The 115,343-nt window shown below is 57.9% G+C and carries 71 protein-coding genes and 1 tRNA gene (2 of these 72 only partly in view); 37 read left to right on the forward strand and 35 right to left on the reverse strand.

Annotated features, from left to right (window positions below; translation table 11 throughout):
* The 12 genes from K227x_RS13430 to K227x_RS13485 all read left to right on the forward strand — a co-directional run.
* On the forward strand, positions 1–268 hold the end of the coding sequence (locus tag K227x_RS13430; protein ID WP_246146777.1) for a DUF58 domain-containing protein. 725 nt of this gene lie to the left of the window's left edge; 268 of the gene's 993 nt are visible here — the last part of the coding sequence; its start codon lies beyond the left edge, outside the window; its stop codon occupies positions 266–268.
* Positions 265–2,835: a BatA domain-containing protein gene (locus K227x_RS13435; RefSeq protein ID WP_145170154.1), complete on the forward strand. Its 2,571-nt coding sequence runs from the start codon at positions 265–267 to the stop codon at positions 2,833–2,835. The genes K227x_RS13430 and K227x_RS13435 overlap by 4 nt, the downstream gene beginning before the upstream one ends.
* A gap of 36 nt (positions 2,836–2,871) precedes the next feature.
* Complete coding sequence (locus tag K227x_RS13440; protein WP_145170156.1) at positions 2,872–6,657, forward strand: hypothetical protein; 3,786 nt, start codon at positions 2,872–2,874, stop codon at positions 6,655–6,657.
* Positions 6,654–9,224 carry a hypothetical protein gene (locus tag K227x_RS13445; protein ID WP_145170158.1) on the forward strand — a complete coding sequence of 857 codons (2,571 nt, stop codon included), beginning with the start codon at positions 6,654–6,656 and terminating at the stop codon, positions 9,222–9,224. The genes K227x_RS13440 and K227x_RS13445 overlap by 4 nt, the downstream gene beginning before the upstream one ends.
* Positions 9,221–10,543 (forward strand): prolipoprotein diacylglyceryl transferase, encoded by a 1,323-nt coding sequence (locus K227x_RS30555; RefSeq protein ID WP_218933994.1) that lies wholly within the window; start codon positions 9,221–9,223, stop codon positions 10,541–10,543. Before K227x_RS13445 ends, K227x_RS30555 begins: the two co-directional genes overlap by 4 nt.
* A gap of 512 nt (positions 10,544–11,055) precedes the next feature.
* Complete coding sequence (locus tag K227x_RS13455; RefSeq protein ID WP_145170162.1) at positions 11,056–11,394, forward strand: hypothetical protein; 339 nt, start codon at positions 11,056–11,058, stop codon at positions 11,392–11,394.
* 385 nt (positions 11,395–11,779) lie between these two features.
* A complete protein-coding gene (locus K227x_RS13460; protein WP_218933995.1) occupies positions 11,780–12,769 on the forward strand; it encodes a DUF6655 family protein in 990 nt (329 codons plus the stop codon).
* A gap of 140 nt (positions 12,770–12,909) precedes the next feature.
* Positions 12,910–13,785, forward strand: coding sequence for an SAM-dependent methyltransferase (locus K227x_RS13465; RefSeq protein ID WP_145170166.1), 876 nt, complete (start codon positions 12,910–12,912; stop codon positions 13,783–13,785).
* 75 nt (positions 13,786–13,860) lie between these two features.
* Positions 13,861–14,754 carry an ATP-dependent sacrificial sulfur transferase LarE gene (larE, locus tag K227x_RS13470; RefSeq protein ID WP_145170167.1) on the forward strand — a complete coding sequence of 298 codons (894 nt, stop codon included), beginning with the start codon at positions 13,861–13,863 and terminating at the stop codon, positions 14,752–14,754.
* Between the two features lie 14 nt (positions 14,755–14,768).
* Positions 14,769–16,370, forward strand: a complete 1,602-nt coding sequence (locus K227x_RS13475; protein WP_145170169.1) for a serine/threonine-protein kinase — start codon at positions 14,769–14,771, stop codon at positions 16,368–16,370.
* Between the two features lie 174 nt (positions 16,371–16,544).
* Positions 16,545–16,820 carry a hypothetical protein gene (locus K227x_RS13480; protein WP_145170171.1) on the forward strand — a complete coding sequence of 92 codons (276 nt, stop codon included), beginning with the start codon at positions 16,545–16,547 and terminating at the stop codon, positions 16,818–16,820.
* 317 nt (positions 16,821–17,137) lie between these two features.
* Entirely contained in the window at positions 17,138–19,249 is a 2,112-nt protein-coding gene (locus tag K227x_RS13485) for a hypothetical protein (protein WP_145170173.1), read from the forward strand.
* Positions 19,250–19,282: 33 nt separating this feature from the next.
* Here K227x_RS13485 and K227x_RS13490 read toward each other — a convergent pair whose 3' ends face one another.
* Together K227x_RS13490 and K227x_RS13495 are read right to left on the reverse strand one after the other, a co-directional pair.
* Positions 19,283–20,887 (reverse strand): hypothetical protein, encoded by a 1,605-nt coding sequence (locus K227x_RS13490; protein WP_145170175.1) that lies wholly within the window; start codon positions 20,885–20,887, stop codon positions 19,283–19,285.
* A gap of 451 nt (positions 20,888–21,338) precedes the next feature.
* Complete coding sequence (locus K227x_RS13495) at positions 21,339–23,072, reverse strand: ABC1 kinase family protein (protein WP_145170177.1); 1,734 nt, start codon at positions 23,070–23,072, stop codon at positions 21,339–21,341.
* Between the two features lie 104 nt (positions 23,073–23,176).
* On the opposite strand from K227x_RS13495, the gene K227x_RS13500 reads away from it, so the two are divergent.
* Complete coding sequence (locus K227x_RS13500) at positions 23,177–24,706, forward strand: ABC transporter permease (protein ID WP_145170179.1); 1,530 nt, start codon at positions 23,177–23,179, stop codon at positions 24,704–24,706.
* A 65-nt stretch (positions 24,707–24,771) separates the two neighbouring features.
* The gene (locus K227x_RS13505) at positions 24,772–25,848 is read left to right on the forward strand and encodes a DUF1570 domain-containing protein (protein WP_145170181.1); all 1,077 of its coding nucleotides are present in this window, start codon (positions 24,772–24,774) and stop codon (positions 25,846–25,848) included.
* Positions 25,849–28,239: 2,391 nt separating this feature from the next.
* Here the strand turns inward: K227x_RS13505 and K227x_RS13510 are convergent.
* The 6 genes from K227x_RS13510 to aroH form a co-directional block, all read right to left on the reverse strand.
* Positions 28,240–29,475, reverse strand: a complete 1,236-nt coding sequence (locus K227x_RS13510) for a hypothetical protein (protein ID WP_145170183.1) — start codon at positions 29,473–29,475, stop codon at positions 28,240–28,242.
* Positions 29,476–29,680: 205 nt separating this feature from the next.
* A complete protein-coding gene (deoC, locus tag K227x_RS13515) occupies positions 29,681–30,409 on the reverse strand; it encodes a deoxyribose-phosphate aldolase (protein ID WP_145177841.1) in 729 nt (242 codons plus the stop codon).
* Between the two features lie 2 nt (positions 30,410–30,411).
* Positions 30,412–31,494, reverse strand: coding sequence for a phosphoribosylformylglycinamidine cyclo-ligase (gene purM, locus K227x_RS13520; protein WP_145170185.1), 1,083 nt, complete (start codon positions 31,492–31,494; stop codon positions 30,412–30,414).
* A gap of 39 nt (positions 31,495–31,533) precedes the next feature.
* A complete protein-coding gene (aspS, locus tag K227x_RS13525) occupies positions 31,534–33,312 on the reverse strand; it encodes an aspartate--tRNA ligase (protein WP_145170187.1) in 1,779 nt (592 codons plus the stop codon).
* Between the two features lie 331 nt (positions 33,313–33,643).
* The gene (locus tag K227x_RS13530; RefSeq protein WP_145170189.1) at positions 33,644–34,561 is read right to left on the reverse strand and encodes a hypothetical protein; all 918 of its coding nucleotides are present in this window, start codon (positions 34,559–34,561) and stop codon (positions 33,644–33,646) included.
* A gap of 4 nt (positions 34,562–34,565) precedes the next feature.
* Positions 34,566–34,991 (reverse strand): chorismate mutase, encoded by a 426-nt coding sequence (aroH, locus tag K227x_RS13535; protein ID WP_145170191.1) that lies wholly within the window; start codon positions 34,989–34,991, stop codon positions 34,566–34,568.
* A gap of 183 nt (positions 34,992–35,174) precedes the next feature.
* Here aroH and K227x_RS13540 point away from each other — a divergent pair, with 183 nt between their 5' ends.
* The 7 genes from K227x_RS13540 to K227x_RS13570 all read left to right on the forward strand — a co-directional run bounded on the left by K227x_RS13540 (position 35,175) and on the right by K227x_RS13570 (position 43,174).
* Positions 35,175–35,429 (forward strand): hypothetical protein, encoded by a 255-nt coding sequence (locus K227x_RS13540; RefSeq protein WP_145170193.1) that lies wholly within the window; start codon positions 35,175–35,177, stop codon positions 35,427–35,429.
* A 616-nt stretch (positions 35,430–36,045) separates the two neighbouring features.
* Positions 36,046–36,990, forward strand: a complete 945-nt coding sequence (gene floA, locus K227x_RS13545) for a flotillin-like protein FloA (protein WP_145177843.1) — start codon at positions 36,046–36,048, stop codon at positions 36,988–36,990.
* A 10-nt stretch (positions 36,991–37,000) separates the two neighbouring features.
* Positions 37,001–37,936 carry an alpha/beta hydrolase family protein gene (locus K227x_RS13550; protein WP_246146778.1) on the forward strand — a complete coding sequence of 312 codons (936 nt, stop codon included), beginning with the start codon at positions 37,001–37,003 and terminating at the stop codon, positions 37,934–37,936.
* A 138-nt stretch (positions 37,937–38,074) separates the two neighbouring features.
* Positions 38,075–38,527, forward strand: a complete 453-nt coding sequence (locus K227x_RS13555; RefSeq protein ID WP_145170195.1) for a TadE family protein — start codon at positions 38,075–38,077, stop codon at positions 38,525–38,527.
* Between the two features lie 54 nt (positions 38,528–38,581).
* Complete coding sequence (locus K227x_RS13560) at positions 38,582–39,769, forward strand: vWA domain-containing protein (protein WP_246146779.1); 1,188 nt, start codon at positions 38,582–38,584, stop codon at positions 39,767–39,769.
* A gap of 108 nt (positions 39,770–39,877) precedes the next feature.
* Positions 39,878–40,480, forward strand: coding sequence for a TadE/TadG family type IV pilus assembly protein (locus K227x_RS13565; protein ID WP_145170197.1), 603 nt, complete (start codon positions 39,878–39,880; stop codon positions 40,478–40,480).
* Between the two features lie 657 nt (positions 40,481–41,137).
* A complete protein-coding gene (locus K227x_RS13570; RefSeq protein ID WP_246146845.1) occupies positions 41,138–43,174 on the forward strand; it encodes an esterase/lipase family protein in 2,037 nt (678 codons plus the stop codon).
* A 185-nt stretch (positions 43,175–43,359) separates the two neighbouring features.
* Here K227x_RS13570 and K227x_RS31515 read toward each other — a convergent pair whose 3' ends face one another.
* Entirely contained in the window at positions 43,360–43,770 is a 411-nt protein-coding gene (locus K227x_RS31515) for a carbon storage regulator (protein ID WP_145170199.1), read from the reverse strand.
* A gap of 630 nt (positions 43,771–44,400) precedes the next feature.
* Here K227x_RS31515 and dnaG point away from each other — a divergent pair.
* Together dnaG and K227x_RS13585 are read left to right on the forward strand one after the other, a co-directional pair.
* Complete coding sequence (dnaG, locus tag K227x_RS13580; RefSeq protein WP_246146780.1) at positions 44,401–46,473, forward strand: DNA primase; 2,073 nt, start codon at positions 44,401–44,403, stop codon at positions 46,471–46,473.
* A gap of 224 nt (positions 46,474–46,697) precedes the next feature.
* On the forward strand, positions 46,698–48,452 hold the full coding sequence (locus K227x_RS13585) for a sigma-70 family RNA polymerase sigma factor (RefSeq protein WP_145170201.1): 1,755 nt from the start codon (positions 46,698–46,700) through the stop codon (positions 48,450–48,452).
* 338 nt (positions 48,453–48,790) lie between these two features.
* Here the strand turns inward: K227x_RS13585 and K227x_RS13590 are convergent, their stop codons facing one another.
* From K227x_RS13590 to K227x_RS13640, 11 genes are all read right to left on the reverse strand, one after another.
* Positions 48,791–51,295: a DUF1592 domain-containing protein gene (locus tag K227x_RS13590; protein ID WP_145170203.1), complete on the reverse strand. Its 2,505-nt coding sequence runs from the start codon at positions 51,293–51,295 to the stop codon at positions 48,791–48,793.
* Complete coding sequence (locus K227x_RS13595; RefSeq protein ID WP_145170205.1) at positions 51,292–52,587, reverse strand: DUF1552 domain-containing protein; 1,296 nt, start codon at positions 52,585–52,587, stop codon at positions 51,292–51,294. Before K227x_RS13595 ends, K227x_RS13590 begins: the two co-directional genes overlap by 4 nt.
* 720 nt (positions 52,588–53,307) lie before the next feature.
* Positions 53,308–54,273: a TraB/GumN family protein gene (locus tag K227x_RS13600; protein ID WP_145170207.1), complete on the reverse strand. Its 966-nt coding sequence runs from the start codon at positions 54,271–54,273 to the stop codon at positions 53,308–53,310.
* A gap of 127 nt (positions 54,274–54,400) precedes the next feature.
* On the reverse strand, positions 54,401–54,898 hold the full coding sequence (locus tag K227x_RS13605) for a flagellar export chaperone FliS (RefSeq protein WP_218933996.1): 498 nt from the start codon (positions 54,896–54,898) through the stop codon (positions 54,401–54,403).
* Between the two features lie 84 nt (positions 54,899–54,982).
* Positions 54,983–57,748 carry a flagellar filament capping protein FliD gene (gene fliD / locus K227x_RS13610; protein WP_145170211.1) on the reverse strand — a complete coding sequence of 922 codons (2,766 nt, stop codon included), beginning with the start codon at positions 57,746–57,748 and terminating at the stop codon, positions 54,983–54,985.
* A gap of 392 nt (positions 57,749–58,140) precedes the next feature.
* Complete coding sequence (locus K227x_RS13615; protein WP_145170213.1) at positions 58,141–60,201, reverse strand: flagellin N-terminal helical domain-containing protein; 2,061 nt, start codon at positions 60,199–60,201, stop codon at positions 58,141–58,143.
* A gap of 406 nt (positions 60,202–60,607) precedes the next feature.
* Positions 60,608–62,662, reverse strand: coding sequence for a flagellin N-terminal helical domain-containing protein (locus tag K227x_RS13620; RefSeq protein ID WP_145170215.1), 2,055 nt, complete (start codon positions 62,660–62,662; stop codon positions 60,608–60,610).
* Positions 62,663–63,179: 517 nt separating this feature from the next.
* On the reverse strand, positions 63,180–64,265 hold the full coding sequence (gene queA / locus K227x_RS13625) for a tRNA preQ1(34) S-adenosylmethionine ribosyltransferase-isomerase QueA (protein WP_145170217.1): 1,086 nt from the start codon (positions 64,263–64,265) through the stop codon (positions 63,180–63,182).
* Positions 64,266–64,624: 359 nt separating this feature from the next.
* Entirely contained in the window at positions 64,625–66,583 is a 1,959-nt protein-coding gene (gene acs / locus K227x_RS13630; RefSeq protein ID WP_145170219.1) for an acetate--CoA ligase, read from the reverse strand.
* A 1,049-nt stretch (positions 66,584–67,632) separates the two neighbouring features.
* On the reverse strand, positions 67,633–68,994 hold the full coding sequence (locus K227x_RS13635; RefSeq protein ID WP_145170221.1) for a sigma-54-dependent transcriptional regulator: 1,362 nt from the start codon (positions 68,992–68,994) through the stop codon (positions 67,633–67,635).
* Positions 68,991–70,370 (reverse strand): two-component system sensor histidine kinase NtrB, encoded by a 1,380-nt coding sequence (locus tag K227x_RS13640; RefSeq protein ID WP_246146781.1) that lies wholly within the window; start codon positions 70,368–70,370, stop codon positions 68,991–68,993. The genes K227x_RS13635 and K227x_RS13640 overlap by 4 nt, the downstream gene beginning before the upstream one ends.
* A 427-nt stretch (positions 70,371–70,797) precedes the next feature.
* Between K227x_RS13640 and K227x_RS13645 the strand changes: the two genes are divergently transcribed.
* The 4 genes from K227x_RS13645 (at position 70,798) to K227x_RS13660 (ending at position 78,634) form a co-directional block, all read left to right on the forward strand.
* A complete protein-coding gene (locus K227x_RS13645) occupies positions 70,798–72,243 on the forward strand; it encodes an OprO/OprP family phosphate-selective porin (RefSeq protein ID WP_246146782.1) in 1,446 nt (481 codons plus the stop codon).
* Positions 72,244–72,638: 395 nt separating this feature from the next.
* A complete protein-coding gene (locus K227x_RS13650; protein WP_145170225.1) occupies positions 72,639–74,195 on the forward strand; it encodes a circularly permuted type 2 ATP-grasp protein in 1,557 nt (518 codons plus the stop codon).
* Between the two features lie 132 nt (positions 74,196–74,327).
* Positions 74,328–75,278 carry an alpha-E domain-containing protein gene (locus K227x_RS13655; protein WP_145170227.1) on the forward strand — a complete coding sequence of 317 codons (951 nt, stop codon included), beginning with the start codon at positions 74,328–74,330 and terminating at the stop codon, positions 75,276–75,278.
* A complete protein-coding gene (locus K227x_RS13660) occupies positions 75,275–78,634 on the forward strand; it encodes a transglutaminase family protein (RefSeq protein ID WP_145170229.1) in 3,360 nt (1,119 codons plus the stop codon). Before K227x_RS13655 ends, K227x_RS13660 begins: the two co-directional genes overlap by 4 nt.
* 453 nt (positions 78,635–79,087) lie before the next feature.
* On the opposite strand, the gene K227x_RS13665 is transcribed toward K227x_RS13660, so the two are convergent.
* Positions 79,088–79,498, reverse strand: a complete 411-nt coding sequence (locus K227x_RS13665) for an RNA recognition motif domain-containing protein (protein ID WP_145170231.1) — start codon at positions 79,496–79,498, stop codon at positions 79,088–79,090.
* A gap of 466 nt (positions 79,499–79,964) precedes the next feature.
* On the opposite strand from K227x_RS13665, the gene uvrA reads away from it, so the two are divergent.
* Complete coding sequence (uvrA, locus tag K227x_RS13670) at positions 79,965–82,805, forward strand: excinuclease ABC subunit UvrA (protein ID WP_246146784.1); 2,841 nt, start codon at positions 79,965–79,967, stop codon at positions 82,803–82,805.
* A gap of 12 nt (positions 82,806–82,817) precedes the next feature.
* Here the strand turns inward: uvrA and K227x_RS13675 are convergent, their stop codons facing one another.
* A complete protein-coding gene (locus tag K227x_RS13675; protein WP_145170235.1) occupies positions 82,818–85,532 on the reverse strand; it encodes an MGH1-like glycoside hydrolase domain-containing protein in 2,715 nt (904 codons plus the stop codon).
* Positions 85,533–85,932: 400 nt separating this feature from the next.
* Positions 85,933–87,126 carry a phosphoglycerate kinase gene (locus K227x_RS13680; protein ID WP_145170237.1) on the reverse strand — a complete coding sequence of 398 codons (1,194 nt, stop codon included), beginning with the start codon at positions 87,124–87,126 and terminating at the stop codon, positions 85,933–85,935.
* Between the two features lie 591 nt (positions 87,127–87,717).
* Here K227x_RS13680 and K227x_RS13685 point away from each other — a divergent pair.
* Positions 87,718–88,608, forward strand: coding sequence for a hypothetical protein (locus K227x_RS13685; RefSeq protein ID WP_145170239.1), 891 nt, complete (start codon positions 87,718–87,720; stop codon positions 88,606–88,608).
* A 2-nt stretch (positions 88,609–88,610) separates the two neighbouring features.
* Here K227x_RS13685 and K227x_RS13690 read toward each other — a convergent pair whose 3' ends face one another.
* Positions 88,611–89,546, reverse strand: a complete 936-nt coding sequence (locus K227x_RS13690; RefSeq protein ID WP_145170241.1) for an RluA family pseudouridine synthase — start codon at positions 89,544–89,546, stop codon at positions 88,611–88,613.
* Positions 89,547–90,272: 726 nt separating this feature from the next.
* On the opposite strand from K227x_RS13690, the gene glgX reads away from it, so the two are divergent.
* Both glgX and K227x_RS13700 read left to right on the forward strand, forming a co-directional pair.
* Entirely contained in the window at positions 90,273–92,354 is a 2,082-nt protein-coding gene (gene glgX, locus K227x_RS13695) for a glycogen debranching protein GlgX (RefSeq protein ID WP_145170243.1), read from the forward strand.
* 158 nt (positions 92,355–92,512) lie between these two features.
* Positions 92,513–92,695 carry a hypothetical protein gene (locus tag K227x_RS13700; RefSeq protein ID WP_145170245.1) on the forward strand — a complete coding sequence of 61 codons (183 nt, stop codon included), beginning with the start codon at positions 92,513–92,515 and terminating at the stop codon, positions 92,693–92,695.
* A 329-nt stretch (positions 92,696–93,024) separates the two neighbouring features.
* Here K227x_RS13700 and K227x_RS13705 read toward each other — a convergent pair whose 3' ends face one another.
* Entirely contained in the window at positions 93,025–94,251 is a 1,227-nt protein-coding gene (locus K227x_RS13705; RefSeq protein ID WP_145170247.1) for a DUF1559 family PulG-like putative transporter, read from the reverse strand.
* Positions 94,252–95,456: 1,205 nt separating this feature from the next.
* Between K227x_RS13705 and K227x_RS13710 the strand changes: the two genes are divergently transcribed.
* The 3 genes from K227x_RS13710 (at position 95,457) to K227x_RS13720 (ending at position 96,947) form a co-directional block, all read left to right on the forward strand.
* Complete coding sequence (locus K227x_RS13710) at positions 95,457–96,095, forward strand: ClpP family protease (RefSeq protein ID WP_145170249.1); 639 nt, start codon at positions 95,457–95,459, stop codon at positions 96,093–96,095.
* An 80-nt stretch (positions 96,096–96,175) separates the two neighbouring features.
* On the forward strand, positions 96,176–96,766 hold the full coding sequence (gene clpP, locus K227x_RS13715; protein ID WP_145170251.1) for an ATP-dependent Clp endopeptidase proteolytic subunit ClpP: 591 nt from the start codon (positions 96,176–96,178) through the stop codon (positions 96,764–96,766).
* A gap of 107 nt (positions 96,767–96,873) precedes the next feature.
* Positions 96,874–96,947: transfer RNA gene (locus K227x_RS13720), tRNA-OTHER, on the forward strand.
* Between the two features lie 85 nt (positions 96,948–97,032).
* Here K227x_RS13720 and K227x_RS13725 read toward each other — a convergent pair.
* A complete protein-coding gene (locus tag K227x_RS13725) occupies positions 97,033–97,731 on the reverse strand; it encodes an RsmE family RNA methyltransferase (protein ID WP_145170253.1) in 699 nt (232 codons plus the stop codon).
* Positions 97,732–97,833: 102 nt separating this feature from the next.
* Between K227x_RS13725 and K227x_RS13730 the strand changes: the two genes are divergently transcribed.
* Positions 97,834–98,646, forward strand: coding sequence for a hypothetical protein (locus tag K227x_RS13730; protein ID WP_145170255.1), 813 nt, complete (start codon positions 97,834–97,836; stop codon positions 98,644–98,646).
* Positions 98,647–98,793: 147 nt separating this feature from the next.
* Here K227x_RS13730 and K227x_RS13735 read toward each other — a convergent pair whose 3' ends face one another.
* The 7 genes from K227x_RS13735 to K227x_RS13765 all read right to left on the reverse strand — a co-directional run bounded on the left by K227x_RS13735 (position 98,794) and on the right by K227x_RS13765 (position 108,091).
* On the reverse strand, positions 98,794–99,585 hold the full coding sequence (locus tag K227x_RS13735; RefSeq protein ID WP_145170257.1) for a PP2C family protein-serine/threonine phosphatase: 792 nt from the start codon (positions 99,583–99,585) through the stop codon (positions 98,794–98,796).
* A 276-nt stretch (positions 99,586–99,861) separates the two neighbouring features.
* Complete coding sequence (locus K227x_RS13740) at positions 99,862–100,404, reverse strand: hypothetical protein (protein WP_145170259.1); 543 nt, start codon at positions 100,402–100,404, stop codon at positions 99,862–99,864.
* A 101-nt stretch (positions 100,405–100,505) separates the two neighbouring features.
* A complete protein-coding gene (locus tag K227x_RS13745; protein ID WP_145170261.1) occupies positions 100,506–100,844 on the reverse strand; it encodes a hypothetical protein in 339 nt (112 codons plus the stop codon).
* A gap of 146 nt (positions 100,845–100,990) precedes the next feature.
* Entirely contained in the window at positions 100,991–104,380 is a 3,390-nt protein-coding gene (locus K227x_RS13750; protein ID WP_145170263.1) for an efflux RND transporter permease subunit, read from the reverse strand.
* Between the two features lie 85 nt (positions 104,381–104,465).
* The gene (locus K227x_RS13755; protein ID WP_145170265.1) at positions 104,466–105,977 is read right to left on the reverse strand and encodes an efflux RND transporter periplasmic adaptor subunit; all 1,512 of its coding nucleotides are present in this window, start codon (positions 105,975–105,977) and stop codon (positions 104,466–104,468) included.
* Positions 105,978–106,350: 373 nt separating this feature from the next.
* A complete protein-coding gene (locus tag K227x_RS13760) occupies positions 106,351–106,857 on the reverse strand; it encodes a hypothetical protein (protein ID WP_145170267.1) in 507 nt (168 codons plus the stop codon).
* A gap of 103 nt (positions 106,858–106,960) precedes the next feature.
* A complete protein-coding gene (locus tag K227x_RS13765) occupies positions 106,961–108,091 on the reverse strand; it encodes an alpha/beta fold hydrolase (RefSeq protein WP_145170269.1) in 1,131 nt (376 codons plus the stop codon).
* Positions 108,092–108,626: 535 nt separating this feature from the next.
* Between K227x_RS13765 and K227x_RS13770 the strand changes: the two genes are divergently transcribed.
* Positions 108,627–109,640 (forward strand): lipid-binding SYLF domain-containing protein, encoded by a 1,014-nt coding sequence (locus K227x_RS13770; RefSeq protein ID WP_246146785.1) that lies wholly within the window; start codon positions 108,627–108,629, stop codon positions 109,638–109,640.
* A 147-nt stretch (positions 109,641–109,787) separates the two neighbouring features.
* Here K227x_RS13770 and K227x_RS13775 read toward each other — a convergent pair whose 3' ends face one another.
* Both K227x_RS13775 and K227x_RS13780 read right to left on the reverse strand, forming a co-directional pair.
* Positions 109,788–110,723, reverse strand: coding sequence for a DUF1853 family protein (locus K227x_RS13775; protein WP_145170273.1), 936 nt, complete (start codon positions 110,721–110,723; stop codon positions 109,788–109,790).
* A 6-nt stretch (positions 110,724–110,729) separates the two neighbouring features.
* Entirely contained in the window at positions 110,730–111,653 is a 924-nt protein-coding gene (locus K227x_RS13780) for a response regulator (protein WP_145170275.1), read from the reverse strand.
* Between the two features lie 564 nt (positions 111,654–112,217).
* Between K227x_RS13780 and K227x_RS13785 the strand changes: the two genes are divergently transcribed.
* Positions 112,218–115,343: the 5' portion of a PSD1 and planctomycete cytochrome C domain-containing protein gene (locus tag K227x_RS13785; protein WP_246146786.1), read on the forward strand. It continues 45 nt past the right edge of the window; the window shows 3,126 of its 3,171 coding nt (coding positions 1–3,126); its start codon is at positions 112,218–112,220; its stop codon lies beyond the right edge, outside the window.

Below are 115,343 nucleotides of genomic sequence, written 5' to 3' on the forward strand. Positions count from 1 at the left end.
GATGATCGTCGACATGGAAACCGGCGAAGAGATCTATTTGGACCCCGAGGAAGCCAGGGCCGGGTATCGCCAGAAGTTCCAACAGCATCGTGATCAGTTGAAAACAATTTGCGATTCGCTAGGCGTTGATCTGTTCGAAATGCCCACTGACCAGCCACTGGAACAGGCGTTGTTTCATATCCTGAGTGTCCAGAAACGCCGTTCGGCTGGTCCTGCACGAGCCGGAATGGTGGCGGCCGGTGCCGCTTCGGGAGCACGTTCATCATGAGTTTGCTAGCGCCCATCTTTTTCGCCGGTGCATTGGCAATCGGGCTGCCGATCCTGTTCCACCTGATCCGCCGGCAACCGAAGAGCCACGCGGTGTTCAGTTCGCTGATGTTCCTGGAAGCGACCCCGCCACGTTTGACACGGCGAAGTCGGTTGGACCATTGGCCGTTGTTATTGATCCGGGCACTGGCGTTGTTGCTGTTGGCATTGGCTTTCGCAAAGCCGTTTTTGCGCAGTGCGCTGCAGACCGATGCTGAGCTTCCCGCTAGACGGTTCGTATTGCTGGTCGACACCAGCGCTAGCATGCAGCGATCGGGGCTTTGGCAACAAGCGTTGGCGCATGCGGACACCGTCTTGAACGATCTGCTGCCTAACGACCAAGTGGCATTGATCACATTCGATCGGACACCGCAAACACGTCTACGTTGGGAACAGTCCGGTGAGATGCCGCTTGAGGGGCGGCGAGACGCCATCCGTTCGGCGCTGGCGGAACTTCGTCCGACTTGGATGGCGACCGACACTGCCGCCGCGCTGACGTATGCGGCGGAGTTTGCTGTTTCCAGTGGTGAATCCGACGACGATGTCGATTCGCAATCCGGTGGTGCCAGCACCGTTGGCCCGAATGCATCGGACGACGATTCACAAGCTGTGGGTTCGGCCGATGATGATGTGGTTGACTTGGACGTTGCGGGGGCGGATGGATCCGGACGTGATTCCGCGTTGTTAGATCAGGCCACGATCATTTTGATCAGCGATCTGCAATCGGGAAGCCAGCTGGAAGGTCTGCAATCGTTTGCTTGGCCGGAACAAGTGCAAGTGGATGTTCGGCAGGTGGGGTCAGGACAGCGGACCAACGCATCGGCAGTCGTGCTGTCGGATGCTGTCAACGAATTGTCCGACCGGGATGGTGAGTCTGGCACCGGTAGAGGCACCGATCAGGTTCGTGTTCGCGTCGCCAATGCATCGGACAGTGCCGTCGCCGACTTTGCGATCGGCTGGGAATCGGCAATGGACGCAGCGGCGGTCGCCCAGCCATCAGGATCATCCACGGACGCCAAATCGAACTCGACCGGTACGGGCGAATTGGTTCGCAGCGAGTCCGCTGGCAACGTTCCGGGGGCCGAAATTGCCAGTGATGGGGGATTGGCCAATGGTCGGATGCCGATCCAGGTGCCGCCGGGACAGTCACGGATCGTTCGAATGGATCGGCCACGGGACGGTGCGACGGCGTTGGTGATTTCCGGCGACGATGTGGATTTCGACAATGTGCGTTGGATGGTGATGGAAGAATCGCGTCAGCAGCGAATCGCATTTCTGGGGGCTCCAGCGGCCGTCGACAGCGACGCCGTCCGGGACAACCTTCTGTACTATCTGCAGCGAGTTCCGTTGGACGACGCTGGACGCCAGGTCACGGTTGAGTTCGTGGATCCTGGATCGATCCTTTCCGAGTCATCGGGGAACGATTCGGAAGTCACACCGTCGGCGGCCGAGGATTCAGTGGGGACGGACCCGGCATCATCCGGCTCGGCCGTATCCCCCGATGCATCATCCGAATCGGCGGCGACGGCGGCAGACAAGAACGATGCTGCCGTACCCGTTTTCTCGAGCGACGATTGGGATCCGAAAACGACACCGTTGGTGGTGGTGGCGATGCCGCTGGAATCGATCATGACCGATCGTTTGGCATCCTACATGGAACTTGGCGGACGCGTGTGGGTGGTGCTGGATCGACCGGATCCCGCCTCGGGCATGGCGGTCACGCTGGGGAACTTGGCGGGCCAGTCGATCCGGCTGACCGAGGCGAAGGTCGACGACTACCACATGATGTCGAAGATCGATTTTGGCCATCCGGTTTTTCAAGCGATGTCGGACCCGCAGTTCAATGACTTCACGAAGGTTCGGTTCTGGTCTCACCGTTCCTTGACGGGACTGGACCAAGACTGGAACGTGTTGGCCCGGTTTGATGATGGCGAGGTGGCGTTGGCGGAAAGGGTCATGGGCCGGGGACGGTTGATGGTGGCTAGTTTTGGTTGGCAGCCAAACGCCAGCCAGTTGGCCTTGTCGACCAAGTTCATCCCGCTGGTCGCGGGGATACTTGGCAGCGATTCCCAGGGCATGGCCGGCACCGAAGGAATCGTCGGCCAGAATGTTCCGTACAACCAAGGTGCCGGTTTGCAGATCGTTGGGCCAGACGACAAGCCGATGCCGTACCAGACAGCATCCGATCGGTTGCTGATCGACAAGCCCGGGGTGTACCGCGTCGTTGACGGTGATCAGCAGCATCGGTTTGCGATGAATCTGGCTGTGTCCGAGAGTCAGACCGATGCGTTGGGGGCTGACAGCCTGGAACAATGGGGAGTGAAGCTTGGCGAAATGGTGGATGCCAAGACGGCGGAGGCAACCGATCGCCAACTTCGCGACCAAGAACTAGAGAGCCGCCAGAAACTTTGGCGCTGGGCGTTGCTGATTGCATTGGGATTGCTGGGGATCGAAACGCTGTGGGGCAGGTGGTTGAGTCGTCGGCGGCCTGGGGATGCGGGTTCGTTTCGGCCATCGGTGGACGGTTGATCGAGACATGCAAAGGAATCAAGGGAACATCAAACGATGAACGAGTCACTGCTGTACCGAATTCGACCGGTCACGCGTCGGATGCGAGGACTTCGGTTCTGGCAGATCTGGGCGGTTGCGGCCCTGCTAGTCGGCGGCGTTGGCTGGGCGTTGCATTGGCAAGCGCAGGCGGGAACCTTGGACGGTCGCGCGGCGGCCTATTGGGTTGGGTCGATTGCGATTGGGATCGCAGTGACGGTGGCGGTAGCGTGCGCCTTCCTGTTTCGTGATCCTCGTTTCGTGGCCAGAAAGATTGAACAGCATTTCCCCAGTTTGGATCAACGTTTGTTGACGGCGCTGAGCCAATCAGACAATCAACTGGGCTATCTGCAGCAGCGAATCGTCAAGGAAGCACGCGACCATTCACGCGAATTTGCATGGGTCGAAGCGGTGCCCGCCAGCCGGATGTGGATCGGCCGGTTGGGTGGATTGGGGGCGACCGCGATCTTGGCAGGCGTGCTGGGGAGTCTTGCAGCGACGCGTCCCAATCAAACCAGTATCGCTGCGGCGAATGTCGTCACCGCATCCGAACCGGTGGTTGAACCGGGGGACGTTTCGATCGAACGAGGAACCAGTCTTGTTGTGACAGCCAGATTTGGTGATTCAAGCGACAGCGCTGAATCGGTGCAGGCCAGCGATCAGGGGGAACTGTTGATCTTGGACAAAGACGGACAACAGCGTGTTTTGCCGATGACGCAAAGTTTGGACGATCCCATCTTGGGTGGCTATATCGGGTCGGTCGATCAGCCGGTCAGCTATCAGGTGCGAACGCCATACTGGACCAGCCCCGAATACAAGATCGATGTCTTTGACTTTCCAGCGATGAAGCGATCCGATGCCGACTTGGTCTATCCCGACTATACCGGGATGGAACCAAAGCACATCGAAGACGCAGTGCGTGTCTCGGCGGTGGTCGGAACGGACCTGACCTGGCACCTTCGATTGAACAAGCCGGTGTCGAAGGCCGAACTTGTCGACGAAGATGGGAATCGGACGCCGCTAGAATTTGATGCTGACCAACCCGACGTCGGCCATGCTTCGTTCGCGATCGCTGACACACGTCGGTACGAGTTGCAATTGGTCGATGATGATGGACGCAGCAACAAGTTTCCGCCCAAGCTAGTCGTGCGTGCGCTGCCCAACCTGCCGCCCAAGTTGAAAGTAACGCCCGCCAGTGATACGGAAGTTTCGGCGCTGGAAGAATTTCCGCTGCAAGTCGAGCTTGTCGACGATTTTGGCGTGGGCCAGGTTGGTTTGGTCTATTCGCTAAGCGGTGGCGAGCCTTCGGAGATCATTTTGGGACATGATCTGCCACGAGGTGCCAAGACGAACATCGAACAGTTGGTTGCGATGGAAGATTTGCAGGCCGAACCGGACCAGTTGCTGGCGTATCACTTCTTTGCCACCGACGTGGATCCCGAAGGCAAGCAGCGGCGGACCGAAAGCGATATGTACTTTGCCGAAGTGCGTCCGTTTGATCAGATCTTTCGTCAAGGAGATCCACCGCCGGGGGGCGAGCCGTCACCGCCGAGTCCACAGGCGGCTGAGGCCGAAGAACTGGCTGAACTGCAGAAGCAGATCATTGCCGCGACTTGGCGAGTGGTTCGCGGAATCACGTCCAACAAGGGCGACGACGCATTGGCCGAGCCGATTGACTTGTTGATCGAATCGCAGGGCGAGGCGATGGAAAAGTTAGACGAACTTGCTGAAGAAATCCGCGACCCCGCATCGCAGGCGTTCATCACCGAAGTTCGTGAGTCGATGTCGGCGGCGCTTGCTGAATTGACAAGTGCCAAGGCATCGTCGAATCGACGCGGGCTCGCAACTGCGGTGCCGCATCAGCAGGCGGCCTATGGCGGTTTGCTGAAACTGCGGGCGCGAGAATTCGAAGTGTCGCGATCCAAGCAACAGCCCAGTCAGGGCCAGTCCAGTGCATCCCAAAAGAAACGCCAACAGCAATTGGATGATCTGGAATTGGAAGAAGACGAAAATCGATACGAGACTCAGAGCCAAGCTCAGCCGGCATCCGCGGAGGAGCAGGCTGCACGAGAGGTGCGTCAGACGCTGAGCCGGTTACGCGAACTTGCGCGGCGGCAGGAAGACATCAACAAAGAACTGGCACAGCTACAGACGGCGTTGGAAGATGCGAAGACCGAGCAGGAGCGGGAAGCGGTCGAGCGTCAGCTGGAAAGGCTCCGCGACCAACAGGTCGACTTGTTGCGAGAAACCGATGAACTGGACCAATCGATGGGACAGCCCGAAAGCGAGATGGCCGGTTCCGAAGCCCAAGCCGATCTGCAGTCGACCCGTGATGATGTACAACAAGCCGCCAAGGCGTTGGAAGAACAAGACGTGGCGCAGGCGTTGGCATCTGGTAAACGAGCCGAACGTCAGTTTGAAGAACTGCGAGATGAGTTCCGTCAATCGGCCGCAGGCCAGTTCAGCGACGCGATGCGTGAAATGCGCAATGCCGCTCAAGAGCTCGATCAACGTCAACAAGAACTGCAGGAACAACTCAGTGATCGACAGGCGGCGGAGCAACGCAGCGGATCGCTCGGTGACACCGGGCTGCGTGGCGAATCAGCCGATGGCGGTGTCGAAGCCCAGCTTGCCGAACAACGCGAATCCCTGGGCGAACTGTTGGATCAGATGCAGGAAACGGTGACCGAGGCAGAAGAAGCCGAACCGCTGCTGGCACAAGGTCTGTACGATTCGTATCGCAAAGCCAGCCAGCGTGGGATCGATCGAAAGCTTGCCGAAGCGTCCGCGCTATCCGGTCAAGGAATGAAGCCGGAAGCCGCTCAGGCGGCGCGTCAGGCAGGCGAAGGTGTCAAGCAGTTGCGAGAAGAACTCGAGCGGGCGGCCGATGATGTTCTGGGAGACGAAACCCAAGCACTGCAGCGGGCGCTGAGCGAACTGGAGAAGATCGATCAGCAGTTGCAAAATGAACTGAACGACAATCGTCCCGCTGGATCCCCGCCGGGCGATGCTTCGCAAGGGGCACCGTCGTCGCAACCCGATCCGAATTCGCCCGCCGGCGCATCGCCCGGCGAATCGCCAGCAGCGTCACCGGGACAACCCCAGGGAACGCCGGCGGAAGGTGGCCAGGGACAATCACCGTCACAAAGCCGTGACCCAGCCCAGAACCCGTCGCAGGGTGAAGGTGAAGGTGAGCGGCAAGGGCAGGGGCAACCACAGGGCGAGGGGCAAGGTCAGTCTCCCGCTTCACAGTCGGGCGAAGGTGGCGGGCCATCGCCGGGACAGCCGAGCGATGGTGATTCGCAAAATCAACCCTCTGGTTCGCCGCCACCCGGTGGGGCCGGTTCGACGGCTGGTCAGCCGCAACCTGGTTCTGCACAGCCTGGTTCTGCACAGCCTGGTTCTGCACAGCCTGGGGCCTCTGCTAGTCCGATCGGTGGCTTCGGTGGACGCGCCGCCAACGCGCCGTTGACCGGGGATGGATACCGAGAGTGGTCGGATTCACTGCGCGAGATCGAAGAGATGGTCGATGACCCAGACGTACGCTCACAAGCGGCCAGGATCCGGGACCGAGCCCGTGAGATACGGATCGATTTTCGTCGCAACTCCAAGGAACCCGAATGGGATTTGGTGGATGAAATGGTGGCCACGCCACTGCGCGAGTTGAAACGAAATGTGTCAGAGGAATTGATTCGCCGGTCTGCCGACAAGAATGCCATCGTGCCGATCGATCGCGACCCTGTACCGCGAGAATTTTCCGATGCGGTTCGACTGTATTACGAACGAATCGGGAGCGGCCAATGATCGCCCAGGAAATCATTTGGGGGGCTCCCCAGTGGGCTGCACCAGCGTCGATTGTCGCGATCGTTTTGGCGGCGTTCGTGGTATACGGCTACGTCACTTCCGCTGGAAACCGCGGAGTGCGTTTGGCGGCGGCAACGCTAAAGGTGTTGGCGATCGCGTTGGTAGCGATCTGTTTGGTTGAACCGATGAAACGCGGCACACGCCCTCGCCCGCGCGCGAACGTGCTTCCGATCATGGTCGACACCAGCCAAAGCATGCAGGTTTCATCCGGTGGGTCCGATCAAAGCCGATTCCAGGATGTGGTCGCGAAACTCGGTGACGATGCTCCTTGGCTAGGGCGTCTGGGGCAGTCGTTTGATGTGCGCCGTTATCGATTCGACCGGCGATTGGAAAACGTTGCTTCGTTCGAAGAAATGGCTGCGGATGGCACTTCATCATCGTTGGCCACTTCACTTGGTTCGTTGGCGCAGCGATTTCGAGATCGTCCGGTGGGCGGCGCGATCGTGTTTACCGATGGGAATTTAACGGACGCTGATTCCGAATCCGCCCCGAACTGGGCCGAATTAGGGTTTCCGGTGTATCCCGTTGTTCCGCGATTGGCCACCGAGTTGACCGACATTCGGATTGTTGATGTCAGCGTTCGCACGACCGATTTCGAATCCGCCCCTACCACGGTTGTGATTCACGTCGAATCGACCGGGTTGCCAAAGCAGCAGGCTGTGGTGCAATTGGCAACGATCGAAGGAAAAGTGATCGAAGAACAGACCGTTGACCTGGGCGTCGAACAAGACGCTGCGGAGGTGAAGTTTCGATTTCGCCCCGAGCAAAGCGGGCTGGGTTTCTATCGGGCAGCGGTGTTTTCAGAAATCGATCGCAACAACGTGCTTGGTAACGAGTCACGTGCCAAGGGAAATCGCAACGACAGTCGTGCATCCGACGTCGCATCCCGTGACGTCAAATCCGACGAAGCCTCATCCGACGATAGGATATCGGCAATTGGCGAAGCCACGTTGGTCAACAACCGCCGGCTAGTGACGGTCGATCGCGGGGCAGGTCCGTATCGTGTTTTGTACGTCGCCGGTCGGCCGAACTGGGAATTCAAGTTTTTGCGACGGGCGATGGATGCCGACGCCGAGATTCAGTTGGTCGGTTTGATTCGTATTGCCAACAAAGAAACGAAGTTCAGTTTCAGGGATCGCGGGGTCAGCGAGACCAATCCGTTGTTCGCTGGACTGGGGGCCGATGAGGAAGACTTGGCGACTCAGTACGACGAACCGGTGATCTTGCGGTTTGGTGTGAAGGAGTCCGAGGAACTGAGCGAAGGGTTCCCCGATTCGGATGAAGAGTTGTTCTCGTATCACGGTGTCGTGCTGGACGATGTCGAGACCTCGTTTTTTTCGCAGGACCAACTGCTGCGGCTACGCCGTTTTGTCAGTGCACGCGGTGGCGGTCTGTTGATGCTGGGGGGGGCTGAATCGTTTGCCGGAAAATCATTCGCAGACAGCCCACTGGGTGAACTGTCACCGGTGTACGCGCCGCGAGCCAGTGATCTGGTCGCATCGGCGAAATCCGATTCAGGCGGGGATGCTATTTTCAACGCAAACGACCAGGGACGCGTTTCGTTGACTCGCGAGGGGCTGTTGCAGCCGTGGATGCGATTACGCGATACCGAACATGCTGAACAAGAACGGCTTGCGGCGATGCCGGAGTTTCGGACGGTCAATCCGGTGGGAGACGTCAAACCCGGCGCTTCGCGTCTGGCGACGGTCGGATCGAATGCGAGCACCACAGACGATCGCGGCGCGGCGCGGTCGGGGGCCACGGCGATGGCGGTCCAGCGATTCGGCAAAGGACGAACGGCGGCGATTCCCGTTGGTGATCTTTGGCGTTGGTCGATGCATTCCGGCGTGAACGCTGGATCCCGACGCAACGTGTCTAGCGTGCCGGACGGACATCCGACGCAATCCGAGGACTTGGGCCAGGCGTGGCGACAAACGATGCGATGGTTGGTGGGGGAAGTCCCCGGCCGCGTCGAATTGAACGTGGACGTGGCCGGTGACCCCAGCGGGCCTGCCGATTTGGTGGTTCAGGTTCGTGATCCTGCCTATTTGGCTATGGACAATGCATCCGTCGAATTGGTGGTGACGCCGGTGGGTGGTGAATCGGTCACATTGGCGGCGACCGCCGATGACACGCAAGCCGGCGTCTATCGATCTGAATATTGGCCTCGCGTTGCCGGTGGGCATCGGGTGGTGGCGACCGTCACGGCCCCCGATGGGACCGAGGTCGGCGTGGACGTTTCGGGTTGGACATCCAAACTTGGCGTAGCGGAATTCGAAACGCTGGGGGCGAACGATGCGTTCCTATCCCAGTTGGCTCGTGAAACCGGTGGGGAAGTGATACCGCTGGACCAGCTGGAATCCTTTGCCGACAGTTTGCCCAACCGCAAGGTGCCTGTGACCGAAACTTGGGTTTACCCCATCTGGCATCGGACTTGGGTGATGTTGTTAGTGATTGGTTGTTTGTGCGGCGAATGGGGTCTGCGACGATGGAAAGGTTTGGCATGATCGGAAGTTCTTCCTGGCGATGGATCGCGCTGGTCGCGTGCGTGTTCGGATTGGCTGCCGTGGTGGATCGTGCCAGTGCGGCGTCGGTGCCTATCCAAAACGTTTCCTCGGACGATTCCGATTCGGATACGACGCCGACGGAGTCTGCGCCGGTGGAGGCAAAGGGCGATCAACCAGCACCAGATCAATCAGCACCAGACGGACCGCAGCCAGACGGACCGGAGACGGACGGACCAGCACCAGACGGACCAGAGCCAGACGGACCGGAGACGGACGGACCAGCACCAGACGGACCAGAGCCAGACGGACCAGGGACGGACAAAGACGAACCAGCAACGAGCGCGGCCGAGGGTGAACTTCCCGCCGCCGCGAACCGTCCAGCACAGATTTTGTTGGTGGTGGGCGCCTCCGGTACGGAAGAATACGAAAAGCTTTTTTCTGTTTGGTCCCAGAACTGGGAACGGGTGGCGAAAGTTTCTCAGGCAGACCTGACCGTGATTGGCGGGGCGACCGGCGTTGTTTCATCGCTTTTGCAATCGGCGTCCGAGCTGAACGATCGGGATCGTGTCCAGCAGTTCTTAGCAAAGCAGGTGGATGCAACGACCGAACCGTTGTGGATTGTGATCATCGGGCACGGGACGTTCGCACGCGACGTCGCAAAGTTCAATCTGGTGGGCCCCGATTTTTCAGCGCGAGAACTTGCGTCGTGGTTGGATCCGATCGAACGTCCGTTGGTGATCGTCAACACATCTTCGTCCAGTGCGCCGTTCATCAATCGATTGTCCAAACCGGGGCGTGTGATTGTGACGGCCACCAAAAGCGGCAGCGAAATGAACTTTGCTCGTTTTGGCGAGTTTTTCTCCAGTGCTTTCCTGTCATTGGATTCTGACTTGGATCATGACGACGAGGTTTCCGTTCATGAAGCGTTTCTGAATGCCAGCGGAATGGTTCGGAAGTTTTACGAGTCCGAGTCTCGGATCGCGACCGAACATGCGTTGATCGATGACAACGGAGACGGCAAGGGAACTCTTGCGACGATGTTCCGTGGCGTTCGTCCGGACAAAGACCAGGTCGATGTGCGTCAGATCGACGGTCAACGGGGGATGCGGATCACCCTGTCCCCCAATCCGAACGGATTGAAGTGGTTGCCGGATGAACTGAAACAGCGGGATCAGATCGAATTGGAATTAGATAAGCTTCGCGAGCAAAAAAATCAGCTCAGCGAAGACGAATACTTTTCCGCAATCGAGCCGCTGATGGTCCGGTTAGCACGCTTGTATCACGACGTCGAATCTCGCGCGACCGACAACAGCCCGTGAAGCTGGGCTCGCGGTGGGTGACGGACTGTTCCCGCGCTGTCGATGCGTTGGATGTCAACTGGTTTCTGGCAAACCGAACCGAATAGGTTCTGACCGTGCTGGGGTTGGACCGGTTTTGCGTCGTGGTCTCTGCATGCCGTTTGCGTCTAGCTGCGACTGCAGGTGCGGCGTGTGACCATTGATCGTGTCGATCGCAGTGTGACGCGTCACAACAGTTTGTTCGTATTTGGCTATCGAGCCGGACGATGAGTGTTGTGTTCGACCACGATCGGATTGTCCTCCAGCAATCAGAACCATCCTCCCCCCCCTTTGTTGGTACTGAAGGCGAAAGTCCGAGCGTCGCTGCAAATTGGTCCTGATCCAATGAACCCAACAGGCTCCTCACCTGTTGGTTGTTTCGCATTTGCAGCGACGCTTGGCTTTCGCTCCCTCAGCCAGCATCCCCTTGGTTCACGAGCGTATCGGACACCCTCTCCCCCCCGATCCTCCCAAGCTTTCCACCGAGGGCATCCATGGCCAAAAAAGATACATTCCGAATTGTCACACGCGGTAGTGATGGTTCGTTGTTGATTCGCGATTATCCCAGCTGTGATCCGATCCTGCACACCCACATTCAAATCGGCAGCGATGACTGTAGTACCGATTTGGAACTACGCGGCATGCCAGTGTTTCGTGGCCTGATCGGTCCGATGCCCGAAGGCAAGAACATCGTTCGATACGAGTCGCCGGAAGTATTCGAAACATTGACAAAAGAGTGGGGCGCGGCCAAACCACGACGGCGGACTCGGCGATCGGCCAAAGCCGAAGCGAATGCCGAAGCCAACGCAAACGCAGAAGTCGCGGTTTCCTAACACGCTACTGAGCGTCGTGGCTTTCCGCGATCAAAAGTAGGACGGCCTTTCCAGGCCGTCAGCAATCTGCGCCATCGACTGATCTTGTTTCCAGCGATCGGCGGCCCAGCTGACGATCGCGGCTTTCCCGCGCCCGCGATCAACGTGGAAAGCGTTGTTTGATGGTTGGGATGTTTCACGAACATTGCGATCTTTCGTGACACGGGGGGGAAGACGCCTCCTATCCGAGTTAATTCAGCCGTTCATGTGACGCCCATGCCGTGAAACATCGGGTGATTGCTATTGCTGTGATGCGGCGTCGTGGACTATTCCAGGTTCGATACAGGAAGTTGCCCCACCTTATTCAGTTCCTGACGTGCGTCCGCCATTACCCCACCCCAATCTGTTGCACCCAAATCGTTCGCTATCCGAAATGCGTTGTTGGTTGGTGCGTGCTGCGCTATACGCATCGGGAATGATCGCAATCAGCGGCGGAATGATCGGCTGCGGAACGACAAAAGAATACAACGCCACCCAGCAATTGGTGATGAGCGATGCGGTGGACCGGAGCATTTCATCGTTGGATTTTCGTCCGCTGACCGGACGAAAGGTCTATTTGGACACCAGCTATCTTCGCCAGGTGAAGGGCGAAGGGTTCGTCAATGCCGAGTACGTGACCAGCGCTATGCGGCAACAGATCGTTGGCGCGGGATGTCTGATCCAAGATGCCAGCACCGATGCCGAAATCATCATCGAAGCTCGGATTGGGACACTGGGTTTGGACGACCACGCGGTCACCTTTGGGATCCCCGAAAATAACGTTTTATCCACGGCAGCCGGGTTGGTGCCCGGCGCACCGCAGGTGGCATCGTTGCCTGAGATTGCCCTGGGCCGACGTGAAGCCCGCGAAGCGGCGGTGAAAGTGGCAGCGTTTGCCTACGATCGCGAGACTCGTGCGGCGGTTTGGCAATCCGGCGTGCGTCCGGCCAATGCAACGGCACGCGATACCTGGGTGATGGGGATTGGTCCGTTTCAGGGCGGGTCGATTCGGCGACAAACAAAATTGGCCGGCAGCGGATTGCGTTTTGGCGAGCAAAGTTCGACGGGATCCCCCGGCCGCTTCTACGATCGGCCCCCGGTCGACTACACTGCAGAGACTCGCTTCCAGGAGGGTTGGCCCGTGTTCAACGATGGTGGTTTGAGTGCCGACATGATTGGGGTTTCCCCGGAAGCGGCTGGCGACGACTCGGATGTTCCCCAAATTGCGACGGTTTCCGGCGAGGAAGCGGTTGATGGGGAAGCTAAGCCGGCTGCTGCAGATGGCGGGGCGGATGCAAGCGAAACCAAGCCTGCGAAACCGGCCGGGAAAAACGGTGGCAAGCGGATGGTGCGTTAGCGGACAGTTCCGGTGACACCGCTAGCGGATCGGAAGCCAATCCAAGCGGTGGTTCGGATGGGCGTATTCGATGCACCCTCTGCCCCCCCCTCCTGGGCCGAAAATCCTGCTTTTCTGTGCTCCTTGAAGGCCCCCTTAGCGTGACCGATAACCGTTACCGCCTGATCGATTTTGGCGAAGGGCGAAAACTGGAATCCGTTGGCGGCTATTTGATCGATCGGCCAAGCCCAGCAGCATCGTGGTCCAAGCGGCAGTCGCCTGAAAATTGGCAGCGCGCCGACGCACACTTTGACGCCGATCGCAGGAAATGGACCTATCACAACCCATGGCCGACCGACCAGTTGGTCGATTGCGATGGGTTCCAAATGCCGTTTGTTTCCACGCCATTTGGCCACATTGGGGTGTTCCCCGAACAGTTCGACAATTGGCGTTGGCTCTGCAAACCCGTCATCACTGAACCATCCGAAGACCCCAGTTCGGTACCGACGAAGCCGGCCGCCTTGAATTTGTTCGGGTATACCGGGGCCAGCACGATGGTCTTGATCAAAGCTGGTTATCAAGTCGCCCACGTCGATGCTGCCAAGCCCAACGTCCAGGCGGTGCGCGGCGTCGCCACCAGCAACGGTTGGCCCGATCCGCCGATTCGGTATTTGATTGATGATGCGGCGAAGTTCGCTGCGCGTGAAGTTCGTCGTCGTCGGATGTATCATACGATCGTGATGGACCCGCCCGCCTATGGTCATGGGCCAAATGGACGGGCGTGGCGATTGGATCGCGATATCTGGCCGTTGCTAGATGACTGTCTTCGATTGGTCGATCCCAAGCGTTTTCGCATGCTGATATCGGGACATTCACCCGAAGTGGATCATTCCGATATCGTGACCTACTTGGCCCAAAGCGACTTGATCGACACGACCGGTTTGCGGATCGATACCGGACGATCACAATTGATCGACGAGGGTGGCCGCAGCTTGGATGCCGGATTTTACGTCCGAATCGAAACGATCGACGCGTAGATCGTGACAGTGCGGGGCACCGTCGACGCCTGCAATCGGTCACCGTTTGAGTCAACATTTTCTAGGCCAACCATCATGTCAAACCGCGAACGATGCGTCGAAACAGACGCCAATCGATTGATCGATTGGTTTGCAAAGTTGGGCGACGTCGCCGTCGCTTTTTCGGGTGGGGTGGACAGCAGTGTGGTGGCCGCCGCAGCCCAGCGATGCCCATCAATTCACGCGATCGCAGTGACCGCTCGATCCCCCAGTTTGTCCCAGCGTCAGTTGGACGTGGCGGTCCGTGTCGCCCATCAGATTGGTATCGAACACCGGGTGATCGATACCGGCGAGATCGACAACGCGGACTATCGTCGCAACGATGGACGTCGCTGTTTTCATTGCAAAGCAACTCTGTATCAATCGATGGCCACGATCCTCAACCAGTTTCCTGGGATGACGACCGTGTCCGGTACAAATCATGACGACTTGGGTGACTACCGTCCCGGTCTAGAAGCCGCCGGTGCAGCCGGGGTGCAAACCCCGTTGTCGGACCTGGGGATGACGAAGGTAGATGTTCGCGGCTTGGCAAAGCACTTTGGTTTAACCAACTATGATCTGCCCGCCGCCCCCTGTTTGGCTAGCCGCGTTGCTTACGGTACTGAGGTCACGACAGAGCGTCTGGGACGAATCGAAGCGGCCGAAGCCTGGCTGCAACAACATGGGTTCGACGAGCTTCGGGTTCGCCTTCACGACGGTGAACTCGCTCGCGTCGAGGTGCCCAAACATCGCATCGCTGACTTGATCCAGCTCGATCGCGACGAAGAGATGACCAAAGCCTTTCTGGGATTTGGGTTTCGTTTTGTAACCGTCGACACGCGTGGGCTGCGATCCGGTAACCTGAATCAGATGTTGGTTTCGATCCAGTCGAATTTCAAGCCCGCCGTTACAGGTGATCCCTTGGATGTCACCGGGGAGTCCCCGAATTGAACCACGACGACGCTATGAATGACGACGCAAATAGTGATGACAGCGGCCGGCCGGAGGGATCGGCCGATCCGAATCCACCGGTTCGCAAAGACGCGGTTAGCCCTAGCAAATCGTCGGCCAGTTTGGTCGGGTCACGGTTGGGGGACTACCAGGTTTTGCGGAAACTTGGCCGCGGCGGAATGGCGGACGTTTACGCCGCTCGTCACTTGTCACTCGGACGCGACGTGGCGTTGAAGGTGTTACGCAGCGACTATGCCCGGGACAAGGACTACGTCGAACGGTTTCGACGCGAGGCACGTGCGGCGGCCAAGCTGAACCATCCCAACATCGTTCAGGTCTTCGACGTCGGCAGTTCCAACAACTACCACTTCATCGCTCAAGAGTTGATTGACGGCGAGAATCTGCGCGAAGCCTTGGATCGACAAGGCGCCATGTCGCCGGACGAAGCGACGCGAGTGTTGGTGGATGTTGCGTCGGCACTTGAAGTTGCTGCGGAGGCCGGGATCACTCACCGTGATATCAAGCCGGAAAACATCATGCGATCTTCGCGTGGTGCGTTGAAGGTCGCCGATTTTGGATTGGCAAGGTTGGGTGGTGGCGCCGAAGGCAGCCACGCCAATCTGACCCAAGCGGGGCTGACCTTGGGGACGCCGCGTTACATGAGCCCCGAACAGATCCAGGGATTGGTCGCCGATGCACGCAGCGATCTGTATTCGTTGGGCGTGACGATGTATCACCTGTTGGCCGGGCGTCCGCCGTTCGAAGCCGATGATCCGTTGGCGCTAGCGGTGATGCACCTGCACGAAACACCCAAACCGTTGGACCGCGCCCGCAACCGACGGGACCAGGATGGAAATCCGGATGTGCCGGAATGGTTGATCGCGGTGATCAGTCGGATGCTTAGCAAATCGCCTGGGGATCGCTTTCAATCGCCCAGCGAGTTGCTGGATGCCGTCCGCAACGAGGCATCGTCGTCGACATTGCCGGGGTTCGGGATCGGCACTGCGGCTGCGACGATCCGGTTGCAGCGGGCCGCGGATCAGGCGCGCAGTGTTCGCACTCGCAAACGCTTGAAATTGGCGATCGCGATCTTGGCGCCCCTGATCTGTTGGGGCGCGGCGTGGGCGGTCCTGAAACAACAGCCTGCAAAGGATCTGGTTTCGCTGCTTCGTCCGGGGGTGGTGCCCAAGGGCGATTCTGTCCAGGAACAGTATTTCATCGCCGTCAACCGCAACGACGAGGCAGGGTGGGAATCCATCGGGGAACTCTTTCCGCCGCAAGACAGTTCGACTCATGCCGACTATTTCGCCAAGTCCCAGATCCAATTGGCTCGATTGTTGGTGTCGCAGGAAATGCCATTGAAGGCCGAAAACGTGCTGAAGGCACTGCTGAAGGACCCCCAAGTGAATCCCGCCTATCGGGTTTTGGCGTTGGTCGAGCGATGTCGATTGCTGGAACAGCAAGGGGCGGACACGGATCTGGATGCGGCGAAACAGCAGCTGCAGGCGATGGTCGCCGACGTGAAGACCAGCAGCCCAACCTCGTTGAGGTTGATCCAGCGTGTGTTGCCCGAGGCAGAGCAGGCCCATTGGGAAATCAGTTCGCTGGGCAGCTGAATAGGCCGTCCAGGCCGGAAAACTCGCATCGATCCCCTGATTTGACCAGGAAACCGTCGGCATGTTCCTTTGCGTCCGGCCAGAGTGGCAACTATCGTCAACGGTACGGCGGAGTCCGTATTTACGGGGTCGTCACCGGACTTCCCTTCATGTTTGCACCGAAAAGCTTACAAGATGCTCTATTTCATTCCCTGGGTCGTGTTTCTGTTGGCCGTCGTCCTTTCCGTGCCGGTGGTTTCGTGGCTGGAAAAACGAAAGCATGGACCGCCCAAATCGTCCTCCAAAGTGGCTGATGATGCCGCAGACGATGAATCGGCGGGCGATGATCCGTTGAGCGAAGATGCAGTCGAGGTAGCAGAGGATGCCGCTGAAGTCGAGATGGCCGATGACGTCCAATTCGATGCTCCCGGCGGCGAAGATTTCTCGGCCTTTGAAGAAGATTTCAAATAGGTCGTTGAACCTGGCTTGATCGCTGCGCTGGATGGATTCGTGCGCCGCTTGCCATCAAAGGTATTGGCCGCCATCGGCCTGGCTGCCTGCGGTCGATCTGCGACGTTGTTAGACTTGCAACGTTGGGATCGTACGAGAAAAAGGTGTCCGCCTCCTGTTGCTGGGAACCGGCCCTGCGAGGGCTTCGCATAAATAGTGGCCGGGCACTTCTTTTCCGCCCAATCCTTGGTGGTTTCGGCGCTTTGCAGACACTCGATTCTGGGCAACCACACCACCGTCGACCTCACCCCCTTGCGCAAAACACACAGGACGGCCCCATGCGACCAAACCGATGGATTCAGTTTTCGGTGATGATGTTGGTGGTTTGGGGGGGCGTCCTGCGGACCAATCATGCGATCGCTGGAGTCGGTCCCGAGAACGTGGTGGTCGTGGTCAACGCGGGATCCAAGGTGTCGCGGACAGTTGCGAATCATTACGTGCGGTTGCGTGACATCCCCCCATCCAACGTGGTCTTGCTTCCCGATGTTCCCGCCGGGTTGCAGGTCAGTTTGGCGGACTTCAAATCCAAAATTTTGCTTCCGCTGTTTGCCGAACTCGAATCCCGCAAGGTCGCTGGGCATGTTCGGGTGATCGCGTATTCGGCCGATTTCCCCACGGCTGTCAGTGTTGGTGAACACACCGACCGGATGGAAAACCTAGAGCTGAAAAAGTATCAGCGTCCGGTCGCATCGATCAATGGTTTGACATCACTGTACCAGTTCGTACTTAGCGACAGTCCTGCCTATCTGGACTTGGGCTGCAATCTTTACGCTCGTGGTGCCTTCGATCGCAGTTTCCAGAATCCGTTCTTGGACGCTGAACGCACGGCTGAGTTCGACGCGGCGGCGAAGCTATTGGCGGACGAATCGTTTCAAGAGGCCGGCGATGCCTTTGGTGAACTGTTCAGCGCGACGCCTAGCCAGGCACCGCTGGCAATTCGTGCGGCCGAGGCCTATGCCGGTGCGGGCGATACCAAGGCGGCGACCGAGATGATTGTGCGCGCGATCCGATCGGGTTGGCAATCGTCCGCCTATTTGACTCGCAGCGAATCACTTGGACCGTTGGTGGCCGATGCCAAGTTCGCACCCATCATGGCAAACCTTTCCGACGCGCCGTTGGTCGCCCAACAGCCGATCGGGTTTGGTTCGCATTTGGCTTGGATGCGAAACGGTTATCCATCGGCCGAACCCGCCGACGGGATCCGATACATGCTGTCCTGCGTGCTGGGCGTCGTCCACCAACGTGGCAGTACGGTCGACCAAGCGGTCGCGGTTCTGCAGCGTTCGGCAACGGGCGACCGGACTTATCCCGACGCAAACTTTTGGTTCACAAAGACAGGCGACGTGCGATCCAAGACTCGCCTGCCCGCGGTCACCGACGCATTGCTGTGGCTTGGGCATCTGGGGTTGCCCGCCGGCATCGTGCGTTCGGCGATGCCATCGCAACCGGGAAAGTGTGCCGGTTTGATGTTGGGCACGGCAACGATGCCGCTGGCAAACAAGTCGTTCGAGTTCGTGCCGGGGGCGATCGCCGACAACCTGACCAGTCTTAGCGGAGCTTTCAACACGGCGTCGCAAACCAAGATTACTGAATTGTTGCATGCCGGTGCGGCGCTGACCAACGGCGCGGTCGCAGAACCGTTCTCGCTGCAGCCGAAATTCACGACGGCGATGTCGTTCGGCTACTACGCGTCGGGCATGACAGCGATCGAGTCCTTTTACATGACGATCGCATCGCCCTATCAATTGCTAATCGTGGGCGACCCGTTGGCCCAGGCGTATGCACGTCCGCCACTGGATCGTGTGAATGCGTCGATCGTGGACCGGTTGACGGGTAGCAAAGTATTGAAGATCAGCGGACAACCGCCGGCAGTGGTCGATCCCGCGACCGCAACGCCGCTGGGGTTGGTCGAACTGTTTGTCGATGGCAAGTTGTTGCGACAGTTGCCGCCGAGCCCCAGTATCGAGATGAACTTGAACAACGGACCACCCGGATTTGTAGAGGTTCGTGTGGCAATGGTCGGCGGCAACATGATGCAGCCGCGTATCAGCAAATCGCAGTGGTTCCGTTTAGATGATGGCCCGGAACCGCCGGTCGCTGAATATGTTCCAGGTCAAGTGTCCTGTACCGCGTCAGCCCCCCAAGCGAATTCGATCGATTGGATATTGTACGGCGAAGTGGTGGGGACGACCGCAGGCAAAAACAGTTCGTTCACACCGGACCGAAATCAGTTGGGCGACGGACCATTGTCGTTACAGCCGGTGGCAGTGATCGGCGATGCACGCATCCCAGGACGACCGATCTGGTTCGAAGATCCTGTGGACTCACCAACGGTATCCACAAACACGAAAATGCCTCGCGCGGACTATCCGCGCGAGGCAATCGATTGATCCGTCATCAGGCCGATGGCCCGTGATGGTTCACTACCAGTTGAATTCCATCCCGAAGTATCCGCCGTGCAGCACATAGCTGTCGTCGGCATGCACTTGGCCGCTGGCGGCCACGGACGAGTAGTAGCTGGGGTAGTTGTCTTCGGCAGTTGCGACGCCGCCAATTCCCATCACACGGTACCCGCCACGGACGGTCCAGGCATTGCTGATGCGATAGCCAAGTCCCATGTCCAGTTCACCCAAGGTCGCCAACACGGTGTCGTTGGACTGAGTGTGAATGGCTTGGGTGTTGTCGCCGTTGAGGTATGCCAGGGTCGTTTCGGTACCCAAGCGGTGGTTCAGTTCCGCACGGTTTCCGTAGACGCCGAACTTGCCACCTAGGCTGAAGTCCAGTCGGTTGCCCAAGCAATAGGTCAGGCGGCTGCCGAATTGATAGCCGAACATGTTGTTCTTGACGTCGACGTTGTCGTAGATGTCCTGGTCTTGGTAGCCCGGTGCACCATCGACGTTGTAAGCGGTTTCGATCGAATCTTCGACTTGGAACCAACGGAAGCCGTGGCTGGTGGTGACCCGAACGCGGCCGCTGCAGGATCGTGCCAAAGGTCCAGTTGCACCACCGAAGCCTAGGCCGCTGCCCAGTCCGGTGCCGTTTCCGAAGACCGATCCATTTCCGCAACCAGCATAAGCGGCTCGTTGAGCACCCATCAAACCGAAGCTGAACAGGTTCGCTTCGATGCCTTGAAACTGCAAGTCACGAGTCATGCGAACGTTGGTGGCACCCAATGAATCGGGAGACATCCCGTCGATCTGGTCGTAGACGGTTTCTGGTCCGCTGCCGAAGTCCAGGCTGACGTCGCGGTACTGCGGCATTGAAGCGCGGATAGCACCCGCAGCACCCGATCCGATGACTTGTTCTTGGCCAGGGTTCCACAGGAAGTAGCTGACGCCTAGGCCGTACTTGCCGCAGCCCAGGTATCGGCCCGCGGAGATGTCAAATCCGGTGGTGTAACCTGGGTCGACCAAGGTCGTGTTGAACCCATTGCCGTAGTTCGTTCCGGTCGCAATTTGACGTCCCGCACCCTGGTCGAGGGTGAAGAACAACAGGTTGGCGCTACCGAAGTACGGGAACATCGTTGGCCGTGTTTCGGCAACACCGCAAGCGGAAGTTCCACAGTTGCCCGGGCTATAGGTCGTTCCGTCCCAGGGGGCCGAAGCGGCTTGGCTATAAGGGCTGTTGTATGCGCTGTAAGACTGCGACTCGTAAGGAGCACCGTTTTGGCTGTACGACTGCTGCGGTGCAACCGAGTAGGTTGACGATGCATTCGGGTACGGCGACGGGGCTGGCATCGGTGCGTGAGACGGAGCCGCCTGAGGTGCATGGTGTTGCATCGGCGCTGGTGACGCCGATTGCGGTGCCTTCGGTGCAGGCAGGTTTTCTACGGGAGCACGAAGCGAATCCAACGCGTGTTGAGCTTGGCCAGCGGCCTCTAGCGTTGGTTCGGTTTTCTCGGACACCGGTTGGAAGTTACTCCATCGCGATGGTGCCGAGTAGGGTGTTTGTGCATGGGCAAGGCTGCTGACACCTAGAATGCCAAGGCCGACAGCAACAGCCGATTTTTTTAGTAGTTTGGTTCTCATTAGTCGAATCCTTTGCAATGTCTCGTCGCTGCGTTAGCTCGGGTTTGTTTCTGACGCCGAACACGCTTCCAATGAACAGCAAACGCTGCTCACGTTCAAAGCGTGGTGATTTCGGCTTTCCGTCGAACCGAGGCATCGACGAGCGAACCGGATGGTGGCGGAAGTCCTTTCCGTTGAAATCGATTCCATTCACTAAGAGACCACTAAAAAGCGAAAGCGATTCCAGTCGCTTCGCTTTCGTAGGGAACTGTTGCTCCGTGAAAAGTCTCTCCGACAGATTCATCGGCAGCAGATGGCAGAGGGGCGTTGCGGAAACACCCAAGCAACCGCCAAGTTGACATCGGGGGAGTCTACAACTGGGGCAGCAATGGCTGCTTGACTGTTCGGAAAACTAGCTGCGATTTGGCAGCGACCGCCCAGTCGTTACAGATTTCCAGCGGCGCCGGATGCATCAATCGTCGTCGCCGCGCGTCAAATGGCCGCTGCGCGTGATCGCCAACAGCAACCACATCATCACACTGATACTGCCGACGACGCCAATCAGACCCATCAGACTTAGGTCCTGGACTCCCATCACCGTGACGTCGTGAAACAGAATCGGGGGGACTTTCATCGCAAGCAGCAACGATGAACCTAGAAAGACTGCGCTTGCCATCAAACCCAGCACCATGCGGTTGACGGTCGGGCCAAGTCGTTGGTGTTCCAGCGTGATCCGAAAACTTCCTTGCCTTGCCATCTTCAGGAGCGTGATGACTTCGTTGGGAGCCGATTCCAAGAAGTTTTCGGCTTCCAAATAGACTCGTCGGGCTTGTCGGAGTCGACGTCGTGGGCTGAGTCGTTTGACGATCGTTGCGCGAGTGAATTGCCGGACGACGTCCAGCGAATCGAAACTGGCGCCCAATTCGCGTAGCGTGCCTTCCAGCGAAATCAGCATCTTCAACAACAATGCCGATTGGTTGGGCAGCTTGATCGCGTGGCGGTGCAACATGTCGCTGAGTTCATTCAGCGCGCCGGTCAGATCGAATTCGCCGAAGCTCTGTTTTCCGTACGTTCCGATAAACTCCGCCACGTCGATGGCCAAGCGAGATTCGTTCAGCATCGGTGGTGCGTTGCCGATCTGACAAATCAAACGTGTCAGTCGGTTCTGGTCACCCGATGAAATCGCGACCAACATGTCCTCGATCGTCTCGCGCAGATTCTCGTCGATTCGGCCGATCATCCCGAAGTCCAAGATCCCCAGCTGACCGTTTTCCATCACAATCAGGTTGCCCATGTGTGGATCGGCGTGGAAGATCGCTTCCTCGAAGATCATGGTCAGGTAAACACTGGCGATCGTTTCGCACAGGCGATGTTTCAGTTCGTTGCGGCTTGCGATGATGGCGTCATTGTCGGTGTCACAACGCTCGGCTTCATCGGAGAGAAACTGGGACAGCGGTTGGCCGACCAATTCGTCCATCACCAAAACTCGCCGCGTGCACAGGGGTTTGTGGGGACGCGGGATGACGACGTCGTTTCGGTTCCGGTCGAACATCTCGCCGAACTGTTCCAGGTTCTGCCGTTCGCGAGTGAAGTCGAGTTCGCGACTGATCATCGGGCCCATTTGGCGGACCATGTCGGTCGGTCCCCAGGCGGCGAACCCGTCGACCCGTTCGGCCAATTGGGCCAGACCGGCTAGGACTTCGATGTCCTGCAGCATCGTGCGTTCGATGTTGGCTCGCTGGACCTTGATCACAACGTTGGTTCCGTCGTGCAGGACCGCGCGATGGACTTGGCCGATCGAAGCGGTGGCCAAGGGGGTGGCGTCGATGGACTGAAAACGGCTTTCGAAGTTTTCGCCCAATTCTTGGGCCAACGTGTTCCGGACCTGTTCGATCGAATCGGGGTGCACGTCGGCGCGAAGCCGTTTGAGTTCTTCGGCCAGCTTGGGGCCGACCAGGTCGGGGCGGGCCGCCAAAATCTGTCCGACCTTGATAAAGGTGGGGCCCAGATCGACCAGGGCCATTCGCACTCGCTGTTCACGCGAGTATTGTGACAGGGGAACACCGCCCCGATCTTTCAGCACGTCACGAAACGGCAGCCGAAATTGGGTCAACCAGTCCGCCAATCCGTACCGGCGAAGCACTCGCAGGATTTCCTTCCACCGTTTCAGGTTTCGGTACAGTTGTGGGATCGCGGTAATTTTCATGAGCAACGTGAATCGAGAACGTCAGGGTTGCCGCGATACGTTGGGCAACGCTTCCCATTGTGATCGCTGGTGGCAAGAATCGGCATTTTGAAAGGATCTTTTCTTTGGTCTGGGTCACTCCCCTGCTGATGACGATGCAGTTGATGGCTGTGTCGGTACTGATCGCAGCGGTTATCGGAATTCTAGGAGCCTGGGCTGGATTCCGACTGCAATCGGGCGGTCGCGTCGCAAATTTGTTCTCGCGGATTTTTTTCACCTCGATGGTCGCGGCCGCTGCCACGCCGATGATTCTGCACGCGACCGCCTGGGAAGCAACGGCGGGCAAGTTCGGCTGGATGATGCTGACACAGACCGGGGCACGGACCGATTCCACCGGCAGCTACGGATTCTTTGTCGGGTTGGCCGCGTCGGCATGGATTCATGGCGTGGTGGGATCCGCCTTTGTCACGATCGCGACCTGGTGGGGTGTCGGTCGGGTATCCCCTGTCTTGGTGGCCCAAAGTCGTCTGGAAATGGGACCCAACGCGGCCTTTTGGCGGGTGTTGATCCCGTTGGCCTCGCCCTGGTGGATCGCCTCGCTGGTGGGCACCGCCCTGCTGGCCGCCACCGAAATGACGGTCGTCGACCTGTATGGGTACCGGACCGTCGCTGACCAGTTCTATCTGTTCTATGCCATGGACCCGTCACCGATGGCGGTGGCAACCACTTGCGTGTTCCCGTTGGCGATCTGTGCCGCGGGCATCGGTTGGTTGTTGGTGTCCAGACCGGTCCGCCGCGTCGGGCGATCCAGGACCATCGAACGCTTCGGCGATGGTGACGCGGGCGACCGTCACGGAATCTGGCTGGCCTGGGGACTCGCGATGTCCGTGGCGGTGCTGGTGATCGGTGTCCCGATGTTCGGTTTACTGACGAAAGCGGGCCAGGACGTGGCCGTCGAGAATGGTGCGGTTGTGTTGACTTGGTCCCCGTGGCAGATGGCCAGTCGTTTGGCGAAAACCCCGCTGAACTTCGGCAGCGAATATCAGTGGACGTCGATTCTAGCGGCGATGGTGGCGACCGCGTCCCTTGTCGTCGCTTGGCCGATCGCTGCGTTAGGACGCCAACGACCGAGGTTTCAATCGTTGGCCGATGCGTTTTCGATCTTTCTGGTCTGCATCCCAGGGCCGATCGTGGGGCTGGTGGTCGTGCACGTGTTTCAAACCGACGTGGTTGGATTCAAGACCCTGTATCAGCAAACGTTGGTTCCAACAACGATCGCGTTGATGGTTCGCGGGGTCCCCGTGGCCTACTGGATCGTTCGCAGCGGGTATCGCGGGATCGACGATACGGTGCTGCAATCGGCGGCCATGGACCTATCACCATGGCGACGCGGGTGGCTGATTGATCGGCCATTATTGATGCGATCGGCGATCGCCGCTTGGTTGGCGGTGGTGGTGACGTCTTCGGGCGATGTACCGGCATCGTTGCCCGTGATTCCGGCGGGTGTATCCACCGTTGGAATCCGATTATTCGGACTGTTGCATAGCGGAGCCCGGTACCAAGAGGCTTGTTTGGCACTGGGGTACATCGCTGCGGTGGTCGGCCTGACCGTCGTTTGTCTGGGGCGCAGAAGCGATCGGCGTGTTAGAGTGTAGTGGTGGCGATCGTCTACATTCGCCCGACACTTCCATCCCCTGCCCTCTTTCCGTCTGATGCAACCATGATGCCAAGGTTGGTACTGCTCGCATTCACGATCTTGCTGGTCATGCCGGTGAATTTGGTTGACGCGGTGGAGACGGTGCAGTTCACCGATGGCAAGGTACAACGCTCGGTTTCGGGCGAAGTGATGATCGAGGCTCAGAACGGCGACGTCATGATCCAGGCGGATGATGGTCGGATCTGGACCATCGAAGTCGACCAGGTGATCCAACGAAAGTCGGATCAGAAGAAGTTTCAGCCCATCGGTCCTGACGAAGCGGCCAAACGATTGATAGCCGAACTGGGCGACGATTTTTCGGTCTATCGGACCGCCAACTATGCGATCGTCTACAACTGTGACGACGGGTACGCCAGAGCCGTCGGCGGTCTATTCGAAAAACTCTACCGCGGGTTCTTTACCTATTGGAAAAATCAACGGTGGCGGTTGCCGGAACCGCGGTTTCCGCTGGTGGCAGTCGTGCTGAAAGACCACTCGGCATTCCTGAATCATGCTGGCAATGAGATCGGCGACCGGGCCAAATCGGTGATCGGCTACTACAACCTGTCGACCAACCAGATGACGACGTTCAATATGCCCAACTGGGAACGCAACGTCGCCACCATCATCCACGAAGCCACTCATCAATTGGCCTACAACTGTGGCCTGCAAACGCGATTCGCCGATAACCCGATGTGGGTCAGCGAAGGTCTGGCAACGTTCTTTGAAACACCCGACATGCGGAATCCAGGCCAATGGCGTTCAATTGGCGGGGTCAATCGAGTCAACCTGGGACGGTGGCACCGCTACGTCCCCAACCGACCGGCCGAGTCGTTGGCCACGTTGTTGGCGGACGACACGCGATTTTTGAACCAAGCGACTGCCGACGCCGCCTACGCCGAGGGATGGGCACTGACGTATTTCTTGATCCAAACCAAACGCGAAGAGTACGTTGATTACCTGCGGAAGCTAAGCGAGGGGAAGCCGGCCGTCGTACCGGCCCCACGCGAACGGATTCAGCTATTCGAGGAAAGCTTCGGAATGACCCTGGTCGAACTCGACCGTGCGTTGGTGAAGTACATGAGGCGAGTACGGCCTTAGTTGGTTTTGGGGGCGGGGGGGAGATTTTGTGAGTGATGGTTGGGGATGCTGGGGCAGGGTGACGATTGCGTTTGCGCTCGAGTTCAAGTTCGGTGCAGGGATAAACCGGTAGCCAGGATTCGCCCGCTCCATGAGCCGTTGGGCGATAGCCCCGGTTCTTGCGGGACCAAACCGGTCCTAGCATCCAAACGCTGAATGGCTCATTCCTGCGGACCGAAAACCGAGTTCAAAAACTTAAACTTAAACTCGAACTCGAACTTAAACTCGAACTGCTTTCCCTGCAGTACATCGCCCCACGCAAGCCGGCCGTTCAATTGCCTTCAAGCATGCTGACGCCAGCGGAGGGATGCCCCGCGTGTTTTAGGTGTGGAGAAGAAGTTCGAGTTCGAGTTCAAGTTCGAGTTCAAGTTCGGTGCAGGGATAAGCTGGTAGCCAGGGTTCGCCCGCTCCATGAGCCGTTGGGCGATAGCCCCGGTTCTTCGGTGACCAAACCGGTCCTAGCATCCAAACGCTGAATGGCTCATTCCTGCGGACCTGATACCGAGTTCAAAAACTTAAACTCGAACTCGAACTTAAACTCGAACTGCTTTCCCTGCAGTACATGGCCCCACGCAAGCCAGCCGTTCAATTGCCATCAAGCATGCTGACGCCAGCGGAGGTGTCTCCCCGCGTGTTTTAGGTGTGGAGAAGAAGTTCAAGTTCGAGTTCGAGTTCAAGTTCGAGTTCGAGTTCAAGTTCGGTGCAGGGATAAACCGGTAGCCAGGATTCGCCCGCTTCATGAGCCGTTGGGCGATAGCCCCGGTTCTTCGGTGACCAAACCGGTCCTAGCATCCAAACGCCGAATGGCTCATTCCTGCGGACCTATTACCGAGTTCAAAAACTTAAACTTGAACTCGAACTGCTTTCCCTGCAGTACATCGCCCCACGCAAGCCGGCCGTTCAATTGCCTTCAAGCATGCTGACGCCAGCGGAGGCATGCCCCGCGCGTTTTAGGTGTGGAGAAGAAGTTCGAGTTCGAGTTCAAGTTCGAGTTCAAGTTCGGTGCAGGGATAAGCTGGTAGCCAGGATTCGCCCGCTCCATGAGCCGTTGGGCGATAGCCCCGGTTCTTCGGTGACCAAACCGGTCCTAGCATCCAAACGACGAATGGCTCATTCCTGCGGACCTATTACCGAGTTCAAAAACTTAAACTCGAACTCGAACTTAAACTCGAACTGCTTTCCCCGCAGTACATCGCACCACGCAAGCCGGCCGTTCAATTGCCTTCAAGCATGCTGACGCCAGCGGAGGGATGCCCCGCGTGTTTTAGGTGTGGAGAAGTAGTTCAAGTTCAAGTTCGGTGCAGGGATAAGCTGGTAGCCAGGGTTCGCCCGCTCCAGGAGCCGTTGGGCGATAGCCCCGGTTCTTGCGGGACCAAACCGGTCCTAGCATCCAAACGCCGAATGGCTCATTCCTGCGGACCTGATACCGAGTTCAAAAACTTAAACTCGAACTCGAACTTAAACTCGAACTGCTTTCCCCGCAGTACATCGCCCCACGCAAGCCAGCCGTTCAATTGCCATCAAGCATGCTGACGCCAGCGGAGGCATGCCCCGCGTGTTTTAGGTGTGGAGAAGAAGTTCGAGTTCGAGTTCGAGTTCGAGTTCGAGTTCGAGTTCGAGTTCGAGTTCGAGTTCGAGTTCGAGTTCGAGTTCGAGTTCGAGTTCGGTGCAGGGATAAGCTGGTAGCCAGGGTTCGCCCGCTCCATGAGCCGTTGGGCGATAGCCCCGGTTCTTCGGTGACCAAACCGGTCCTAGCATCCAAACGCTGAATGGCTCATTCCTGCGGACCTGATACCGAGTTCAAAAACTTAAACTCGAACTCGAACTTAAACTCGAACTGCTTTCCCTGCAGTACATGGCCCCACGCAAGCCAGCCGTTCAATTGCCATCAAGCATGCTGACGCCAGCGGAGGTGTCTCCCCGCGTGTTTTAGGTGTGGAGAAGTAGTTCGAGTTCAAGTTCGAGTTCAAGTTCAAGTTCAAGTTCAAGTTCAAGTTCGGTGCAGGGATAAACCGGTAGCCAGGATTCGCCCGCTTCATGAGCCGTTGGGCGATAGCCCCGGTTCTTCGGTGACCAAACCGGTCCTAGCATCCAAACGCCGAATGGCTCATTCCTGCGGACCTGATACCGAGTTCAAAAACTCGTACTCGAACTTGCTTCTCCGCCCCCCAACGCCATCCCATTGGATGCAACCGAATCGCTTCCGCCGGTGCCCTCTTTTCAGGGCCATTCATATTGCGACCGCGCACGAAAAACCCGCTCTTCAAGCCGAAGAGCGGGTTTTCGTTTTTCAGTGATTCGCGATTTCGCCGTACCGTTCGGTGGGACGTCTTCGATCGATCCTTCGCACCCTTAAGGGAGTGCTGGAGAAACTGGTTGTGGAGGCGTGATGGCGTTGTTGTCATCATCGCTGGTGGTCGCGATCACGGCGCCAATGACACCTAAACCTGCCAGTCCGATCAAACCGCTTCCGCCGCCTGCACCGCCACCCGAGAATCCTCCACCGCCACCGCCCATTGGGGATGATCCGTAGGGAGCGGGTGAGAATCCACCGGCCATGGGGCCAATCGGAGCACCAACGGGTGCGTCTGCGATCGCCGCACCATCAGCCGATGTCAGTGGTTCGTTCAGGTTGGGGTAGTAGCGAGTGATCGCGTCGACGACGGGTTGAACCATTTTGGGTGGAACCAGTACGACGGGCAACACATCCACAGCGACTGCCTCGGCCGCGACCAAGGTTTGGCCCGACTTGGAAACCATCGCAACGTCGCTGGGGCCAATCGCTTCGAATGCGAAGGCGGCGAAACCTGCGGGGCCGGAGGCGACGATGCCGTGGACTCCCGAGCGAAGGCCGCTCATTTGGAAGTTGCCTTGGTCATCGCTGACCGTCGATCCAACGGCGCGACCGTTGAAATAGATCGTGACATCGACTCCGCCAGCCGAAATGGAGCTGTCGCGGGTCAACAGGACGATGCGACCGCGAAGCAAGCCGTCGTCACCCAAGGAAACACGATAGTTGTAAGCTTGGCCGGCATTGACGTCTCCACCGAATCCGCTGTCGGTCGATGTCAGGCCACGAACGTTGTCGATGGCCGATCGAAGATCATCCGATTTGACCTTCAACATCGTCATTTGCAGCGGGGCAGGCTGATTCGCCAGAGCCAGTGGATCGGCTTGATCAACACCTTGTTGTTCGGTGAAGTAAGTCGCGATGGTGCCGTGGATACGATCGCTGGAACTGGTCAGTGCGTGGACGCCCTTTTGGACGTTGTCGATCGTCACGATGCCGTCGGCATTGGGGACGTAGTCCGATGCGGTTCCATCGGGACGCACGACGGTGACCAACGCGTTTTCCAGTTCAGCCTTTTCGTCTTGCAGGGCGGCCAGCAAGTCAAGTTTAACTTTGACCTGACGGTTGGCTGCGAAATAGGCAACGTTGTCGGCCGGAAGCTGGTCGACTTCGTCTTGCATCGTCGTTGTGACAACGGTCGCGTCTGAAGCGGCGACCGCTGCGTTGTCCGCCAACGCTGTCCCACCAAGGACAAGGCAGCCCATCAGGGCGGCGAGTGATTGGGACCAAATTTTCATCGATAATATCTCGTGCAAGGAATCAAAGCTGGCTATCGAACGGCAAAAGCGGACTCCGGTCCCGCTGATCGAGTGCGAAGTCACCCCCTAGACTAACCCGACCGATTGGCCAGTCAACATCTAGATTGGCCACAGAATCGACATTTTTGTCAAAACCCGCAGCGATGAGAAATGTCCGGGCTGCGGGCCCGTGTTTCGCGGGTTTTTAGTACCCGGATTGGTCGGATCCATCGCCCAAATCGACCGGTGGCAGCCCCAATTCGGCTCGCGCCGGGTCCAGGATCGCCGCAGTCGCGCTGGCGCCCACGCGGGTCACCCCCAGCGACCGCACTTCCATCAGGGTTGCCAAATCACGCACTCCACCGGCCGCTTTGACCTCGGTGGGGGCCGATGTGTGGGCGATCATCAGTTTCAGGTCGTCCATCGTCGCACCGCCGGTTCCGAATCCGGTCGATGTCTTGACCCAGTCGGCACCGGCAGCACCCGCGATCTGGCACAACCGGATCTTGTGATCGTCTTGTAGATAGCAGTTTTCGAAGATCACCTTCACCTTGCGGCCGTCGGCGTGGGCGACGTCGACAATCGCTTGGATCTCGTCCTGAACAAGCCGCCAGTTTCCGCTAAGCACCGCTGAAATGTTAACCACCATGTCCAGTTCGATGGCGCCATCGGCAACCGCTGTCTTGGCCTCGGCCACTTTCGTCGATGTCTTATGTGCCCCCAGTGGGAAACCGATCACCGTGCTTGGCAACACGGTTGTCCCGGCAAGGATTTCGACACATCGCGACAGGTAGTAAGGCATGATGCAGACACTGGCCACATCATAGGCGGCCGCCATGCGACAACCGGATTCGAGCGCATCACTCGACAGAGTCGGGTTCAGCAGGGCATGGTCGATCATCTTCGACGCGTCGTGATACTGATAGCTCGCCATCATCATGCCTTGGCGTATTGAACTTTGCCGGTCCCGGCGACGATCTTCCCGATCGGCTGACACTCGATGCCGTGTTCGCGAATTTGGGAAGCGACATTATCGGCGTAGAACTCGCTGACGACGGCGGCCATCCCAATTCCCATGTTGAAGACGCGTCGCATTTCCGAGGTCTCGACATTCCCGGTTTCTTGCAACCAGCGGAAAATCGGTTGTGGCGTCCAGGCGTCGGCGTCGATGATGGCGTCGACTTGTTTGGGCAAGATCCGGTCTAGGTTTTCTTCGAATCCACCGCCGGTGATATGCGCCAGTCCGTGCAGCACATTTTTGACGCGGTAATGCGATTGCACCGCTCGGATCGCTTTGGTGTAGATCTTGGTCGGTTCCAGACACAGGTCGCCCAAAGTCTTTCCACCCAGGGAAGTCTTTCCTGCGACCGGCTGCGGAGCGTCGTCCCAGCCGAGGCCGGCATCGGCGATGATCTTTCGAACCAGCGAAAAACCGTTGCTATGCAAACCGCTGGACGCCAATCCCAAGACGACGTCGCCTTCGCCGATTTTCTTTCCATCGATCAAACGTTTTCGTTCGACCACGCCGACTGCAAACCCCGCCAGGTCATAGTCTTCGACGGCGTACATGTCGGGCATGATGGCTGTTTCGCCGCCCAACAACGCCATGTCACCAGCGACGCATCCGTCACTGATGCCTTGCACGATTTTTTCCAACCGAGCCGGATCGTCCTTGCCCATCGCCACATAGTCCAAAAAGAATAGTGGCTCGGCTCCGGTGCACAGCAGGTCGTTGACGCACATCGCGACCAGGTCGATGCCAACGGTGTCGTGGCGACCGGTGACCTGGGCGATTTTCAGCTTCGTTCCCACACCGTCGGTACCACTGACCAGCACCGGATCCTGATAGTTGCGGGCAAACATTTTGCCCGCAAAATCCAGCTGGAACAGGCCCGCGAATCCACCATCGCTGGGGATCACACGGGGGCTGAACGTGCGGTGCATCAGCCGTGGCAACCGGCTCATGGATTCGGCGTAAACATCAAGGTCAACGCCGGCGTCTTTGTAAGTGGCTGCCATGGTCTAGGTCAGATAAGGGAACGTTGGATTGCGGATGGACTACTTGGCCGATTTGGCAGTCCGCAAATGCAGCTCGGTCAATTGGTCGGCGTCGACATTGCCGGGAGCCTCGGTCATCAGATCGGATGCCTTTTGCGTTTTCGGGAATGCGATCACTTCGCGGATGTTGTCCAGTCCAGCAATCAGCATGACCCAGCGGTCGATGCCCAAGGCGATCCCGCCGTGTGGCGGTGCACCGTACTTCAGCGCGTTCAGCAGGAATCCGAACCGATCTTCGGCCGTCGCTTCGTCGATACCCAACAGGTCGAACACCTTCGATTGGGTTGCCGCATCGTGGATCCGGATCGTTCCACCACCCGCTTCGCTACCGTTGATGACCAGGTCGTAGGCTTGGGCGCGGCACTTCTCCGGTGACGATTCCAGCAGCGACAAGTCGCTTGCCAGCGGCGCGGTGAACGGGTGGTGCATCGCATGCCAGTTGCCGGTTTCCTCGTCCTTTTCGAACATCGGGAATTCGGTCACCCAGCTGCAGTTGAGTTCGTCGGGATCGATCAAACCGAGTTCACCGGCCAAGCGTTTGCGGAGTCCCGCCAGGCCCTTGCAGGTGACTTCCCAAGTATCGGCCAAGAACATCAACAGGTCGCCCGGTTGGCCCGACATCAGTTCTTTGATTTCGGCCAAGTGTTCGGCTTCCAGGTTCTTGCTAATCGGGCTCCACAGCGTCCCGTCGTCTTCCACTCGGAACCAAGCCAAACCCTTGGCGCCAAAGTCGTTCTTGACGTATTCGGTCAGTTCGTCGATCTGGCGACGCGAATACTTGGTCGCCGCGTCCTTGACCGTGATCCCGCGAACGAAGTTGCCTGCGTCGGCGGTGCCACGGAAGACACGGAATTCGGTTTTGGCAGCCACCGGGGTGACGTCCACGATTTCCATCGCGAAACGCAGGTCGGGCGCGTCGTGCCCGAATCGTCGCATGGATTCTTCATAGGTCATCCGTGGCAGCGGCAACGTGACCTTCTTGCCCAAGATTTCTTCGGCCGTGCGAGCGACCAATCCGTCGATCAGACCGATGATGTCCTCGTGGTCAACGAACGACATTTCCAAGTCCAACTGGGTGAACTCGGGTTGCCGGTCGGCACGCAAATCTTCGTCTCGGAAACACTTGGCGACTTGGATGTAGCGGTCAAAGCCAGCCACCATCAAAATCTGCTTGTAAAGTTGCGGCGACTGCGGCAATGCATAGAACTTGCCTGCGTGCACGCGGCTGGGAACCAGATAGTCGCGAGCTCCCTCGGGCGTGCTGCGACCCAAGATCGGAGTTTCGACATCGATAAAGTCGTGCTCGGCGAAGTAGTCACGCATCGTTTTGACGATCTTGCTTCGCAGCACCATCGCTCGCAGCATGGCCGGGCGACGCAGATCCAAAAATCGATACTTCAAACGCAGGTCTTCACCCGGCAGGTCCGATTGACCCGGGGTGAAGGGCGGTGTCGCACAGGGGTTCAGGATTTCGAAGTGGACGCTACGGACTTCGATGTCGCCGGTGGCCAGCTTCGAGTTCGTCTTGCCTTCCAGGCGGTCGGCGACGACTCCGCGGATCAGAACCACCGATTCCATCGGAACGCGGCCGGCTTCGGCAATCAGCGCCTCGCCCGCTTCGGGCGGTCCCACGACAACCTGCGTCAATCCATAGCGATCGCGAAGATCGATGAAGACGGCGCCGCCGTGATCTCGCTTGCTTTCGACCCATCCGCAAAGGGTCACTTCGGTTCCGACGTGTTCTTTGCGGAGTTGGCCGCAGGTATGGGTGCGTAGCACGGATCAATCAGGGGCTAGTGAGTTGTTTCAAAAAAGGTTTTCCAAACCGGCGCAGATTCTAGCCCGAAGTGAGCGGTTTGATGGAGGGGACGTGTAAAAACTCTCCCCTCGTAGCGCAAGTCGCCAAGACTTTCGGTCATTCCTCGCCCCACCCGTAGCGAACGTCGCCAAGACTTTCGGTCATTCCACGCCCCACCCGTAACGCAAGTCGCCAAGACTTTCGGTAATCCACTTTCGGCGATTCCTCCTCCCCTCGTAGCGAACGTCGCCAAGACTTTCGGTAATCCGCTCGTCATGCAACTCTTGGCGATTCGGGCTGCGATTGGCGGGTCTAGACCGCCAATTTTCGCAGCGCGACCGGCAATGGGGTGGGGGCCTCGGTGAATTCTTTCCACCACCGAGTCAATTTGTCGGCTGCTGCCGCATCCCCAAACTTCCAAAGCTCCATCGCTCGCCCGATCGGCAATTCTGGGCCGCGCACCAGTTCGACGTCCGCAGCGGCCGCCAAAACCAGCGGAATGGACGCGTATTGCCAAGCCGCCAACAGCGCCGTGTCGCTGGAACGTTGCCGCGTGTGCTTTTCGATCGCGATCTGAGTGACCAGCCACGCGACTCGCAAAACCTCTGGAACGGCCGGGTCGGCGTCCGTCAGCATCGCTTCGATCCAAAACTTTTCGTTGGATCCGTCGTGATGTCCGTCGCCACCGACGAGTGGCTGCACCAGCCACCCCGAAGTGCGTGTGGGCCACCAGTCATCCGGAGGGCTGTTGTTCCAAATTTGGCGTTCGACACCACGCAGCAGGCCTTCGCCATACGTATCCCAACGCTCCCGCAGCGGTCGGCCACGAAGCACCAGTTGTTCATTCAGCTTGGGATACCGGCCGGAAAACGCTGCGCGAGCGTCGGCCAGCCGCTTTTTGACGACATTGGCCATCTGGTCCAGCTGCATTTCGTGGCAGCCCGCCGCCAACAGCGCCGTTGTGGCCGATTCGGACAGATCACAGTCGTCCATCCGCTGGGCAACGTAGTTTTTCCAAAATACGCCCACATCGATCGATGCCGACAAGAACCGGTTGTTGATGTCGGCGATCGGACCGATCAGCACGGCTTCGGTTTTGGGGTCCGTGCAGGCCGCACCGGTGGCCACCACATAGGCGGCCCAGACCGCGCTAAGTTCGGCTCCGGCGTGCCATTGGACGTTGGCGCGGCGAAATTTCTTTCGTGACGTTGATGTCGGTCCGGTCGGCAACTCTTCAACCCTCTTTCATCTGCTCGGTGATCCATCGTTCCAGTTCGTCAAAGTCGACTGGCGGCAAACCGGTCAAGTCGGGACGCAACTTGATCGCGTCATGCAGATAGATATGTTGAATTTCGGATTGTTCACGGTCGGTGTTCCAGTGCAACAGAATCCGGATACAGCGTGGCAGCGATCCGGGAACCGAAATTTCGTAACCGCACAGCAGTGGAACCTCGAGCCAACGCAGCTGGCGAGCGGCCAAGGCGGGAAACTCGGCACTCAAATCACTAGTCACGGTGAACTGGGCACTGGCGACGTCTTTCAGATCGATCCCGTTGCGGCGAACGATCAGCCCCAGCATTTGGCGGGTCGCCGTCAAGATCTGGTCGCGGTCATCGGATTCGACAGTGGTCGCCCCGCGGACGCCTCGGCAAACGGTCATGCTTGGGAACACTCGCTCTTCTGGAATTGTATTTTCAACAGCCCCGCTGGGATCGCCAACGGAACCGGTCTTCAGATTTAGACCACCACTATAGAATAGGCCCGAGGCGGCCGATAATAAGGGGCCACCAGCCGGGCTGTACCGGTTCTCTGATTTCTTTCCCCGTTATCCCCAGAGCTTCTGATGAGTGAACCTCGGTCGCGCCACCAAGAAAAGATCATCAAAAACTATTACCAAAACCGCGACGCCATCGGTCTTCAAAAGGCTCAAGAGGCCGTTACCGAGCTGTATTTAAGCGAGGGAAAAAAGCGTCTGACGGTTTGGAAACGGCTGGTCAGCCACCTGGAAAAGGTCGGGATGAAGCCGGAACAGATCGAGCATCTCAGAGAAAAAGACAGCCCCGAAATGGTTCTCGAGGCTCTCAGAAAATTCGACTGAGCCTCGACGGAGCAACGCTGTGAAGCATTCATTCCCCAGGTTCGGCGAGTTTTTTTCGTAACGGAGCTCGCCCAGGGTTTGTCGCTACGAAGTGCTTCCCTGCGTTTCGCTGTCGGGTCAGGCGGTCGATCCCATTGTCCCGCACCGCCCAGTTGTCCCGGCACCGCCCAGTTGTCCCGGCACCGCCCAGTTGTCCCGGCACCGCCCAGGCGTACCGGCACCGTCCAGGCGTCCCGGCACCCCCATCCCGCACCAGATTTGGTTGGGCTGGCCTTTCGGCCAAATCACTGCCGACCTTTCGCCCAAATCACCGGTGCGGCTAGGAAAAACTGGTCCCTGCCCGACTTAGGTTCTCGCCAAGGCTACTGCCTTCCCCTGTCGAACTTCGTTATCATCGGGGCCGCCGGCGTGATCATTCTGACAAGCCAATTTGGTTCTGACCTGATCGCACGGCATCGATCGAACGCACTGATGGGATTTACCATTGGGGCGAACATTCCGAACCACGCACCGACGACGAAGCCCGATCATGCTTAACGCCTTCGCAGTGAACACGGACCTCGTATCCCGACTGCCCCTGTCCTCGTTGCTAGCCCAACGCACAACGACGGGCATCATGTTGCTGGCGTTCGGCGTGTTCATGGCTTTTTTGGGAGTCGTGCTGGTCTTCTTTTTCCTGCGTTATTTCAAGCTGTGGTTCCAAGCCTACATGTCGGTTGCCGACGTTAGCCTGGTCAGCCTGATCCGGATGCACTTTACGAAGGTCAATCCGAACATCGTTGTGCAGGCCAAAGTCATGTCGGCGCAGGCCGGGTTGAATGTCAGCCGCAGCAATGGGATCAGTACCCGTCGATTGGAAGCCCACTACTTGGCCGGTGGGAACGTCATGAACGTGATCCATGCGATCATCGCCGCCCACCGCGCGGAAATTCCATTGGACTTTGACCAAGCATCTGCGATCGACTTGGCTGGACGCGATGTTTTGGATGCGGTGCAAACCAGCGTCTATCCCAAAGTGATCGACTGTCCCGATTCGGCTCGCAGCGGTAAAACCACGCTTAGCGCGATCACTCGAAATGGCATCGAACTTCGGGTTCGCACTCGCGTCACGGTACGAACCAACATCGGGCAGCTGATCGGTGGTGCCACCGAAGACACCATTGTCGCCCGCGTCGGCGAAGCGATCATCAGTTCGATCGGATCGGCGTCTTCGCACTTCGATGTGCTAGAGAATCCCGACATGATCACCAAGGTCGTGTTGTCCCGTGGTCTGGACGCACAAACGGCATTCGAGATTGTTTCGATTGATATCGCGGATATCGATGTCGGCGAGAACATCGGTGCACGGCTGCAGAGTGACCAAGCGGAAGCCGATACCCGGGTCGCACGTGCCGAAGCCGAAAGCCGTCGCGCCGAAGCGATCGCCGAAGAACAACAGATGAAAGCCCGTGTCACCGAGAATCGATCGGCATTGGTGCTGGCCGAAGCGGAAGTGCCGATGGCGATGGCCGAAGCCTTCAAAGCCGGGCGAATCGCCTCGGTCAGCGGCGGCCAAGGCTAGTTCATCGATCGTGGAAATTACTTCTTATCGCGTCAAATTCGATGGCGGAAATGGCGACGCATTGGCGGGGATCGTGGATCGGCCCGCGGATGTGGATCCATCGATGGTGGTCGTCTTTAGCCACTGCTTTACCTGCAACAAAGACCTCAAAGCGATCGTGCGCATCTCGCGTGCCTTGGCATCCGAAGGGATTGCCATGCTGCGATACGACATGACGGGTTTGGGCGGCAGCGAAGGCGATTTTTCGCACACCAGTTTCACCACGAATCTAGCGGATCTAGCGTCAGCCATCCGTTTTGCCAATGCGGAATTGGGAACCGTCACCGGTTTGATCGGGCATTCCTTTGGCGGTGCAGCCTCGCTGGCGATTGCCGGTGCGACCGCCGCCGTATCCAGCTCCGACGCAGAGGATCGTGTCGTCGCGTCGGCGGATTGGCAGCAATCCGATTGGCAACAGGAACACTGGCGATTGGGCGATTGGTCGCCACGAGCCGTCGTCGCCCTGGCGGCACCCAGCGATACCGGTCACCTAGCCGTGTTGTTGTCGCGCATGAATCCCGCGATTCAATCCGATGGGATGGGGACCGTATCGATTGGCGGACGGGTTTGGATGATTCGCCGCGAAATGCTGGACGATTTCCGCAGCCACGATCTGCCATCGATGATTTCTCGCATCGACTGCCCAACCTTGCTGGTCCACTCGCCATCGGATTCCACGGTCGGCTACGACCATGCGGTTCGGATCCTAGGGTTGATTCAGTCGTCGCCGCATCAAAAGACCAGCGGAAAGCGAGACGGAAAAAGCAGCGGCAGCGTTTCGCCATCGTCCCCATCGTTGTTGACGTTGGATGGGGCCGATCACTTGATGACGTCGGATGCCCGAGATCTGGTCTATGTGTCCAGTTCGGTGGCATCCTTTCTGGCTCGGTACGCGTCGCCCGAATAAACGGTACGACCGGCGTGACGATCGCCTTTTAGCTTCTGCTGGCTGTGCAAAGCGGTTGCCTGCGGACACCGGGTCGATTCTCGACCTAGCTTTCACTTCGGAATCCCCCACTCTTCCGAGCTGATCGAGCTGCACCGTATGTGTTCAACCGCTTCTCCCGTTCCGACTCGGCGCCCGACCAGTCGTCGGCGTCGCAAACAGGCATCCTTTGTCGGTCGTTCAGCGGTGGCCGTCGTTGAATTGGCGGTGTGTTTGCCTCTGTTGGTGATGATCACGTTGGCCACGATCGAAGCCTGCGCGATGATCTATACCCAACAGGCGTTGCACACGACCGCCTTCGAAGGCTGTCGTGTGGGCATCGTCCCCGGCGCCGAAGTCGAGAATGTCAATTTTCAGTGCCAGTCGCTGCTGGAAGACCATGGCGTCGAAGGGTTTACGATTTCGATGGATCCAGCGGATCCGGAAGATTTGTCGGAAGGTGACTGGTTTACGGTCACGATCAACGCGCCATTTGTAGACAACTCCTTGGTCGGCGGGTGGCTCTACAACGAAAAACTACTAACGCGGACGGTCGCACTGCGAGCAGAGTAAGTCTGCTGAATTTGTTCGGCCCAGCCCCACCACTTGATACCGATTTCCGCCATCATGACAACGACGATCCAAACGCATTCGCGCCCTGCGATTCATGCGACACACGGCAGCTTTGCAAAACGAGATCCGCAATCACGCCGACGTGTCGGCGCGACAATGGTATTGGTGGTTGTGTTGCTGCCAGTGCTGTTCGCACTCTCTGCGCTCGCCATCAATATCGCGTACATGGAATCGGCCAACACGGGGGTCCAGGTGGCGGTGGATGCGGCTGCGCGGGCGGCCGGACGAACCTATGCGTTGACCGGTGATGTGGATGCGGCGCTGGCCGCGGCACAGGAGGCTGCCGCACGGAACCCGTTCGGTGATTTTGTGGTCCCGATTGCGGCCAGTGATTTGGACATCGGCAGCAGCGTTCGGCATGACATCAGCAGCCCCTATGTGTTTACCGAAAGCGGTGACGGGGAAGCATCCAATTCGCTGCGGCTGACGACGCGGATGTTGGCCAGTGGGAACGCGGATGCAATCGATGCCGTCTTTCCTCTGTTCAATAACATCTTTTCAGTGCGTCCCCTGCGAACAGCGATCAGCACCCAGGGGGTGATCGACATCGCGTTGGTGATCGACCGCAGTGGATCGATGGCGTACGCATCCGATGAAATCGCACAGTACCCGCCTGCACCGTCGGCAGCACCATCGGGTTGGGATTTCGGCGACGCGTGTCCACCCAATGCACGTTGGTTGGATTTGATCGCATCGGTTGCCACGTTCAATGACGAACTGGATCAGTCGCCACAGCAGGAACACCTTGCCCTGATCACATACAACCACGAAGCACGACGGCACATGTACCCCCAGCCCGACTATGACCTCGTGCTGGATGAACTGAATCAAATCTCTGTTCAATTTGATTCCGGTGGGACGGCCATTGGTTCTGGTATTTACCACGGGGTCTACGCCGTCGCCAATTCTTATCACGCTAGGCCGCACGCATCGAAGGTGGTGATCGTGATGACCGACGGTGCCCAAAATTACGGCAGCTCGCCACAGGGTGCAGCGCAATACGCAGCCCGCAAAGGTGTGACGCTGTTTACCGTCACGTTCAGCGACGAGGCCGAGATCGACGCGATGGAAGAAGTTGCCAGCCTGGCTGGTGGCGAGCACTTTCACGCGGCCACCGCAGATCAGCTTCGCGAAGCGTTTCGAAGTATCGCGCGACGATTGCCCACCATGTTGACTCACTAACCTGTTTTGCCGCCGAACGCCGCCCCCCTCACGTTGGATGGGCGGCACCCACGGATTCGCACCCAACCGCTTCGCCCTTTTTTGTGTTTGTCTGCAATGGTTGCCTGTATGTTCTTTCGAAATGTTCAACGTCGGACGACGCGGCTAGGCGCGACCGCCGTCGAATTCGCGGTGGCCTTGGTGGTTTTGGTCGGATTGATTTTTGGTGGAATCGAAATCACTCGGGTCAGCATGCTTCGGCACACCGTAAACCACGCCGCCTACCTCGCTGCCCGCGGTGGAATTGTCCCGGGGGCGAACGCAGAGAACGTGATTCAGATCGCCAGCGATCACCTTTCCTTGATCGGTGTCGAAGGGGCGACAGTCACGGTGACTCCGAATCCAATTACCGAAGACACTTCGCAGGTCCACGTGACCGTGACCGCTCCGTTGGCAAACAACACTTTCGTGGTCCCACAGTTTGTGTCAGGAAACTTGATCGGGCGGTCTCGATTGATGACCGAGCGAGCTCCGATGCAAATGTCGGCAAACCTGCCGACGCCTCCGCCACCACCGCCGCCCGAACCTGAACCTGAACCCGAACCTGAGCCGGAACCTGAGCCGGAACCGGAACCCGAACCGGAACCCGAACCACCACCTCCCCCACCTCCCCCGCCGCCGCCCCCGCCGCCACCGCCGCCACCTCCCCCACCTCCGCCGCCCATGTTGTAGGGGGGGCGGAGACGTCGAACGGACTGGCCGGTGCCGCCGGCCGATCCGGGTTTGGTTCACCGACCAGATCTCCGATCGTTTCGCGGTGGTGATGGGCGGCTAGGTCCGGCGACGCAGGCCTGCGTGCGGTGCCAGATTCCCATGCGGACCCAGCGATCATCCGGTCGCTGGGAAAAATGGAAAACAAGTTGTCTTTCCCGCCGCCGACGCCAGCGAGCGATCCAAGCGACGAAGCAGTTCACTGTTTCCCCGTCTAGGCGGCCCTTGAATGCATCTGCGGCCCTCGCAATGGGGGGCGAAATCGGCTCTGGATGCGAGGTCGAACGCAGCACGCATCGCCGAAGTCGAGTTGACATCAAGGGGCATCCCTTTCTAACGTCAACGCCACGCTTGATTGCCTTGTTTCGGCAATCTTCTCGCCCGATGTCTCACAAGGAAGTAAGACGCGACGGCCGTAGATTCTGTCTCCGCGACGAGTCTGCCGCCAGCGACGACGGACGCATGATGCAGTGCCGAGTTGGATTTCGCCTACGATGTCTGCCCAATTGGCTCATTGCCGATTCGGTAGGTGCTGCACGCCCCGATTCGATCGGTCGGTCGCGGCAGGAAGATCGGTTTTGGGCGGCTTCTCGTGCTGGCATCCTGGTCTTTGCCTTGATGGTGGCCTGTTTGGCTGGTTGTGTGACACCCAGCTATTTGTCGAGTCGAAAGATTCGCGACAATCCGCTGACGTCGACTTTGCATTTGGTGGGCCCCAAGGGTCCCGAAATCAGCGAACGCACCTGGAATACGCTGCGACGCTTTGATCTGGAAGATCGTTACCAAACCGATAGTCGGGTCTGTTTCGAACACATTCGACAACGGGTCGCCGAGAATCCCGAAGCGGAATTGATCTACGCATTGAGCGAATTGGCCTACGTGGAAGGCAAGAAAGCAGAACGCGCCGGACGTGGCAGCGATGCTTTGAACCAATATGGTGTCGCACTGACCAACAGCTACGACTATCTGTTCAGCGACGATATCGGCACATCTAGGAACTATTACGACCCTCAGTTTCGCGGTGCCTGCGATCTGTACAACGAATCGCTGGAAGACACGCTGCGACTGCTGTGCGAAGAAAATCGCATCCAGCCCGGTCAAACTTACACGATCAAAACCGAAGATCGCGAGTTCGTGGTCCGCACAGAAATGCGTGGTCAGTGGAAAACCGACGAATTTGATCACTATGAATTCGTCAGTGACTATGAAATCGAAACGCTGCGGAATCAGCACACGACCTATGGCTTGGGCGTGCCGCTCATCGCCGTTCGCCGCCCCCCCACCGAAGCCGATCAGCGCGAAAAGTACTATCCCAAGGGCCTCAGCTATTCGGTGACCGCGCTGATGCGCTGCGTCGAACCCAAAGATGGCGGTCGGCCGGGCGATTCCAAGGTGTGTGTGTTGGAGTTCTTCGATCCGTTGAAGGCAAACCAGATCCAGTTGGCCGAACAATGGGTGCCGTTGGAAACCGATCTGACCACTCCGCTGGCCTATTTTCTGGACAGTCCCGAATTTCGCAAACGAAACGCGGCGACCGAAGGCTTGCTGAACCCCAATGACTCGGTGAAGTCACGCGGTTTGTACATGCTAGAACCCTACGATCCCAATCGGATCCCGGTGTTGATGGTGCACGGGTTGTGGTCCAGTCCGATGACTTGGATGGACATGTTCAATGACCTGCGCAGCTTTCCCGAGATCCGCGAACGCTACCAATTTTGGTTCTATCTGTATCCATCCGGGCAACCATTCTGGTTGTCGGCAACGCAGTTGCGATCTGATTTGACGACGATGCGAAAGGCATTCGACCAGAACCGTCGCGACAGACCGATGGATCAAATGGTGCTGGTCGGGCATAGCATGGGCGGCTTGGTCAGTCGGATGCAGACCATCGATAGCGGCGACGAATTTTGGAAGATCGTCAGCAACGAACCGGTTCGCGACGCCGACGATGCGATTGCCAAGCTAAAGGGTGACGACGATGACCGATTCAAGCTGGTCAGCACACTGTTCTTTCGCCCCAACAGTAGCGTCAAACGGGTGATCACGATCGGAACGCCCCATCGTGGCAGCGAATTTGCCAACGATTACACCCGCTGGTTGGCCCGTAAATTCATCAAACTGCCAACCATGGCGGTCGGGACTGGCGTTCGTCTGGCTGAACAGAACCCCAGCGTGTTCAAAGATACTCAGTTGTTGACCGTCGCCAATGCGATCGATTCGCTAGCGCCTGAATCGCCTATCTTTCCTGTCATGATGCGTGCCAAGCGTGCGCCGGGGGTCAAGTATCACAATATCATTGGCGTCTTGGAAAATCCGTCGTTGATTACCGGCCGGACCGGGCGTGGCGATGGCGTGGTCGAATATGCCAGTGCCCATATGGAAGATACCGAAAGCGAGCTAGTGATCGATGCTCCGCACACTTCGGTCCATATGACGCCTAAGGCTGTGTTCGAAGTACGGCGTATTCTGCTGGAACATCTGAAGGAACTAGATTCCGGTGACCGGATTGCCGCTTCGGATCCGCTGCGAGGGGCGGGTGATCCATTGGTCTTGCCGATGTCTTCGGAAGTCGAAACTGGCGAACTGCAAGGATCGGTCTTCGAAAATGCCAATGCAAACTGGACGAACTTGCCGCCCGTTGTGATCGAGCGCTAAATCGGGATGGTCGGATCGATCAGGATGCTGTCGATCTGCGATGGATTCGGTGGGGCGGTCATCTGTCCCAGGGTACGGCGAATCCAAAATCCGGTTCGAACTGCGACACAAATGGCTGCGACCCAAATGGTTGCTAACCTGATAGCTGCGACCTGCCGGGTAGGCCCCGGCAGGCATGGCGGGCGTTAGCTAGCCGAAACAAAACCGGCCAACGGAGCGCGGTTCAGCTTGGCTTCGTCTCCCGATCGGCGAACGGTACCCACGTAGACTTCCGGGGCGGTGGTCGCTTCGATCGCCTTCAGCCGGTTCGCTGGCATTTTGCGACTGGGACGGCCAACTTCTTGAGTTTCGGGGTGGGCGAACACTTCGGCCAGATCATCGATTTCGATGTCGCCATCCATTTCCAGTTCAACTTCTTGCTTGACGATCACTTTCTTGGTGGCGTCTTCTAGGTCCAGTTCGCCGCGGACCACTCGGATCGATCGGGGGGCCTCAATGCCGATGCGTACGCTGTTTCCTTTCACACGGATCAAGGTGATTTTGATGTCGTCGCCGATCAGGATAGTTTCGTCAATTTTTCGAGTCAGAACCAACATGGCAGAGTCCTTTGCGTAGGTAGCGTGCTAGATGTTTTCAGTTTGTCGTCAGCCGCTTGGCTGATGAATGGAAGCTAAAGCACAGGGTGTGCCAAAGCGTCTGCAAAAAACGATGCAATCGGCGTAAGTGCTTGTGCACAGGTTGGTTACGCATTTTTGGACCAGATTTGGCCGCTCGCAACGGCTCGGCAGAATGGTCATTTCTACAATGCTTTGAAAAAGTCGCTTCAACTTCCGGAAAAAAGTGATCTTGACGGGGCCTGTGGCCGGTCGCAGAATCGTCGGCAGCTTGCAGCGGAAATAGGATGCGGTGCTCTGGCGCCCACAGCCCGTTGTATTGCAATGGATTGCAAGATCGAAATTTACCTGGGTTTTTCCGGCGCGGCCAATCAGCCGACGAGCCACGAGGAAAACACGGCGGGTGGACCGATCGGATAAGTTTCGCCAACTTGATCGGGCGAGACGTTCAGGGATTGAGTACGCGCGAGCAGTTCTTTCGACGGGTCACTGGGCCCGCAGGATGCTGGTAGACGGGCCGGACTAGCCATTGAATTGGCCGGTGCGCGTCTGTGAAGTGAGCAGCCTTGACGTCTTGTTTTGACTAAGTGGTCGTATCAACGGAGTAATCGTTTGTCCCTCCCCACGGACCTCGATCTAAAAGAGAGAGTGCGAAGCGCCGTCGACATCGTCGATGTAATCGGTGCAACGCTTGAATTGCAACCGCAAGGTCGCAATTTTGTGACTCGCTGTCCGTGGCATAACGACCGACGTCCGTCGATGACGGTCAATCAAGAACGGCAATCTTGGAAATGTTGGCCCTGTGACATCGGTGGCGATGTCTTCAGCTTTGTCATGCGACGCGATGGAGTGGATTTTCCGACCGCAGTCCGGACGCTGGCTGAGCTGGCGGGGATACCGCTGGAACAATACACGCGAGGCAAAAAGACCGAACCCGGTACGCCGGAGGATCGCGACACGTTGCTGCGTGCGATGCAGTTGATCAGTGACCAGTATTTCGAAATCCTGGATTCTGGCCGCAGCGACGACGCCAAGATCGCACGCGACTATCTGGCTAAACGCGGTATCGACGACGAAAACCGCAAGCGATTTCAAATCGGGTTCGCACCCGACGAATGGTCGTTCGCCGTGGATCTGCTGGCAAAGCACCAATTCAGCGGTGATGTCGCACAGGCCGCTGGGATCGCGTCCGCCAAGAAGTCGGGCAACGGCCACGTCGATATGTTTCGCGGGCGGCTGATGTTCCCGATCCATGATCTTCAGAATCGGCCGATCGCGTTGGGCGGCCGAATCATTCCCGCCATCGGCGACCGGCATGGCGATAAGGCTGGCCCCAAATACATCAACGGCCGCGAAACACTGCTGTTCCGCAAATCGCACCAACTGTACGGGTTGCAGTTGGCTCGTGATGCGATCCGCCGCAATGGCGAAGTGCTGGTCATGGAAGGCTATACCGATGTTGTCGCCGCGCGCCAGGCCGGCGTTGAATCGGCCGTCGCGGTTCTGGGCACCGCCTTGGGGGAACAGCACGTCAAGATCTTGAAACGATTCGCCCAGCGTGTCGTGTTGGTATTGGACGGTGACAACGCCGGCCAAACCCGCGCCGATCAGGTGCTAGAACTGTTTGTCGGCGCTGATGTCGATCTGCGGGTGTTGACCCTGCCCGAAGGCAGCGACCCGGCGGACTACCTGGAATCGGCTGGTCGTGAATCGTTCGACCGGCTGGTCACCGATGCGCCCGATGCTTTGGATCACAAGCTATCGCGGTTGACCGAAGGAATCGATTTCACCCGCGACACGCACGCCGTGACCACCGCTGTCGACACGATGTTAAAGATCGTGGCGAAGGCGCCGCCCAGTTTGCGAGTCGATCAGCTCTTGGTGCGATTGTCGCGCAGTTTTGAATTGAAAACGGAAAGGTTGGAACGACGACTGGACGCGCTGCGAGAAGAGGCGCGGCAACGAACCCGTACCGCGAATCGTGCCAAGCCTAGACCGCAGCAGCCGTCTGAGCCGTCGTCGCCGCGGGCTGATGCACGTCCCAACACACGCCCCGGCCCGTCACCGAATCAGCAACAACGCGCTGTGCCAGATGCGCATCGTTCCGCTGATCCGAACGACGCGTTCCTCGAGTCCGCTGAAATGGACTCGGAAGAATACTACGGGGAACCGGTGGGGGGATCCTACAGTCCGCCAAGCAACACGCAGTCAAGGCGGTCATCGTCGAGTCCGCGTTTGGTTCCGTTGGCAGGATTGGACCGCCAGCTTTTCGAAACGTTGATCGAATCGCCCGACATGGCAGCGATGGCTGTCGAAGCGATCGATCCCGAGTGGTTCGAATCGAACACCGCCAAGATGTTGATGTCGGCATATCAGGACCTCGAACTGGCCGGACGCGAACTGGATGTCGACTCGTTGCTGTTGCTGGTCGAAAACGAACAGATCAAAAACCAGATCGTGACGTTGCAGGAACGAGTCAAACAGCGAGAGGGGCGGTTCCCGGAAACGCCCGAACAGCGATACACGATGATCATGGCTCTGTATCGCAAACGCGAAGTCACGACCGAAAAGACTCGGCAGATTCAAAAGCTAGCATCCGCGTCGTTGGGTGAAGACGAAGAAGTTGCGTTGCTAAATCGGTTGATCGAAGAGGATCGACTGCGGCACGGAATCAAGTCGGAATGAAAACTTTAGAAATACTTGGAAAGTTGTCAAATTCAGCTAGGCAGAATTTAAGATCCGAGACACAATCTTCGTCCCGTGTCTGAACGACCATAAAACGCCCGCACGTTTTTTCCTCTGACTGGAGTCTCGATCTACCCGCAATCGAATCAATCGTTCTGACCCGGAAATGGAATTTCACAAGACCCAGTGAGTCACGATGACTCGCACAATTTGAGGTTTGCAAGATGCAACTGATGGACCAACACCTTTCGTCGTTGATCAACCGCGGAATCCAGGAAGGATTCCTGACCTACGACGCTGTGAACGCTTATCTTCCCGATGAAGATGTCAGCCCCGAAAAGCTTGATAGCCTGCTGTTGGCCATCGAACACCACGGGATTGACCTGGTCGAGGCAAAAACCAAGAAGGTTCGCCCGGCCGCTGCACCCACACGAGCCGCAACTGCCGCGGCGATGGAAAAGAAGTTGGCCGCCGCTCGCGCAGCCGCCATCGACGCATCCGCTCTGACCGGCGAAGTTGCCGAAGACGTGTCCGTTGCCGACGTCGACGCTGACGAAGACGACGAACCGGTTGCCTTGGTATCGCCAAGCGACATGCCCAAAGCCAGTGACGATCCAATTCGGATGTACCTGAGCCAAATGGCCGAGATCCCATTGCTGAGCCGCGAAGAAGAAATCTCGCTGGCCAAGAAGATCGAAATCAATCGTCGTCGATTCCGCCGTACGCTGCTGGAATCCGACTACGCCATGCGAGCGACTGTTCAAACCCTCAGCCGCGTCCACGCCGGCGAACTGCCATTCGATCGTACGATCAAAGTGTCGCTGACCGAACGGCTGACCAAAGAACAGATCAGTGCTCGCATGCCGCACAACTTGCGAAGCCTGGATCACCTGATTCGTCAAAACAAAGAAGACTTCGAACTGATGGTTCGTCGCAGCACTTCGCCGCGTTTGAAAGCGGAAGTGCGTCGTCGATTCATTCGCAATCGTCGCAAGTGTCTTCAATTGGTCGAAGAACTATCGCTGCGTAGTCGCCGCGTTACCCCGTTGCTGAAACAGTTGGAAGACATTTCGCAACGGATGACGTTTATCCGCAACCAACTTGAAAACCTGGGCACCGATGCGATCAGTCGTGACGAAGCGGCCGATCTAAAGCAAGAGCTGCGTGAACTGATGATGGTCACGCAAGAGAGCCCGAAAAGCCTGAACAACCGCATGGTGCGGGCACGCAAGTACTTCGAAGAGTACGAGTCCACCAAACGGGAACTATCCAGCGGCAACCTTCGCTTGGTCGTTTCGATCGCCAAAAAGTATCGTAACCGTGGTCTGTCTTTCTTGGACCTGATCCAAGAAGGTAACACTGGTCTGATGCGAGCGGTCGACAAGTACGAATATCGACGTGGTTTCAAGTTCAGCACCTATGCAACTTGGTGGATTCGCCAAGCCATCACCCGTGCGATCGCTGACCAAGCACGAACGATCCGGATCCCTGTGCACATGATCGACGTGCTCAGCAAGCTTCGCCAAGCACAAAAGCGACTGACCCAAGACTTCGGTCGCGAACCTACCTACGAAGAAATTGCACAAAGCACCGAAGTCCCAATCGAAGAAGTCCGTCGCGTGATGGACATCGGTCGACATCCGGTCAGCCTGGATCGTCCAGTCGGCGAAGGCGAAGACAGCAGTTTCGGTGAATTCATCCAAGACAGCGATAGTCATAACCCCGTCAAGAACGCTGCCAGCAGCATCTTGCGTGGCAAGATCGACGAACTGCTGAAAACGCTGACCTTCCGTGAACGCGAAATCATTCGTTTGCGTTACGGCCTGGTCGACGGATACAGCTACACCCTGGAAGAGTGCGGCCGAATCTTCAAGGTGACTCGGGAACGAGTTCGCCAGATCGAAGCCAAAGCGGTTGCAAAACTGCAAAGCCCATCGCGTTCGGATCGACTCAGTTCGTTTCTGAAGACTGCCGCTTAACGGACAGTCACTATCGGTTTCGCGGCGTCCATCGCGGCGTCGCGCTAAGATCCTTGACCTGATTCCCATCGCCGCTGTGGCGGCGGGGTTCATTGGTCGTCGGGATCACGCCCGCAAGGGAACTTTGCGGGCCTACAGTTTCGTCCTGGATCGGCATCCACGTGTGCTGGCGCTGTTATCCACGTGTGCTGGCATCCACATGTGCTGGCATCCGCGTGTGCTGTTATCCACGTGTGCTGTTATCCACGTGTGCTGTTATCCACGTGTGCTGTTATCCACGTGTGCTGGCATCCACATGTGCGGGCATCCGCGTATCCGGCCTTTACCAGCACGTGTTGCTAATTGGTCTGGAACGGTTTGCTAAGCACGACAAGTTCAATCAAATCCCTCAGTCCGTCGGCATCGGCAATCTTGTCAATCGCGGGACGATCGGCGGGAACCGTTTGACGTCCGATGGAGTAGGCCAGCATCTTTTCCGCCATCGACCTAGCAAACTGAGACTTTCGTCCCAGCAAGATCCGTTTCAGTTCCCCCACATCGCGGAAAGATTGACCGTCCGGCAATTCGCCCGATGCGTCGATGTTCGCTTTGGATGGGTACTTCGTCCGCCAGCGGCCGATTGGGTCGTAGTTTTCTAAGGCGAAACCAAGCGGATCGATTCGGCGGTGGCATTCGTTGCAGGTCGTGACATCACGATGTTTGGCAAGCTGTTCGCGAATCGTTTTTGCACCGCGGGTATCCGGGTCCAGTGGTTCCACATCCGGTGGTGGTGGCGACGGCGGTGTGCCTAATAGGTTGTCCAACAGCCACACGCCTCGTACGACAGGCGATGTATCGATGCCGTTGGCGGATACCGTCAACACGCTGGATTGTCCTAGCAGTCCACCGCGACGGCGATCGTTCAACGCGACGCGGCGCATGACGTGGGAATCGACATCGTCGATCGCGTAAAGTTCGGCTAGCGATTGATTCACGAATGTGAAATCGGAATCGATGAACTGATCGACCGATAGATTTTGGTCCAGGATGTGACGAAAGAACGCTTCGGTTTCGTCACGCATGGCCGTGCCCAGATCGTGCCGGTAGTAGGCCGAAAAGTTGCGGCGGTCGGGTGGCGCCGATCCCAGATCGCGTAACGCCAGCCAAGTGTCAAGGAAAGAACGGACCATCGCATCGGATCGTTTGTCCGCAAGCATGCGTCGGACTTGCCGTCGCAATTCGTCACGGTCGGTCAATCGCCCTTGGTCGGCAAGATCGCGAAGCGCCTGGTCTGGCATCGATGACCACAGGAAGTACGACAGACGAGAGGCGATTGCATGCTGCGATAGGCTGCCATTCCCGTTCGCGTTGTCACTCGTTTCGTCCAAATACAGAAAGTTGGGCGAACAAAGAATCGTTTTGAATCCGTCGGCAAGTGCGTCCATTGGCGTCTGGCCAGCATCGCGTCGCGAGCGAACGACCCGCATCACCTGATCGACCTCGGACTGCGACGCATCGCGGCGATAGGCTCGTGAAGCAAATCTTGCGATATGACCGCGCGACTGTTGCAACGTTAGATCGACACGCCTGGGATCTGCATCCGATGGGGAGTCGCCGCTTGAGATGCTTGTCGAATCGTCGCCCAACAGGATTCGCTGTGACGGTGTCGGCCACTGCTGGATGATCGGTCCGGAAATTTCAATTTGATGGATTCGGATCTGTGGCAATTTGCCGTCGGCAATCGCCGCTTTGCGAAATGCGACAATGCCGTTCAGATTGGGCGCGAACCGATCGGGATACTTCCGGATCAGTCGGCTCCATAGATTTCGGACGTCCATCAACCCGTTGCGAAAGGTGAAACGCGGGCTGTAGCCGCGGTCCAGGTGCACCTGTGCGGTGTACCACTGCTTGTCATCGGTCAATTCGAATTCCGCCAACAGCGGTTCAACCGGCTGGGGCAGATGCAGTTCGCCGAAGTCATGATTGCCGGGGACAATCCCTAGCCGCAGCGGTTGGTCACGATTGGTTCCGATCAGATCGTCGTCGTAGGGATGGTCGCGATTGACGGCTTCGGCCTGAAACCGGATTTCGTAGGTGCCGTTGTGGGGAACGCCTTCGGCAAAGTCCAAAATCGGTCCGTACGCACCCTCGGGTTTATCGGCACCGACGACATCGTACAGCGTGATGTACTTCCAACCGTTTGCGGCGCGGTGCGCTGAATCGACTTCGGGTTGTTGGCGGAAACGATCCTTGAAGACCCAGGTTTGGGGAGCTGGTTTTTTAAGCGGGTGCAGCGCCCGTGTGATGACTTGGTCAGCAGCATCCAGGTAACGTGACAACAGGTGCGACGATGTCACCAATTGGTCGCCGATGTTGTCGAAATGCTGGATCGTTTGGTCGCGTGGGAATTTGGTGGTCGGATCAAAAAGGGTGGTTTCCAGCTGCAATAGGTCCCGCACGGTGTTTCGGTATTCGCGCGCGTTCAGGCGTCGTAACACCGTCCGTCCGCCGCTGTCGGTGCGTGATTCATGATACGCAGCGATCTTGGCGGTCAACGCTTCGATGATCTGGATACGGTCGGTGTCCGATGGTTGCACGGCGTCGGGCGGCGGCATCTCGGACAGGTTCAATTGATCCAGGATGTCTTGATAGTCGACCAGATCGTTGTCCGTGGTGATGGCGGACGCCAGCGCGTCGAAGCTACGGTCCCCCTTGGCTTCGTCCGTGTTGTGACATTCCACACAGTAGTTTTCCAGGAATGGTTCAATCCGGTCCGACGACGGCAGCGTGTCCGCGGCGATGGCGGGCGTGACGAGGCCGAAGATTGCTAGGATCCCTGCACCCCAACGTAGTGACGTTCTCATGCGTTTTCCAACCCCGTCAACGTTCCCGTGCTGGTTGCGAACTGATCGGTTTCGACACCGAACTTTTGCAACATCGATACGAATAGATTCGATAGCGGAACTCGGCGATGACTATCGGCAGGCAACTGCAAGGTCTGTCCGTGTTGGAACGAACCGCCTGCCAGAATGATGGGCAAGTCGTGATTGGTGTGCGAATTGGCGTTGCCCATACCGCTGCCGAACAACGCCATCGTGTGGTCCAACAGGGTGCCATCGGAATTGGGTTCACGGATCGACGCCAATCGATCCAAGAACCTTGCGTACTGTTCGACTTGATAACGTTCGATCTGGACCAATAGTTCGATCGCATCGGGTTGTTGGCCGTGATGGGAAAGCCCGTGATAACCCTTGGGGATCCCAAGGTCGGATGCCGCAAAACTGCCGCCAACCTCGAGGGTCGCCACGCGTGTGGAATCGGTTTGTAGAGCCAGGGCGATCAGGTCGTACAACTTGGGCAGGTCGCGCGTCAGCCCCATGTCCGTCGGTTCATCCATTGGCGCCGCTGGCTTGGGAACTTTTTGCCAACGACGGTCCAGGCTAAGTTTCAGTTCGACGTCCCGCACCGACGCAAAATACTCGTCCAGTTTGTCGTTGTCGTTCTTGTTCAATCGACGAGACAGGCTTTTGGCGTCCCCCAGCACCGAATCCAAGATCGATTCCTGCAGATCCAATCGGTCGAAAGCAGCCTGTTTCGCTTTTTGACCATTGTCGATGAATAGCATCCGAAACAACTCTCGCGGCCCTTCAATCGGCGGGACTCGGGTTCCGGTACGAGTCCAACTGATTCGGCAGCCACCATGCAGTCCGCTCTCGCTACCGATCGTCAGCGATGGGAACCGAGTGCGTGAACCGACATGTTCGGCCGCACGTTGGTCCAGGCTGATTCCTCCGTCGGGCATTCCTTTAGCGTCCGTCGATTTGACGCCGGTCAGAAAAGTATGGACGGCAAAGTGGCCACCCTTCAGTCCGTGGTCGAGGTGCTTGAACAGCGTGAAGTCGTCGCGGCGACGTTGCAGTGGTTCCAGCAGCGTCGATAAGGCGGGTGTGTCCGCCGATGGCGACGGAGCGTCACTGTCGGGCCAAAACGCCCCTGGATACATGCCAAATTCGTTGCCGATGCAAACCATCCGGGTTGGCACAGTCGCTGGTTTATCGGCGGCCAGAGCGGGAGATGTCGATTCGAGCGCCGGCAAAGCGATCGAGATACCGGCGGCCTTCAAGAACGACCGGCGCGGCGTGGGAGTCTTTTGCATGGCGGCATCTTCGCTGGGGAACACAATCTGGCGGACGCCAAATTGTAACCGCAATCAATGCCGACTCCCAAGCTGGCAAATCCCATCCGCTCTGTTCGTCGCAACGCCATCAGGCGGAATGGAGCCTGGTCTGCGGAACTTGCATGAGGCGAGAGCGACCGGCGGAAGAATGCGTCCGGCTTAGCCGCGGAGCGGCGGCAGCTTTTTTGCCGTGGGGCTGGCCCCATGGTTAACGATGGCTGACGCAATCTTGATCTTCTCGGCCGGGACGCCTGAGAGCGACCCGGCCGAGAAGATCATCGGGGACGCCATATCCGGTGGCCAGAGCCCACCGGAATGATGCTTTCGCGTCTTCGAGGCTTTCGTAAGCCGGACACTCTTTTTAGACGGAATGGAGTCTGGTCTGCGGAACCGCATGTGGCGAGAGAGGCGAGCTGAAGCCGGTACTACGAACGGTGCGGACGCGCAGGTTGACGTCCGTTGGCGGCGGTCCGGATTGGTGGGTGACCGTCAGTTCGGGGTTTAGACCGCCAAGCTTCTCTCGGTCGCTTGGCGATAGCCACGGTTCCCTTTCGGTGAGTGCTTCGGTAGCGGACGGCGTCAAGGCATTTGGTGGTCCCACTGTCATGGGCCGAATTTCCTGGCGAGTTCCGCATCGAAAATTCGCAAAACTTGTCGCTTGCCCGATCAATCCTGCGATGGTGGCTTCTTGACCGTCGCCTAGTTCCGCGTCAGGTCCCAAGCGTCTAGCCACGTGGTTTCGACGGGGTGCATTTGGAAGTCGGTTTCCAGACGTTCGGCCATATCGGGCAGGTGTCCTGCGCCGTAGAAGACTGCGACCGATTGCTTGCCGTTGTCCAAGTCGTCACGCAAGACGTCAAACGCTTTGCCGTTGCGGCCTTTGATCAACGTGTTCTCGCCATTGGCGTCGTCCATTCCGGCGGTCACCAATTCGATATCGACCAATTGGCGTGCCATCGCCTGTTTCATCTTTTTGGGGCGATCGCTGCTGAACATCGCGAACAACATCCCCGCGTCGCCGCCACCGGATGCTTGGGAAGCCAGCCCGGCACCCATCATGCGGGCAACCATTTTCCAAACGCTATCGCCGCGTCGTTCCAGGTCTTCGACAAATTCATCCGGGCTCATATCCGCATGGCGAAAGTTCTTTGCCATGTAATCGATCAGTTCCAGCTGGTATTCCAGATTCAGCATGTCCTTCATGCCTGTCTGCATCGATGCCAGAACCGAACGTCGTTCTTTCAGATCTTCGGGGCGAATTCGTGTCCCGTCGGGCGCGACCAGTTCGTAAAGCACGCTGTCGTACTTCGACAGACGAGTATTCAGATCTTTGTAGTATTCTTTCTGACCGATGTGGACGACGCCAACCAAATCGACCACACGATCGGCGTAGGGCGAATCCGCGTTGCCTTCGAAACGGACGATTGCCGTTTGGAGTGACTTGGGCTTTCCGTCATCCGTCTTGGCGAACTGGATGTACAACTGTTCTTCATCTGCGTCCGCATCCTTCGCCGCTGATTCCGGTGACGCAGCCGTGTCGTCGGTCGCCGCATCGGCAGTGGCCGGCTTCGATTCAGCCGGGGGATCGGCGACGGCCGTCTGTGCATACAAGCGGGCAGAGGCCAGCGCGACGATGACGCCTAGTGTTACAACAATCCAACGCATCGGTTCGGCCTCGGTCGCAGTGAGTCACAGCGCCCACGGGGCGTGGTCGCTTTATGTCATCTAAGGATAGCGCCTGGGACGAAAATCGGCAACTTGGACCAAAAATGGCCGCAAATTGCCGGCCGCATTAGGCGCTGAAGTTCAATCCGCCCGAAGTTGCCGCCGATGGGGTCGCGTGCGGGGGGCTGACGGCACTTTGGCGCGAGGTCAGTTCTTGGGCACAAACGGCTCGCCAAGTCTCCGCTTCGATCGCCAACACGATCTGTATCTCGTCGATGTAGTCCGCGTTGGACGTGTCTTCGGCAATCAGCAGATGTTTGGACAAAAACACGTACAGGTCACTGACCTGGCTGCACAGCTTCTTTTCTTCCGGATCTTGGCTACCCGAGATGCCGTTCAGCAATTCGCCGATCAGTTCTAACAGGCTTAGCGAGTGTTCGTTGGGGCCTAGTTTTTCGCCGCTGCGCCACAGACGCGACAAGGTCGTCGCTACCTCGACGGCACGTTCGGTCAGCATCAGGCGTAACCGAGCGGGCGATGCCATCCGAATCGACGAGTCGACGTATTGTTGGCTACCGCCGGCAGTACGCGGGCGAAAGTTTTCCGGATTGTTAGAACTTGACATTGTCATCCCTGAGCGCGGTGTACTGAGAGTAGGCGAGTGCGGTAGAAGACCGATGGGTGTCAGTTGCGTTGATCAAGATCGACCTTAGGACGGAATTTCGATCCGCTGTATTTGATCGATCGCGGTACCGTTGCTTTGCAGTTTCGAGATCGCCGTTTCGGTGGCATAGAACTGCGTCAACAGCCGTTCGCGTTCACGTTCCAGACGACTGTTCATCGAGTCGATCTGGGTTCCGTTTCGTTCGATCTGGGTGGTAATCGTTTCGCTGCGTGTCAGCAGCAGCCCACCATCGACGCCCGCAATGCGGTCGGCGATATCATCGATTCGCTGTGCCAATCCGGTGTCTTCGGTCGTGAAGAAGGCTTCCACTTGTTGCCGGTTTTCGGACAACGCTTCGTTCAATTTTGATTTGTCTAGCGACAGCCGACCTTTGTCGTCAAAACTGATGCCGACTTGGCCGATCGACCTCAGTTCGCCGGCGCCGTTGATCGACCCCGAAAGCATGCGAGAAAAGTTGGTGCGGATCCGCTGCGTTTCGCTGGAACCAAACATCAGTCCGACTTCGTTGGTGTCGGCGTTGAAGAAGGTTAGCGAGTCGACCTTATCCATCAATTTGTTGTACTGATCGACAAAAGTCTTGGCGGCGACTTCGATGTTGCTGGTGTCTTCGGCGACCGTGATGGTGATGGGCGAATCGGATAGTTCTTTCAGAGTGAACACCAGGCCTGACGAATCATCGCTGGTCGATTCGGTGCCCGGGCCAACCAACGCGTTGACTTTCTCGCCACCGATCGTTTTTTCGGATGCTTCGCCCGCAATCCCTAGTGCTTTCGCGGCGATACCGTTTCCGACATCGGTGACCGTCATCGTTTCGTCGCCACCGGCGGTATCGACGATCGAGATGCCGGTGCCGGCTTCGTTGATCGATGCGGATACGCCGATGCCAAGGTTGTTGATCGCCTCGACTAGCCCGCCGATGGTCTCGATCCCCTCGACCTTGATGTTGACCGCGCTGGTGACACCCGCACTATCGGTGATGGTGAAACTGCCGCTGGACGCACCGCCGGTTTGTTCGCTAAGCAGGCTGCTAGATGTGATCAGGTCGGATCGGGCGCCGGCCCCGTCGACGTCGAACACGCCGTCACTGGACTGAATGAAACGTTCCAGCCCCTCGTCGGTCGATACGGCGATCATCGCGTCGCGTCCACGTGATTCGGTTTGCAGATCGAGTCCGAAACCGGTTGTATTGATCGCTAGTTTGCCTGCTTCGCCGCCCTTATTGCTACGGACACGCAGCGAAAACGTGCCGTCGTCGTTGGTTTGGATCGACGCGGTGCCGTATCGACCGTCGCTGTTGATCTTGTCGACGATGGCCGATAACGAATCCGTTGATTCGACATCGATCACGCCGGCTTGAGTTCCGACCAATGCCGAAACGGAACTGCCGCCGACGTCTTGGGTGGTGGCGGTGCCTGCGATCCCCAAACTTTTGGCTGCGGTTCCGGTCCCTGTGTCAACGATCGTCAACGGATCGCTGCCCGAAGCCGTGTCGACGATTGCGATTCCGTCACCGGCGTCATTGATCGATGCGGTCACACCGATGTTCAGGTCGTTGATCGCATCGACCAATCCACCGACGGTCGTGATCGCCGAACCGGTAATGTTGATCGCCGAAACCGCGCCGGTGCTGTCGGTGATTTTGAAGCTGCCCTTCACGCCGGCGCCCTGGTTCATGTCTGCCAGCAGCGTATCGGTCGTCACGGTTTGTCGCGACAAGTTCTTTCCGACGACAATGTCGTCGGGCGTGTCAGCGGCCAAACCGAGGTCACTTGCAGTGTCGTCGGACGACGAGATTTGCAGGTTGCCCGCGCCGCCCGAGACGTCACGAATTTGCAGGCCGTTCTTTGCGTCGTTGTATTTGACGATCAGCGATAGGCCAGCGGCTTCGATCGTGTCGATGATTTCGCTGGTCGTGGTCGCGCTGGACAGGTCGAGCGACGCACTGGATCCATCGGACAATTCGATGTCCAGGTTGCCCAAGGGACCGATGCCGTTGCCACCACCGAGTTCGGACAGATTGGTACCGCGCAGCGAACTGACTCCCGCCGGCAATTCCAGTTCCAATCCGCTAACGCTGCTGGATGCATCGTCGATGCCCCATAGTCCTAGGTCGGCAGCCGTTTCGGCATCGCCAAGCTGTTCAACCTTTAGGTTCGATAGTGTGCTGCCGGACTTGTCGACCAGTTTGATCGCACCGTTTTCGGTGGTCGCCTGGATGTCAACTTCGGCGTCGTTGATCGCCTGCAGCACATCATCGATGGTGCGGGCGTTGGCGAAATCGACTTCGGCCGATGCGCCAGACCGGTCAGTGAATCGGACGGTCCCGGATTGAACGCCGCGACCATCGTTCAGTTTGGACAGTTCGGCAGACGAATCGATGAATCCACCGCTGGGATTGATCTTCAGTTGGCCGGTGAAGCCAAGTTCTGTCTCGGCGCTATCGAACCGCTGCCGCGAACTGACCGCATGTGTGGCGGCCGTCTGGATTGTACGAACGACGTGGGTTGCCGGCTTGGCGTCATTTCCAGCCTGAACCGACAATGCTTCCTCGTTGGACGAAGCTCCGCTTTTGGACTGAAACGACGACGAAGATGCCAGCCGTTGGCCTGCCAACTGAACGCCAATCACCGAAGCGGTTAGTTCGGCGATCGATTGTTGCTGTTGCTGCAATGTCTCGGTACGCGACACCAGACGGTCACGCGACTGACCGCTAATCGCGATCAGTTGATCGACCGTTCCAGTGATATTCGTTCCGGTGATCAAACCGACGGAAGATTGAAGTCGCCCCATTGGATCAAGCAGTCATTAGGTGTGGTGTGTGCGGTATCAAGTTGAATCGGCAACTCGGCGCATGCGGGTCCACAAAAACGCTACTATGCAATCAGTCAACGCAGCTGAAAGAAAGTTCACTACCGGGACGGTTCTTGCTGGAAAGCTAGCAACTGGGCGATGTTTAGCGGTTCCGCGGGGTTTGCGGGTCCTGTCGGTGATGCGGAGGGTGATTTCCGGGATTGGTTGATGGCATCCCCCCCGCCTGTGACGGCGGTTGTCATCGGGGGGCGACCGGCAAAAAGTTTTCGGACCCGGAGGTCAAGATTGGCTGGGGGCAAAAACAAAAAGCCCGGCGATGGTGCCGTCGCCAGGCTTTTTGCAGTCAATCAGTCGTCGTTTTCAGTTCAGGATTATCCCAGCAGTGACAGGACGTTCTGTGGGTTTTGGTTCGCTAGTGACAACACGTTGGTGCCTGATTGGGTCAGGATCTGAGCACGTGTCAGGTTGGCCGATTCTTGTGCAAAGTCGGCATCGCGAATCGAGCTTTCTGCTTCTAGCAGGTTGGACCGAGTTTCGTTCAGGCTGACCAAGTTGCTTTCCAGCGTAGTGGCTTGGAATGCACCTAGGCGTCCACGCAGGCCGGTGACTTTGCCGATCACTTCGTCGATGATCTTAGCGGCTCCGGTGACGTCGTTGACCAAACTTTTGGATTGACCGCTGCCCAGTTCATACAGGCGTCCGGTCGGGCCACCGATCTGTCCGGTGCTGACGCTGCCGATGCCCAATCGGGCCTGTTGGTTGCTCGTCACATCAGGGCCCAGTTGGAACAGGGCACCGCCGTCGGTGATCGAGAACGAAAAGTTTTCGCTGCTGCCGTCTTCGACCGTCAGTGTAAGGTCCAGCGAACTGGTGTTGATTTGCAACGTGTTGGCGGATCCGCCGGCTTCCACACCGTTGACGGTCCCTTCGATGTCGGTTCCGGTCTGTCGCAATGACGAAAGGCTGCTGCCGAACGTTCCCGCAGGGCCCTCGCTGATGACATCGATATGGACCAAGGCGTCGCTGCCATAGGCGGTGGAAGTGAACTTTAATCCCTCGGCCGTTGAAAACGTCGCGTTCACTCCGGTGCTGTCCGAAACCAGATTCAACGCAGCGGAGATCTGGCTTGCCGATGTTCCGGCGCCGAAGTTGAATGTTTCAGCACCCGAGGCACCGTTCAACTGGAAGACCAACGTGTCGGTCAAGACTTCGCCACCCGTGCTAGCGGTGTTGGCGTCATCGATCCCTTCGTTGATATCGAAGACTGCACCGGCGGCACCGACGGCGCTGAATGCCGCGTCTGTGGGTGTCGCACCGTCGACGGTCGCCGCACCGATAGCGGTGGCGATGTCGTCGGCAGTCACCAATTGGGTGTTGTCCACGGTGACGGTCAGGATCTTTTGCTCGCTGTCAAAGTCCGCGCCGTTGGCGGCTCCACTGACAAACTTGACGGCGACATTGTTGTACTCGGCACCGGCGACGGTCGCGGTGACGGTCAGTCCCGCTTCGGCGGCACCGACGGTCGCTGCAGTTCCGGCCGGGTCTGCGGGGGTGCCAGCTGCCGCGGCTCCTGTCGCGGTGAACCCTGCCAGTGAATTGATCGCCGCTTGGATGACTTGGGCGTCGGCGTCGGCGTCGATTTCGCCTGGGTTTAGGGAATCCCCGGTGAAGTTGCCGGTGATGGTCAGGACGCCAGTGTCGGCGTCAAAAGCGGCGGAACCTTCGCTGGAGGCGCTCGTATCGTCTACGAATGCGATCGTGGCAAAGTCGGGGGCGCCAGTGATGACAAGGTTTTCGCCGTTGATGGGCTGCGTGGCGACGCGGACGTCGGTTGTTTCCGCACTGGCGGTCGCGGCGGTGGAGAATCCACCAGCGGTGACTTCGGCTCGAGTCGCTGCGGCGGAAATGACCACCTCGGCGTCAATCTGGCCGGTTGCGCCCAGGTTGGCTTGGTCGATGTTGATATCGGTTAGCGAGTCGACGCTGCCCGCGTTGCTGACAAAGTCCAGCGACCCGTCGAGCAACTTTCGGCCTTGGAACGTCGTGGTTTGTGCGATCCGGTTGATCGCTTCCAAGGAACTGTCGATTTGCAATTGGTTCGCAGCGATTTCGTCATCGCTAAGTGCACCGCTATTGGCCGCCTCGACCACCAACCCGCGGATATCGTTCAACAGGCTGCTGACTTCGCCGAGCGCACTATCCGCGGTTGAAATGATCTGGCTGGCGCGGTTCGTGTTCGAGATGGCTTTCCCAAGGCTGGTGATTTCCGATCGCAACGCTTCGCTGGCGATCAGTCCGGCCGGGTCGTCTGCACCGCTGTTGATTCGAAGTCCCGTGCTCAGCCGCGTCAGTGCGGTTTGAAGGTCCTTGTTGCTTGTTTGCAGGCGATTTTGAGCAACAAGCGATGGGACGTTGGTGTTGATTCTTGTCATGGCAGAGGGGCCTTCAATTGGCTGATCGCGGTCGAGATCGTGAATGATTCCGGCCGCGATGGACCGGTGCAACCTTTAAATCACCGGACAGGACAACCAATCCATGGTGCTAGGTCTTCACGGAAATTCATCGGGACAAAGCATCCGTAGCCTGCGGAAGAATTGGCCAGCCCAGCGAAAAAGCGGGTGCCCTGCGTCGCAGAAGCGTCGTATTCGTTACGACTTACCAGGATTTTGGTCGATTTTACCTCCGATTCGCAAAAATCGCTTGCATGCGGCGAATCGTTGTCACGTCATTGGTCCCTAACGGGCCGGTTGCCTCCATCACGAAACGAAGCCAGCCGGCAAAGGGGAAAACCCTCTACCGGCTGGCGATCGATGTTCAAAGTCATTTGCTGTCAGCTTCTTAACGAAGCAGCGACAGAACGTTTTGTGGGTTCTGGTTGGCCAGGGACAACACGTTGGTGCCCGATTGAACCAGAATCTGTGCTCGTGTCAGGTTGGCCGATTCTTGTGCGAAGTCGGCGTCACGGATCGAGCTTTCTGCTTCTTGCAGGTTGGCTTTCGCATCGCTCAAGCTGACCAAGTTGCTTTCCAAGGTCGTTGACTGGAATGCACCCAGACGACCGCGAGTGGCGGTGATCTTGCTGATCACTTCGTCGATCACCTTCGCGGCACCGTTGACGTCGTTGGTCAGGCTCTTGCTTTGACCGCTTCCCAATTCGTAAAGGCGTCCGGATGCACCACCGAGTTTCCCGGTGCTGACGCTGCCGATGCCAACGCTGGCTTGCTGAGACGTGCTCACTTCAGGGCCTAGTTGGAAGGTGGCTCCGCCGCCGCTGATGTCGAACGAGAAGTTGTCGCCGCTGGTGTCGACCGTCAAGCTCAGTGCAAGCGAGCTGGTGTTGATCGATAGCGTGTTGCCAGCACCGGCTGCCGAAACGCCGTTGACGGTTGCCGAAATGTCACTGCCGGAACTGTTGGTGCTGCTAAGTCCAGCTTCGAAAGTGCCGTTGTCGCCTTCGGAAATCACGTCGATTGCCACGTTGGCGGCACTGCCGTATTCGCTGGCGGTGAAATTCAGAGCTCCCGATTCGACACCGGCGGAAACACCCGTACTATCGGATACCAAGTTGACGGCTGCCGCGATTTGATCCTTCGATGTGCCAGCACCAAAGTTGAACGTTTCCGCTCCCGTAGCACCGTTGAGTTGGAATACCAACGAATCGTTCAACACTTCGCCGCCGGTTGATCCGGTGGAAGTATCGGCGATGCCTTCGTTGATGTCGAAGGAAGCATCGGTTGCTCCGACGGCCGAGAAGACAGCCGACGCAGGGGCCGCACCATCGACCGTTGCACTGCCAATGGCGGTGGCAATGTCGTCGGCGCTGACCAATTGAGTGTCGTCTACGGTGACCGTCAGGACTTTTTGCGCGCTGTCAAAGTCAGCCCCGGTGGTTGCTCCGCTGACAAACTTGACGGCGACGTTGTTGTAATCGGATCCCGCTTCGGTCGCGGTGATCGTCAGGCCCGCTTCGGCGGCACCGACGGTCGCTGCGACACCTGCGGCTGGAGTACCCGAGCCCGTGGAGCCTGTGGCGGTGAACCCATCCAAGGCTTCGATGGCGGCTTGGACGACGTCCGCGTCGACGTCAGCGTCGACTTCGCCAGGGTTGAGGGAATCCCCCGTAAAGTTACCGGTGATGGTCAGAACGCCAGTGTCGGCGTCGAAGGATGCCGAGCCGGCGTTGGCGTTGTCCGTGTCGTCAACGAATGCGATCGTGGCGAAGTCAGGGCCGCCGGTGATGACAATGTCTTCTCCGCCAATCGCTTGCGTGGCCACACGCACGTCTGTCGATTTTGCTTCTGCGGTGGCAGATGCCGTGAATCCGCTCGAAGCCGCGCTGATTTCGCCTTGGGTCGCTGCGGCCGACACGACAACTTCGACATTGATGTTGCCGGTGGATCCGATGCTGGCCTTGGAAATGTTGACGTCGCTGACCGATTCGACGGAATTGGCGGTGCTGGTGTAGTCCAGCGATCCGTCCAGCAGTTTACGACCTTGGAATGTGGTCGATTGCGCGATTCGGTTGATCGCTTCGAGTGAACTGTCGATCTGCAACTGGTTAGCAGCGATTTCTTCCGAGCTCAGCGCGCCACTGTTGGCGGCTTCGACAACCAGTCCGCGGACGTCGTTCAACAGGCTGCTGACTTGGCCTAGAGCGCTGTCGGCGGTGCTGATGATCTGGCTGGATCGTTGAGTGTTGGTGATGGCTTTGTTCAGACCCGTGATTTCACTTCGCAGTGCTTCACTAGCGATCAAACCTGCAGGGTCATCGGCTCCGCTGTTGATGCGAAGTCCGGTACTTAATCGGGTCAAAGCCGAGTTCAAGTCATTGTTGCTTGAGCTGAGGCGGTTCTGGGCGACGAGCGAAGAAACGTTGGTGTTAATTCTGGTCATGTCTTAGGTATCCTTCGGTGCGGCGAATCGCAGATTCGTGGAAAATGGATCCGGCCGCTTGTGGACCGGTTGCGTCGGATATGGAACCTGGCAGCGATCGACCTTCGATCACATACGTGCCCTCAAGGCTCTTTATCCGATTGAACCATGGGTTACTTTTCCGGTGCGCACTGTTAAACAAGCTGGGAAAAGGCTCCGGATCAGGTGCCCCCCGCTGCGCAGCCAAAACAACCCGGACAACCGGACGCGTTGTCCCGTTTTTGTCTCACCCCAATGGGGTGTAAGGCATTGAACTGCGAAGAATCGGATCAGCGGATCCGAGCAGGGAAGAAGTCGACGGCTGCCACGGCTTCGATCAAGCTGCGTCAACCGCCGGGCCGGTTTGCTCGCGCTGGTTTGCTCAAGGCGCAAATTCCGGCATCGTGCTGAAGTGGCATCGTGCTGAAGTGGAACCACGGTGGCAGCAGGCTAGACACCCGATTGCTCTACACGATCAGCGTTCTGCACGATCAACGCTCTACACGATCAGCATCGCATCGCCATAGCTGTAGAAGCGATACTCGTTCTCGATCGCCGTCTGGTACGCGTGCATCGCGAGTTCACGCCCGGCGAACGCGCTGACCAACACCAAGAGCGAGCTTTTGGGCAGGTGAAAATTGGTCATCATGGCGTCCACGACCTTGAACTGATACGGCGGGCGAATGAACAGATCGGTTTGCCCCGTCCAAGGAGTCAGCTTGCCGCCATTCTTGGCCGCTGAACTTTCCAACACTCGCACGCTGGTCGTGCCGACCGCGATGCACCGCCCCCGTGCACGTCTAGCACGAATGTTTTCAGCGGTGTCGGCATCGATGCTGCCCCATTCAGTATGCATCACATGATCGTCTAGCCGTTCGGTCTGAATCGGACGAAAGGTCCCGATCCCGACGTGCAGCGTGACCTCGGCCGTATCGACGCCCGCGGCCCGGACTTTTTCCAACAGCGTTTTGGTGAAGTGCAATCCCGCGGTGGGGGCCGCCACGCTGCCGCGGTCCTTGGCAAACACGGTTTGATAGTTCTGGACGTCGGCATCGACCATCTGGCCGTCGCGAATGTAGGGGGGCAACGGAATCCGTCCGAATCGATCCAGCCAATCGGCGGGTTCCTTCAGGTTGGTTTCGCAAACGCCGACAAAATCCGCGTTCAAGCGAGGTTTAACGACCAGTTTTCCGTCGTCGGTCCGCGCCACCACGACCAGTTCCATGCCGTCGCGGGCGTCGCGATCCTTGACGGCAATCACTTCCCCGGTCTTCAGGGTTCCGCGCGTCTTGGTCAATACCTGCCATACGCCCGTATCGCGATCGGCCTGCAAAAATAGCCCCTGCCAACGCCCACCGGTATCGGCGCGGCTGCCGACCAGACGCGCCGGAACGACGCGGCTGTTGTTGGACACCAAGGTGTCGCCAGCCGACAACAGCTCGGGCAAATCTCGAACGTAATGATGGTCAATTTTGCCGGTATCACGGTCGACCAACATCAGACGCGAATCGCTGCGAGTCGCCAGCGGTTCCTGGGCGATCAGTTCTCGGGGAAGTTCGTAGTCGTAGTCATCGATTTCATTCATGGCCGTATTGTAGCGACCGATCAATTTTTCGCGACGCAGCTTCCCGAGTGCGAAATCAGCAAAAACGACTCGCCACTTCCCGCGGACGCCAACACCCGCTGCGGCCGCAAAACGATCCACGCCGCGGGCTAGACGGCAGGCGAGTCCGCGGACCTGCGCGTAAAGGCAAGCGGCATTCCGCGTCGCACCCGGATCGAACCGTCACGTTCCCCCCGCAAACGCTGGAAACGGCGCAGGTCTTCGGCGGCCCCTTCGCGAGCCGCTCGATCTAGCTGACGTCGACCCGTCGGTATCAACAACGCTGATCCAGCCCGGATTCGGATCGATGGACGAGCCGACTCTTGGGCTGTGGTCGTGGCCTACGCTTCGTCGTCGTTCAGTTTGGCTAGGACCGACAAGTCTTCTAGCGTCGACGTGTCGCCAGCCACTTCGCGACCCGAGGCGACGTCTCGCAGCAGTCGACGCATGATCTTTCCGCTGCGTGTCTTTGGCAATGTCGCAGCGAAACGAATGTCGTCGGGCTGTGCCAATGCACCGATCTGCTTGCGGACGTGCATCTTGAGCTCTTTGCGAAGCTCTTCGTTGGGTTCGCGGCCGCGAATCGTGACGAATGCAGCAATCGCTTGTCCCTTCAATGCGTCCTCGCGGCCAACCACCGCAGCCTCGCAGACGGCTTCATGGCTGACCAACGCACTTTCGACTTCGATTGTGCTAAGTCGGTGGCCCGAAACGTTGATCACATCGTCGATCCGACCCATGATCCAGTAATAGCCATCGCTGTCCATGCGGGCGTTGTCGCCGGTCAAATATTTGCCCGGGATCATCGACCAATACTGTTCGACGAACCGTTGTTCGTCGCCCCAAATTCCACGCAACATTCCCGGCCAAGGCTCGGCGATGCACAGCATGCCGCCGTGATTCGGGTCAACGTCTTTGCCGGTTTCGTCAACGATGGACGGAATGACACCGGGCAGGGGGCGAGTGCAAGATCCGGGCTTGGTGGCCGTGATCCCCGGCAACGGGCTCATCATGATGCCGCCGGTTTCGGTCTGCCACCAAGTATCAACGATCGGGCATCGCTCGCCACCAATCTTCTTGTGGTACCACATCCAGGCTTCCGGGTTGATTCCTTCGCCGACACTGCCCAACAAACGCAGGCTGGACAGATCATGTTTGTCGACATGTTCGTCGCCCCACTTGATGAACGCACGAACGGCGGTCGGAGCCGTGTATAGGATCGTGACTTTGTACTTTTCAACCAGGTCCCAGAACCGGTCCTCGGCGGGATGATTCGGCGCCCCTTCGTACATCAAACAGGTGGCGCCCGCGGCCATCGGGCCGTACACGACGTAGCTATGCCCGGTGATCCAACCACAATCGGCGGTGCACCAATACACGTCGTCTTCGCGATGGTCAAACACCCACTGGAACGTTCGCTTGGCCCACAGGTTGTAGCCGGCGGTGGTGTGCAGGATGCCTTTGGGTTTGCCCGTGCTGCCGGACGTGTACAGGATGAATAGCGGCGCTTCGCTATCGAGTGGGACGGCGGGGAAATCGTCGGATTGATGATCGACCGTGTCGTGCCACCACAGGTCGCGGCCCTCGGTCATCGGCACGTTGTCGTTGCCGGTACGACGCAGCACCAAACAATTCTTGACGGTTGGCGATTTTTCCAACGCCTCGTCAACGGTTTCTTTCAGCGGCAGGACCTTGCCACGGCGATACAACCCATCAGCCGTGATCACCAACTTGGCACCGGCGTCATTGTTGCGGTCAGCGATCGATTCGGAACTGAAACCGGCGAAGACGACCGAGTGGATCGCGCCGATTCGAGCACAGGCCAACATCGCGATCGGCAGCTCGGGGGTCATCGGCATGTAAATGCTGACCACGTCACCGGCGGTGATGCCAATTTCCGTCAACGCGGCTGCGCACTTGCACACTTCGCTGCGAAGTTCACGGTAGGTCAGCGTGCGAGTATCGCCGGGTTCGCCTTCCCAGACGATGGCGTTTTTGTCACCACGCCCGGCGTCGATCTGAGCGTCCAGGCAGTTGTAGCTGGCGTTCGTCTTGCCATCGACAAACCACCGCACCTTGGACGTCTGTCCATCGAACACCTTCGTGAAGGGTTCGAACCAATGCAGATGCTGTTTCGCTTCTTCCGCCCAAAAACCGTCTCGATCGTCTCGAGCGCGAGCATAAACTTCTTCGTACTGACTCTGTGACGAAAAGACGGCACGTTCGGTGAACTCGGCGGGCGGCGGAAAGCTTCGATCTTCGGTCAGTACGTGGTCGATTTGCCCAGAAGCGTCACTCATTTCGGCTCTCTTACGGTCAGACGGCGGGATAGCGTTGTCAACGGATAGGACTCGACGATCGGTCGAGCAAGGAGGCAGTTTAATACAAATCGACACCGCCCGTGTGGCTCAGGCACGAACGAAATCTATCCGCGGGCGTGCTGCCAACTGCGAAACAAGTTAGGCCAGGCCGCCCAGTCGATTCGGCACGGCAAAAATTCCGCCAAATCCGCGATTCTAGTCGCTCAGCCTAGGCGGGATGGATTCCTCGCTTCATGCGGACGCAGACGTGGTGCAGCCGGCGGGAAGTCGGATTTCCGGCGTCGCGAAGACGTTGCCTGACAATGTCCCCATCCCCCATCGGGACCAGTGGTCAAAACTCGATTCCCCCGCAGCACCCGGCGGGTGCCGAAAAGTCGATCAACGCGACCGCGACACCGACCGCCAAGCAGCCCCCGAGGGCTGGAACCAGTGTTTGCACCGGAGAACGGTCCCGCGGTTGCGTAGCGCCGGAATTTGATCAGGTCGCGACCGTCCCGGATCGCTTTGCGGTGCCTGAATGTCGAATCCGCGTCGCTCCGCTCCGTTCGTAGTACCGGCTTCAGCTGGAATCGGTGGGCCTGACGCAGCAACGAATCTCCGGCGGAGGAGAGAGTCCAGTTTATGAAAGCCTCGGAGAGGCGAAAGCATCATGCCGGTGGCCTTTGGCCACCCGGATATGGCATCCCCCAGATGCTCTTCTCGGCCGGGCCGCCCTCCGGCGGCCCGGCCGAGAAGAGCAAGCTTGCGTCAGTGATCGCTACCGTGGGGCCAGCCCCACGGCAGAAAGCTTTCGCCTCTGCGAGGCTAACCTGGACGCCCTCCTCAGGCGGAATCAGCTGCACAAGGCAAGCCCCCAGCCGGCTGAAGCCGGTACTACGAACGGATCGCTCGCGTATCGAAGCCACATGCAGTCGAAGAATGACCCAGCGTGCGATTCTCCGCCACAGGAGACCAATGGCGAAAAGCAATATCTTGGTTCCTACCGACACATTTGCGAAGTGAACTTCGATCGCATGTTGTGGGGGCGGCTAGTGCAGGCCGTAGCGACCCATTTTGTAGTGCAGCGTTCGGATGCTGACTCCTAGCCGCTGGGCCGTTTTCTCGCGGTGACAATTGCATTCGGCCAGCGCCGCGCTGATGATGGATCGTTCGCAGGCCTCGACCGCTTCGGCCAGCGATTGGTTCGTGGGCGAAACACCGGTCGACGCGACGCTTAATTCCCTGGGCAGGTCGGCGGCCGTGATCGTATCGCCGGTGTGTGTGACGACCATGCGTTCGATGACGTTTCGCAATTGCCGAACATTGCCTGGCCAACGCGCTTGGGCCATCATGGTCATCGCGTCGCGGTCAAGCGTCTTCTGGGAACGTCGATGGCGATCACAGAACAGTCGCAAAAAGTGTTCGACCAACAGCGGAATATCATCGCCTCGTTGACGCAAACTGGGCACCTCGATCGGGATCACATTCAGTCGGTAGTACAGGTCTTCGCGAAAGGTTCCTTCTTCGATCAGGGTGGCGACGCTGCGGTTGGTTGCCGAAACGATCCGAGCATCGGCGGTCAACACGGATTCGCCACCGACACGAGTGAACTGCTGTGATTCCAGCACCCGCAGCAGATCCACCTGGCTTTTGGCAGACATCTCGGTAACTTCGTCCAGGAATAGAGTTCCGCCGGCGGCTTGTTCAAAGCAGCCTGGTTTTTGCCTGGACGCGCCGCTGAATGAACCTTTTTCGTGGCCGAACAGCTCGCTTTCCAACAGCGTTTCGGGCATCGCCCCCAGATTGACCGCGATGAATGGGCCGGCGCTGCGGTCGCTGAGATCGTGGACGGCGCGGGCGATCAATTCTTTTCCCGTCCCGCTTTCGCCCTGGATCATGACCGTCGCCTCGGTCGACGCGACTTGTCGAATCTGGTGATAGACCGACTGCATCGCCGCGCTGCCGCCAATGATTCCCGAGATCTCACCCGCGCCAGCCAATTCGGACCGCAAGCGAGAGTTTTCCGACTGCAGCAGGTGGTGCGCACGAGCTTTGGCGACCTGTTGTCGAACCAGATTCAGGTCTAGCGGTTTGGCGATGAAATCGAACGCGCCGGCTCGCATCGCGTCGACAGCCGTTTCCACCGTCCCGTGCGCGGTGATCACGATGACGGTGGTTTGCGGTCGCTGCGACAGCATTTGACGAACCAGTTCGATCCCGGTGATGTTGCAGTTCAGTCGGACGTCGACGATCGCAAGCTGATAGTCCGTCGCAGCGAACTTCGCAATCGCTTCGTCGGCATCGGCTGCGGTGTCAAGTTCGTCGACTTCACGCTTCAACCCCTTGGCTAGCCCCGATCGAATGTTCGGTTCGTCGTCGACGATCAGCAGTCGGAAAGCTTCCTCGCTCATGTGACTTTCTCCATCGGCAAAAAGATCGTGAACTCGGTTCCGCCGGATCCGGTTCGAACGTCGATGTTGCCATTGTGTTGTTGGATGATTTTGTCGCAAAGGGCCAAGCCCATGCCGGTGCCATCGCCGCGTGTGGTGAAATAGGGATCAAAGATCTGGGAACGAATTTCGGGGGATATTCCGTGCCCGGTATCGGCGACGCGGATTCGAAGCGAATCATACTTTTGATCAACCGCAAACCGAAGGATTCCGCCCTGTGGCATGGCGGAAACAGCGTTGATTGCTAAGTTCAACAGCACCTGTTCCAGACGGACGGAGTCCCCCATCACGTTGGTCACCGGCGTGTCCGAAAATTCGGTTTCGATCTCGATCGATTGCGACTCGGTCTGCGGACGCAGCAATCGTACCAGCTTCATAATCAACTCGGGAACATCCAGTTCGGATCGTCCCAGATGGTTGGTGGATGCATAGTTTCGAAAGCCGTCCAGGACGTCGTTGATTCGGCGCACTTCGGATCGCAGCACGTCCAGCATCTCTTGCACATCAGGGTCGACGTCGGCGGTATCGTCGGGGCTGCCGTCACCGCGAAGTCGTTCGCATAGCAGTTGCACGTGCAATGACAGTGCGCTCAACGGGTTCTTGATTTCGTGCTGCAACCCTGCGGCCAGGGAACCGAGTCCCATGTACCGTTCCATACGCCGCAGTTGTTCTTCGATCAAGGCTTTCTGCGTCACGTCTCGGACGTGCAGGACCGTGCCAATTTCTTCGCCCAATTGATTCCGCAGCAGAGTGCAGCCCGCACGCAATGTCTGGGGATGCCCCTGGCGGGTGATCAGGTAGTCGCGGTCGCGGATCCGTTGATGGTTGCTGCTGACATCGGACTGGATCGTGCCAAGCAGTTCATGTTCGCGATCCAGTTGGTCCAACATCGTGCCGATGCCGTCGCCCGCTAGCCCTAACAATTCTTGACCACGAGAATTGATGCTGGTGATCGATCCATCGCGATCGGTGGTGATCACGCCCGCGTCCATGCTGGCCAAAATATCGGCCGAAAGCACCTTGGCGTCTCGCAGTGACCGCTCGCTGTTCAGATAGCCTCGGACCAACAGAGTGAACGCGATCGCGGTGGCGATCAGATTCAAGACCAACAGAATCGACAGGCCCCCCTGCAATCGCAGGTCGCCGGAAAGTTCCCGAGCGGCTTCTAGATCGCTAGCCGGAAGGTGCCGGATCAGGTCGGCTACGATTTCCTGTTCACGCCGCACATAGGCCAGGATCCAAGCGGTGACGGTCAGTGCCACCAGTCCGAGCACGACCAAACCGGCGGCAAACCAGCGGACGCTTATTCGTTCGTTCCTATCAGCGATGTCGAACATTTACACAAAGGTGGGCATCTTGGCCGGGCAGTGGGACGAGTTCAAGTTTAACGGTTGCCTGAGCAATGGCGACCAGTGACCAATCGAGTGACGCCGGGTTCGCCACGCCGCGACGGACCAACCGCCCGCACAGATTGCCCAATCCGGTCCAGCGTCCGTTTGCGAACCACCGTTCATCCGGATCCATCGGTGCGTCCGATTCTACCGTTACGACCGGTGCATGAGATGCCAGATGCGAAGTTGCTGGTCCGAGTTTCCTAGACGCCAGAAGGCAGATGCCCGCCACCCGGGATAGCGATGAGGGGCAATCGGATTTCGCTAACGAAATCGTCACCGGCACACCGCAGGCGCGGCCAACGATGTGGCACATCGACCAATCACCCAATCATTCACTGCGATGACTGTCGCGAATCGATACAGGATCACCATGAACCGAATGTTCCGATACGGATGGATCTTAGGGATGGCGGCATCGCTGGTGACGGCATCCGCTTGGGCGGCAACCTTGGCTGATGAAATCCAGGCGGTATCGACCAGCGACCCCGTCGCCGAGCGACCGGCGTCGCCCATGGCGACGCCCGGGCAGGGTTTGGATGTCGCCGAAGAGTTTGCCAAGATGCAAGCGCAGATCGACGAGTTGAAGGTGTCGACAGCGACACCCGTGGGGTTCCCGGCGGCCGCATGCAGCCCGGCGGCGCCCGCGGCGAAGTATCCAAGCGTCCGATTGACCGGGTTCTTCCAAGCCGATTCAGGATGGTTCAGCCAGAGCGATGCCAATCGGTTGGCAGTTGGGATAGGAGTCATCGAGGATGGCGACGTCCAAGACGGATCGGACTTTCGCCGCGCCCGACTGGCCGCGGTTGGAGACGTCTGGGACAACGTGTCGTACATGCTGGAGATGGACTTTGCATTTCCAGGACGCCCCAGTTTCATGGATGTCTGGCTGGACATCGACGTTCTCGATGGCGACAGTCATCTGCGGATTGGCCAGTACCGCCAACCGGTTGGGATGGACGGGTTAACGAGCGTGAAAGATATGACGTTCCTGGAACGCGGCTTGCCGTTTGCGTTTCTTCCGTTTCGACAGATCGGTGCGATGTGGTACGGCGTCAATCGAACCCAGGACATCACTTGGGCGATTTCGGGATTTCGTTTTCCCACCGATGTGTATGCCAACAACGTGGGTGACAACGGCGGGTACGCGATGGCTGCTCGTTTGACGGGATTGATGGTAGACGCCAAGGATGGCGGCGCGATCCTGCACGTTGGTGCGTCGTACAGTTATCTGGATCCGGCCAACGACCAGATTCAGATTCGCAATCAACCCGAAGTCTTTGTCGGCGAAAACGGCTTGGCGTCGTTAGGCCCGGCCGGCGTCCCCAGCTTTGTGCCTCCGTTTGTTGACACCGGACAAGTGGCTACCGAACACGTGAATTTGTTGGGTGCCGAACTTGCCGGAGTCCTCGGGGCATTCCATTGGCAAACCGAAGCCTTGTTTGCCAACGTCGATCAAAAGGGCGGCCCATCGTTGGTGTTCCCCGGTGCGTACGTGCAGGCCGGGTATTTTCTGACCGGCGAAACGCGACCCTACAACCGTTCCGCAGGAGTGCTTGGGCGAATCAAGCCGAACTGCAGCGTGGGCAAAGAGGGTGGCATCGGAGCTTGGGAATTGGCCGTTCGATATTCAACGATCGATCTGAATGATAAGAACATTCAAGGCAATCGTTTGAACAATGTTACCGGTGGCGTGAACTGGTATATGAACCCGTTCACCAAATTTCAGTTCAATTACATCCATGCGATGTTGGACAGTCCCGCCTATGGCAGCAGCAACGCAGATATCGTTGCGATGCGTGCCCAGTTGGACTTTTAGCCGACGGTGAACCGACCGTTCCAAGTTCGTTTTTCCGCCCTACGCCAAGTTAGACGTCCCGGATGGGATGCTTGGTCGAACTTGACGCGCCGCGATTGCAAACGCGGCGGCGGGGGTTTCTGCACTCCAGCCAATTCTAGCTGTGCCGGAGTCCCTTGATGTTGATGTAGGGGGTCGATCGTTGCCAAAAGTCAACGAAATTCGTCCGTTGCCCTTTCAACGGCCACTCGGGGCGATAGACTCATCGGTGACCAGAGGCGGACTGGTCTGACACAACGGGTAGCTTGGCATCATTTCGATGGTTCCGAGCGATGAATCGATGACCAGGAAACTCTTTCTGGGCACGGACGGCCTATCAATGGTCGCAAATTTTAACTGCCGGACCCAATGCACCTATGGCGTCTTCGTCTTCGCAATCGCAGAACTCCCAGTCCCAAAGTCAACGCGCCGATGGTTCATCGCCTGCGATTCGGGCTCCTCGCCTAGCCAATTACCAGTGCGAAGGCTTCTTTGACGAACTGGTGGATGACCGCACGGTGGCACGGCCAGACGCCGAGTCGCTGGTGGCGTTGATCAACAGTTTGCCGCCCGAGGAATTGCTGCGACGCCAGAACGCGATCGAGCGTTCGCTGTATCAGATGGGCATCACCTTCACGGTCTACAGCGACGAAGCTGGTACCGAAAAGATCATGCCTTTCGATGTCGTGCCGCGAATCATCTCTGCGATGCTGTGGCAACACATCGAAGCTGGACTGAAACAGCGAATCATGGCGCTGAATCGGTTTCTGGCGGATATCTACGGCGACCAAAAGATCATTGACGATGGCATCATCCCTCGCGATATCATCGAATCGGCACCGGCATTCCTGAAAGAATGTGTCGGGCTGCGTCCGCCCGGCGGTGTTTGGTGTCACATCACCGGGACCGACTTGGTCCGCGACAACACCGGCGCTGTCTACGTGCTGGAAGACAACCTCCGCTGCCCTTCGGGGGTTTCGTACGTGCTTCAGAATCGGCACGTGATGAAACGAAACTTCCCACAGGTGTTCGGGGCGTCGCGTGTGCGTCCAGTGAACGATTATCCGTCGCGACTGTACAGCATGTTGCAAGCGATCGCACCCGAGGGAGTCACGTCGCCCACGATCGCGGTGCTGACGCCTGGCGTCTACAACAGCGCCTATTACGAGCATTCGTATTTGGCCCAGCAGATGGGAGTCGAACTGGTCGAAGGTCGCGATTTGGTGGTCGAAGACGACGTCGTGTTCATGCGGACCACCGACGGGCTGCAACAAGTCGACGTGCTCTATCGCCGCGTCGATGACACCTTTATCGATCCGGAAACCTTCCGCGAAGATTCCTGCCTTGGTGTGGCCGGACTGATGCGAGCCTATCGGGCTGGGAACATCGCCTTGGCCAACGCCCCCGGGACCGGAGTCGCCGACGATAAAGTCGTCTATGCCTACGTGCCCGCGATGATCCGCTATTACCTCGACGAAGAGCCGATTTTGGCGAACGTGCCGACGTACATTTGCCAGCGCGAAGAAGATCGCAAGTACGTGCTGGATAATTTGGACAAATTGGTCGTGAAGGCTGCGGGCGAATCCGGCGGCTACGGGATCCTGATCGGTCCGCACGCCACGCCCGTCGAACGCGCAGAGTTTGCAGACAAAATTCGCAACGACCCTCGCAACTACATCGCTCAGCCAACCCTGCAGTTGTCCCGCGTTCCGACGTTGGCCGGTGGCAATCTAGAAGGCCGCCACGTCGACCTGCGACCGTACATCCTATGCAGTGGCCCCGACGACATCTGGGTGATGCCCGGCGGACTGACGCGCGTGGCTCTGAAAAAAGGTTCACTGGTCGTCAATTCGTCACAGGGCGGCGGCAGCAAAGATACCTGGGTCGCAGCCGAAGAGGGCCAGGAAATCGCGCCAGACTGGCAGGACGAATAGCTCGATTGGACAGGGCGCCGCGGCGTCCATGTGCCCTGCCCTTTCTTTGACGCACCCCGGTGCGCTAAATCCTTCGCTGCATCTCTGTTCGCCACATTCGCATTCTCTGCTACCCCAGCCTGTTGCCGTCCTATGCTTTCCCGCGTTGCCGAATCGATTTACTGGATGAGTCGCCAAATGGAGCGAGCCGAAAATTTGGCTCGTTTTCTCGAGGTGACGTTGAATCTGACATTGGACCAACCAGAGAACCTGATTGATCCCTGGGGACCCTTGGTCGAAGTCACCGGGGATACGCCCGCGTTTGTGGAAAAGTATGGCGTTCCGACACAGCAAAGTGTCGTCAACTTTTTGGCTTTCGACCCGGACTATCACTCGTCGATGCTGACCTGTTTGCGGGCCGCCCGCGAGAACGCCAAGAGCGTCCGCGAAACGCTGTCCAGTGAAGCGTTCGAACAGATTAACGAATTCTATCACTTCGTGTCCGACGCCAGCGCGTCGCAAATCACCGATCCAACCGCTGCCTTCTTTGATAACGTTCGCCAGTATTCGTTGCTGTGGTCCGGAATTCTGGATAGCACGATGTCGCATGACATGGCATGGCACTTCGCCAATGTCGGACGACTTTTAGAACGCGCCGACAAGACATCGCGGATCTTGGACGTCAAGTATTTCAATCTGCTGCCCAACGTTTCCGACGTGGGTACCGCGCTCGACGATTTGCAGTGGTCGGCGCTGCTGCTAGCGATCAGTGGGTTCGAGGCGTATCGTCGCGAACACCACCTGGTGAACATCGAAAAAGTCGTGTCGTTCTTTTTGTTCCACCGAACGTTCCCACGATCCGTCCGATCCTGTGTGGCTGGTGCCCATTGGTCGCTGTCGGAAATTGAACAAATGTCGAACTCCGATGAACCGGGGCAAGCGATCGCACAGATCGAAGCCATCCGGCATCGCCTCAGTGAGGCCGACGTCAAAGAGGTTATCACGAGAGGTGTTCACCAGTTTGTTGATTTGGTGCAAATCGAATTGAACCAGATCGGCGAGTCTCTTAATTACGACTATTTCAACGCACCTAGGCCAGTATGACTATTCGCGTCGCGCTCCATCACGAGACCCGGTATCAGTACGAGAGACCGATTGTTGTCGGCCCACAACTGGTTCGTTTGAAGCCAGCCTATCACGGCCGAACCAAGATCGAAGCCTACGATGTTCGGGTCGAACCGGAAGATCACTTCTGCAATTGGCAACAGGACCCGTTCGCCAATCCCATCGCCCGGTATGTCTTTGAAAAGCCCACGGACCACTTGGCCGTGACGGTGGATTTGATCGCCGATATGACGGTCATCAATCCGTTCGACTTTTTTGTCGAAGACGACGCGGATTGTTGGCCCTTTGAATATGCAGCCGAAGTTCGGCAACAGTTGTCGCCGTATTTGGTGAAGTCGGAACTGACACCCAAGTTGGCTGACTGGGTAGCGGGCATGCCCAAGCAGGCGGACCGAATCATCGATCTGTTGGTCGAGGTCAACCGGCGTGCGCAGAACCGGATCAACTACCGCATTCGTTTAGAACCGGGCATGCAGTCGCCCGAGGAAACGCTGACGTTGGAAAGCGGTTCGTGCCGCGATTCGGCTTGGATGTTGGTCGAAACACTACGGCAAATGGGGCTAGCCGCTCGGTTTGTGTCTGGCTATCTGATCCAATTGGTTGCCGACGAGCCGCCGATTCCCGAAGCCGATGGCGCCGTCGCACCCTCGGGACCAACGGAAGATTTTTGCGATCTGCACGCTTGGACCGAAGTCTATTTGCCAGGTGCCGGTTGGGTCGGGCTAGACCCCACCAGCGGTTTGTTTGCCGGCGAAGGACACATCCCGTTGGCGTCCACGCCGTCGTACACCGGCGCGGCTCCGATTTCCGGTGGCCACGAGCCCTGCGAAGTTACCTTTCATCACGAAATGTCGGTGACGCGGGTCTACGAAACACCGCGTGTGACGAAACCGTACAGCGACGATCAATGGTCAAAGATCATGAGCGTCGGCGACGACGTCGATAAGATTCTGGTCGATAGCGACGTCCGGCTGACCGTCGGTGGCGAACCCACCTTCGTGTCGATCGACAACATGGACGACCCACAATGGAACAGCGAAGCGGTTGGCGAAGAAAAGCGTGTGCTTAGCAACGTGCTGTTGCTGAAACTTCGCAACCAATGGGCGCCCGGGTCGATGCTGCACTATGGCCAGGGCAAATGGTACCCCGGCGAATCGTTGCCGCGATGGGCGTTGACCTGCATGTGGCGTCGCGATGGCGAACTGATTTGGAACGATCCAAAGTACATCGCCGACGAAGGCACCGATTACGGGCACACGCCGGATGACGCGAAGCGATTCGTCAGTCACCTGGCAGCCGAACTGAACATCAGCGCCAAAATGACGGTCCCGGTATACGAGGATCTGTTCCACTATCTATGGCGCGAAGATCGATTGCCCGTCGATGTCGACCCGACGGACCCCAAGCTGGATGATCCCAACGAACGTGCGATGATGATGCGTACCTTCGATCAAGGGCTAAGCAGTCCGGTTGGATACGTGTTGCCGGTTCGTCGCGCTTGGTGGCAGGCCAAGGCCGGTTGGGTTAGCGGACGTCTTCCCGTTCGCAGTGACAAACTGTATTTGATTCCCGGCGATTCGCCGATTGGTTTGCGATTGCCGTTGGCCGCGTTGCCAACGTCCTATTCGGCTGATGCACCTTTCTACACAGCACCGGCCGACCCGTTTGCCCCCAAGGGGCCGTTGGGATCGCTGCCGCGTGGCAACGAAGCTGCCGTACGGCATAGTGAATCGAGTCGCGCCGCCAACGAATTTGGTGGCCAGATCAATGAACAGGAATTGGACGAAGAAGTCGCTGACGAACTGCCCACCAGCGACGATGTCGTCGGCACCGCGTTGTGTGTGGAATGTCGATTCGGACGTTTGCATATCTTCATGCCTCCGACTCAGCGTCTGGAAGACTACTTGGATCTGGTTGCTGCGGTCGAATCGACTTGTGTCAAACTGGATATCCCGGTTGTGCTGGAAGGCTATCTGCCACCGCCGGATGATCGCGTGGACTACTTCAAGGTCACTCCTGACCCAGGTGTGATCGAGGTCAACACGAATCCGACGTCAAGTTGGACCGCGCTGGTTGATCAAACCGAATCGCTGTACCACGAAGCGCGTATGAGTCGCTTGGGTGCCGAGAAATTCGATATCGACGGCCGACACACCGGCACCGGCGGCGGAAGCCACGTTGTCCTTGGTGGGGCCACGCCATCGGAAAGCCCGTTTGTTCGCCGGCCGGATCTGTTGGCCAGTATCATTCGGTTCTGGCACAACCACCCATCGCTGTCCTTCATGTTCAGCAGTCGGTTCATTGGACCCACCAGCCAAGCGCCACGAATGGACGAATCGCGTCGCGATGCGGTCTACGAGATGGAAATCGCGATGGCCCAGCTGGATAAGATTGGCGACCATCAACCACCATGGCTGGTCGATCGACTGTTCCGCGACCTGCTGACCGACTTGACTGGCAATACGCACCGCGCGGAAATCTGTGTCGACAAGCTCTATTCGCCCGATTCGTCGACAGGTCGATTGGGATTGGTCGAGTTTCGTGGATTCGAGATGCCACCGAACGCCCGGATGAACCTGGCCCAACAGTTGTTGATTCGCGCTGCCGTGGCTGTGTTCTGGAACAAACCGTATCGGGCACCCTTGGCAGATTGGGGCACGTCGTTGTACGACCGTTACATGTTGCCGCATTTCATCTGGCAAGATCTGTGCAATTTGATTGGCGAACTGCAACGCGAAGGAATCGAGATTTCATCGGAATGGTTCGCACCGCATCACGAATTCAGGTTCCAAAAGATTGGCGAGGTCTCGTACAAGGATGTGCGTTTGCAGCTTCGCAATGCGATCGAGCCTTGGTATGTGATGGGGGAAGAACCGGCAGCCGGCGGCACGGCCCGATACGTCGACTCGTCCTTGGAACGAATGGAAGTCTTGGTCGACGGATTCGATTCGAAGCGGATGGCGGTGCTTTGCAACGGCGTTCAGATCCCCATGCACGCGACCGGTGTGCAATCGCAATCCGTGGCTGGGATCAAGTATCGCGCTTGGCAACCGCCCCGCTGTTTGCACCCGACGATCGGGATCCATACTCCGCTGCAGTTTGACATTGTCGAACGAATCACAGGTCGATCGATCGGTGGTTGTCGGTATCACGCCGTTCACCCGGGCGGTCTGTCACACGCATCGTTCCCGATCAACGCCAACGAAGCAGAGTCGCGACGTGCGTCTCGCTTCCAAGCGGGTACCATGACCGGCGGCGTCATCGACGTCCCAGAGGCAGCCATCATGCCCGGATCGACCGAGTACGCCGTCACCTTGGACATGCGTCGAACGTAGTCCGTAATGACCCAAGATAGGTCCCAACCGCAGCGCAAATCGCCAAGACTTTCGGCCATTCTCCTCGGCCGAAAATCGAGGCGGTTTGTCGATTGAATCTAGTCTTTAGTTGGAATGCTAGCCGCGTGAGCGCTAGCCCCGGTTCCTGGGTTGCGAAGCCGATCTAGGTCGAATCGTAGCCGTCTTTCTGCAACGGCATGGGCACCGGTAGCGCAAGTCGCCAAGACTTTCGGCCATTCCCGCCCGCGATCCCCTCGACCGAAACTCTGGGCGAGGTTCGGTACGCGGGTGAATCGCAGGGGATCCGCGTCGCGCACCCCCCTGTCCGCGCACCCCCCTGTCCGCGCATCCCCGGTCCGCGCCCCCCTGTCCGCGCACAAAAAAAGCACCCGTGACAAAGATTTGTCTCGGGTGCTTTCGTATTTGGATCAACTGCGATGGATCGCGTTGGACTTAGTAGCGATCGCCACCGCGTCCGCCGCCGCCGCCACCACCACCGTAGCCGCCACGACTTCCGCCGCCGCCGCCGCCACCACCACCGTAGCCGCCGCGACCACCGCCGCCACCGCCACCGTAGCCGCCGCCACCACCGCCACCGCCGCGTCCGCCGCGATCTTCGCGTGGACGAGCTTCATTGACGGTCAATGAACGGCCATCATGTTCTTGTTCGTGCAGGCCATTGATGGCTGCTTGGGCTTCCTCGTCGGTGCCCATTTCAACAAAACCAAAACCTTTACTTCGACCCGTGTCGCGATCTGTGATGACCTGAGCACTATCGACTGTCCCGAACTGAGCAAACAACTCTTCGAGGTCGGCACTCGAGACATTAAAGCTCAAGTTGCCGCAATACAATTTCCTTCCCAACGCTAACTCCTAGGCAAGGATTGACGACCCGTCGTTTACTTTCCGGGCCAAAAAGAAAGAGGCCAGCTTGGAGACCTACCAAGTGGGACGAACGAAAGCTGACGCGAGTCTCTGCCAGAGCACCAAGCTCTGCATCGACAATTTCACGATCGACGAACCTACCGCCGGAAATTTTAGCCTATTTCGGGGTGGCGAATAGCCCAAAGCCGGATTGGAAGGGCAATCCAGGGCGGCTTTTCGCAATTCTGGGCGGCTTCCGATCTGGCTGGGCCGGTGGCGGTTCGATTGGCCACCTCGCCGCTCTGAATTCTCGCGAAAACGACTCGCAGAACGTCTTTGCCCCTTCCAATCGGTCGAAATGTTCCGGCATGTTCTCCCTGGCACCTTGCCAATAGCCCGCCAATGGCGATCCTGGACATACGATTGGACTCGAAAATTGATCCGCGACGATTGCCGAAGGTACGTTTTGTCTAGTGATTTGATCTCTGTCCGCGGTTGCCGCGTCCACAATCTGCAAAATATCGATATCGATGTTCCGCGGGGCCAATTGGTCGCGATCTGCGGTCTGTCCGGCAGCGGAAAAACTTCGTTGGCGTTGGACACTTTGTACGCCGAGGGCCAACGCTGTTATATCGAGAGCTTTTCGGCGTACACGCGACAGTTTTTGCAGCGGTTGGATAAGCCGAATTGCGATTCGATCGAGGGGATTCCGCCCGCGATCGCTGTGACTCGCAGCGGTGGATCCAAGACGAACCGCAGCACGGTTGGCACGTCGACCGAAATTGCGGATCACCTGCGATTGTTGTTCGCCAAAGCGGCAACACTGTATTGCCCGGGATGTGGCCAGATCGTAACTCGCGACGACCCGGCCGAGGTCGCAGAGACGTTGGCGGCGTTGGACGACAGTTGCCGTTCGATGATCGCGTTTGCGGTATGGTTGCCCGATCGCAAGTCGGCCGCCGAGATCCTGTTGGGGCTGCAACAGGATGGTTACCTGCGTTTGATCGTGGGGGAATCGTCCTATCACCTCTCTGACGATGATCGCAGTCGTTTGGCCAAGAAGATTCGCGCGGCGGGGACGCAGGCGTTGGTCATCGTCGACCGCGTGACCGGTTCCGACACTGTCGAGCGGCTCACCGAATCAATGGAAACCGCCATGTCAGAAGGGCACGGCCGCGCGGTGTTGTTGTCATCGGGCGGCGAATCAGATGGCGATTGCGAGCCCGATGGTCAACGCAGTGTCACCATCGATGGACGCCAGTGGTCTCAGCGAACGGTCAGCCGCGATCGACGGTGTGATCGCTGCGACATCGACTTTCCCGACCCGGTCCCCCGGCTGTTCAATTTCAACAATCCGTTGGGGGCCTGCCCGACCTGTGAAGGATTTGGCGACGTGGTCGATGTCGACATGGATTTGGTCGTTCCCGATCGATCCCTGTCGTTGGCCGAAGGTGCGATCGCGCCCTGGAACACTCCGTCATACGAACACGAAAAACACGAACTGCTGGAACTGGCCGCGGACTACGATATTCCGGTGGATGTGCCCTTTTCGAAACTGAAAAAGAAACATCTGCGGCTGATCACCGCCGGGGTTCCTGATCGGAACTTTGGTGGACTGGACGGATTCTTTGCTTGGCTGGATCGCAAAAAATACAAGATGCACATCCGCATCTTCGCATCGCGTTTCCGTTCCTATCGAACCTGCCCGACCTGCGCGGGGAAACGATTCAAACCCGAAGCGCTGGCCTACCGCGTCGGGGATCAAAACATCGCGGATGTGTTGGCGATGCAGGCCGACGAATTGGTCGGACATCTGACATCGCTTGAACTGGGGACGCGTGAGGCCGAGATCGCGTCGGAGCCGATACGGCAGATCTCCGATCGCATCGGGTACCTGCAGGATGTCGGTTTGGGATACTTGCGTCTGGATCGCACGTTGCGCACTTTGTCGGGCGGCGAAACCCAACGGGTCGCGCTGACCTCTGCCCTGGGCAGCAGCCTGGTCAACATGCTGTACGTGTTGGACGAACCGACCGCCGGTTTGCATCCGGCCGACGTGGAACGACTTTCGCACGCCATCGTCGGGCTTCGTGATCGTGGCAATTCGGTGATTGTGGTGGAGCACGATGAAACCATGATCCGTCTTGCGGATCAGGTGATCGAGATCGGGCCGGGGGCGGGAATCGGCGGCGGGACGGTCACGTTCCAAGGCACGTCCGAGGAAATGTTGGCCGATCCCGATAGCCTGACGGGCCAGTTTCTGACCGGCCGACGTGGATGGACGCTGCGGGGCCATCAACCGCGGACCCCACGCGGACACATCACATTGACCGGCGCCCGAGGCCACAACCTCCAGAACATCCGAGTCGAAATCCCCCTGGAGGTGCTGGCGATGGTGACCGGCGTGTCGGGCAGCGGAAAGAGTTCGCTGGTTCAAGACACCCTGTACGGTGCGATCCGAAATCAAAAGTTGGGGGAATCGACCAAGCCGCTGCCGTTCGATTCGATCGGTGGGCTTAGCATGATCGACGATTGTGTGATGGTGGATCAATCGCCCATCAGCCGCTCGGCACGCAGCGCACCGGTAACCTACGTCAAAGCGTTCGACCCGATCCGCAAAGCGTTCGCCGATACGGTCGACGCGCGGACGCGGAACTACTCCGCCGGTCACTTCAGTTTCAACAGCGCCAAGGGACAATGTGAACACTGTGAAGGTGCGGGCGTGCTGGAAATCGACATGCAGTTCTTGGCGGACGTTTCCATGCGTTGCCCCACTTGCCGTGGAACCCGGTACCGCGACGAGATTCTGCAGGTTCGCTACCGTGATCGAACCATCGACGACGTGTTGCAGATGTCGGTGCGTCAGGCCCACTCGTTCTTTCGCGGAGATGCCAAAGTCCAGGATCGGCTGAGCCGCATGTTGGACGTCGGACTCGATTACATCAAACTGGGACAACCCGCCACGACGCTATCGAGCGGGGAAGGTCAACGATTGAAACTGGCCGCGTTCCTGGCCAGCGCCAAGCGACGCCGGACCTTGTTCATCATGGACGAACCGACCACCGGATTGCACTTTGCCGATATCGTCCGTCTGGTCGACTGTTTTGACGCATTGATCGATGACGGGCACAGCTTGTTGTTGGTCGAACACAATTCGCTATTGATGCAAGCGGCGGATCACATCATCGATCTAGGCCCCGGCGCGGCGGACGATGGCGGACAGGTCGTCGCCACGGGCACACCGGCCGAAGTTGCCAAGGTCCGACGCAGTGTGACCGGTCAGATCCTGAGCAAATTGGTCCAGTAACGACGCATCCGTTTATGCATCGTTACTGGCTTGGCTGCGAATCAGTGACGCAACCAGGGCGGTCCAACCGGTTTGGTGGCTGGCGCCGAGTCCCTTTCCGGAATCGGCGTGGAAATACTCGTAGAACAGAACCAGATCTTTCCAGGCGGGATCTTTTTGATACTGTTCGTCGCTGCCGTGCGATGGTCGGAACCCTTCGCTGTCGACTTCGAACAGCGAAATCAGCCGGCCTTCCAATTCGTAAGCGACCTCCTTCAGCGTCATCAGGTTTCCGCTGCCGGTCGGGCATTCAACTTGGAAATCGTCGCCATAGTAACCGTAGTAACGTTTCAGCGACTGGATCAGCAAGAAGTTGGTCGGGAACCAAATCGGGCCCCGCCAATTGCTGTTACCACCGAACATGCCACTGTCGCTTTCGCCGGCGACATAAAACACTTCGTGATGTTCGCCACCAAATTCGAACACAAACGGTTCGTCGCGGTGGGCGGCCGACATGCTGCGGATCCCAAACGGTGACAAGAATTCTTCTTCGTCCAGCATCACCGTGATCAGTTTGCGAAACCGTTCTTCCGATGGGATCGCCAACAGTCGTTTGCTGGCATCACTATCGTCGGGGCATTCCAGTTTCATGTACGTCATGTGTTCGCTGAGCTCGCCGCGGTTTTCCAGGAACCACTTCATGCGGCGTTTGAAACCGGGCAGCTTGTCGATGATCTTCTCTTCCAAAACAACGCCGGTCAGCAGCGGCAACAGTCCCACCAGCGACCGGACACGGATCGGAATCGATTCGCCGTCCACGTACAGGTGGTCGTAATAGAACCCGTCCGTTTCGTCCCACAGCCCCGTCCCGTCCATCGAATTCATCGCTTCGGCGATCGCGACGTAGTGTTCGAAGAACTTGCTTGCCATGTCGCCATAGGCCTGATGGTCTTCGGCAAGTTCCATGGCAATCCGCAGCATCGATCCGCAGTAAAACGCCATCCATGACGTGCCATCGGCCTGTTCTAGGTGGCCTTTGGGCAGCGGTTTGCTGCGGTCGAAAACGCCGATGTTGTCCAGCCCCAGAAATCCGCCGGCAAAGATGTTCTTGCCGCGAGGGTCTTTCTGGTTGACCCACCAGGTGAAATTGATCAGCAACTTTTGGAACGCACGTGCCAGGAACGCGCGGTCCCGTTGCAGGGGCGCACCGGTTGCTTTGTAAATTTCCCAAACGCCCCACGCATGGACAGGCGGATTGACGTCACCCAATTGCCATTCGTAGGCCGGGATCTGGCCGCTGGGATGCATGTACCATTCCCGCAGGAACAGGATCATTTGTTCCTTGGCGAAATGGGGATCCAGTTTTGCAAATGGAACCATGTGGAACGCCAAATCCCAGGCGGCGTACCAAGGGTATTCCCATTTGTCGGGCATCGAGATCACGTCGCGGTTGAACAGGTGCCGCCAATCGCTATTGCGTCCCTGCTTCCGTGCCGGGTTGGCCGGCGCTCCGTTGGGGTCACCGTCTAACCACGTGCTGACGACGTAGTGGTAGAACTGTTTGGTCCACAGCAACCCCGCATAGGCTTGCCGCATGATCGCTTTGCGTTCAGCTGAAATCGCGTCATCGATCACCGTCGAATAGAACTCGTCCGCCTCTTCGATCCGTTTTTCGAACGTTTGGTCGAACGAATCATCGAAGGCTAGTTCGGAATACCGTTTCGAGTCCTTGCCGGCTTTGTCGGCGATCAATGGTTCGTCGACGTGCGTCATTCGCAATCGCACGGTGACCGATTCGCCCGCACCGACCATCAACAGTCCATAGGCACCACATTTGGTACCGCGCTGATTGGGGTTCACCGCTTTGGTGTCGCCAGCGACGATATAGTCGTTCAGGCCGTCTTTGAAAAATTCGGATTCGCTGGGCAGCCCAGGGTGCCGCCGCGTGTTGGTTTCGTTGTCGGTGAACAGCCATGTCCATGCACCGGAGGTTCCGGCCTGGCCGGTTTGTTCACAGGTGCACCAGACCTGTCCGAGCGATTCGTGATTGGTTTGAACGACGTTGTCGACCAATCGCATGGTGGGCCGGGTGGTACAGCCTTCGTCGGTGCAGTGCCAGGTCCAGGTGTTGCGAAAGAACCACTGTGGCATCACATGCATCACCGCCGGTTGCGGACCACGGTTGGTGACGGTCAAACGGATCAGCAGATCGTCGGGGCCTGCTTTGGCGTATTCCGCCATCACGTCAAAGTAGCGTGAATCATCAAACGCAGGTGAATCCAACAGCTCGTATTCGGGTTCGTGCCGGTTGCGTCCTTGGCTGACCTCGACCAATTCCTCGTACGGGTACCTGCTTTGCGGATACTTGTACAACGCCTTCATGTAGCTGTGCGTCGGTGTGCTATCCAGATAGTAATAGCATTCCTTGACGTCTTCACCGTGGTTCCCCTCGGGGCCCGTCACGCCGAACAGACGTTCTTTCAGGATCGGGTCGCGTCCGTTCCACAATCCGACACTGAAGCACAGTCGGCTTTGGCGATCGCAAACGCCTAGCAGGCCATCTTCGCCCCACCGATACGCTCGACTGCGAGCATGGTCGTGGGGGAAATAGCTCCACGTGGCATCGCCGCCCTCGCTGTAGTCCTCCCGGACAGTTCCCCACTGGCGTTCCGAAAGGTACGGTCCCCATCGCTGCCAATTGACTTGGCGGCGGTTACTTTCAAGCAGACGAAGTTCTTCGGAAGACATACGCGGACAAGTGCGGGTGGCAGGTGATAAGGAACCAAGCGGTCGTGGCCTACAGCCGACACGTTGTTCACGATCTGGTCAACCATTGTAAGCAACCATCGCCGCAGCGAAGTGCGTCTGCCGGTGTGCAATCGGCGATCCCAGGCGATACGTTGGCCGCATTTCAAGTTTCAACATGAGCCGTTTGGGCGATCGCCCCGGTTGTCTGTGCGCCGGAAACCGAGGCTATCGCCTAGCGGCTCATGAGATCGGCGGGGCGATGGGCGATGGGCGAATGCCGGATCGGCGTCGCTTCGCTCCTTGATCCGGCCTACTTTGATTGCGTCTCGAAAACGCAATCGGCAGACCCCGCAGCGTACCGCTGCGGGATCGTGCAATCATGGCGTCACACCTAGCCGAATTAGGCTTCGTCAAGCAGGTCGACGGCGGCGAAAGCTTGGCCTTCTAGCATTGCCAAACTGGCTCCGCCACCGGTGCTGACGTGGCTGACCTGGTCGGCAAAGCCCAGTTGATCCACGGCTGCGGCACTGTCGCCACCACCGATGATGCTGATCGAATCGCTGTCCGCGACGGCTTGGGCAACTGCTTTGGTGCCGGCGTCCATCGGTGGCTTTTCGAACACGCCCATTGGCCCGTTCCAAACGATCGTTTTGGCTTTCTTGATCACTTCGGCGTACAGCTTTGCCGTTTCAGGACCGATGTCCAAACCTTCCATGCCGTCGGGAATCTGGCCGGCCGGAACGACCTTCTTGTTGCATCCCGCGATGTTTCCAAAATCATCGCCACAGTGGGTGTCGACGGGCAACATCAGCTTGTCGCCGCCCTTTTCGATCAGTTCCTTGGCCAATTCGACTTTATCTTTCTCGACCAGGCTATCGCCAATCTTGCCGCCTTGCGCCAAGGAGAACGTGTAGGCCATCGCGCCGCCGATCAAGACGGTGTCACAGATCCCAAGCAGGTTGTTGATGACGTTGATCTTGTCGCTGACCTTGGCACCGCCCAAGATGGCCACGAACGGACGACCGGGTTTGCTGATCGCGTCGCTGAGGTATTGGATTTCACGAGCGACCAAGTGGCCGACCACGCGTGGCTTGCCAGCCATCGCTTCGGGGACGGCAACCATCGATGCATCACTGCGATGGCAGGTGCCGAATGCGTCGTTGCAGTAGATGTCGGCCATCGCGGCCAACTTGCCAGCGAATTCAGCGCAGCCCTTCTTTTCGCCGGAATTGAAACGTAGGTTTTCCAGCACGACGACGCCACCGTCTTGCAACGCAGCCACTTTGGCCTTGGCATCGTCTTCGACCGTGTCGGATGCCATCGCGACCGGTTTGCCCAACAGTTCCGAGAGCGCCTTGGCGGCTGGTGCCAAGCTGAATTTGGATTCGAATCCGGTGCCGGCCGGTCGACCCAGGTGGCTGATCAAAATCAATTGACCACCACGGTCGACGACACTCTTGATGCTCGGCAACGCCATGCGAACGCGGCGATCATCGGTCACGTTCTGGTTTTCGTCCAAAGGCACGTTGAAGTCGACTCGCATCAGCACTTTTTTGCCGGCGACATCCACTTGGTCGATCGTTTTCTTAGCCATCGTTTGTTTCGTTCGTTTGAAGGAGAATCGAATGTGATCGGTAAATTCAGGAATCGTTGTTTCAGCAACTTGGTTGGATGACGCAAAACGATCTGGATCAGATCGAAAGGAGACGTCATCTGGCCGCAAAGGCCCCGTATCCACGGCCCCGTATCCGAGGACCCGCATCCACGGCAACGTATCCGCGGCAACGCCAACGGGGTGGATCAAGCGTTTCGGGAAAAGATATTTTGTCACCGAACCAGCCCCTTTGGGGGTGGTGTCCATCGGTGTGAAACCCCGTCGGGGCTGCACCCGGTGTGGCTGCACAACATTTTCCTGAACCGCAGGTTTTCGTCCGTTGCATGGTCTCTGACCCGCGATTATCGGGAATCCGGCATCAGTGTCGAGTACGCCACGAGATGTCCCGTTCTGGGCGGCCACCCTTTTCCTCAACTCGACAACCCCGACCAGCCGAAAAACCCTCACAGGCCTTTCGTTCGGCACTTCGCTGACGAAGGTACGTTTCCAAGTCCCTGCGGAATCGCGGTTTCTGAGTTTTCAGACATCGCACTCCCGCTGGCGAACGATTGATTGGTGGATCAATTGGGCATGGACACGAATGACTCGGGGGAGACATCGGTGGCCGGGGGATCGATCCATACGATCGCACACGGAAGGTGGTTTTGCGCAATCGCATTGGCGATGTGCTTGACGACATCGCCGAATGTTGCGAACGCAGAGGGCGGCCTATTTGGCCACTCCAGTAACGACGCAGATACCAGCAGCAAGCAGCGGAAAGCCGCGATCGCTTCGTTGCCGATGCAGCGGCTGACTCAATCGGCACAGGCACGCATCATGTCGATCGTCGATTCGCCGACGATCTATCGTCGTTTGCCGCCTCAGGCAATCGACTGTGACCAAAACATGTTCTTGTTCCTAAGCCGGAATCCCGAGGTCCTAGTCGGTATGTGGGACCTGATGGGAATCACCAACGTCCAGATCCGACGGACCGGGCCGTACCAGCTAGAAGCGATCGACGGCAGCGGCACAACCTGTCAGATCGATCTGGTCTACGGGGACCCGCACATGCACATCTTCGTCGCCTCGGGTAGCTACGACGGAAAGATGGTCGCCAAATCGGTTGATGGCAAAGGCGTCTTCATTCTGTCCAGCCGCTATTCACAAGCCAACGAAGGTCGCACCACCGTGACCGGCACGATCGACTGTTTTCTACAACTGGAAAGCTTGGGTGCCGACCTGATCGCCCGGACGCTTAGCGGTTTGATCGGGCGATCGGCTGATGTCAACTTTGCGGAAACCGCCCGCTTCATCGCGCAGGTGTCTCAGGCTTCGGAAAAGAACCCGCGATCGATGCTGGATGTCGCTTCGCGTCTGCCACAAGTGGACGAACAGACGCGGCGTGATTTCGCAGGCCAAATCGCCGATGTTGCACGCGGTGCAGCGGATCGGGACCAGCGTGTCGCTCGAGTCCCGCAGTGACGTTACTTTTGACGTCCGACGCCGCCGGCTAAGAACTTCTGCATCGCGGCCGGTAACTTAGATTCCAGGGTCATCGGTTTGCCGGATACCGGATGTTCAAACCCCAGCGTCATCGCGTGCAGGGCAATTCGTTTGCGAATCCAACGGGCGTGCATCGATTGATCGGTTTTGTACCGCGGGTCGCCCAGGACCGGATGTCCGGCGTGGGCAAACTGGACGCGGATCTGGTTCCGTTTGCCGGTATCTAGCGTGACCTCGACGTGCGTGGTGTCTTCCATCCGACGGATCACCTTGTAATGGGTCACCGCACGTTCGGCGTTCTTCGATGGGCCAGTGACGTAGCGATCCAGGTTGTTGCCGGTTGCCAGGTGTGAGTCGAAAGTTCCCGCGTCGTCGGTCATGACGCCTGCGACAATGGCGGCATAGACGCGATTCGGTTTGCGGTGTTTGAACTGTTCGATCAGCTTATCCGCGACCTCTTGGTTCTTGCCCATCACCAACAATCCGCTGACTTCGCGATCCAGCCGGTGGATTACAAAGGCTTGGCGGCGACGTTTGGAATGCGACAAGTACAACGTCACCCGGTCGACCAGCGTGTTGGATTCGTGGTGGTCGGTGGGCACGGTGAGGGTGCCGGCGGCTTTATCGACAACGATCAGCGCGTCGTCTTCGTGAACGATCGTGAAGGTACGGTCGGCCCAGCGGATTTTCTTCTTCTCGCGATAGCGTTGGTTGGCGTCGTATCGAATGCTAACCTGGTCGCCCTCGGCCACCGGTTCGCCGCCGTCATTGACCGACGCTCCGTTGATGGTGACACATCCGTGGTCGATCAAACCGCGAACCTGACTGTGCGATATCTGAGTCAGTTCTCGCACGATCGCGTCGACCCGCCCGGCTTGTTCCGGCAAAATGGTGGTCTCGGCTGTGGTTAGCGGCATCGCGTTGGGCTCCTGGGGACCTGAAAACGTGGCATTCTAGCGACTTGCGCCGCATCATCGTCAGTCCCCAACGCCGCGGTGGATGGCGAAACATTGCGGGGGGCTTGGAAGTCCCCGTTCGCTGCCTGCCGGATTCGACGCGATGGCATCGTGTTTTGCCGTCGCGTCGCGGCTGGAAATTTGAATCGAGTTAGGATTCGTCGTCATGAATCGTCGTGCAACAGCGGAATACGCGCCCTTTGCGTCAGTCTGCGGCATAGTGGCGTTTTGACACGCAAAATCGTTCGTTCGCCAGTCTCGTCGATCCGTTATTATCGACCATGTTCTGCGCAGGTCTGGACGGATGGGGGGGACCCCGTTTTGTGCGGCCCAGCAGGGCACCGAACTTTTCGATTGCGGGCACAGGGGTTGCCCAGCCGGCAATCTTTCGCTCACCAACCTGGGAGGTTTCTTCGGAATCAGTTCGCCAGCCGTTGCCCCAAGAAGCGCCGAGCCGAGTTTCGCGAACTTGGCCGGTGGTTCCTCCGGCACGTCGGTGGATCGGTTGTAGGTTTCATTCGTCAGCTTCGGTGTCGTGCATTCAAGCACGTCGCGGAGTCGCCAGACAAATCCCACTACCTTGAATCCACCGCCATTGCTCGATTCGCTTGTTGGTCCATTGATCGGACGACTCGCAAGTCACCAAGCAAAGCAATGGCTGGTTCTAATATCGGAGAAGCCTGCAAGATGCTAATGCGCCAGCCGTGTCCTACCCTTCAGTTTGCTTACGCACCACCCTTCGGTGCGACACTGCAGGATACCGGAGTCCAATTTTCGGTTTTCAGCCGTTCGGCCACAGCGATGCGACTGCTGCTGTACAACAAGGTCGGTGACCGAGAACCTTCCGAAATCCTAGAATTTGATCGAGATACTGACCGTTGGGGTGATGTCTGGAGCATGCATGTTCCAGCGATCGCTGCGGGCCAGTTGTATCACTTCCAAGCTTGTGGCCCCTGGGCGCCCGAACGTGGTCAACGATTTGATTCCACCGCTCGATTGATCGACCCCTACGCACAGGCTCTGGCCGGCGAATTTCAAAAGGGCAGCGACGGTGTCGTCCGTCCGCCCAAATGCGTGGTCGTCGACAGCGATTTTGACTGGGAAGGTGACCGACACGTTCGGCACGACATCAGCGAGTCGGTGATCTATGAAATGCACGTCAAGGGTTTCACCAAGAGCAAGACTGCCAAGGTCAAGTGCCCCGGTACCTACTTGGGCGTGATCGAAAAGATCCCGTACTTGCAAGAACTAGGCGTCACCGCCGTCGAACTGATGCCGGTCAACGAGTTCCCGATCAAGGACATCAACGGCAACAAAATGGATCGTTCCAACTATTGGGGATACGATCCGATGGCGTTCTTCTCGCCGCACCGCGGCTACGCACACGACAAGACGCCTGGTGCGCAGGTTCGTGAATTCAAGGAAATGGTCAAGGCACTTCACAAGGCTGGCATCGAAGTCATCCTGGACGTCGTCTTCAACCACACCTGCGAAGGCAACGAAAAGGGCCCAACGCTTTCGTTCAAGGGACTGGAAAATTCAGTCTATTACATCCTGTCCGAAGGTCAGCACTTCTGTAACTACAGCGGTTGTGGAAACACGCTGAACGGAAACCATCCGGTCGTGCGTGAAATGATCTTTCATTGCCTGCGTCACTGGGTTCACAACTACCACATCGACGGGTTCCGTTTCGATCTGGCTAGTATCCTGAGCCGCGACACCAAGGGGAACTTGATCCCGAACCCACCGATGGTGGAACTGATTGCCGAAGATCCATTGTTGGCCGATACCAAGATCATTGCCGAAGCATGGGACGCCGCTGGTGCCTATCAAGTGGGGTCGTTCGGCGGTGCACGTTGGGCCGAATGGAACGGTCGCTATCGTGATGATGCTCGCGGATTTTGGCGTGGCGATGGCGGTACCCTCGGTGCAATGGCAACCCGTTTGGCCGGCAGCAGCGATTTGTACGAACATGATGGTCGACCGCCGCACTGCAGCATCAACCTGATCACCACCCACGACGGGTTCACCATGAACGACCTTGTTTCGTACAAGGAAAAGCACAACATGGCCAATGGTGAAAACGGTTGCGATGGTGACAACCACAACATCAGCGACAACTATGGCGTCGAAGGCCCGACCCGCAAGAAAGCGATCACCGTTACCCGCGATCGCCAGATCCGGAACATGCTAAGCACCCTGTTGCTAAGCCAAGGTGTGCCGATGATTGTCAGCGGTGATGAAGTTCGTCGTACGCAGAAAGGCAATAACAACGCCTACTGCCAAGATAACGACATCAGTTGGTTCGATTGGCGTCTGGTCAAAAAACACGACGATGTTTTCCGTTTCGTGAAAAACCTGATCAAGTTCCGACGCGAACAGCCCACTGTACGGCGTAAAAACTACCTGACCGGGCAACCGGTTGACGGTCGCATGATCCCCGACGTTTCTTGGTATGCCCCCAGCGGACATCACCTGGAATGGAGCCAGTCGGAACTGGCGATGGTCGCCTACATCGCCGCCCCTAGCCGGGTGGATGATCCCGAAGGTCTGGGCCGTGACATCGTGATGATGTTCAACAGCACTGGCCAAGAACGAACGTTCAAGATGCCAGAGATCGGGTGGGGAACCAACTGGAACCTGTTCATTGACACCGCTGCGGAATCTCCCGGCGACATCTATCCGGATGTCGATGGCCCGATGCCCGCCGCAGGCCATTCGATCGTGATGCCCTGCCATTCGATGAAGGTCATGGTCAGCCAACAGTAGTTGGCAATGAAGCGTTTTAAGGCCGGCGGCGGAACACTTCGCCGCTGGCCCACTTTCGTGGGGGGGACACCCTTCCGACCATCGCAAGAAAATCCGTCGTTGATATACTTGAAGTCTTCCAATAGTCCCCCAAACGAATCTTCAACCAAGAGACCACGATGAGTCGACTTTCCGTATTGCTTGGCGCCAGCCTTTTCTCGCTGTGTGTTTTGGCTGGATGCGGTGGTTCTGCAGAGAACACCAACATCGCAGAAAACGCTGACCAAGCTGCGATGGACGCTTATGAGGCTGCCGTTGCCCAAGAGAGCGCCGGAATGGACAGCACGCCTGCAGCAAAGTAGTACGAAACGTCCTGCCTTCTAAGAATCGACCTCGGGTGACACGCTCGAGGTTTTTTTATGCGCTGATCGGGTAATGATTGGCGAACATGGCAATCGCGATGAATTACCGCGTAGCGGAAGTCGCCAAAGGGCTGTCAATTTCATAAGCCGTTAGGCGATAGCCTCGGTTATGTCTCACATAGCAACCGACGGAAAACAACTTCAAAATCGAATCCCGCAGTCGTATTGCGGGGGTTTGATAGGGCGCATGAAAAACCCCGGACTCGGTTGAGTCCGGGGTTGGTGGTTCGTTGCGTTTGCTTTCGGTGATTCCGAAACTCGCAATCGTCTTAGAATTCGCCGTTCAGCACTTCTTTGGATGCGCGGGTTCCAAGTGCACCCCAAAGACCGTAAGGGCTTGGAGCACCCGATGCGTTCTTGTTGGCAGCGGTTCCGCTGATCCAGACAACTGGGTTCGTTTGCGTGCCGGCTTCGATCGAATCGGTGATGAACTTGATCGCTCCGTCACCCATCAATACATGGATGCCGCCTTGGTGGCGACTGGATCCGGTCGTGATCGATGGACCGTTGGAATCGTGCGGGATGCAGATCGGTCCGTTCGGTGGCAAAATGGTGAACGACATGGATTGCATGTTTTGCGAGTCAGCCCAGCGGAATCCACGTCCCTTGGTTGCTACTTCGAAATCGTTGCCTGCGAGCCAGAAGCGTGGTCGCAATGGATCGATCATCGCCAGTTCTTGGCAGATGTGGGGATTGTCTCGGATTTCTGTTTGTCCGCCTTGACCACTGGGGTGCTTCTTGCCAATCGTTCGCGTGTCGTTGTCGCCAAGATCCGTGGTCATTTCCATCATTGCGATGGTGTTGGACAGTCCGTCGAGCACGTCGCGGAACCTCATGGATTTGTGTCGAACGAACATTCCGCGGTTGGCCGATCGGGATTCTTGCGCCCAGCTGCTGTTTGGCCCAACGTCTGGGTCCAGTTCACCATGTTGAGCACGCCAGAACGAATCACCCATGCACGATGCGTAGTTCGAACGTCCAAGCGAAGGAAGTCCTACACCCGGGTCGCTTGGGCAGCGAAGGGTTGGCACCTCGGTCGCCCACGGTAGGTATTGAAGTTGTTCAGGTGTGGGGCCCATTGCCGGCCAGGGATTGATTGTCGTTCCGATCGCCGCGCCAGTGTTGCCGTCGGTGCGTTGCGAGTTGGGATTCGAAATTTGTTCCCAAAGAGCTTGTTGCTCCAGGAACGGGGTCATTCCGACCAAGGCGCTCAAACGCCAGTGGTTGTTGGTGGTGTAGCCAGTCCACCAGTTTTGGCCGTTGTCTGAACCGTCATCGGTACCGGTCCCGTGGACTGGCATCTGGTTGAAGGCACTGTGGTAGTTGTGCAGACCCAATCCCAATTGCTTGAAATTATTGCTGCAGCTCATTCGGCGAGCCGCTTCTCGTGCTGCTTGAACGGCGGGCAACAACAGACCCACAAGAACTCCGATGATGGCGATCACCACCAACAACTCGACCAGCGTGAACCCCTTGGGAAGTCCCGAGCGTTTCATAGACGTACCTTTAGAACCGAAAATTAGATTGTGGAAAGCGAAGGCAGAGCTGTACAGAACAACCCTGTCGTATCCGCCGAAATTGCGCAGGCGGGATAGCTTATTCATCGGCGTCGACATTGACAATGGTTCGGGGGGAAAATCCCAACCCTTGCCGTTGTCGCAAATCCGACAGATCGTGGCGTGTTCCAAACGTTAACAATAGAGATGTCCGTTCAGTTTCCCGCCCCGCCAGAATCCCGGATCCGTGATCGGATTCGGCCCACGCCCCGGTTCATCCCGGCCGAAGAATGTCAGGCAAGGCAGAGATCGTCTGATCGTTTTCGTGCCCGTATGCGTTTGTCAAATGGTGCGCTGGGCAACCCCAGGATGAGGGGAGATTCTCTAGGCGATCGTGAGCACTGGAGTGAATCGACAAGCCGGCGATGCATGCCGAGGGGGACGATGGGGTCTTTCCAGGGGGTTGGCAATTGCGAGGGAGAACCCCAAACAGGTGCCCCTCCGCTTTGGGCAGGAAGGGCGCGCAGGACGCCCCTAAGTGCGGGGAGCGGAGCGCGGGTGCTGTTAGCGTTGCGGGCAGGACAGGAGGCTCGCTGTGTTGGGCATCGCGAAAATGCCTGACGGGTGGTGGAAGAGTCCGTACAGGGCCACCGGATGCGGAACGCGAGCAGAAAAGCGATGAAGTCGGCTGGGTCGCGCTAATCGGTGGCAGTCGGGCGCTTGGGTTTCCGGCGATGGGGATGTCCAACGTCGACCATGGAGGCTGGCCCAGTCGCAGCGGCTGCGCTCAAGCCGCCGGTTTCCCCCACACCGGGCCGACCGCACAGCATGTCGGCACGGTCGTTGGGGTAGGCGAATCGGAAGCGGGCGTTGATTCGGTTTGCGAGGTTTGCTTCGATCGTTCGGGAAGCAACGTATGGCCAGGTTTGAGTTGGCAGATTTTTCTTGTCGCACCGGGGGCCGTGAACGGGAAATTTCGTGGATGGGGGGCCACGGATGGTCACTGCTATGGGACCAGCGGCGTGAAGTCGGTAACCTGTTTGTTGTTACGAATTTTCGAGCTTTCCTTTCCCTGCCGCGCTGCATCAGCAACCCGCCTTGTCATTTTCAGGCGATTGGCGAACATAAAGGTACGGCGATCAGTTTGATCACCTCTCTACCTGAGCGAAAAGCTACTCCTTTCTCTCCTATTCGACAGACACCGAATGAACTTTCCAACGGCTCATGACCCGCGAGCACCCCAGCTGGCCGCCAGTTCTTACCAGGGTTACCAGCGTCAACGTCAACTGACGTTGGGCGACCTGTTGATGGAGAATCGCATTGTGTTTCTCCAGGGCGAGATTCACTATGGCAACGCCAATGACTTGGTCATGAAATTGTTGTATTTGCAGAGCGAAAATCGCCGCAAAGACATCCATTTCTACATCAATTCACCAGGCGGTTCGGTCACTGCGACCCTGGCGATCTACGACACGATGCAAATGCTCTCGTGTCCTGTGGCGACCTACTGTGTGGGCGAAGCTTGCAGTGGTGCGGCTGTCCTGTTGGTCGGCGGAACCAAGGGAAAACGTTACTGTCTTCCCAATAGCCGCGTGATGATGCACCAACCCATGGGCGGCGTCGGCGGGCAGGTCAGCGATATCGAGATCCAGGCTGCCGAGATGTTCCGCTACCGCGACGTGCTGAACGATATCATCAGCAAGCACAGCGGAAAGTCGGTCGAACAGATCGCCAAGGACACCGATCGTGACTTCTTCTTGGGCGCTCAAGAAGCCAAAGAATACGGTCTGGTTGACGATATTTTGACCAAGCCGCCGTCCGACAACGACGAAGAAGAAGCCTGATTCACGATTTTCGCAACCCAGCGTGGCGATCGCTGGGTTCAGCTACCCGTACATAACCATCACAGCAAGAATACAAGATCATGCCTGTCATTCCTTACGTCGTCGAAAAGAGCGGTCGCGAAGAACGTGTCTACGACATCTACAGTCGACTGCTGAAAGACCGAATCATTTTTTTGGGTCAGCAAGTTGACGACCAGATTTCGAACGCGTTGGTCGCGCAAATGCTGTTTCTGCAGTCGGACGACCCCAAGGCCGACATTCACTTGTACATCAATAGCCCCGGTGGCAGTATCACCGCCGGCATGGCGATCTACGACACGATGCAATTCGTTTCGTGCGATGTCGCGACCTACTGCATCGGACAAGCTGCATCGATGGGCGCTGTCCTGTTGACCGCTGGTGCCAAGGGCAAGCGTTTCGCACTGCCCAACGCACGAATCATGATTCACCAGCCACTCGCTGGCATGCAGGGCACCGCGCGTGAAGTTGAAATTCACGTTGGCGAACTGCGTCGAATCAAGCAGCGAATGAACGAGATCATGATCGAACACACCGGTCACTCGCTCGAAAAGATCGAAGAAGACACCGATCGTGACCGATTCATGAGCGCAGCCGAAGCGGCTGAGTACGGATTGATCGACAAGGTCGTGACGAAGAGCGACGAAAAGTAACCAGCCAAGCTTTTCGTATCAGACGGATCCATCCGGGTTGGGGACCGCGCGGGGCAACGCCATCGGCGTGACCTGCGTTTCGTGCCCACCCGATCGATCCGTCGTCCGCCCCCTTCGTCTAGTGGCCCAGGACACCGGGCTTTTCCGCCCGGGAACGCTCGTTCAAATCGGGCAGGGGGTATCCGCATGTAACGGGATTCGCCGGAATTCCCTTTCCGCAGTCCAGGACTCCCAACAAAGTCCACCACATCCCTACGACGGCGCGTTTACGTCACCAGCACGGCGGCGATGACTGCGGCGGCCGTTTCGATGCGATAGATGCGTGGGCCGAGGGTGACGCCGCGGAAGCCTGCCGCCACAGCATCACTCACTTCGTCGTCCGTCCACCCGCCCTCGGGGCCGATCGCGATCGCGACGTCGCTTTGCAGTTTGGCTTCGTCCAGTGAATACACGGACTCGGTCGGATGAGCGATCAGCTTCGTCGCTTGGTCGACGGTGCGAAAGTAGTCGGCCGCCTTGATAGGATCGCGAACTTCTAGCAATTGGTTTCTACCACTTTGCTTGCAGGATTCGATCACGCCACGACGCATCTTTTCGATCAACGATTCGCTTGGGCCACGCTGGGTCCGGCCGGCGGTGATCGGGGTAAGCGAGGCGACCCCCAGTTCGGTCAGCCGTTCAATCAGTTCACGTGCACGGTCTGGCTTGGGAAGGGCAACCCCAAGGTGGACGCGACACTTGGGTTCTCGGTCGATCGCGGCAGCCGTCTGGGCGGTGCATTGGCATTCGTTGCGGCCCACCGACAACACGCTGGCTTCCGCTTCGTGGCCACGACCGTCGAACAGCGTGACATCGTCGCCGATTTTGACCCGCATCACTCGCGTCGCATGTTGGGCTTCTTCGTTCGGAAGTGCGACCAATCCACCCGAAAGTGGTAATTCGGGAACAAAATATCGTCGTGTCATTGATCTAGGTTTGGCGTTGGGACTCAAGAAGTATTCCGGTCACGCCGATCATAACGAAGTTGACCCTTTATCGTGTGCGGCCTTCCTTCGCGGACTTTCTGTATGGACTACCTCAGCTATTGGGGACTCAGCCGACGTCCGTTTGTTCAAGACGGCCACGGGCAAGACGATCACGGGATCTTCTTCTCTGCGGGGCCACAGCGCGAAGCGCTTGCGGGCCTTGGCTATTTTATCGCCGGTTCATGGAATTCCGCATTCTTGATCGCACCGGGCCGATCGGGAATGACCTGGTTGTTGTCGGAACTGACCCAGACCAGCGGGTTTGGTGACTGTGCGGCCGAGGTGGTGCTGACCTCGGGTGTGCCGGCGGACCACAAGAAACCATCGGCAGCAATCGCCGCTCAACTAGCCAAGGCGATCGGGTTGCCGACGACCGGGCCAGATCCAGTGGCCCAAATCTGTGACGCGATCGAGGCGACCAGCAAAAAAGGCATTCGCACGGTGTGGTTGATCGACAATTGTGCGGTCGCCGGTGCGCAGTTGGCTCGCGATCTCGTGATGGCGGATGGGGATCTGTCGGTGGTGATGGGAATCGACCCAAGCCAGCTATCGCAGTTGACGGCCGTCTTTGGTCGTTGCTGTATGCAGCTGGAGATTGAACCGTTGGGGCTGGCCGATGCCCTCAGCTACGTTCCGCACGCACTGTCAAACGCTCGCAGCGCGGGATCGGCATCGCAGGTGGCCATTTTTACCGACGCATCGATCGTCCGTATTCACGAGATCGCCGAAGGCCGGATGGCCAACGTCGCGGCGCTTGCCGAGGCATCATTGATTCAAGCTGCGATCGAGAATCAACGTGACGTGACGCCGAAGATTGTCGAATCGGCAACCAGCGCCCTGCAAGCGGCGGCTTAGACTGCCGTTCGCCATCTGCTTGGCCCCGGTCTCTGCCTAAATCGATTCGCTGTCGGCAATCGATTTCGCGATTTCATGGATCATGCATCACCCTGCCGCATCGACGAAAGCCGCGTCAACGGTCGCTGCGGGTGGACGTGGATCTTGTCAGCCGCAGGGACCGTCGCACTGCATCACTAGCAGCGTGATATCGTCTTGGCCGATCAAGTCGCCAACATGTTCGTCGAGCCTTTCGACCAGCGTGTCGGCGAACTGCTGGATCGAACGCTTGCGGTGCTGTTTCATCAGTTGGCCAATGCGGTCGCGGCCAAATTGTTGGTCACTGCTGTTGCTTGCTTCGCAGATTCCGTCTGTTGACAGCAGCAATCGATCGTTGGGGTTCAGTGAAATGGATACTGTTTCCCAATCCAGCGATGTGTCGACGCCCAATGGCAGTCCGGTGGCTTCGAACGATTCAAGTTCCTGGCCGCGAAGCAGCAACATTGGTTCGTGCCCCGCGCTGGCGTAATGAATACGGTTCCGCGACGGTTCCCAGCGGAGGAAGATTGCGGTCGCGAATCCGTCCTCGGCTAAGTATCGAGGCAGTTTCGAAGGTGGACCGGTCCCCGAGTGAGAATGCAATCGGTTCCCTTGCCACTTTGCCTCGATCCAGCGATTGGCCATTTGGGCGTCGTGGCTGCCTTCGCAGCTGCGTTCTAAATAGTCCGTGATCGTCGCTGGGGCATTTGGATTGCCCAGCTGTAACAGTGCGGTGCCAATCAAGCTGGCTTCGACTTGCAGAGTCGCTTGCCGCGAATCGACCGCCTGTCGCATCTGACGCTGGTATTCGATCAGCAGCAGCACGCTGACCACGGTCGCAAGCGGCACGTTGACGGCTACCAGCAACAGCGCCGCGATCGAAAAGGACTTGGGCGGACCACCGTCCCGTGTTAGTGACATTGATGAAAGACCGTGGGATGGGGGCAAATGCTCTGTCGCAAAGGAGCGTCGAGGCGGATTGTCGAGGCGCGCGCCGCGATCCTGGTATCGCTATGGGAGACAGCGCCCGGACGACGGATTCGACACCCGGCCCCCTTCGCAGTGACCATGCGACAAGCGGGCGGCGTTGTTGGGCAAGAGAGAAAAAATGGTCCCCGACCGGACGAAGGCTGGTCAGCTCGTCGGCCGGGGACCGAACGAATCGCGATGAATCACCGCGATCCGTTTTCGTCACGTCTAGTGGTCGTGGCCTTCATGATCGCCGTGGTCATGACCTGCATGGTCGTGATCGTGCGAGATCTTTCCGGTGAAAGACTTGCCGTCGATTTCGACGACGACTGCGCCCTCGGCACCCGCGTCCATCCACTGATCCATCACCTCGTCGCGGGTGGAGTATCGGGATGCCTTCCCGGCTTCGTCTTCGGCTTGTGGTTCGGCGGCCAGTTCAAATACTTTGACTTCGCCATCATGCTTTAGGCTGACCGTCAGTTTTTTTGCATCGATGGCGACTGGCTTAGTGGCAGAGCCATCGAGCACGAAGAATCCAACGGCACCCCCAGCGTGAACCATTTCTAAGTGGAACGCTTCTTTGCCAAGTTCGACCAATTCACCACCGTGGGGGCCATGTTCGGGATGGGCGTGCGCGTCAATCGATGGCGGCATCCCATCGATGGCAACCGGGGCGGATGAATCATCGGCGCTGTCCACGCTGGCATTTTTGTCAGAGCAGCCGGTAAGCGCGAAACATGCGACCGCAGAAAGCAACATTTTGTATTTCATGATTGACCTCGTAGTGCTGTGAAGTGGATGGGGGGGGAGCAGAGGGGCCGGTCCGGCACTGCATGGCAGGGCCGGAGCGGTCGTTTCGATGGTTCGATTCTCTAGTGAGCGTGTTTGGTTTCGAAACCAAGTTTCTTCAGCCACGTTTCCCACTGATGGGCTTCCTCGTGATTTTTCAGTGCCAATTGTTGCCATTTGGGGCATCGGTAATTGACGTCGGAGTGTCCGCCGTGCGACTGGACTTTGACTTCGCAGCGAAGTTTTTTCAGTGTTTCGGCCAGTTTGCCCGTCTTGTCGTCGTGTGTCGTTCGCCACTTTTCCAGCCGGTACTCGACCAGTTCCTTGCCTGCAGCCGCAGGTTCGCTTGCGTGAGCCAAGAGGCTGCCGGCGGTGACCGAGGCGACTAAAACCAATACTGCTGCCATCCGTAAACTCAACATTGTCATTCCTTTGTTAAGGGGGCCTCGAAACTTTCAACGCAAATGGATTGGCGATGTTGCCGATCCAAAAATTCAATCCGATCGCTTGGGAACTTGCATCCCGCGGCAATCGCCGCAGCTGCATTTGTCTCTATGTCTGGACAACTCTATGTCTGGACCGCGTGTCCTGTGTTCGGTGGTCCGGTCGCTTCGCTGGTCTGGTCCCCGCTGAGGTCGCTTAGCTGGGATTGATGATCCAGCACGATTTGCTTTCCGGCACTCCGCCCCAGTGACCAGAACAGTGCCGGTCGGACAAAGAACTCTGCCAACGTGCTGGTTAACAATCCGCCAACGATCACGGTCGCAATCGGATACAGAATTTCTTTGCCGGGTTCGCCAGCGGCAAGTGCAAGCGGTAGCAGGCCGATTCCAGACGTCAGTGCTGTCATCAGCACCGGTGCCATCCGTTCTTGACCAGCACGTTTGACCATGTCGCGTGTCCAGGATTCACCTTCGTGTTCCACCAAGTGGATGTAGTGGTTCAGCAGCAGGATCCCGTTGCGGCTGGCGATCCCACATAGTGAAATGAATCCCACCATCGCGGCCACCGTCAGGTTCTGGTCCGTGATCACCAACGCCGCGACCGCTCCGATGAACGCCGTCGGCAGCGCGACCAGGACTTGCAGCGAGAAATTGGTGTTCCCAAACAGCGTGTACAGGACCAAGAACATGCCCATCAGTGCGACGCCCGAGAGCACCAGCAGTCGCCGGGAAGCGGATTGTTGGCTTTCGAATTGGCCGCCGTATTCCAGGAAGTAGCCGGGCGGCAGTTCCATTTCGGCCAACTTCGACTTGATGTCGCCCACCACGTCCACGACGCCTCGTTCGGCTACGTTGGCTTGCAAAACAATCCGGCGGCGAACCTGTTCTCGCTTGATCATGTTCGGCCCCGCGCTCTCGTAGATATTGGCGACCGAATCCAACGGGACGGTCCCACCATCGGGAAGCGTCACTGCCAATCGTTTCAGCTTGTTGACGTCTTCGCGGAACGGTTCGTCCATGCGGACCATCAGGTCGAAGGTGCGTTGGCCTAGCAGCACCTGACTGACGACGGTTCCATTCATGGCCGTTTCGACCAGTTCCATCACGTCGGCCGGACGCAAACCGTTCTGTGTCAGCGCGGTTCGGTTCAGTTCGATTCGCAACTGAGGAATGTTGGTTTGCTGTTCGATGACGACGTCGGCAAGGCCGGGGACGTCGGAGATTCGCTGCTTCATTTCCTCGGCCTTGTTCCGCAGCACGTCCAAATCGTCTCCGTAAAGTTTGATTCCGATCTGTGCTTTGACTCCCGAAATCATGTGGCTGATCAAGTGGGCCAGTGGCTGTTCGGTGCTAGACACGACTCCGGGGATGTGTTCCATCGTTTCGCGGATGGTCTCGATCGTTTTTTCGCGATCGGCGTCATCCGAAATTTCCAGGAACAGCTCGGTAACGTTGACCCCTTCGGCATGTTCGTCCAGTTCGGCGCGGCCGGTTTTTCGGGCAACTGATTTGACCGAATCGATCTTCATCAGTTGTTCCTGGACGGTTTCGCCAATTCGGTTGCTTGTCGCCAGCGAGGTCCCGGGTGCCAGCAGCGCGTTGACTTGGACAGATCCCTCGTTGAACGGCGGCAGAAAATCACTCTCTAGACGCGACAGTGCGAAAATCGCAAACGCCACCATGACCCCGGCGACGCCGAGCACTGGTCCAGCGAACCGCGTGCTAAATTCGATCGCCACCCCAGCGATGCCCTTCAGTCCCTCCAACAGGCGTCCCTCTTCGGCTTCCTCGCCACCGAGTATCCATTCGACCGCGACAAGTGTTGCCCAAACGAGGGGTGTCAGTGCCAGCGTCCACCAAAGCGGGTTGCCAGGCAAATCCAAGGGAAGGTGCAAAAGATGAATCACTCGGGGGACGACCCAGTACATCGACAATGCTGTGATGCCCAGGGCCAGGACTGGCATGACGAATCGCCACCATTTCTGACCTACCAACAGCAGCGATGCCAGCACGGGAGTCACGGTCAGGGACACGCCGAGCGACACGATCAACGAGACGACATAGCCCATTGCAAGCGGCACAAACAGCTTGCCTTCCATGCCCTCCAACGCAAACAGCGGGATGAACACCAGGACCACGATCGCAGTCCCGTAAACCACGCTGCTTCGCACTTCGATGCTGGCTTCGTACACGACCTTTAGGGTTGCCCGTGGGTTCGCACGATGGCGGTTTTCTTTCAGCCGGCGAAAGATGTTCTCGACGTCGACAATCGCATCGTCGACCAATTCGCCGATGGCAACCGCGATACCGCCCAGGGTCATCGTGTTGATCGAAAGTCCAAAGGCGGCAAACACACACGCCGTGGCGATGATCGACAACGGGATCGCGGTCAACGTGATGAACGTGGTGCGAAAGTTCAGCAGAAACAGGAACAGGATCACCAACACCAGCACGCCGCCGTCGGCGAGCGCCTCGACCACATTTTCGATTGCCCGATCGATGAAGGATCGTTGCGAATACATATTTGCGATGCGGATGTCGCCGGGAAGCGATACTTTCAGTTCTTCCAATGCCTGTGCGATGGCCGTGTCGACCGCGCGGGTGTCGCTGCCGGGTTGTTTGTTGATCGTCAGCACGACGGCTGGCCCGCCTTCGACCGTGCCGTCTTCGCTACGCCGGAAAGTCGACGAATCGCCACGCATCACTTGTGGTCCTTCGATCACCTTCGCAACGTCGGCCAAAGTGATCGGTCGACCGCCTCGCATCGTGATCGAAATCCGTCGCAGGTCATCCAGGCTGGTGATCCGTCCGAGCCCACGAACCAGGAGTTCGTTGGCGCCGCGTTCGTCTAAATAGCCGCCGGTTGCGTTTAGGTTCGAATCGGTAACCGCTTGATGGACGTCGTCGATCGTCAACCCAAAGTTTCGCAGTGCGTCGGGATCGACCAAGACTTGGTACTGCATCCGGCCGCCGCCCATGGTGAACACCTGGGATACGCCGGGGATCGTTAGCAGACGCTGGCGAACGACCCAGTCGGCAAGCGTGCGGACCTCCATCGGCTCGGTCTCGTTCCCTTCGCTCCACATTCCATACATCAGGATCTGGCCCATGATGGATGAAATCGGTGCCAGCGTCGGCTTGATTCCCGATGGCAGGTTCTCCGATGCAAGTTGCAGTCGCTCGTTGACGATCTGGCGATCGTTGTAGATATCGGTATTCCAACCAAATTCAACGTAGATCACTGACAGTCCGATCCCGCTGCTGCTGCGGACGGCTTCGACGCCACTGGCACCATTGAACGCCGTTTCCAACGGGAACGTGATCAATGCCTCCACTTCCTCCGGTGCCATGCCCGGTGCTTCGGTCATGATCACCACGCGAGGGCGGTTCAGGTTGGGGAACACGTCGATGGGCAACTGAGACGTTTGCCAAACACCGACGCCCAACATGATCGCAGCCATCGCAAGGATGATCAGACGATTGGAGAGCGAAAATTGGATGATGCGATCGAGCATGTTTTGTCTAGCCGAGGTGTTTCCGTAGCCTTGCGGCCGGTTGTTCAGTTTCTGTGACGCACGGTGTCGCTTGTGACGCGAATCGCTAGTGGTTGTGGCCGGCGTGCGGATCGATGGCCCCGCCTGATTGGTTCTTCATGGCCATTTGCAATTGGTGTGCGCCGCTGACGGCGATCGATTGCCCGGGCCAAAGCTGGCCGTCGTTGCGAATGGCAACGTTCATCGAATCGCTAGCCAGGACTTCGACCGCCACTCTGTCAAAGTGGTTGTTGTTCTCTACGAACACATAGCGTTCGGGCCCTTCCTCGGCGACTGCTTCCTTGGGAACGACGATGGCGTTGTCGAATCCCGACACGGGGACACGCAGCTGCAGCCGTTGTCCAGGCTTGTATCGCCAACTGACGTATTGTTGCCCATCGATCCGTTCGGATCTCTCGATCTGGTTCGTTAGCGAAACGTAAAACGGAAGCGACCGTGATTCGCGATTCACTTCGTTTCCGATGTAAACGATCTTTAGCCCTTCGATCACCTGTGGTCGTCCCGAACGCGATTCAATCAGGGCTTGCAGCGGTTGCTCGGAATTCGCCGCCTTCTGCAACGCTTCACCGTCGCGTTGGTACGCCTCGCCCTGAATCAGGATTTCGCTATAGTCCGAAAGGCGACCAAGCTGTTGGCCGGCCTGGACTGACTCGCCACGATTCGCGTTCAATTCGGTAATCAGGAATTCGGCTTCGATGTGTTCCGGGTGCAGCGGCGGTGGCTGCATCGACGCAAATCGCACGCCACTGTCGCCGACGATGTTAGTGCGCGAATGCAAATTGGAATCGTGGTGCAGCGAGCGATCCGAATGCAGCGTGGGAGCATAGATGGTGACTTCGCGAATCAGTTTGCGATCGTCTTGGATGCTTTGGATCTGTTCGTCGGTCAACCCGTGTAGCAGCATCGATTGCTTGGCAGCTTTCAAACCTGCCAGCAACTTGTCGCGTTCGTATTCGCGCGCCAGACGAGTCTTGCCGGCGACGGCGCCCGAGTTCGAGATCGATGTCAGCCGATTGATTTCGCGTTCTTCGACATCCAATTGCCCGAGCGACGTCAGGAACTGTTCTTGCGTCTCGACCAGGTCTTGGTGCGTTAGACGCAGGATGAACAGGGGCCGTCCGCTAGAGATCAGCTCGCCGCGAGAAACCTCGATCGCCTTGATCACGCCGGTCAGTGGCGAAGTGATGGCGATGTGGGTGCGCCCGGGCCAGTCGACCACCGTCGCTGGTACTTCGATGTATTCGTCAAACCGACCGACGGAAACCGCTTGCGTGGTCAGCTTCAGGTTCGCCCGCGCCTGCGAGCTAAGTTCGATCGATTCGGCTTCGTCGTGGCCTTCGTGGTCGTGGCCCGCGTGATCATCGTGCTCACCGGCGGCGTGATCGTGGCCTTCATGACCCGGTTCTTCGGATCCCGTTTCTTGCGATGCGGAAGCCAGCCCTAGCCGTTGGGGGATATCGGTGAACGCGTAGCCGCCGGCCACGATCGCAATCGCTATCGCGGCAACGGTAAGGGCGACGCTGCGGAACTTGGCCGCCGCTTGATTTTGCGAGGACATATCACTTCCTAGGAAGATGTCGGAATCAGATAAGTGAGTGGTCGAACGCGACACTTTTGTTGACGCTGTTCGGATCGATGCCAGTCATCGGTTGCCCCCAAAAGGGCCCCGCGACTGGGCAGTGCATCATGCAAATCGCATCACCACCGGCGGCAAGGTGCAGGCGTTGGCTATGCACCGGTTGGTGCCTGCGTGGTGGTTGCAATTCGGTCGGGTCAATCCATCGCGGGGCGGACACCGAAGACTGGACTAGGGATCCAGTTTCAAGAGCGATCAACGCTAGCGGGTGACACGAAAAAACAGGCTGCAAACGGGTACGCGATGGAACAGACGGTTTCTGTCCAAGCAAGCGGAACAGCCAGCAACGGTCTGGCTAGATCAGCCATGTGCAAAGAAATGCACATCGGTAGAGAGGCCCATCCATGGATGGCGGCCTTTGTTGGCAATCTTGTTGCCATGCAACAGCACGGACTTGGTCGACCGATCGATCCAGTTCGTAGCTGATGAATTCGACGACGCTCGTGTCACATAGGAAAACAACGTCATTGGATGGCACAAAACTGCACCCCAAATCGCTGTGGCAACCAGGCAAACTGCCGTCGCAAGGACCGGATTGGCAGGCTGGGCAGGACGGCACTAGGTGCGTATGGCTGGCGTCCAGTGTGCCCCTAGAATCGTTGCTTTCGATCCCGTGGTTTTCGCTGTGACAGCAGTTGCTGGCCGATCCGTCACCGTGGTTGGTTCCGGACGCAGCGTCGCAATCGTGCTGGCAAACACCGTCCAAATGCGATTCGCACCCATAAGCATGATGAAGCGAACACCCGAAGAACGAGTGCAGCAACATGGCTACGAGAGTGGCGAATCGAGTTGCAGCAGACACGAAAATTCCTAGACGAACGAGGTAACCCTATTATCGGGTGGAAGGTCTGGAACGTCCATAGCGATCGTTCAAATGACTTCGGTTTTTATCGCATTGCTGGCATTCAGGGTTGTGCGATCGATTCTTGTTGCTCCATCGGCGGTTCACGCAGGACGCGCATCAGGAACGATTTTTGCATCTCGCGAATCTTAGGTTCGGCGAATCCAGGGCCGCCGTGACCGGCACCTTGAATGATATGTAGGGTCGAATCGATTTTGGATGACTTCAGCGCATCGTGCATCCGTTGGCTTTGGTTCAGTGGAACGGTTCGGTCGGCCGTCCCGTGGATGATCAGAAAAGGGGGATCATTTTGGTCGACATAGGTAATGGGATTCACACGTTTGATTCCGTCAAGGTTTTCGGCAACCACACCACCACCTAGCAATCTAGACTCTGGTGAACCGTCTCGGTTGTGACCTTCAAATCCTGGCGTTGTTACAAACCGCAGAATGTCCGTCGGCCCATACAGGTCGACGACTGCGTTGACGTTGCTGGGTTGATCGGCCCACCCACCGGTTCCTTCAAATTCGGCAACGCCGCCGGATGTGCCCAGGAGCGCGGCCAAGTGACCGCCGGCCGAACTGCCACCGACGGCGACGCGGTCTTTGTCGATTTTGTACTTTTCGGCGTGCGCCCGCAGATATCGGATAGCGCATTTGCAGTCTTCGATCTGCGCCGGGAATGCGGCCTCGCCCGTCAATCGGTATTCGATGGTCGCTGTCACGAACCCGCTTCGTGCCAACGGGATCAATTGGCCGACGCCACCCTCTTTGGTTCCGCCCTGCCATCCGCCGCCATGAACCCAAATGTAAACAGGCATCGGGCTTTTGGCCGCCTGCTTTGGCATCACGATGTGCATCTTTAAGTCGCGGCCGCCACCTTGGCCGAAGACGACATCACGCAGCATCTGGACATCATCGGGCATGTTGACTGCGGAAGGCTTGAAGTTGGGTCGGGCAAGGAATTCTTGTTTCGTTACCTGTCCATCGCCGTTGCGATCCATCCGAGTGAACAGTCGGCCCGGACCCTTGAACTCGGTTTGCGAGATCTTGCCGTCGTGATCGGCGTCTTCGCGTTTCAGAACTTGTTCGAACGAGATGGCCGGACGTGGTCGTCGGTCGGTTTCTTGTGCGTTGCCAGTGCTTAGGAAAGTGATGAAAACCAGAGCAAGGGAAGCAACCGTGTTTGGACGCATGACAGCCTCGGCAGAGTTCAGGAAATGCGGGATGCGGTTCCACGCTGCGTTTATCTTAGACCTTTTGATGCAGTCGGCATGGCAGGTCATTCATGCGGGCCTTGGTTTGTTAGTCCTGGGCGGTAGTTTTGGGCGGTAGTTTTGGGCGGTAGTTTTGGGCGGTAGTTTTGGGCGGAAGTCCGGAGCCAGCCACCTTGGGTCCCGCCCGCCTGTAAATGGCGTCGGAAGTTGCCCCCCGGTGGTCTGGCCCGGCTGGAAATGGAAATCGGTCTGTTGTTCCGGTGGTTCCGCGGCACGGTGGTTTGTTTCCATATCCTGGCGCCGCCATCGAGTGTGGTATTCGGTGTGCGCTCGGTTGATCTCTCTTTTTCTGTTGGGCAATTGCCCATAGACTTTCACGTTCGCCTAGTCACCAGCGTTGCGATTTGCATTTTGCGGGGGCACAACGGCGTCCAACCCGCACGGACTTTTCGCAATCGAATGGAGTTTTAGGATCATGCATCAACTGAAATGGATAGGCGTTTTCTGGATCCTCATGATCTCAACATCGGCAACGGTGTCGGGCCAAACGCCGCAGGATCAGACGGTACTAGCATCGGCAGCGGTCTTGAACGAGGTCCTGGTTGGACCGCTCAGCAAGATCCCCCACGCCATGCTGAACGACGCCTACGGTGTGGCGATCATCCCCAACGTGATCAAGGGAGGGTTCATTGTCGGTGCGCGTCATGGACGTGGGTTGCTGTTTGTTCGCCAGGACGGCGGGGTTTGGCACGCGCCCGTCTTCATCACGCTGACCGGGGGAAACATCGGCTGGCAAGTCGGTGTGCAATCGTCGGACATCGTGTTGGTTTTCAAAACCGAACGCAGTATCCAAAATATCCTGACAGGCAAGTTGACATTGGGCGCCGATGCGGCGGCCGCCGCCGGGCCGGTTGGCCGCCAAGGTTCGGTGGCCACCGATGGTCAGTTGCAAGCCGAAATCTATTCGTACTCGCGCAGCCGTGGATTGTTTGCTGGTGTTTCGATTGATGGATCCGTAGTCCGCGTCGACTCGCTTTCGACCGGTGCGTACTACCGATCGCCTGCACCCGGGCAACCTGTGATTGTTCCGGAGCCAGCACAGCAGTTGACGATGGCAGTCGCTTCTTTGGCAGGTGCACCCGTGACTGTCCCGACGAACGTGCCCAGCGGCGGAGCGCCGGTGATTGCTGACACCGGAGCCTTGGCGCAGCGGATGGGAGCCCAGGAATCGGACATGTTGCGTAACCAACTGGAACAACTGTCACAGCAATTGGACAAACTGCTTGATCCCCAGTGGCGTACCTACCTGGCTTTGCCACCCAGCGTGTTCGTTGGCGGTTCGCATCCGACGCCCGCAGAAATGCAGGCGGTAGTTCAACGCTATCAGGCGATCGCCGTCGATCCTCGCTATCAGGATCTGGCTGCCCAACCAGCATTTCAATCTCTTTTCAGTTTGCTGAAACACTACCAGTTGGCTTTGACAAACGAGGCGGCAACGTTGAACCTGCCTCCGCCCCCAGCCGGCTAGTGAGAACCACTACCGCGCACCAGCACCGCCGATCCGTCGTGGATTTTGCCAAAGAATCCTTGCGTGGGTTTGTCGTCCCACACGCGTTTTTCCTGCGCCAAACGTCGCCATTTCTCGCCATTGGCGAAACGCCACAGCCCATTCCTGTCAGCTCGCATTCACCACGTTGGGCCAATCGTCGGGGACGACAAACCATCGCTCGGCTTCGATCCATCTGTCGGATTCGGCACTTAGCCGACTGACCAAGACGGGGTGATCGGAGCTCGAAAAACGTTGGCTGATCTGGTCGTTCAGTTGCCGGCCGTCGATGGCGGATGGATTCGTTTCGTGCACGTTAGCGTCGGATAACCAATACGGCTTGGTCAGAATTTGATACCGCGAATCGGATTGGCGCTCGATTGCCGCAAGATCTGCACGGCGCAGCCAACGTTCACGTAGATGGCCGGGTGACATCGCCGGTGGAAGCTGCTGGACAGGTGGGTGATCGAGGGCATAGAAGATGCGTCCCTTCACAATCGTCTGTTGGATTTCGATCTCTGGGAAATGCGATCGTCCCAGCGGGAGTTGGTGATCGAAAATCCGGTCGCGTTTCCGCTGGAAGGTGTCTTTCAGGTGCGGGCCTACAAAATGGCTGCCGGCGATCTTGGTGTGGGGAACGTGCAGGTAAAACTTGACGGCGACTTCCCAGTGGGTCAAACGTCCCAGTTCATCGCGGAACAGGAAATCGATTTCGCCAAGCGTTCGTTGCCCCTCTCGGACCTGCAGAGAACTGGCGACCATTTCCACGCCCCGGATATGCGTTAGCCAGAACTGCACCAGACGTTCAAAGTAAAAACCGACACGTCTTGGAACCTGATCGGCGAAGTATGCCGCAAGCTGGTCGTGATCGATCTGGTGGAAGTTGAATGAAGCGCCGTCAGCGCCAAACGCGTTCGCCAGGCTTCCATCAGGCGCCGATGGCAACATATCGGTCTTCGCGGCCTCGTTGGGCGTCTTTGGCGGGGCTGGTCCGATCAACGATGGACTTCGGATGACCCAAAGCAGATCGCGAACCCACTGATCCGGCTCATTCAGCACTGTCATCAGACGTTATTGGGGGGCCGTTGGTAACAAGCCGGTGGATCGTTTGCGTTTCCGCATCGTGATTTCGTTTCCCGCATCGTTGAAGTTCACTTCATCCATGAACGATCGAATCATGACCAGACCTCGACCCTGATCTTGTCCGAGTTGGTTCGGGGCGTGGCGGTCAGGGAACAGGCTGGTGTCGAATCCGGCCCCGTCATCGGCAACCGTGATTTCAGCTTCGGTGGGGGAGAGCCGAACGGTGACATGAACGCGGCGAACACAGAATTCCGGTTCCGCGGCGCGGCGCACCGGCAGGCTGGGTTCGCCCTGGATCGTCAGTTCGGCGTCGGATTTCAGGGCTTCGGACGACAGTTCCAGGTTCCCGTGCAGCATCGCGTTTTGGACAGCATGATCGACGGCCATGCCCAGCCGGATTCCTTCGTTGACGTCCAGCAGGGACAGTCCTAGGGACATCTGTTTGATCAATTCCACCAGCGGACGAATCAATTCCAATTGATTGGGCAAGGTGAACCGCAGTTCGTTGTAGTCCATCGATTGGATCAATTGAGCGTAGCTGTTAGCCGACTCCATCACGTCCAAAACTTGGTCGATGGTCGCAAACAGTTTCTCGTCGATCATCGATTTCGGCAGATACGCGGCCGCACCCAGGTTCAACGCTTCCACCGCAGTCGCTTCGCTGCCATTGGCCGTGATCAGAATGATCGGGATCTCCGGAAACCGCTGACATGAATGTGTCACCAGTTGAAGTCCATCCATCACCGGCATTTCCATGTCTGTCAAAATCAGATGTGGACAGAACTCGGGGATACAGTCGAGCGCCTCTTGCCCGTTGCTGACCAAATGGACTTCATAGCCTTCGTCCACCAATTTGGATTGGATGTGAAACGCTTGAGTTGGGCTGTCCTCGCTTAGAAGCACCTTTACCATCGTCAATTCCCCTTGTTCGGCGGTCGCTGTTGATATTGTACGGGACCCCGGTCGCAGCGACGTTCCCAGCGGTGGGGCATGGTCCGGAATCCCACAAATTTGCAATGGGCAAGGCCCACATTCCGCTGATTGAAGGCTCGGCCAGAGTGGAATTAAGATAGAATAGTGAACCCACGAAACCAAACGATCCGCTGGCCATGGGCGGCATGCCGTTGCCCGCGGCGGTCCGGCTTGCGAAGCCAAAGTGCGGACGAAGCCAAAGTGCGGACGAGGCCGAGCGGAATGCGGCCTGTGTTGGTTTTGTCACTTGTTTTCCACACGACCCGTCGGTGAACCCTGTTCGCCGACTTTCGTTGCCGAAAGCTGCCCACCGAACCATTGCTCGGCTACCTTTTGCTCCCCTCCCTCCCCAATGCTCACCTCCCCCGATGTTCGGCGCCCGGCCGTGCTGGTTTTTCCTTTCATCCTCTCGCACGATTTTCGCAAATGTTGAACCGAAGCTTGCGACAGCGTACCTGCCTTATTCATACGGCAGTCTGGCTTGCTTTTTCCGCAGGATTGCTGATGTCGGGTCCGGCATTCGCTGATCAGCCCGATTCGGTGTCCGAAGCACACGCATCGATCCAGCCCGTTGTTGATTTTAACCGCGACATTCGTACGGTCTTGTCCGACAAGTGTTTCCTTTGCCATGGACCTGACGAATCCACTCGCGAGGCCGGATTGCGATTGGACATTCGGGACGAAGCAATCGATGCCGGCGCGATCTACAGCGGCGATAGTCTGCAATCCGAAATCATCGCTCGTGTGACCAGCGATGACCCCGACTTGGTGATGCCGCCGCCGGATACTGGAAAGAAGGTAACGGCGGACGAGATTGCGGCCTTGCAAGCCTGGATCGATTCCGGCGCGGCCTACGACACGCACTGGGCGTTCCTGCCGCCTGCGATGCCCGATCTTCCCAAAGTCAAAGATTCCAGCTGGCCACGCAACGCGGTCGATCGGTTCACGTTGGCAAAGATGGAATCGATGGGACTGCATCCATCGCCACAGGCCGATGCGGCAACGCTTAGCCGGCGAATCTCGCTGGACCTGATCGGTTTGCCAACCACGATCGCAGAGATCGATACCGTCGAATCGGTTGATCCCCTGGACGACGCACTGGCGGCTTTGATCGACGATCGCATGTCCTCGCGTCACTTTGGTGAACGCTGGGGCCGATGGTGGTTGGACGCGGCTCGCTATGCCGATTCGGCTGGCTATGAAAAGGACATGCAGCGGCAAGTCTTTTTCTATCGTGACTGGGTCATCGACGCCATCAACCGTGACATGCCCTATGATCAATTCGTGATCCATCAGATCGCCGGCGACCTGATTCCCGACGCATCGCAGGCCGAACGGGTTGCAACCGGGTTTCTGCGCAACTCGATGACCAACGAAGAAGGCGGCGCTGACCCCGAACAATTCCGTATCGAAGGCATGTTCGATCGGGTGGACGCGATTGGCAAAGCGATCATGGGCGTGACGACTCAGTGTGCCCAGTGTCATACGCATAAGTACGACCCGATCAGTCACCACGAGTATTACCAGATGTTCGCTTCGTTGAACGATTTTCACGAAGCCTGTGTCAGCGTCTTTACACCCCAGCAAGCGATGCGTCGCGACGAGGTGTTGGCCAACATTGCAGGCCAGGAAGCCGCGCTGCGTCGACATCTTCCGGGGTGGAAGCAACATGTGGCAAACTGGGCCGCAGAGGCCTCGTCCAAACTCCCGCACTGGAACGCGGTCACGCCAACCGACATTCCCTACGAGGGCCAGAAGTTTGCGGTTTTGGATGACGGTTCCATCGTCAGTGAAAGTTACGCACCCACCAAGGCAGCCAATTCGTTTTCGTTGACCCTGGACGTGGGCACGATCACGGCGGTTCGTCTGGACGCGCTGACTCACCCGCAATTGCCACGCGGTGGACCCGGACGCAGCATCGATGGGACGGGGGCTCTTTCCGAGTTCAAGTTGACGGTGACCCCGTCGGCCAAAGACGCCAAGCCGATCGAAGTCAAGTTCGTTCGGGCCGTTTCGGATGTCAATCCGCCCCAGCGAGACCTGAAGAAACAATACCGCGATCGTGATCCACAGAAGGACAAACGCGTGGTCGGCGCGGTCGAGTTCGCCATCGACGGTGACGAAAAGACGGCTTGGACCACGGATATTGGGCCCGGTCGCAGCAATCAGTCTCGTCATGCGATCTTCATCCCCGAATCGCCAATCGTGGTCGATGGGGAAGCGACGTTGACCTTTCAGATGATCCAAAAGCACGGGGGATGGAATAGCGATGACAATCAGAATTTTCTGATCGGACGCTACCGTTTCAGCATCACCGATTCGCCCCAACTGCCCCGATATGCGATCCACTCGGCTGTCGAATCGATCCTTGCAACGCCGTCCTCGCAGTGGTCCGATGATCAATGGGATGGGGTGTTTTCGCAGTGGCGTCAACTGCCGCCCGATGTGATCTCGGCGGATTGGGCGGTGGGCGATGACAACCCACCAGCGGATCTGTCGAAGTTGTTGGCCGATTGCAACGATCGGATTGAACAGGAATGGAGTCGCTTTCCGGAAACCGCGTCACAGTTGGTGGCCGTCGCACTGCCCGAGGCACGCGAAACCTTTGTGTTCACGCGTGGCGATTTCCTAAGTCCTGCGGACCCCGTGCAACCGGGGACGCCGGAGTTCATGAATCCGATGCCGCAGGGTGCGTCGCCGGATCGGCTGCGATTCGCCCGGTGGTTGGTGTCCGAAGATTCGCCCACCGCGGCTCGCGTGATCGTGAACCGGATCTGGCAGGCCTATTTTGGTCGCGGGTTGGTGGTCACGCCCGAGGATTTCGGATTCCAATCGGCGCCGCCCAGCCACCCCGAACTGTTGGACTATTTGGCGATCGAGCTGATGGAACATGACTGGAGCATGAAGCACATCCATCGTCTGATCGTGGATTCGGCGACCTACCGCCAAAGCTCGATCGCACCGCCATCGGCTTGGCGAAACGACCCCACCAACCAATGGCTGACGCGGGGGCCACGGTTTCGAATGGACGCAGAAATGGTTCGTGACTTGGCTTTGTCCGTCAGCGGACTGTTGGACCTGACCATTGGTGGGCCCAGCGTCTATCCGCCAGCGCCGGATTTTCTATTCCAACCGCCTGCCAGCTATGGGCCTAAGATCTGGGACACCGACACCGACGGCAGCCAATACCGACGCAGCCTGTACGTGCACCAGTATCGAAGTGTGCCTTACCCGCCGTTGCAAGTTTTCGACGCACCCAAAGGCGACGCGGCCACCGTTCGGCGGGCGCGCAGCAACACACCGCTTCAGGCGTTGGTGCTGTTGAACGAGCCCCAGTTCCTGGAAATCTCGCGGTCGATGGCAAGCGGGATCCTGGGGCGGGGCGAATGGTCCGCTGACGATGCACCCGATCTGGATCGGATGCGAATCATCCATGTGTTTCGGGCCTGCACCGGTCGGGTTCCCGCCGATTCCGAGATCCGCGTGTTGGTCGATTTGCTGGACGCACAGCGAGAAACCTTCGCCGAACTCGACAACGATTCGCTCGAAAAATTTGTGGGCGTTTCGTCCCATCTATGTCGCCAACTGGTGGGCGTCGAATCGACTGAGCTTGCCGCTTGGATGGTCGTT

The sequence above is a fragment of the Rubripirellula lacrimiformis genome (genome assembly GCF_007741535.1).
Lineage (GTDB): Bacteria > Planctomycetota > Planctomycetia > Pirellulales > Pirellulaceae > Rubripirellula > Rubripirellula lacrimiformis.

Bases quoted from the DNA above. Each gene is read 5' to 3' on its own strand.
- K227x_RS13560 (WP_246146779.1), top strand. From the start codon at position 38,582: ATGACAACGACGATCCAAACGCATTCGCGCCCTGCGATTCATGCGACA.
- K227x_RS13490 (WP_145170175.1), bottom strand. From the start codon at position 20,887: ATGAGAACCAAACTACTAAAAAAATCGGCTGTTGCTGTCGGCCTTGGC.
- K227x_RS13435 (WP_145170154.1), top strand. From the start codon at position 265: ATGAGTTTGCTAGCGCCCATCTTTTTCGCCGGTGCATTGGCAATCGGG.
- K227x_RS13675 (WP_145170235.1), bottom strand. From the start codon at position 85,532: ATGTCTTCCGAAGAACTTCGTCTGCTTGAAAGTAACCGCCGCCAAGTC.
- K227x_RS13510 (WP_145170183.1), bottom strand. From the start codon at position 29,475: ATGAAAATTTGGTCCCAATCACTCGCCGCCCTGATGGGCTGCCTTGTC.
- K227x_RS13730 (WP_145170255.1), top strand. From the start codon at position 97,834: ATGGACTACCTCAGCTATTGGGGACTCAGCCGACGTCCGTTTGTTCAA.
- fliD (WP_145170211.1), bottom strand. From the start codon at position 57,748: ATGGGGCGACTTCAATCTTCCGTCGGTTTGATCACCGGAACGAATATC.
- K227x_RS13765 (WP_145170269.1), bottom strand. From the start codon at position 108,091: ATGCGTCCAAACACGGTTGCTTCCCTTGCTCTGGTTTTCATCACTTTC.
- aroH (WP_145170191.1), bottom strand. From the start codon at position 34,991: ATGACCGTTTGCCGAGGCGTCCGCGGGGCGACCACTGTCGAATCCGAT.
- K227x_RS13565 (WP_145170197.1), top strand. From the start codon at position 39,878: ATGTTCTTTCGAAATGTTCAACGTCGGACGACGCGGCTAGGCGCGACC.
- K227x_RS13780 (WP_145170275.1), bottom strand. From the start codon at position 111,653: ATGGTAAAGGTGCTTCTAAGCGAGGACAGCCCAACTCAAGCGTTTCAC.
- deoC (WP_145177841.1), bottom strand. From the start codon at position 30,409: ATGGCGAGCTATCAGTATCACGACGCGTCGAAGATGATCGACCATGCC.
- K227x_RS13445 (WP_145170158.1), top strand. From the start codon at position 6,654: ATGATCGCCCAGGAAATCATTTGGGGGGCTCCCCAGTGGGCTGCACCA.
- K227x_RS13705 (WP_145170247.1), bottom strand. From the start codon at position 94,251: ATGAAACGCTCGGGACTTCCCAAGGGGTTCACGCTGGTCGAGTTGTTG.
- K227x_RS13735 (WP_145170257.1), bottom strand. From the start codon at position 99,585: ATGTCACTAACACGGGACGGTGGTCCGCCCAAGTCCTTTTCGATCGCG.
- K227x_RS13750 (WP_145170263.1), bottom strand. From the start codon at position 104,380: ATGCTCGATCGCATCATCCAATTTTCGCTCTCCAATCGTCTGATCATC.
- K227x_RS13770 (WP_246146785.1), top strand. From the start codon at position 108,627: ATGATCTCAACATCGGCAACGGTGTCGGGCCAAACGCCGCAGGATCAG.
- floA (WP_145177843.1), top strand. From the start codon at position 36,046: ATGTTGCTGGCGTTCGGCGTGTTCATGGCTTTTTTGGGAGTCGTGCTG.
- K227x_RS13710 (WP_145170249.1), top strand. From the start codon at position 95,457: ATGAACTTTCCAACGGCTCATGACCCGCGAGCACCCCAGCTGGCCGCC.
- acs (WP_145170219.1), bottom strand. From the start codon at position 66,583: ATGAGTGACGCTTCTGGGCAAATCGACCACGTACTGACCGAAGATCGA.
- K227x_RS13645 (WP_246146782.1), top strand. From the start codon at position 70,798: ATGAACCGAATGTTCCGATACGGATGGATCTTAGGGATGGCGGCATCG.
- K227x_RS13540 (WP_145170193.1), top strand. From the start codon at position 35,175: ATGAGTGAACCTCGGTCGCGCCACCAAGAAAAGATCATCAAAAACTAT.
- K227x_RS13585 (WP_145170201.1), top strand. From the start codon at position 46,698: ATGCAACTGATGGACCAACACCTTTCGTCGTTGATCAACCGCGGAATC.
- larE (WP_145170167.1), top strand. From the start codon at position 13,861: ATGTCAAACCGCGAACGATGCGTCGAAACAGACGCCAATCGATTGATC.
- K227x_RS13495 (WP_145170177.1), bottom strand. From the start codon at position 23,072: ATGAAAATTACCGCGATCCCACAACTGTACCGAAACCTGAAACGGTGG.
- K227x_RS13740 (WP_145170259.1), bottom strand. From the start codon at position 100,404: ATGAAATACAAAATGTTGCTTTCTGCGGTCGCATGTTTCGCGCTTACC.
- K227x_RS13485 (WP_145170173.1), top strand. From the start codon at position 17,138: ATGCGACCAAACCGATGGATTCAGTTTTCGGTGATGATGTTGGTGGTT.
- K227x_RS13605 (WP_218933996.1), bottom strand. From the start codon at position 54,898: ATGTCAAGTTCTAACAATCCGGAAAACTTTCGCCCGCGTACTGCCGGC.
- K227x_RS13745 (WP_145170261.1), bottom strand. From the start codon at position 100,844: ATGTTGAGTTTACGGATGGCAGCAGTATTGGTTTTAGTCGCCTCGGTC.
- K227x_RS13600 (WP_145170207.1), bottom strand. From the start codon at position 54,273: ATGCGTTGGATTGTTGTAACACTAGGCGTCATCGTCGCGCTGGCCTCT.
- queA (WP_145170217.1), bottom strand. From the start codon at position 64,265: ATGAATGAAATCGATGACTACGACTACGAACTTCCCCGAGAACTGATC.
- K227x_RS13615 (WP_145170213.1), bottom strand. From the start codon at position 60,201: ATGACAAGAATCAACACCAACGTCCCATCGCTTGTTGCTCAAAATCGC.
- K227x_RS13455 (WP_145170162.1), top strand. From the start codon at position 11,056: ATGGCCAAAAAAGATACATTCCGAATTGTCACACGCGGTAGTGATGGT.
- K227x_RS31515 (WP_145170199.1), bottom strand. From the start codon at position 43,770: ATGTTGGTTCTGACTCGAAAAATTGACGAAACTATCCTGATCGGCGAC.
- K227x_RS13725 (WP_145170253.1), bottom strand. From the start codon at position 97,731: ATGACACGACGATATTTTGTTCCCGAATTACCACTTTCGGGTGGATTG.
- K227x_RS13680 (WP_145170237.1), bottom strand. From the start codon at position 87,126: ATGGCTAAGAAAACGATCGACCAAGTGGATGTCGCCGGCAAAAAAGTG.
- K227x_RS30555 (WP_218933994.1), top strand. From the start codon at position 9,221: ATGATCGGAAGTTCTTCCTGGCGATGGATCGCGCTGGTCGCGTGCGTG.
- K227x_RS13440 (WP_145170156.1), top strand. From the start codon at position 2,872: ATGAACGAGTCACTGCTGTACCGAATTCGACCGGTCACGCGTCGGATG.
- K227x_RS13620 (WP_145170215.1), bottom strand. From the start codon at position 62,662: ATGACCAGAATTAACACCAACGTTTCTTCGCTCGTCGCCCAGAACCGC.
- K227x_RS13755 (WP_145170265.1), bottom strand. From the start codon at position 105,977: ATGTCCTCGCAAAATCAAGCGGCGGCCAAGTTCCGCAGCGTCGCCCTT.
- K227x_RS13650 (WP_145170225.1), top strand. From the start codon at position 72,639: ATGGCGTCTTCGTCTTCGCAATCGCAGAACTCCCAGTCCCAAAGTCAA.
- K227x_RS13655 (WP_145170227.1), top strand. From the start codon at position 74,328: ATGCTTTCCCGCGTTGCCGAATCGATTTACTGGATGAGTCGCCAAATG.
- clpP (WP_145170251.1), top strand. From the start codon at position 96,176: ATGCCTGTCATTCCTTACGTCGTCGAAAAGAGCGGTCGCGAAGAACGT.
- K227x_RS13505 (WP_145170181.1), top strand. From the start codon at position 24,772: ATGATGCCAAGGTTGGTACTGCTCGCATTCACGATCTTGCTGGTCATG.
- K227x_RS13595 (WP_145170205.1), bottom strand. From the start codon at position 52,587: ATGCAAAAGACTCCCACGCCGCGCCGGTCGTTCTTGAAGGCCGCCGGT.
- glgX (WP_145170243.1), top strand. From the start codon at position 90,273: ATGCTAATGCGCCAGCCGTGTCCTACCCTTCAGTTTGCTTACGCACCA.
- K227x_RS13475 (WP_145170169.1), top strand. From the start codon at position 14,769: ATGAATGACGACGCAAATAGTGATGACAGCGGCCGGCCGGAGGGATCG.
- K227x_RS13570 (WP_246146845.1), top strand. From the start codon at position 41,138: ATGGTGGCCTGTTTGGCTGGTTGTGTGACACCCAGCTATTTGTCGAGT.
- K227x_RS13660 (WP_145170229.1), top strand. From the start codon at position 75,275: ATGACTATTCGCGTCGCGCTCCATCACGAGACCCGGTATCAGTACGAG.
- K227x_RS13690 (WP_145170241.1), bottom strand. From the start codon at position 89,546: ATGCCGCTAACCACAGCCGAGACCACCATTTTGCCGGAACAAGCCGGG.
- K227x_RS13635 (WP_145170221.1), bottom strand. From the start codon at position 68,994: ATGAGCGAGGAAGCTTTCCGACTGCTGATCGTCGACGACGAACCGAAC.
- K227x_RS13640 (WP_246146781.1), bottom strand. From the start codon at position 70,370: ATGTTCGACATCGCTGATAGGAACGAACGAATAAGCGTCCGCTGGTTT.
- K227x_RS13700 (WP_145170245.1), top strand. From the start codon at position 92,513: ATGAGTCGACTTTCCGTATTGCTTGGCGCCAGCCTTTTCTCGCTGTGT.
- K227x_RS13590 (WP_145170203.1), bottom strand. From the start codon at position 51,295: ATGAGAACGTCACTACGTTGGGGTGCAGGGATCCTAGCAATCTTCGGC.
- K227x_RS13685 (WP_145170239.1), top strand. From the start codon at position 87,718: ATGGACACGAATGACTCGGGGGAGACATCGGTGGCCGGGGGATCGATC.
- K227x_RS13480 (WP_145170171.1), top strand. From the start codon at position 16,545: ATGCTCTATTTCATTCCCTGGGTCGTGTTTCTGTTGGCCGTCGTCCTT.
- K227x_RS13775 (WP_145170273.1), bottom strand. From the start codon at position 110,723: ATGACAGTGCTGAATGAGCCGGATCAGTGGGTTCGCGATCTGCTTTGG.
- purM (WP_145170185.1), bottom strand. From the start codon at position 31,494: ATGGCAGCCACTTACAAAGACGCCGGCGTTGACCTTGATGTTTACGCC.
- K227x_RS13555 (WP_145170195.1), top strand. From the start codon at position 38,075: ATGTGTTCAACCGCTTCTCCCGTTCCGACTCGGCGCCCGACCAGTCGT.